The sequence below is a fragment of the Rudanella paleaurantiibacter genome (genome assembly GCF_009184635.1).
GTDB classification, from domain to species: Bacteria; Bacteroidota; Bacteroidia; order Cytophagales; family Spirosomataceae; genus Rudanella; species Rudanella paleaurantiibacter.
In genome coordinates this window covers 1-115,343 of sequence record NZ_WELI01000006.1, presented here as the reverse complement: position 1 = coordinate 115,343, position 115,343 = coordinate 1, and the positions used below count along the sequence as shown (strand labels likewise).

At 54.2% G+C, this 115,343-nt stretch carries 89 protein-coding genes (1 of these 89 running past the window's edge); 50 read left to right on the top strand and 39 right to left on the bottom strand.

Translation table 11 applies throughout. The features are described from left to right. From F5984_RS15650 to F5984_RS15635, 4 genes are all read right to left on the bottom strand, one after another. On the bottom strand, positions 1-1,893 hold the 5' portion of the coding sequence (locus F5984_RS15650) for a glycosyltransferase family 4 protein (RefSeq protein WP_152125192.1). 447 nt of this gene lie to the left of the window's left edge; the window shows 1,893 of its 2,340 coding nt (coding positions 1-1,893); its start codon is at positions 1,891-1,893; its stop codon lies beyond the left edge, outside the window. A gap of 359 nt (positions 1,894-2,252) precedes the next feature. Then, a complete protein-coding gene (locus F5984_RS15645; protein WP_152125191.1) occupies positions 2,253-3,944 on the bottom strand; it encodes an IPT/TIG domain-containing protein in 1,692 nt (563 codons plus the stop codon). Between the two features lie 46 nt (positions 3,945-3,990). After that, positions 3,991-6,891 carry a TonB-dependent receptor gene (locus F5984_RS15640; protein WP_152125190.1) on the bottom strand — a complete coding sequence of 967 codons (2,901 nt, stop codon included), beginning with the start codon at positions 6,889-6,891 and terminating at the stop codon, positions 3,991-3,993. A gap of 290 nt (positions 6,892-7,181) precedes the next feature. Next, positions 7,182-8,624: a M14 family zinc carboxypeptidase gene (locus tag F5984_RS15635; RefSeq protein WP_152125189.1), complete on the bottom strand. Its 1,443-nt coding sequence runs from the start codon at positions 8,622-8,624 to the stop codon at positions 7,182-7,184. Between the two features lie 170 nt (positions 8,625-8,794). On the opposite strand from F5984_RS15635, the gene F5984_RS15630 reads away from it, so the two are divergent. Both F5984_RS15630 and F5984_RS15625 read left to right on the top strand, forming a co-directional pair. Then, the gene (locus F5984_RS15630; protein ID WP_152125188.1) at positions 8,795-9,133 is read left to right on the top strand and encodes a hypothetical protein; all 339 of its coding nucleotides are present in this window, start codon (positions 8,795-8,797) and stop codon (positions 9,131-9,133) included. Positions 9,134-9,147: 14 nt separating this feature from the next. Beyond that, complete coding sequence (locus tag F5984_RS15625) at positions 9,148-10,470, top strand: cryptochrome/photolyase family protein (RefSeq protein WP_152125187.1); 1,323 nt, start codon at positions 9,148-9,150, stop codon at positions 10,468-10,470. A 93-nt stretch (positions 10,471-10,563) separates the two neighbouring features. On the opposite strand, the gene F5984_RS15620 is transcribed toward F5984_RS15625, so the two are convergent. From F5984_RS15620 to recQ, 4 genes are all read right to left on the bottom strand, one after another. Then, positions 10,564-11,658, bottom strand: coding sequence for a lytic transglycosylase domain-containing protein (locus F5984_RS15620; protein ID WP_185155528.1), 1,095 nt, complete (start codon positions 11,656-11,658; stop codon positions 10,564-10,566). Positions 11,659-11,887: 229 nt separating this feature from the next. Continuing rightward, a complete protein-coding gene (locus F5984_RS15615; RefSeq protein ID WP_152125186.1) occupies positions 11,888-13,102 on the bottom strand; it encodes a lytic transglycosylase domain-containing protein in 1,215 nt (404 codons plus the stop codon). A gap of 216 nt (positions 13,103-13,318) precedes the next feature. Continuing rightward, positions 13,319-14,434 (bottom strand): lytic transglycosylase domain-containing protein, encoded by a 1,116-nt coding sequence (locus F5984_RS15610; protein ID WP_152125185.1) that lies wholly within the window; start codon positions 14,432-14,434, stop codon positions 13,319-13,321. A 155-nt stretch (positions 14,435-14,589) separates the two neighbouring features. Next, on the bottom strand, positions 14,590-16,752 hold the full coding sequence (recQ, locus tag F5984_RS15605) for a DNA helicase RecQ (RefSeq protein WP_152125184.1): 2,163 nt from the start codon (positions 16,750-16,752) through the stop codon (positions 14,590-14,592). 130 nt (positions 16,753-16,882) lie between these two features. On the opposite strand from recQ, the gene F5984_RS15600 reads away from it, so the two are divergent. Continuing rightward, on the top strand, positions 16,883-17,422 hold the full coding sequence (locus F5984_RS15600; protein ID WP_152125183.1) for a hypothetical protein: 540 nt from the start codon (positions 16,883-16,885) through the stop codon (positions 17,420-17,422). A 73-nt stretch (positions 17,423-17,495) separates the two neighbouring features. On the opposite strand, the gene F5984_RS15595 is transcribed toward F5984_RS15600, so the two are convergent. Then, positions 17,496-18,131: a peptidoglycan DD-metalloendopeptidase family protein gene (locus tag F5984_RS15595; RefSeq protein WP_246169033.1), complete on the bottom strand. Its 636-nt coding sequence runs from the start codon at positions 18,129-18,131 to the stop codon at positions 17,496-17,498. A 280-nt stretch (positions 18,132-18,411) separates the two neighbouring features. Here F5984_RS15595 and F5984_RS15590 point away from each other — a divergent pair, with 280 nt between their 5' ends. Then, positions 18,412-19,929: a peptide MFS transporter gene (locus F5984_RS15590; RefSeq protein ID WP_152125181.1), complete on the top strand. Its 1,518-nt coding sequence runs from the start codon at positions 18,412-18,414 to the stop codon at positions 19,927-19,929. 77 nt (positions 19,930-20,006) lie between these two features. Here F5984_RS15590 and F5984_RS15585 read toward each other — a convergent pair whose 3' ends face one another. The 6 genes from F5984_RS15585 to F5984_RS15560 form a co-directional block, all read right to left on the bottom strand. Further along, a complete protein-coding gene (locus tag F5984_RS15585; protein ID WP_152125180.1) occupies positions 20,007-20,354 on the bottom strand; it encodes a translation initiation factor in 348 nt (115 codons plus the stop codon). A gap of 30 nt (positions 20,355-20,384) precedes the next feature. After that, positions 20,385-21,263: a diacylglycerol/lipid kinase family protein gene (locus tag F5984_RS15580; protein ID WP_152125179.1), complete on the bottom strand. Its 879-nt coding sequence runs from the start codon at positions 21,261-21,263 to the stop codon at positions 20,385-20,387. A 153-nt stretch (positions 21,264-21,416) separates the two neighbouring features. Beyond that, a complete protein-coding gene (locus F5984_RS15575) occupies positions 21,417-22,598 on the bottom strand; it encodes a DUF748 domain-containing protein (protein WP_152125178.1) in 1,182 nt (393 codons plus the stop codon). A gap of 75 nt (positions 22,599-22,673) precedes the next feature. Next, the gene (locus tag F5984_RS15570; RefSeq protein ID WP_246169032.1) at positions 22,674-23,057 is read right to left on the bottom strand and encodes a hypothetical protein; all 384 of its coding nucleotides are present in this window, start codon (positions 23,055-23,057) and stop codon (positions 22,674-22,676) included. A gap of 49 nt (positions 23,058-23,106) precedes the next feature. After that, positions 23,107-23,889 carry a PD-(D/E)XK nuclease-like domain-containing protein gene (locus tag F5984_RS15565; RefSeq protein WP_152125177.1) on the bottom strand — a complete coding sequence of 261 codons (783 nt, stop codon included), beginning with the start codon at positions 23,887-23,889 and terminating at the stop codon, positions 23,107-23,109. A 4-nt stretch (positions 23,890-23,893) separates the two neighbouring features. Next, positions 23,894-24,577 (bottom strand): hypothetical protein, encoded by a 684-nt coding sequence (locus F5984_RS15560; RefSeq protein WP_152125176.1) that lies wholly within the window; start codon positions 24,575-24,577, stop codon positions 23,894-23,896. A 295-nt stretch (positions 24,578-24,872) separates the two neighbouring features. Here F5984_RS15560 and F5984_RS15555 point away from each other — a divergent pair, with 295 nt between their 5' ends. The 10 genes from F5984_RS15555 to F5984_RS15510 all read left to right on the top strand — a co-directional run bounded on the left by F5984_RS15555 (position 24,873) and on the right by F5984_RS15510 (position 38,066). Next, positions 24,873-25,265, top strand: a complete 393-nt coding sequence (locus F5984_RS15555; RefSeq protein ID WP_152125175.1) for a helix-turn-helix domain-containing protein — start codon at positions 24,873-24,875, stop codon at positions 25,263-25,265. A gap of 40 nt (positions 25,266-25,305) precedes the next feature. Next, complete coding sequence (locus F5984_RS15550) at positions 25,306-25,788, top strand: hypothetical protein (RefSeq protein WP_152125174.1); 483 nt, start codon at positions 25,306-25,308, stop codon at positions 25,786-25,788. A 170-nt stretch (positions 25,789-25,958) separates the two neighbouring features. Continuing rightward, complete coding sequence (locus tag F5984_RS15545; protein WP_152125173.1) at positions 25,959-26,954, top strand: mevalonate kinase family protein; 996 nt, start codon at positions 25,959-25,961, stop codon at positions 26,952-26,954. A gap of 133 nt (positions 26,955-27,087) precedes the next feature. Beyond that, a complete protein-coding gene (gene galU / locus F5984_RS15540) occupies positions 27,088-27,954 on the top strand; it encodes a UTP--glucose-1-phosphate uridylyltransferase GalU (protein WP_152125172.1) in 867 nt (288 codons plus the stop codon). Between the two features lie 110 nt (positions 27,955-28,064). Next, the gene (locus tag F5984_RS15535; RefSeq protein ID WP_152125171.1) at positions 28,065-28,772 is read left to right on the top strand and encodes a 3-keto-disaccharide hydrolase; all 708 of its coding nucleotides are present in this window, start codon (positions 28,065-28,067) and stop codon (positions 28,770-28,772) included. A gap of 102 nt (positions 28,773-28,874) precedes the next feature. Beyond that, a complete protein-coding gene (locus F5984_RS15530) occupies positions 28,875-29,765 on the top strand; it encodes a hydroxypyruvate isomerase family protein (protein ID WP_152125170.1) in 891 nt (296 codons plus the stop codon). A gap of 231 nt (positions 29,766-29,996) precedes the next feature. Beyond that, positions 29,997-32,810 carry a DUF1553 domain-containing protein gene (locus F5984_RS15525; RefSeq protein WP_152125169.1) on the top strand — a complete coding sequence of 938 codons (2,814 nt, stop codon included), beginning with the start codon at positions 29,997-29,999 and terminating at the stop codon, positions 32,808-32,810. Between the two features lie 136 nt (positions 32,811-32,946). Next, on the top strand, positions 32,947-34,440 hold the full coding sequence (locus F5984_RS15520) for a DUF1501 domain-containing protein (RefSeq protein WP_152125168.1): 1,494 nt from the start codon (positions 32,947-32,949) through the stop codon (positions 34,438-34,440). A gap of 109 nt (positions 34,441-34,549) precedes the next feature. Further along, positions 34,550-35,437 carry an OmpA family protein gene (locus F5984_RS15515; protein WP_027302995.1) on the top strand — a complete coding sequence of 296 codons (888 nt, stop codon included), beginning with the start codon at positions 34,550-34,552 and terminating at the stop codon, positions 35,435-35,437. Positions 35,438-35,552: 115 nt separating this feature from the next. Continuing rightward, entirely contained in the window at positions 35,553-38,066 is a 2,514-nt protein-coding gene (locus F5984_RS15510; protein ID WP_394367416.1) for a zinc-dependent metalloprotease, read from the top strand. A gap of 78 nt (positions 38,067-38,144) precedes the next feature. Here F5984_RS15510 and F5984_RS26565 read toward each other — a convergent pair whose 3' ends face one another. Further along, the gene (locus F5984_RS26565; RefSeq protein ID WP_185155527.1) at positions 38,145-38,291 is read right to left on the bottom strand and encodes a hypothetical protein; all 147 of its coding nucleotides are present in this window, start codon (positions 38,289-38,291) and stop codon (positions 38,145-38,147) included. Between the two features lie 304 nt (positions 38,292-38,595). On the opposite strand from F5984_RS26565, the gene F5984_RS15505 reads away from it, so the two are divergent. The 4 genes from F5984_RS15505 (at position 38,596) to F5984_RS15490 (ending at position 43,312) form a co-directional block, all read left to right on the top strand. Beyond that, positions 38,596-39,135 carry a YceI family protein gene (locus tag F5984_RS15505; RefSeq protein ID WP_152125167.1) on the top strand — a complete coding sequence of 180 codons (540 nt, stop codon included), beginning with the start codon at positions 38,596-38,598 and terminating at the stop codon, positions 39,133-39,135. 268 nt (positions 39,136-39,403) lie between these two features. Further along, positions 39,404-40,660 (top strand): sterol desaturase family protein, encoded by a 1,257-nt coding sequence (locus tag F5984_RS15500; RefSeq protein WP_152125166.1) that lies wholly within the window; start codon positions 39,404-39,406, stop codon positions 40,658-40,660. Positions 40,661-40,718: 58 nt separating this feature from the next. Beyond that, on the top strand, positions 40,719-41,702 hold the full coding sequence (locus tag F5984_RS15495; protein ID WP_152125475.1) for a phytanoyl-CoA dioxygenase family protein: 984 nt from the start codon (positions 40,719-40,721) through the stop codon (positions 41,700-41,702). A 167-nt stretch (positions 41,703-41,869) separates the two neighbouring features. Continuing rightward, the gene (locus F5984_RS15490) at positions 41,870-43,312 is read left to right on the top strand and encodes a hypothetical protein (protein WP_152125165.1); all 1,443 of its coding nucleotides are present in this window, start codon (positions 41,870-41,872) and stop codon (positions 43,310-43,312) included. A 547-nt stretch (positions 43,313-43,859) separates the two neighbouring features. On the opposite strand, the gene F5984_RS15485 is transcribed toward F5984_RS15490, so the two are convergent. Next, positions 43,860-45,488 carry a SulP family inorganic anion transporter gene (locus tag F5984_RS15485; protein ID WP_152125164.1) on the bottom strand — a complete coding sequence of 543 codons (1,629 nt, stop codon included), beginning with the start codon at positions 45,486-45,488 and terminating at the stop codon, positions 43,860-43,862. Positions 45,489-45,729: 241 nt separating this feature from the next. On the opposite strand from F5984_RS15485, the gene F5984_RS15480 reads away from it, so the two are divergent. From F5984_RS15480 to F5984_RS15420, 13 genes are all read left to right on the top strand, one after another. Continuing rightward, positions 45,730-48,225: a YbcC family protein gene (locus F5984_RS15480; protein ID WP_152125163.1), complete on the top strand. Its 2,496-nt coding sequence runs from the start codon at positions 45,730-45,732 to the stop codon at positions 48,223-48,225. Positions 48,226-48,234: 9 nt separating this feature from the next. Beyond that, positions 48,235-50,103: a proton-conducting transporter transmembrane domain-containing protein gene (locus F5984_RS15475; protein ID WP_152125162.1), complete on the top strand. Its 1,869-nt coding sequence runs from the start codon at positions 48,235-48,237 to the stop codon at positions 50,101-50,103. Between the two features lie 389 nt (positions 50,104-50,492). After that, positions 50,493-52,070 (top strand): SulP family inorganic anion transporter, encoded by a 1,578-nt coding sequence (locus F5984_RS15470; protein WP_152125161.1) that lies wholly within the window; start codon positions 50,493-50,495, stop codon positions 52,068-52,070. After that, the gene (locus F5984_RS15465; protein ID WP_152125160.1) at positions 52,057-52,659 is read left to right on the top strand and encodes a carbonic anhydrase; all 603 of its coding nucleotides are present in this window, start codon (positions 52,057-52,059) and stop codon (positions 52,657-52,659) included. The genes F5984_RS15470 and F5984_RS15465 overlap by 14 nt, the downstream gene beginning before the upstream one ends. Before the next feature lie 99 nt (positions 52,660-52,758). Beyond that, positions 52,759-53,451: a glycosyltransferase family 2 protein gene (locus tag F5984_RS15460; RefSeq protein WP_152125159.1), complete on the top strand. Its 693-nt coding sequence runs from the start codon at positions 52,759-52,761 to the stop codon at positions 53,449-53,451. 174 nt (positions 53,452-53,625) lie between these two features. Continuing rightward, entirely contained in the window at positions 53,626-55,161 is a 1,536-nt protein-coding gene (locus tag F5984_RS15455; protein ID WP_152125158.1) for a cellulose synthase family protein, read from the top strand. A 49-nt stretch (positions 55,162-55,210) separates the two neighbouring features. Further along, a complete protein-coding gene (locus F5984_RS15450; RefSeq protein ID WP_152125157.1) occupies positions 55,211-56,752 on the top strand; it encodes a hypothetical protein in 1,542 nt (513 codons plus the stop codon). Between the two features lie 61 nt (positions 56,753-56,813). Beyond that, on the top strand, positions 56,814-58,031 hold the full coding sequence (locus F5984_RS15445) for an acyl-CoA dehydrogenase family protein (RefSeq protein ID WP_152125156.1): 1,218 nt from the start codon (positions 56,814-56,816) through the stop codon (positions 58,029-58,031). A gap of 2 nt (positions 58,032-58,033) precedes the next feature. Further along, entirely contained in the window at positions 58,034-59,110 is a 1,077-nt protein-coding gene (locus tag F5984_RS15440; RefSeq protein WP_152125155.1) for a phosphotransferase family protein, read from the top strand. A gap of 71 nt (positions 59,111-59,181) precedes the next feature. Further along, positions 59,182-59,547 carry a bleomycin resistance protein gene (locus tag F5984_RS15435; protein ID WP_152125154.1) on the top strand — a complete coding sequence of 122 codons (366 nt, stop codon included), beginning with the start codon at positions 59,182-59,184 and terminating at the stop codon, positions 59,545-59,547. A 623-nt stretch (positions 59,548-60,170) separates the two neighbouring features. Then, positions 60,171-61,358, top strand: a complete 1,188-nt coding sequence (locus tag F5984_RS15430) for a cytochrome-c peroxidase (protein ID WP_152125153.1) — start codon at positions 60,171-60,173, stop codon at positions 61,356-61,358. Positions 61,359-61,366: 8 nt separating this feature from the next. Next, a complete protein-coding gene (locus tag F5984_RS15425; protein WP_152125152.1) occupies positions 61,367-61,822 on the top strand; it encodes a hypothetical protein in 456 nt (151 codons plus the stop codon). Between the two features lie 8 nt (positions 61,823-61,830). Then, on the top strand, positions 61,831-62,397 hold the full coding sequence (locus tag F5984_RS15420) for a GrpB family protein (protein ID WP_152125151.1): 567 nt from the start codon (positions 61,831-61,833) through the stop codon (positions 62,395-62,397). A gap of 67 nt (positions 62,398-62,464) precedes the next feature. Here the strand turns inward: F5984_RS15420 and F5984_RS15415 are convergent, their stop codons facing one another. Continuing rightward, positions 62,465-63,193, bottom strand: coding sequence for an NUDIX hydrolase (locus F5984_RS15415; RefSeq protein WP_152125150.1), 729 nt, complete (start codon positions 63,191-63,193; stop codon positions 62,465-62,467). 194 nt (positions 63,194-63,387) lie between these two features. Here F5984_RS15415 and F5984_RS15410 point away from each other — a divergent pair, with 194 nt between their 5' ends. Next, positions 63,388-64,242: a ThuA domain-containing protein gene (locus tag F5984_RS15410; RefSeq protein ID WP_152125149.1), complete on the top strand. Its 855-nt coding sequence runs from the start codon at positions 63,388-63,390 to the stop codon at positions 64,240-64,242. A 19-nt stretch (positions 64,243-64,261) separates the two neighbouring features. Then, positions 64,262-68,059: a ThuA domain-containing protein gene (locus F5984_RS15405; RefSeq protein ID WP_152125148.1), complete on the top strand. Its 3,798-nt coding sequence runs from the start codon at positions 64,262-64,264 to the stop codon at positions 68,057-68,059. A gap of 93 nt (positions 68,060-68,152) precedes the next feature. Here F5984_RS15405 and F5984_RS15400 read toward each other — a convergent pair whose 3' ends face one another. The 6 genes from F5984_RS15400 to F5984_RS15375 form a co-directional block, all read right to left on the bottom strand. After that, positions 68,153-69,673: a M28 family peptidase gene (locus tag F5984_RS15400; RefSeq protein ID WP_152125147.1), complete on the bottom strand. Its 1,521-nt coding sequence runs from the start codon at positions 69,671-69,673 to the stop codon at positions 68,153-68,155. Positions 69,674-69,715: 42 nt separating this feature from the next. Further along, positions 69,716-70,516 carry a geranylgeranylglyceryl/heptaprenylglyceryl phosphate synthase gene (locus F5984_RS15395; protein WP_246169031.1) on the bottom strand — a complete coding sequence of 267 codons (801 nt, stop codon included), beginning with the start codon at positions 70,514-70,516 and terminating at the stop codon, positions 69,716-69,718. Next, positions 70,425-70,976 carry a hypothetical protein gene (locus F5984_RS15390; RefSeq protein ID WP_152125146.1) on the bottom strand — a complete coding sequence of 184 codons (552 nt, stop codon included), beginning with the start codon at positions 70,974-70,976 and terminating at the stop codon, positions 70,425-70,427. The genes F5984_RS15395 and F5984_RS15390 overlap by 92 nt, the downstream gene beginning before the upstream one ends. A 96-nt stretch (positions 70,977-71,072) precedes the next feature. Beyond that, positions 71,073-71,504: a phage holin family protein gene (locus F5984_RS15385; protein WP_152125145.1), complete on the bottom strand. Its 432-nt coding sequence runs from the start codon at positions 71,502-71,504 to the stop codon at positions 71,073-71,075. 302 nt (positions 71,505-71,806) lie between these two features. Then, positions 71,807-72,709 carry a lipoprotein signal peptidase gene (locus F5984_RS15380; RefSeq protein WP_152125144.1) on the bottom strand — a complete coding sequence of 301 codons (903 nt, stop codon included), beginning with the start codon at positions 72,707-72,709 and terminating at the stop codon, positions 71,807-71,809. A gap of 93 nt (positions 72,710-72,802) precedes the next feature. Further along, a complete protein-coding gene (locus tag F5984_RS15375) occupies positions 72,803-74,023 on the bottom strand; it encodes a proline dehydrogenase family protein (RefSeq protein ID WP_152125143.1) in 1,221 nt (406 codons plus the stop codon). 290 nt (positions 74,024-74,313) lie between these two features. On the opposite strand from F5984_RS15375, the gene F5984_RS15370 reads away from it, so the two are divergent. Further along, positions 74,314-75,411, top strand: a complete 1,098-nt coding sequence (locus tag F5984_RS15370; RefSeq protein WP_019988718.1) for a chorismate mutase — start codon at positions 74,314-74,316, stop codon at positions 75,409-75,411. 77 nt (positions 75,412-75,488) lie between these two features. On the opposite strand, the gene F5984_RS15365 is transcribed toward F5984_RS15370, so the two are convergent. Both F5984_RS15365 and F5984_RS15360 read right to left on the bottom strand, forming a co-directional pair. Then, positions 75,489-76,565 carry a DUF4249 domain-containing protein gene (locus F5984_RS15365; protein ID WP_152125142.1) on the bottom strand — a complete coding sequence of 359 codons (1,077 nt, stop codon included), beginning with the start codon at positions 76,563-76,565 and terminating at the stop codon, positions 75,489-75,491. A gap of 148 nt (positions 76,566-76,713) precedes the next feature. Next, positions 76,714-79,167 carry a TonB-dependent receptor gene (locus F5984_RS15360; RefSeq protein ID WP_152125141.1) on the bottom strand — a complete coding sequence of 818 codons (2,454 nt, stop codon included), beginning with the start codon at positions 79,165-79,167 and terminating at the stop codon, positions 76,714-76,716. A 444-nt stretch (positions 79,168-79,611) separates the two neighbouring features. Here F5984_RS15360 and F5984_RS15355 point away from each other — a divergent pair, with 444 nt between their 5' ends. The 3 genes from F5984_RS15355 to F5984_RS15345 all read left to right on the top strand — a co-directional run bounded on the left by F5984_RS15355 (position 79,612) and on the right by F5984_RS15345 (position 83,909). Further along, positions 79,612-80,958, top strand: a complete 1,347-nt coding sequence (locus F5984_RS15355; protein WP_152125140.1) for an NAD(P)/FAD-dependent oxidoreductase — start codon at positions 79,612-79,614, stop codon at positions 80,956-80,958. A 152-nt stretch (positions 80,959-81,110) separates the two neighbouring features. After that, complete coding sequence (locus F5984_RS15350; RefSeq protein WP_246169030.1) at positions 81,111-83,195, top strand: S46 family peptidase; 2,085 nt, start codon at positions 81,111-81,113, stop codon at positions 83,193-83,195. A 195-nt stretch (positions 83,196-83,390) separates the two neighbouring features. Then, positions 83,391-83,909 carry a D-glycero-alpha-D-manno-heptose-1,7-bisphosphate 7-phosphatase gene (locus tag F5984_RS15345; RefSeq protein ID WP_152125139.1) on the top strand — a complete coding sequence of 173 codons (519 nt, stop codon included), beginning with the start codon at positions 83,391-83,393 and terminating at the stop codon, positions 83,907-83,909. Positions 83,910-83,976: 67 nt separating this feature from the next. Here F5984_RS15345 and F5984_RS26925 read toward each other — a convergent pair whose 3' ends face one another. Both F5984_RS26925 and F5984_RS15340 read right to left on the bottom strand, forming a co-directional pair. Beyond that, complete coding sequence (locus F5984_RS26925) at positions 83,977-84,105, bottom strand: hypothetical protein (RefSeq protein ID WP_262884512.1); 129 nt, start codon at positions 84,103-84,105, stop codon at positions 83,977-83,979. Positions 84,106-84,115: 10 nt separating this feature from the next. After that, positions 84,116-85,597: a type III PLP-dependent enzyme domain-containing protein gene (locus F5984_RS15340; RefSeq protein ID WP_152125138.1), complete on the bottom strand. Its 1,482-nt coding sequence runs from the start codon at positions 85,595-85,597 to the stop codon at positions 84,116-84,118. A gap of 418 nt (positions 85,598-86,015) precedes the next feature. On the opposite strand from F5984_RS15340, the gene F5984_RS15335 reads away from it, so the two are divergent. The 6 genes from F5984_RS15335 (at position 86,016) to folK (ending at position 93,014) form a co-directional block, all read left to right on the top strand. Next, positions 86,016-87,362 (top strand): UDP-N-acetylmuramate--L-alanine ligase, encoded by a 1,347-nt coding sequence (locus F5984_RS15335; RefSeq protein ID WP_152125137.1) that lies wholly within the window; start codon positions 86,016-86,018, stop codon positions 87,360-87,362. A gap of 93 nt (positions 87,363-87,455) precedes the next feature. Next, positions 87,456-88,001, top strand: a complete 546-nt coding sequence (locus F5984_RS15330; RefSeq protein ID WP_152125136.1) for an LOG family protein — start codon at positions 87,456-87,458, stop codon at positions 87,999-88,001. 86 nt (positions 88,002-88,087) lie between these two features. Continuing rightward, on the top strand, positions 88,088-89,497 hold the full coding sequence (locus F5984_RS15325) for an FG-GAP repeat protein (protein WP_246169029.1): 1,410 nt from the start codon (positions 88,088-88,090) through the stop codon (positions 89,495-89,497). A gap of 137 nt (positions 89,498-89,634) precedes the next feature. Continuing rightward, positions 89,635-91,623 (top strand): OmpA family protein, encoded by a 1,989-nt coding sequence (locus tag F5984_RS15320; protein ID WP_185155526.1) that lies wholly within the window; start codon positions 89,635-89,637, stop codon positions 91,621-91,623. 157 nt (positions 91,624-91,780) lie between these two features. After that, a complete protein-coding gene (locus tag F5984_RS15315) occupies positions 91,781-92,560 on the top strand; it encodes a TspO/MBR family protein (protein WP_152125134.1) in 780 nt (259 codons plus the stop codon). Beyond that, on the top strand, positions 92,532-93,014 hold the full coding sequence (folK, locus tag F5984_RS15310; protein ID WP_152125133.1) for a 2-amino-4-hydroxy-6-hydroxymethyldihydropteridine diphosphokinase: 483 nt from the start codon (positions 92,532-92,534) through the stop codon (positions 93,012-93,014). Before F5984_RS15315 ends, folK begins: the two co-directional genes overlap by 29 nt. A gap of 9 nt (positions 93,015-93,023) precedes the next feature. Here the strand turns inward: folK and F5984_RS15305 are convergent, their stop codons facing one another. Both F5984_RS15305 and F5984_RS15300 read right to left on the bottom strand, forming a co-directional pair. Continuing rightward, positions 93,024-95,882 carry a PVC-type heme-binding CxxCH protein gene (locus F5984_RS15305; protein WP_185155525.1) on the bottom strand — a complete coding sequence of 953 codons (2,859 nt, stop codon included), beginning with the start codon at positions 95,880-95,882 and terminating at the stop codon, positions 93,024-93,026. 30 nt (positions 95,883-95,912) lie between these two features. Continuing rightward, positions 95,913-96,785 carry a sugar phosphate isomerase/epimerase family protein gene (locus F5984_RS15300; RefSeq protein WP_152125132.1) on the bottom strand — a complete coding sequence of 291 codons (873 nt, stop codon included), beginning with the start codon at positions 96,783-96,785 and terminating at the stop codon, positions 95,913-95,915. Between the two features lie 110 nt (positions 96,786-96,895). On the opposite strand from F5984_RS15300, the gene F5984_RS15295 reads away from it, so the two are divergent. The 7 genes from F5984_RS15295 to F5984_RS15265 all read left to right on the top strand — a co-directional run bounded on the left by F5984_RS15295 (position 96,896) and on the right by F5984_RS15265 (position 102,525). Then, positions 96,896-97,462 carry an RNA polymerase sigma factor gene (locus F5984_RS15295; protein WP_152125131.1) on the top strand — a complete coding sequence of 189 codons (567 nt, stop codon included), beginning with the start codon at positions 96,896-96,898 and terminating at the stop codon, positions 97,460-97,462. A 2-nt stretch (positions 97,463-97,464) separates the two neighbouring features. Next, positions 97,465-99,153, top strand: a complete 1,689-nt coding sequence (locus F5984_RS15290; RefSeq protein ID WP_152125130.1) for a BamA/TamA family outer membrane protein — start codon at positions 97,465-97,467, stop codon at positions 99,151-99,153. Between the two features lie 14 nt (positions 99,154-99,167). Next, positions 99,168-99,638 carry a hypothetical protein gene (locus F5984_RS15285; protein WP_152125129.1) on the top strand — a complete coding sequence of 157 codons (471 nt, stop codon included), beginning with the start codon at positions 99,168-99,170 and terminating at the stop codon, positions 99,636-99,638. Between the two features lie 13 nt (positions 99,639-99,651). Continuing rightward, on the top strand, positions 99,652-100,086 hold the full coding sequence (locus F5984_RS15280) for an META domain-containing protein (RefSeq protein WP_152125128.1): 435 nt from the start codon (positions 99,652-99,654) through the stop codon (positions 100,084-100,086). 186 nt (positions 100,087-100,272) lie between these two features. Beyond that, the gene (locus tag F5984_RS15275) at positions 100,273-101,586 is read left to right on the top strand and encodes an LVIVD repeat-containing protein (protein WP_152125127.1); all 1,314 of its coding nucleotides are present in this window, start codon (positions 100,273-100,275) and stop codon (positions 101,584-101,586) included. Between the two features lie 8 nt (positions 101,587-101,594). Further along, entirely contained in the window at positions 101,595-102,182 is a 588-nt protein-coding gene (locus F5984_RS15270; protein ID WP_246169028.1) for a hypothetical protein, read from the top strand. A gap of 157 nt (positions 102,183-102,339) precedes the next feature. Further along, positions 102,340-102,525 (top strand): hypothetical protein, encoded by a 186-nt coding sequence (locus tag F5984_RS15265; RefSeq protein WP_152125126.1) that lies wholly within the window; start codon positions 102,340-102,342, stop codon positions 102,523-102,525. A gap of 96 nt (positions 102,526-102,621) precedes the next feature. Here the strand turns inward: F5984_RS15265 and typA are convergent, their stop codons facing one another. From typA to F5984_RS15220, 9 genes are all read right to left on the bottom strand, one after another. Then, the gene (typA, locus tag F5984_RS15260) at positions 102,622-104,436 is read right to left on the bottom strand and encodes a translational GTPase TypA (RefSeq protein WP_152125125.1); all 1,815 of its coding nucleotides are present in this window, start codon (positions 104,434-104,436) and stop codon (positions 102,622-102,624) included. Positions 104,437-104,629: 193 nt separating this feature from the next. Beyond that, on the bottom strand, positions 104,630-104,839 hold the full coding sequence (locus F5984_RS15255) for a hypothetical protein (protein ID WP_152125124.1): 210 nt from the start codon (positions 104,837-104,839) through the stop codon (positions 104,630-104,632). A 145-nt stretch (positions 104,840-104,984) separates the two neighbouring features. After that, complete coding sequence (locus F5984_RS15250; protein ID WP_152125123.1) at positions 104,985-105,305, bottom strand: hypothetical protein; 321 nt, start codon at positions 105,303-105,305, stop codon at positions 104,985-104,987. Between the two features lie 99 nt (positions 105,306-105,404). Continuing rightward, the gene (locus tag F5984_RS15245) at positions 105,405-106,265 is read right to left on the bottom strand and encodes a dienelactone hydrolase family protein (protein ID WP_152125122.1); all 861 of its coding nucleotides are present in this window, start codon (positions 106,263-106,265) and stop codon (positions 105,405-105,407) included. 92 nt (positions 106,266-106,357) lie between these two features. Beyond that, positions 106,358-107,638 carry a metallophosphoesterase gene (locus F5984_RS15240; RefSeq protein WP_152125121.1) on the bottom strand — a complete coding sequence of 427 codons (1,281 nt, stop codon included), beginning with the start codon at positions 107,636-107,638 and terminating at the stop codon, positions 106,358-106,360. Positions 107,639-107,824: 186 nt separating this feature from the next. Continuing rightward, positions 107,825-111,262, bottom strand: coding sequence for an efflux RND transporter permease subunit (locus tag F5984_RS15235; RefSeq protein WP_152125120.1), 3,438 nt, complete (start codon positions 111,260-111,262; stop codon positions 107,825-107,827). A 118-nt stretch (positions 111,263-111,380) separates the two neighbouring features. Further along, a complete protein-coding gene (locus tag F5984_RS15230) occupies positions 111,381-112,508 on the bottom strand; it encodes an efflux RND transporter periplasmic adaptor subunit (RefSeq protein ID WP_152125119.1) in 1,128 nt (375 codons plus the stop codon). Positions 112,509-112,567: 59 nt separating this feature from the next. After that, positions 112,568-114,244 (bottom strand): TolC family protein, encoded by a 1,677-nt coding sequence (locus tag F5984_RS15225; RefSeq protein ID WP_152125118.1) that lies wholly within the window; start codon positions 114,242-114,244, stop codon positions 112,568-112,570. Then, complete coding sequence (locus F5984_RS15220) at positions 114,231-114,860, bottom strand: TetR/AcrR family transcriptional regulator (protein ID WP_152125117.1); 630 nt, start codon at positions 114,858-114,860, stop codon at positions 114,231-114,233. Before F5984_RS15220 ends, F5984_RS15225 begins: the two co-directional genes overlap by 14 nt. Between the last annotated feature and the right edge of the window lie 483 nt (positions 114,861-115,343).

Below are 115,343 nucleotides of genomic sequence, written 5' to 3'. Positions count from 1 at the left end.
TGCCGGTTCGTCGGCCAGGATCAGGGCATGAGCCAGCTTCGCGTTGTCGTAGCTGAGGGAGTTTTCAAACCAGGGCCACTCGTCTGTAGCCGTAGCGGCAAAACACCGGTTCAGCTTATCGAGCAATTGCTGCTGAATCGTTTTGGCCAGCCGGTCGTTGCGGAAACGTTTCTGATACTCATGGATACCCAGCAAGGTAAATGCCCAGGCCCGGGGCGAGGTCATGGCCGGAATCGTTGGCAAGGCCGACTCCATAATCCGCATGGCCCAAATGGTCAGATTAGGGTTGGTTGAGCGCCCCAAACAGGTGCCAACCGCCCAGATAGCCCGGCCGCTGCTATCGTCGGAGCCTACTTCTTCGAGCCACGTGCGGTCGTAACTCATAAAGTTGCGAAACTGCTGCTTATCGGCATTGTACGCGTGATTCAGAAAAGCCGAGTACGTATCCGTCAGCTGATGCAGGCGGGTGTCGTTGGCGTAGGCATCCGTCTGGGTTAGCATCAGGGTCAGAACTAGGGCCCGGGCCACATCGTCGGTGCAGTAGCCTTCTTCGTAAAAAGGCAGGTGATAGCGGGCGTGCTGAATGATGCCCGTCGAATCGCTCAGGCGAAACAGGTGGTCGAGCTTGAGCGTTGGCAACTGAAACGAGCCACTCACGCTTGTTTCGTACGGCAACTGGTTCGTGAAGGCGCGCATCCGTTCGTAGCGGGCTCGCGCAAAACTGTCGCCGTAAAGGCCAATAACCCGTTCCCAGGTCATCTCGCGCCCCAGCAGATACGCGCGCTTGCGCATGGAGTGCCGCATGGGCGAGTCAGTCAGCAGGTTGATAATCGCATCGGCCAGCGCCCCGGCGTCGTTGAACGGCACCAGCACACCCCGCCCGTCGGCCAGAAGTTCGCTTGCATGCCAGTAGGGCGTGGAAACCACAGCGCGGCCACCGCCAAACGCATACGAAAGCGTGCCTGAGGTAATCTGGGCTTCGTTGAGGTAAGGCGTCACGTAAATATCGGCAGCCCCGAGGTATTCGAGCAGGTCATGCTGCTCCACAAACTGGTTGTAGAACCGCACATGATCGCCCACACCCAGGTCTTCAGCCATTTGTTTGAGCTTATCGCGGTAAGCTTCACCCTCGTGCCGGATCAGGTGCGGGTGCGTGGCGCCGAGTACCATGTACACCGCATCGGGGAAGCGTTCCACAATCCGGGGCATCGCCTGAATCATGTTTTCAATTCCCTTGTTGGGCGACAACAGCCCGAAGGTCAGCAACGTACACTTCGACTCCATGCCGAACCGATCTTTGTAAAAATGCGGATCAACAAACGGATGGTCGGGAATACCGTGTGGAATCAGGTCGATTTTTTCGGCGGGGATGTCGTAGATGTTAATGAGAAAGTCGCGCCCCCGCTCCGACATACACACCACCCGTGCCGACAGGTCAGCAATACTTTTGAGCACCAGCATCTGCTCTTCGCTCGGGCTTTGCAGAATGGTGTGGAAGGTAGTCACAACCGGCATATTCAGGTTGCGCAATAGGGTCAGAATATAACTCCCGGCAGGGCCGCCGAAAATGCCGTACTCGTGCTGGAGACAGACAACCTCGGTGGTTTTGGAGTTAAGAAACTCAGCCGCCTTCCGATACGAATCCTGATCGTGCTGGTAAAACTCATAACGCACTTCTGAGGGATAGTCGTACCCTTCGAGCGTGTCGTTGACCGACACCACAATGGGTCTGGATTCGGGTATGAACGAAGCATACGATTGATACAGGTCGGCCGTAAACGTGGCGATTCCACACTGTCGGGGGAGATAATCGCCGATAAACGCTACGTTTTTGGGCGCGGCCGGCGCACCGGTGGGGTTCCACGGTTGGTTTGTATAATCGCTTGATTGCATTCCGTTGAGTCGTAAATAAGGCTTGAATACTAGAGATACTCTACTAACAATTAAGTATCTATAAGACCCAATTGTTTGCTATTGGGCGGCAAAGAATGGCAAATCTGAGCCAGAGGTACGCGGATGATTTCAATGGTCACGCGGATGACACAGATTGAACAGGTTGACGCGGATTTATGATTATTCGCGCACATCCACCCAATCCCCGTAATCCGCGTGTACCCATTCATCTGTGTGAATCCGCCAAATCCCTGTCATCCGCGTGCCAATTCATCCGAGCCAAATCCTGATAAAAGAAAAAAGCCAGGGCAAAGCCCCGGCCTTTTCGTGCGACACCAATATGAAATTAAAAAAAGGGTTTAGCGATCGTAGTTGGTATTCTGCGGATCGAAGTTGGTCCAGCCCGTGAGCCAGTTATCGGTACCGCTGAAAGCACCCCGGTAAGCAGCCGCCGTAAAGAACGAATCGGCCAGTTTACCACCCGTTGCGGCATTGCCCGCTACCAGCAATGCTGAGCTCGCAGGCGGCAGGAAGTTGGGCGCCGTCAGGTTAAACGACTGGGCGTTGAGCAGAGCCGCAATGTCCGACGAAGGGACAATGGCATTTCGCTTGGCTGGCGTGTTAAAGAACGTGGTGGCCACATCGTTGGTAATGGCGCCCACGCCCCGCACCGCCGTGAGCGAGTTAGCTACCGTAACAGCCTGTACATCGAGAGCCCCGCTGTTGGCGTTGGCCAGCGTGCCGGTCGCTGTCCCGTCGAGCCGCAACCCTTCGGGATAGCCAACAAATACTGAGTTGAACACACTAATGGCCGTGTTCCGGCGGAGGTGCATGGCCGACTGGTAAGCCCCGCTGCCACCTGTTCCAGAGGTCGATGCGTTGCTTGGCGTACCGTTGGTCACAAAGGCGCTGATATTGGCGAAAATAGGCTGCGTGAGCGGCAAACCGTTGTTAGGTGTCAGGGCAACCCCACCGGCGTTTTCGCCAGAGTTGAAATTATCCGATTCAAAGCAGTTTGACCCCGACTGGTCGGCTACCTGCGGGTCGCGCAGCGATACCCCGAACTGTACTTTACCCACGAAGCCCCAGTCCGTATCGAAATCATCGTCGAAACCCCGGTAGGCCACCAGATATTTTGCGTTAACCGTTCCGCCAAACCACTCGAATGAGTCGTCGCCACTGTACGACACCTGCACGTGGTCGATGGTTGTACCCGAACCTACACCGTAGAGTGTCAGGCCGTTGATTTCGCTATTCGGTTCGTTGGTCAGGGCAATGCCGCCAAACTCAATCCGTACATACCGGAGCGTGCCCGAGTTGTCGGCAGGCTCGTTGAGGGCGTTCAGCGCCCGACCAATACCCCCTTCGGCCTGTTGGCTCGCCGGGCGGTTATGTGGCGCTTTACCGATCAGGATAATACCGCCCCAATCGCCGTATTTCCGTGAACCAGCGGGCTTGTTCGAGGTGAACACAATGGGTTGCTGGGCCGTACCGGCTGCTTCCAGCTTGGCACCCTGCTCAACAATGAGGGTACCGCCCCGCTTTGCACCGGTGGGGTCATCATCAACACCACCGCCCTTGATCACCGTTCCCGGCTGAATGGTCAGCGTAGCGCCGGGGCTCACGTACACAAAGCCACGGAGCAGGTACACATTGTTGTTGGTCCAGGTGGTATTGGCCGAAATAGAGCCCGCCACCGAAACCACAGGTTTCGCACTGACTGTGAACACCGGGCCCTGAGCCGTAGCACCGTTGGCGGCTACTGTCACGGGCGATCCTGCATTGGCGGGGACCGTTACCACAAGTTGGGTCGATGTGGCCGTAAGCACTGTGGCCGGAACCGTACCAAACGTCACGGTATTGCTGGCAGGCGTGGTGCCGAAGTTGGTACCCGAGATGGTTACGGTTGTACCAGCCGGAGCCGACGTTGGGCTGATTCCGGTAACGCTGAGTATTGGCTCCGGGGTATCGTTATTGTCGCAGGCAGTCATCAGACCGAACAGAGCAAGCACGAGCAGACAAAGGCTACCCCACCGAAGAGAATGGTTCATAATCAGGCAATTTGGTTATTTATACACGCATCAGTTAGTAAGCTTGTTAGGGCACCACCGTGCGCCGACCGAAGGTGTACACCCCCGTCAGCGTGAAATACTGTCCCCGCCGGAACTGCCGGAACACCTGATCGGCACCGACCGTCTGCGAGGTCAGATCGCGACCGATCCGGCCATCGCCGTTGAAGTCCTGGGCAAAGCGAGTGGCTTGATTCAGGATATCCTGAATACCCAGCCGTACCTCCAGCTTTTGATTGAACGTCTTACTGATGTTCAGGTCAATAGCGTGCCGGGGTAGTTCATAAATGGTGGGGTTGTTGCGGGTTCCCACGGCAAAAATCCGGGGGCCATACACGTTGTACAGCACGTTCCACTGCAACCCACCGGCCGGTGCCTGGTAATACACGCCCGCATTGAACAGATACGGCGACTGATTGGCCAGCGGACGCTGACGGTCGGCCAGATCTTTGAGGGGCACATCGACCACGGTAGCCGTAGCATCCGGGGCCCGGACAAAGTCGCCCAGACTCACACGGCTGTTGATGAGCGAGCCGTTGGCCACCAGCTGAATATTTTGTAAAAACGCGCTCGACGAGTTGGCAAAGCCTTTCCGAACCTCTACCTCAACCCCGTAGTTGCGGGCCGATGGCGCGTTGATAAATGTGTAGTTGAAGCCATTACCGGTAGGCAGCAGAAAACTCTCAATGGGGTTGGTAAAGTGCTTGTAAAAGCCCGTTACCGACACCAGCTCGTTGGCCGAGGGGTAGAACTCCCACTTGGCGTCGATATTCTGAATAGTGGCCGTGGTCAGTTCGGTATTGCCCGTCACAACGGCCAGCAGATTAAAGTCGAAGTACTGGAAAGGGGCTAATTCGCGGAGTTCGGGCCGGTTTACGGTAGCGGAGTAAGCCAGCCGGAGGTTGTGCTTATCAGTCAGTTTGTGCGTCAGGTTAACGGATGGCAGCGGGCTGAAAATACCCCGGTTCACCAGTTTCTGTTCAACACCCCGCCGGTCAATTTGCAGGCCCTGCACGTTGTACTCAGCCCGCATACCGAGCGTCACGTTGGTTCGTGCCCCCAGGTTGAGGTCGCCACTCACGTAGGCGGCTCCGTAGGTGTTTTGCCCCCGGTACGAGTCCAGGTCCGAGGTGCCGTCTTGCAGCGAGAAGCCGCCCGGCTGCCCGTTTACGTTGGCTGGCGAGAAAATGGTTTCGATGGGCTGCTGCTGCACGATAACCCCGTCGGCCCCCGCCGATGCGCCCGGAATGCTGTTGTAGCCGTAGAACCGGGCCGAATACGTCCGCGATCGCTGTTCGGCATAGATACCTGCCCGCAAGTGACCCGGCTCCCGGTTAGTGGGGTTGCCGAGTGTCCGGTCGAAATTACCCACCAGCGAGAGCGTCTGCTCGTTGAGCTTAGAGTAAAAGCGGCCAACGTCGATTGGGTTCGGGGCCAGGGGCGTCACAAGGGTATAGGTGCCGTTTTCGCCACTGCCGAGCGGAGCCTGAAACCGGGCGCGCTTCCAATCGGGCTCCCAACGGCCCGAGTAGCCGTATCCGGCAATCCAGTTCAGCTTGGTCAGTTCATTCAGCTGGTGATCACCGGCCAGTTGCGTGGTGGCAATGGTGCGGTTTTCGAATCGCTGCGAGTAGCTGCGGATGTCGGTATTTGAGTCGAAGTTTTGCCCCTGACGCACCACCGTTTCCTGATTGCCTAACTGGTTGAAAAGCGTTTTCCATTCCAGCGTGAACACGGGCGAGAACCGCGCCGACCAGTTGTGCAACAAACCAAGCCGGGCTTGCCGGGCATAACTTACATCGTTGTACTGCTGATTAACGGCGTTAGCAACGGCCCCGTTTTCGTAAACCCGGAAATCAATGTCGGTGAGCTGATTGGTCAGACTGTAGTTCAGGCTCGTGAGGTTGCTTAGTTGCACATTACCCACGTCGAACCGGCGGCCGGTGTTCAGCGCAAACCGGAAGTCGGGCATTGCCGTTACGTTCTGAAGCCCCCATGAGTTGGGCAACAACCGCGCATAGGCCGCCCGTTGGGCCGAGCCCAGGGCGTTGAAATCGGCCGAGCGCGTAGGAAAACTCGTTGGAATCGTTTGGTTAGGCGACCACAGGCCGAGGGCGCTCAGGCCACCCCGCGAGTGGGTTTGTACGGCCTGTCCGGTTGTACCGGCGCGATAACCAAGGGTGAAACCTGCGTCGATGAAGTTGTTCGTAGGCCGACGTTTGGTGTAAATATTGACCACGCCACCGGCAAAATCGCCGGGTAGCGAAGCCGCACCCGACTTGTAGACAATCATCCGGTCGAGGATGTTGCTTGGAATAATATCGAACGAAAACGACCGGGTTTCGACCTCGGTCGAGGGGGCTATCACGTCGTTGATGAGCACGGCATTGTAGCGCGAGCCCAGCCCCCGGATCAGCACAAAGCGGTTATCGAGGATACTCACCCCCGGCACCCGCCGAATAGCAGCCGCGGCATCCCGATCCTGCGATTTCTGAATTTGCTGGGCCGAAATACCCACCGCGATGGGTTTCAGTTGCTTGATTTCGGTAATTACGGCAACCTCGGTATTGGTGGTCCGGCCTGCTTTTACCACAACCTCCTGCAGGTTTTTACCTTCTTCCTGCAATTCGGTGTCGATCTGCGTCGTGTTACCCGACTCAACCCGCACGTTCGGAATTTCGGAGGTCACGTAGGATACGTACGAGACAATCAGTTTGTGCGTAGTAGCCGACACGTTGGCAATGGTAAAATTGCCTTCAATGTCAGTAGCAGCGCCCATCGTAGTTCCGTCGATCCGAACGGTACAGCCGATCAGGGCCTCTTTCGTTTTGGCATCCTTCACCGATCCGCGAATGACGCCCGTTTGCGCCAGCGCGGCCGGAAGGCCGATTAGTGAGAAGAAGAAAACAAGTAGCGTTGCGCTTTTCATATTGGTATGTCGTAATTGACAGCGCAAAACTATCCCGTCAATATTACGCCAATATGAAGCCAGCGTTACCGATGGGTTATGTTTATCCCAAAGGCATTAGGCCAATGTTAACAAACTACCCACGAGGCCGCAGAGGAGCAGCAACCGAGACCCCAAAAGGGCTTATATGCATTCAGAAAGAGCTTTTTGGATGACCTTCCCGTAATATTCCGGTAACCTGACAGCTCTCCCCGACCGGGTCAAACGGACTCGTCAGATTGGGCTTTCGGTGTGTTTTCTCCGGTTTTCGGTCAGTCGATCCGGCCAAAACGATGGGCTTCCGTACCGGCTCCCGCTTCAACGCTGTATCCGTTTACGAACACATACCGGATTTGATCGCCTTGTTTGAGTAGAAACGTAGGCACCTGTCCCAACGCCAGTGGAGCCGCGGGCAACTCCCCCTCCGCCAGAATATGCACCGGCTCATTGGGCAACGCCCGGTACGGATCGGCAGGGTCTGTGCGGTTCACCCGAAACACCACTGTACCGGCTTGCCGCAGGGCAGTCAGGTTGAGGTTGGCCAGATCGGCCACCGACCCGAGTGTGTCGGGGTACACCCCGGCGGGCACCAGATCCAGACCAGTCGCGTCGATTTCGGTTAAGCCGTAAAACGTCGACAGGTCGCCGAGGTCTTCAATCGTGCTTTCGTACCGAAAATCGCGGGCACCGTCGGTGTTTTCTTCGTACTGATTCAACGCCACATCCATGATCGTCCGAACGCCATCGCGCACCACCCCCACGTTGCGAATCAGCACATCGAACAACAGCCGACCGTTTTCAGGAATAGCCACGTAATCAGCCGTTTGTTCGGCTGCGTAACTACCGGCTGCAATGGCGTTGAGTGCCGACAAAATGGCCACAAAATTCAGCTGCCGGATGGCCATTTTCTCAGTATCGCCTTTGTACCCACCCGACTCGATCAAGATGAGCGTAGTGCCCCACTTCTGAATATTATCACCAAAGGCCCGGGGCTCAAACTCGTCGTCGAACCGGGCAATCTGCCCCGGAATCAGCGGTTGCAACACCCGGTTTAGGCCCGCAATGAGCTGCATGGAGCGCAGCCGCACCTCGTTTATGGTACGGTCTTCGTCGTAGGCCGTTGCCAGAAACGACATCACGGCCTGCCGCCCCGAATGGCCCACACTGTAGCGCGGGTTCTGATCGTGCAGGTTGAATCCCACCAACGGCCGGAGCGTCTGTTGCAACGACTTCAGCAGCACCGACTCCGGCGATTGCAGCCGCAGGGCATCGCGGTTCATGTCGATATCGAGCGCCGTTCGGCGTTGCCAGCGTTCGGCCCCGTCGGGGTTGAGCATCGGCACGGCATGGAGGGTCAGCCGGGTCAGAAGATGTTGCCGGAGGGCATCAAACGCATCGCCCGAAGCAGTCAGGAAGTTGAACAGATCAAACAGGGCCATGGTAGCCGTAGCCTCGTCGCCATGCATCTGCGACCAAAGCAGTACCGGAATAGCCCCGGTTCCGGCCTGCACTTTCCGAATACAGCGTTTCTCCGTCGACTCGCCCACCGTTGTTATCGACAGCGGCCCCACTCCCGACAACCGATCCAGCAGGGGTTGAATATCGGCATGTTTGAAACGCCGGTGCGTAAACAACGGCTCCCGGAAAGCCGGGTACGCGTCGAACAATTGGCGGGCTAAAGCCACATCGGCAGTCAGGGCAGACGAAACAGACATAATCGAAGCAACAGCTAAAAGGCCAAAATTAGCCGTTTGGGACTATACATACAGAATTCCGCGCGATTGCTTCCCGAAACATTCGGGCAGGCATTGCGCTTTTGTTAACAATTTGGTAACATTGACATAACATTTGCGTAATCTGGCCCCGGCCCCAAACCGAACGTACCATGAACCGACTGCTGCTCTTCTCGCTGATTCTCACGACAGGCTCACTCATGGCAAAGCCTCGTGAAATCAAACGCCCGGCCGCCCAACCGGCTGAACTGACGCAACAGGTGGCCTCGTACGTGACGTACCCGGCCGTACTGGGCGAGCGCAACCGCGAGGGAATTGTGGTGGTTACGTTTAGCGTCAGCGAAGAGCAGCGGGTGGCCAAATTACAGGTACATTCGGCCAATCAGCAGCTCAACGATGATATTACGCGGCAACTGGTGGGCAAAAAAATCCGGTTGGCCGACCCCAATCCGTTCGAAACATACACCGTCCGATTGAGGTTTGTGAGGTAACTCACCTCTCATTCATGACACAACCCCTTTCGGTCGTCTGGCTTCGGCGCGACCTGCGGCTGCACAACAACGCGGCTTTATACCACGCCCTCACATCGGGGCGGCCCGTGCTTCCCGTATTTATTTTTGATCGTACCATTCTGGATGCCCTCGACGACCGGCAAGACCGGCGGGTGGAGTTCATTCATCAGCAAATTGAGGAACTTCAAACCCAATTGGCCCGTATGGGATCGGGCATGGTGGTTCGGTACGGCACTCCACTGGACGTTTGGCAGGAGCTATTACAGGAATACCCCATTGAGGAGGTATTTACCAATCATGATTACGAAGTCTACGCCAAAGAGCGCGATGCTCAGGTAGCGGGCCTGCTCGCCGAAGCAGGTATTCCGTTCACCGCATCGAAAGATACCGCCATTTTCGATCACGACGAGGTACTGACCGGAGGCCAAACGCCCTATACTGTGTTTACTCCCTACAGCCGCCGGTGGCACGATAAACTGAACGATTTCTACCTGAAATCGTACCCTACCGAAACGTATTTCCACCATTTCCTGAAGGTACCCAACCGGATGCCGGTGCCCACACTGGCCCAAATGAATTTTGCCCCGCTGGGCGAATCGTTTCCGGCCATGACCGTGTCGGACTCCCTGCTCCAGCATTACAAAGATACCCGCGACTTACCCGCCAAACCCGGCACCAGCGAACTAAGCATTCACCTGCGGTTTGGCACCATCAGCATTCGCGATTTGGCGCGGCAAGCCCGTGAGAGCGGCTCCGCCACTTTTCTGAACGAGCTGTGCTGGCGCGACTTTTATTTTCAGGTGCTGCACCATTTCCCACATGTAGAGAAACACTCGTTCCGGCGCGAATACGACCATATTGCCTGGCGAAACAACGAAGAAGAGTTTGATAAATGGTGCCGGGGCGAAACCGGCTACCCACTCGTAGATGCGGGTATGCGCCAACTCAACACCATTGGCTGGATGCACAACCGGGTACGGATGGTTACGGCCAGCTTTTTGTGTAAGCATCTGCTCATCGACTGGCGGTGGGGCGAGGCTTATTTTGCCCGCAAACTCCGCGACTACGACCTCTCGGCCAACAATGGGGGCTGGCAGTGGGCCGCCGGTTCAGGCACCGACGCTGCCCCTTACTTCCGGGTCTTCAACCCCACGGCGCAAGCCGAAAAATTCGACCCCAAAGGCGAGTACATCCGAAAATGGGTCCCCGAATTCAACAGCCTGCGCTACGCCCGGCCTATGGTCGATCATGCCATGGCCCGGCAACGAGCCATTGACACCTATAAACGGGGATTGAAAAAAGAGGAAAAGGAATAGAGGGAAAAAGGATGAAAGGAGAAAGGAGGAAAGGGTCAAAGTGAGAACGCTTGCGTTCCTTTCCTCCTTCCTCCCTTCTCCTTTCACCCTCTTTTATTGCACCTTCCAGCTCACTTCCCAGTCGGGCTGAGGGGCTTTGGGAACGGCTATACCTGCTAAGCCCGTGCGGGGGTTCATGGCCAGCAACGTTACGGGAACCACCGCGTTCGATACCGACGATACAAGTTTGGTGGCCCGTAGGTAAACCATACCGCGCGCATCCACATCGTCGACGAGGGCGTAGAGCACATCGCCCGCCCGGAATTCGTCTTCACCAATCGTTATATCCTGCGTTAATTTAAACGACCACCGCTCGCCCAGTTTAGACTTGCCAGCTTTGAGCAACCGGGCCGACACATCGCCGGAGAAACTGCCCCCCTCGGCGGGTGTGTTGGAGGCAAGCAATCGCACCAAAACACTATCCATCACCACCGATTCAGGGCGGTTGCCAACTGCCATAAACGGATCGTTACCCACGGGGGTACCGGTCAGCTCGGGCTCGGTGTCGCGGAGCCAGCCCATCTCGCGGGCCTGCGCCCGTTCGCGCTCGTAAGGGTTACCAATCGACGCCATCAGGCCGCTATCGGCCATACCTGCGTAGTAATTGGCCCGGTTGAACAACTCTTTCATAGCCAGAATCCGGTACAGATAATACCCGGTTTCTTCGTTCAAGGTCAGAGCATAGTAATCGCGGTGGCCCGCCCGACGCATTTTGTTCTGAAGCATTCCGATGCCGCCATTGTAGGCAGCCGCCACGAGTGTCCAGGAACCCAGTTTATTGTACAGGAACTTGATGTAACGAGCCGCAGCCTCGGTCGATTTCCGCAGGTCTTTGCGCTCATCTACGGGTCCGTTGATTTTCAGACCCATGTCTTTGGCGGTTTCGTCCATAAACTGCCAGTACCCCACCGCGCCCGCCGTCGATACGGCATCGGCTTTCCAGTTGCTCTCGATCAGGGGCAGGTACTTAAAATCGTTGGGGACTTTATGACGGGCCAGAATCGGCTCAATAATGGCAAAGTAAGGAGCCGAGCGTTGTTTCAGGCCATTTACGTGCCGCAGGTATCCCCCGCTACTCGCCAGCGTGACGGCCAGCTTCATCGAAACATCAGCCTGCTCGGTTGGTACCATCTCACCGCTGAAATGCATACGTCCGGCCGGGGTTGGAGTAGAGCGTACTCGCTGGGCCTGAACTGTCGAAAATGCAAAAACAAGTCCCAGAAGAATACTCGTTGACAGCCAGTTATAAATTTCTTTACTGCGTTTTATCACAAGCGATCCGTTTGGTTGACTATAGACCCAACGAAAACAACCCGCTTTCCGGTATAGTTCGGTCCGTTGGCGCCGTAGCCTAAATGAACCGCCCATACGGCCCAACCTATAGGATTTTCCAGGTCGAAATCCAGCCCGCTTTTACCTGTTCCATATCGGGCAGGCTAATCCCAATTCGGCCCGTCGACGCATCCACGGCCGATAAACCGAGGGTGTACGTCTGCCGATTCTCGAGCGAAAACAGTTTGTCGGCCCGCAGGAAAACTTTATTTGTTTTCGGGTCAATATCTTCCACGATAGCATACAAAATATCACCCTGATCCACGGGTCGGCCGTCGGCCATACCGTCGCGGGTTAGGTGAAACACCCAGATTTGGCCACGCTGCAAGGTACCAGCCTCCGCCAGCCGGGCTTTTATGCCCCCCCGAAACACATCGGCCGCATTAGGCAAAGGTAAATCCTGCTGCCGGTTGGCAGGGGCAGCCTGCTTGGCTCCCATCGACTCGGCCACGGCAGTCCGCGTCACATCAGTTATGAACGATTCTGTAATCAGCTCCTGCTCGGGTACGCTTTCCGGCCCTACGTTGGGCAACGGTTCGCTCAGGGTGCGCCATACCTGCGGGGGCAGCACCAGCCGGTAGCACTGATAATTCCCAAAAAGCTCTTTAAACGCCAGAATTCGGTAGAGGTATTTGCCCGTTTCGGCATTGAGCCGGAGGTAGTAATAATCCCGTTCGCCCTGCCGCCGGATGCTTGCCAGCAGATTTCCAATACCGTTGTTGTAGGCAGCGGCTGCCAGTGTCCACGACCCTAGCCGGTTGTAGAGATACCGTAAATAGCGGCAGGCCGCGTCGGTCGACTTCAGGAGGTGCTGCCGTTCGTCGTTTGAGCCACGCACGGTAAGCCCCAGCTCGCGGGCCGTAGCAGGCATGAGTTGCCAATAGCCCATAGCTCCCGCTGGCGACACGGCCCGGCTCCGCAGGGCACTCTCTACTAAAGGCAGGTATTTGAAGTCGGCCGGGATTTTGTAGCGCTCAAGAATGGGCTCAATAAGCGGGAAAAACGTAGACGCCCGTTGCCGGATGGTGTAGAGCGTCCGGTTGTAATTGGTGTTTTGCACCAGGGCCGATACCAACCGGCGGGCCACAGCCTCTTCATGCACCGGTACAGCTTCACCACAAAAATAGACGGGCGGCAAGTTCGCCCAGCCCGATTTATCGTCCAGCGACACCGTGGAGCGCCCTGCCACATCGGTACCTGCATACACAAGCCGCATACCGGTCACACAGACCAGTATCAACACCACTATCCATCGTCTCATCGTTACGGCAGATCCTTTTTCTTTTTATGGATTAAGGTTACTCTACCGATTTAGACGACAAAATAGACTACCCGTAACCGCATCGGGCACGGCCCACTTCCCTGCAAACACAAAAAACACGCAGTAGACGCGGGAATGGCCCTTTTCAGACGGATTTAAATTCCGTTAAGAGTGCCAGATGCGTTAACTGCGTGCTTTGGTAACGTGCCGAATGGCTTAAATCCACTCCATTTCATGCACCGGCCGCAAGCCTTCTCCCTCCTGATATTGCAGGTATCGGGGCCGCCGGAACCGGATAGCCATAATGGCCAGAAGCCGGGTAATGGGGAATCGAGCCTGTTGCCCCTGTAGGTCGGTATCGGCCTCAGGGTACAGGGCCTGCGCCAGAATCCGCTCAAACTCCGAAGGCGATGCAAGCGACTTGTCGGGGCGCGGTCCCCAGGTCGGATTTACCGGTGCTCCACTGTCCATATCTGATTCGAGCGGCTCCGGCTCCGTCGGGATCAGCTCATTACCATTCCGCGCCATATTGAGCGGAACAGGCTTGATAAACCGGGGGAGCGGCTTAGTAAGCCGGGCTACTGCCGATTTCGACAAGAGCAGTTCGTACTGTTTGGGGTTCGAGATCAGCTCTTTGTACGCCAGAATCCGAAACAGGTAATGGCTGGTTTCGCGGTGCAAGCTCAGCTTGAAATAGTTTTTCTGGCGCTGTTGCTGCATCCGCGACTGTACGTGTCCCAATCCTCCGTTGTAAGCTGCTGCTACCAGCGACCACGACCCCAGCTGACGGTACAATTGGTGCAGGTAATGGCAAACCGCTACGGTTGCTTTTCGGAGGTCATAACGTTCATCCACGTTGCCATCAACGCGCAGACCCAGTTCGCGGGCGGTTTCGGGCATGAGCTGCCAATAACCCGATGCCCCACGGGGCGACACACAGTCGTTGACCAGTTCGCTTTCGGCCAGCGGAAGGTACCGAAAATCACGGGGGATTCGGTACTTGCGGAGGATGGGGTCGATAATGGGGAAAAAGGAGGTAGCGCGCTGCCGTACATCGTACAAACAGTCATCTTTGCTACTAAACCCGCGCAGGGTTTGAATCCACCGACGCCAGACACCTGGCTGACCTACGGGCACTTCTTCTCCACAGAAATAAACCGGAAAAACCCGGTTTGCCGAGTCCACACTGAGCAGGGTTGGATTGTCCAGATTCCGGCCCGAAAATGAGGTACGCGATGTGTCGAATAAGGTGGCAGCAAGCTTGGTAGGTACCGCCCCAGCAACTGATTTCCCGGTTGCCAAAAGCAGTGTAATACTAATTTCCTTGATCAAAGCAGTCGTATTTGTTGAGGTTCATTCAGACGACAAAACCCGTCACTAAGTAACGGGTTAGTCAATAACTATAGTACGAATATAGCTGATAATCTGCAAGAACCCTAATCCGTAACCCCGGAATTATCCAACGGTCTCGGCCAAAACTGGATTTTTCATATCTCCATCAGAGCTGCTGTGAGCCTGATTTTATCGTAGCTGAAACGCCCACCCAGGTGCTCGTACACGGGCTTGGCGCTGTTGTTATCAAAGCCAATCTGGTTGATGGCCTCTTCGATTTCCGCCCGTTCGGCGGAGGTAATCATGCCCTCCAGATCAATGCTGTAACCAGACCGGCGCAGGTACAATAAATGGCTCAAAACGGTCTGGGTAGTCACCTGCCGCTCGGCGGCAATTTCCTCCATCGAATAGCCTTTTTCGTAGAGTTCGAGCGTTACCAGATGGGTAGAGCCACGCAGGTTGTTGCCCTCGCGGGCCTGCCCCCGCACGTAGCCCGTAATCACGTCGAGGAACCGACGGCCAAACAGTTGCAGCTTGCGCTCGCCCACCCCGCTTACATTGCGCAGGCCGTCGGGCGTGGTTGGGCGTTGGCGGGCCATATCTTCGAGCGTAGTATCGGTGAAGATAACGTACGGTGGTACATTCTGCTCGTCGGCCACTTGCTTGCGGAGGGTACGGAGCTGCTCAAACAGATCATCTTTAGCCTGCTGATTTTTAGCCTTGGGTTTCTCAACCACCGGTTTCAGCACATCTTCGGGCCGGACGAGTTCAATTTTGCGCCCTTCAAACAGAACAGCATCGCCCAGAATCCCCTTTTTGAGCGCGTAATGCTGATCGTACGCAATCTCAATCACCCCAATATTGATCAGTTGGTGCAGGTAACTCCGCCACTCATCGAATTTAAGGTCTTTACCGGCACCGTAGGTTTTTACCTTATCATACCCGTACTGCAACACGGTTTGGCTCCGCGAACCGCGTAAAATGTCGATCAGCAGATTCATGGGCACCCGCTCCTGCACCCGTACAATGGCCGACAGGGCTTTCTGAGCCAGAATTGTCCCGTCGAAGGTGACCCGTGGGTTACGGCACACATCGCAGTTACCGCAGGGCTCGGTGAGTTCTTCGGAAAAATAGCTAAGCAAAATCCGCCGACGGCAGGTGTGGGCATCGGCGTATTGCTGCATCCGTTCGAGCTTGGCTAACTGAACCCCCAAATTGGCGGGCTTGGCCTCGCTCAGCATGTCTTTGTACGTCGCTACGTCGGCAAAACTATAGAAGAGCACCGTATCGGCCGGGCTACCATCGCGGCCCGCCCGCCCGATTTCCTGGTAAAACCCCTCCATATTTTTGGGCATGTTGTAGTGGATCACCCACCGCACATTCGATTTGTCGATTCCCATCCCGAAGGCAATGGTGGCGCACATAATGCGGATGTCGTCTTTCAAAAACATCTCCTGCACCATGCTCCGCTCCGAATTGCTCATCCCGGCATGATAAAAACCCGCCATCAGGCCCTTTTCCTGCAATTTGGCCGCCAGGTTCTCGGTGGCTTTGCGGCTGAGGCAGTAAATAATCCCCGAGGTGTCGGGTTTCATCTGCAACAGCCGGACAATTTGCTGCAACCGATTCGTACCCGGCAATACCTGAAGGCTCAGGTTGGGGCGGTTAAACGAAGCCACAAACACCTGCGGGTCTACCATGCCGAGCCGGGTGGCAATATCCTGCCGGGTGAGTTTGTCGGCCGTAGCTGTCAGGGCAATCATCGGAATAGCCGGAAACTGCGCCCGCAGGGCGTGCAGTTGGGTGTATTCTGGCCGGAAATCATGCCCCCATGACGAGATACAGTGTGCTTCGTCGATGGCGAAGAGCGACAGGTTGAGCTGTTGTAAAAAAATGAAAAACGACTCACTCAGCAGTTTTTCGGGCGAGGTGTACAGCAGCTTGATTTTCCCGGCAAGGCAATCGTCTTCAATTTGCCGTTGTTCACGGGCCGATTGGGTACTGTTGAGGTACACAGCGGCCACCCCGTTGAGCTGAAGGGCCTCCACCTGATCTTTCATGAGCGCAATCAGGGGTGAGACTACCACCGTGATGCCCGGCAGCATAAGCGCCGGAATCTGAAAGCACACCGACTTACCGCCCCCGGTAGGCATGAGTACCACGGTATCTTTTCCGGCCAGTACCGACTGAATGATAGCCTCCTGCATGGGCCGGAAATGGTCGTAACCATAATACCGCTTCAGATAGGCTACGGGGCTACGGTCAGAGGGGGTACTACTATCGGTATTGAGCGGCTCAAACGGGGCGTCGGCAAGCATGGGCACGTAACGGGTATAAATTCAAATTTACGTAAATTCTGCCTGTTTTTCTGTTGCGTTAGTGATTTTCTACCCATCTTACCGTCTCAAGTGCTAAACCTTTATTCTAACTCAAAACCATTGCATTACAATGAAAAACTATGTGGCATTACTCGCATTTGTATTGAGCGTACTGGTAGCGTTTAACAGCCCAGCCCAGGACGAAAAGCCGAAGAAAGAGAAGGCGAAAAAAGAGGCTAAAGCAGAGAAAAAAGAGAAGAAGGAAGCCAAAGAAGACAAGAAAGAAGCGAAAGCGGACAAGAAGAAGGCTAAAGACGAAGGCGATAACGTAGCCAAGAAAGAGGCTAAAGAAGATAAGAAAGCGGCCAAGGCCGATAAAGCCGACGCCAAAGCCGATAAGAAGGAAGCCAAAGAAGACAAAAAAGCGGCTAAAGTTGACGATAAAACGGATAAGAAAACCGCTAAAGCCGACGACAAGGCCATGGCCAAGGCCGACAAGAAAGTAGCGAAAGCCAAAGAAGAAAAAGCCAGCCCCGCCGATTACAAAGCGCCGGTTGACCGTAGCCAGAAAGGCCCCAACGGCGAACCCGTGTACACCGGCCCCCGGGGAGGCAAGTACTACATCAATAAAAACGGCAACAAAACATACCTGAGCAGCCTGCGCGACTAAGCGCCAGGTTGGTACGTACCCAAACGGGTTGGTGTAGTCTGGTTCGCCCGGCTTACACCAACCCGTTTTACGTTCAGAGCCAGCCCGCCGGGTCGGGGCATAGTTGCAGAAACCGCGCCCGGTCGGTAAGGGAGCACACGCCGGGGAAATCGCCCCGATGGCCGAGCATATCGGTCATGAGCTGAAAATGAAGATGAGGTGGCCAATCGCCGTTTTCGGGGAAGGGACCAATCTCGGCTAGTTTATCACCTGCGTTGAAAACCTTGCCTTCGTACAGGCCTTCCAGCGACGCCCTTGAGAGGTGACCGTACAGACTGAATACAGGCGCGCCCTCCACATCGTGTTGCAGAATAATGGTCGGGCCATAATCACCAAAGTTGGCGTTATCGGCAAAGCTGTGCACAACTCCTGCTTTGGGCGCATATACGGGCGTACCGGCTTCGGCCCACAGGTCAATACCAAGATGAATTTCGCGGGGTTCGGCCTGCACGTCACCGAAGTGCGCACTCCGGCGGTAGATGACCCGGTGCTCGTTATACCCGCCAATACCCACCTGCGCCCCGGCTGCTTGTAGTTTACCAAATACATACGCGCTGAATAGGGCGGTATTGGTCAGGTCGAGGCCCGAATCGGGCAGAAGGTCGGGGTTTGTTGCCGAAAAATCGAGCGGTAAGGCTCGGGAGAGATCAAACGGAAGAATTGCAGCCATGCCAGATTTCATACCCAAAATTCGGAAAAGAGCGGTTGAGTTGTATAGCTGCGGGCGAGTTGTTTTGAAGACGATAATGGGTAACCTTACCTCGCCGGGTTTACGGGCACCCCCCATCTGGAATGATTGTGAGCCGGTTGCCCCTGGATGCTATGGCGGCTCCAGATTGGGTATTTTCTACTTCGGGAGTATATTTACCAACATTTTTTCCCGTTTTTGTGCATAAGCAACTTCGGTTTGACTTACACGCAAAACTTCATCTGCTTTTTACATTTTCTGAATGGAATCTACGGCAACGAAAACAATACCTTCGACCACTTTATTTGGCCACCCAGTCGGTCTCTTCGTTCTTTTCTTTACCGAAATGTGGGAACGGTTCAGCTACTACGGTATGCGGGCCATTCTGCTCCTCTTTTTGCTCGATAAAGTAGGCGGTGGCATGGGGCTTAACGAATCGGAAGGGGCCGCTATCTACGGCATTTATACAGCCTCGGTTTACCTGCTCTCATTACCCGGTGGCTGGATTGCCGACAACCTGCTGGGCCAGCAAAAATCGATCTGGTACGGCGGTATCATCATTATGCTGGGCCACATTATTCTGGCTATTCCGGGCAGTGAAGCCTTATTTTTTGCCGGACTCTGCACGGTTGCCATCGGTACGGGTCTGCTCAAGCCCAATATCAGCAGCATTGTGGGCGAACTGTACCCTGAAGGGGGCGCTCGCAAAGACTCAGCCTTTTCGATTTTCTACATGGGCATCAACATCGGTTCGCTGCTGGGCATTTCCATTGTTGGCTACCTGGGTCAGAAAGTGGGCTGGCACTACGGATTCGGGGCGGCAGCTGTAGCCATGTTTCTGGGTCTGACTACGTTCAAGATTTTCAGTAAGCGGTACCTGGGCGATCATGGCAATGTACTTGCCCAAACCCCCACCGACGCAGCTGCGACAACCGGTGGCAATCGCTCCATGCTTATTTTCCTGGCCGCGCTAGTATTGCTGCTGGCTGGTTTGCAGCTCACCGGGGTTATCGACATGACCACGGCGCAGGGACTGGCCCAGGCTATGGGCACCATTATCTCGCTCGTAGCTATCGGGTACTTTGCGTACATCCTGCTGGGTGGCGGCCTTACTACCGTTGAGAAAAAGCGCGTTGTGGTGTTGTTTGCGTTCTTTCTGGCGGCCGCCATGTTCTGGGCTGGCTTCGAGCAGCAGGGTTCTTCGCTGCAACTGTTCTCCGACCGCTATACCGACCTGAATATTTTGGGCTGGCAGATGCCGTCGAGCTGGTTTCAGAACTTCAATCCGGCGTTTATCCTGATCTTCTCGCCGGTTCTGGCTTCGCTCTGGGTATTTATTGATAAGCGTAAGCTTAGCTACCCGGCACCGGCCAAGCTGGCTACGGGGCTTTTATTGCTGGGGTCGGGCTACCTGTTTATGGTGGTAGCCTCCAATCAGGCATTGGCCGGACAGGCCACCGGCACGCTGGTTTCGCCCTTGTTTCTGACGTTTACGTACCTGTTTCACACCCTGGGCGAGTTGTTCCTCAGCCCCGTAGGTCTTAGCGCCTTCTCAAAACTGGCCCCCAAACGCTACACGAGCCAGCTCATGGGTATCTGGTTTGTTGGAGCTTCGCTGGGCAACCTCATTGCTGGCCTGTTTGCGGGTGGTTTCGATGAGGAAAACGTGCAGCAAATGCCAGCCATGTTCCAGAGTGTTGCCCTGTTCAGCCTCGGGTTTGGCCTGCTGTTGTTGCTGCTGTCGAAACCCATGAAGAAATGGATGGGAGGTATTGAGTAGGCTGTTCTTAGGTCGGCAGTGGCAGTAGGCAGTGCTGGCGCAAGTTTTTCTGCCTACTGCCACTGCCCACTGCTACTTTAGCCTCCCGCTTTCTTGGCTTTGTAGCCCTTGTTAGTGAGCCAGGTCAGCACTTTATCGCGGTGGTCGCCCTGAATCAGCACTTCACCTTCTTTGGCCGAGCCGCCTGTTCCGCAGGCGGCTTTTAGTTGTTTGGCCAAATCGCTCAGGTCGCCGTCGGTACCCACAAATCCGCGCACGGCCGTTACCACTTTACCGCCCCCCATTCGGTCGAGCCAGATTTTGAGTTGTTGCGCGGCCGGTGGTGGGGTTTCTATAGGAGTCTCGTCAGACGGAAACGTAAAATCGGGGTCTGTAGAATACACAAACGGGCCCGTATGGCGGTCGGAGCGGGATTTCTTGCTCATCGGTGTAAAGAAATTGAGTTCGTTGATTGTTTACAGTAACACCAGCAGGCTCGACGGCAACACCTGTACCATGCACTGCGATTCAGGTAGCAGTAGCGGTTCACCATCGGCATGGATTGACAGTGGTCCGTCGGCTTCAACGGTGGCTTTAACAACCGGTTCCCCGTGCCAGTACGGCGACGCTTCGAGCGTTTTGTTGAATAACCGCCAAACCAGTCCCCCACTCATCGACTTCGGAAACGGGCGTACCTCGCACTGGTCGAGCCGCCCGTCGGCGATGTTAGCCTTGGGGGCAATCCAAGCATTATTGCCAAACTGCCCGGCGTTGGCAAATGCAAGCGAAAACAGGTTTTTTTCGATCCCGTTGATCACGTACCGGCCGGGCTTGTAACTCCAGAAAGCCCCGTAGGCCGTTCGGATGTACGTAGACAGACCCCGCACGGGCTGTTGGGCAAACAAATGCGCCACATGAGCCTCGAAGCCCAAACCAGCCGTGCAGAAAAAAGGGTGCCCGCCTATTTCTCCGCTGTCGATAAGCACCGGCCGCCCGTCGACGGCTTTATCAATAGCCCGGCGGGCATCCAACGGCACGCCGAGGTGCCGCGCCAGCCCGTTGCCCGAACCCATCGGTACAATGCCAAGGGCCGTACCCGACTGCCGGAGGGCTCGTGCTGTTTCGTTAATAGTGCCGTCGCCCCCGATAGCTATTACACGGCCTACACCGCGCTGCACGGCCGCCGTAGCCAGCTGGGTAGCATGGCCTGCGTGGGTAGTCACAACGACTTCGGGGGTGTAGCCAGCCCGATTGGCCCGATCTGCGAGGTATTGCTGAAGCGTTGCTTTCTGAGCCGCTGTGGCGGTCCCCGACAAAGGGTTCACAATGGCCAGTAACGTGGATGTATTGGCCATTCAGGAAAAGAAAACAAACATCAGAATAATGAAAACCACGATGAAGATATAGTACCACCCGTCGGAAAACACATACGGTTTGTACTCGCGGTAAAAGTCACGGAGCCATTTCATGCCGCAAAGATACCCAAATTGTACGGCTTCGCGGGGCTTTTAGGGGCGCCCTTCCCGGCGTTGTTCCCGGCGTTGCTGCCGCTCTTCCTTCCGTTTTTCGCGCTTCTCCTTCCGTTCAGCTTTGCGCTCGGCTCGCTTCTCTTTCAGGTCTTCCCGGAAATTGCTCAAGGCATCTTTAAACGTGATGTCATTGTCGAACTCACCTTTGAACGCCTGAATGTAAGCATTGCGTAAAACACCAAAAATGGTCGGCCACAAGCCTGTTTTAACGTCATCAACGGTGCCCGATAACGGAATACGGGTGGCTACCTGATCGAGTTTCTGGTTTTTGAGCAGGGCCGTTCCACCCTGCGCCAGCAACTCGGTAAAAAACCGACCGACCGACCGGTTATCGTTTTCGTCGAGCTTAAAGATTTTCATCTCCTTCGTCAACGGCTTTACGTAGCCGTTCAGCTTACCATCATTCATGGCCATCTCACTGAACACGTTTAATCGGCCCCGTTCGAAGTCGATGTTGGCATAGGCCCGGGCCATCTCGTTGAGCTTGGTCATCTCGATGTTCGTGAACCGCAGGTCGTAGTTAAAATCGGGCATGGGTTTGAGCAGGTACATATTGGCATCAAAGCGCATGGTACCGCCATAGCCCGGAATGTCGCCTGTGGCCCACACGGGCGAGGGCAGCTTTCCCGTCACCTCTTCTACGTTTCGGATATTGCGAATTTCGCCATTGAACCGCTGCATGGACAGGTCGGCACGGGGTTTGGTAATCAGGCTGGCGAGGTCGATGCGGCCATTGATTACGGCAAACCGGTTGATCTGTATGGGCAACAGGTCTTTTACCAGCACCGTCCAGTCGACTTCTTCTCCGGTTTGCCGCTCCGACTCGTTGTTGCTGAACGCAAAGTTTAGCTCCGGTTCGTAAGCCTCGACCTCGCCCACCAGCTCGCCTTTGAACAGCGATTTCCATTCAATAGACAAGTCGGCTTTGGGGATGTACAGAAACGGCTCTTTGACCTTACCATTGATTTTACGAATCCGCAGGTCTTCGATCTGGTAAGCGCCCCGCAGCAGGGCAATGTTTACATCTTCGATACGGCCCGTATAGCTACCCATATCGGCCAGCACCTTGTTCACGTACCGCAGCACGACATAAGGCAGCAGCAACCGCCCCACAATGAGCAGCACCAGCAGTGCCAGTAGTATTTTGGTTGTTCGTTTCAAGACGTTGAGTAGTTGGTAATGAATAAAAAAACGCGGGAGGCCCGCGTTCTGTTTTTATCTCAACGGGTACGGCCCCTACAGGTCCACCCACATCACCATATCATAGGCGATTTCGTAGTCCAGCTCTTCGAGCGGCACCGTGTGCACAAACCGCCCTGCTTCGTCGACCCGAATGGCGTGCCAGAGGCCGGTGCCATCGCGCAGCAGAATCCGGTAGCCGTACAGCGGGTGCAGGGTTCCCGAATCGTACCGGTGGTCCCAGCCGGTCTGCAGTTCAATGGCAAACCCGATGCGTTGGAGCAAGTCGGGCATGCGCGCCAGCAGGCTATTATCGCTGCTGAGGTCTTCGATCCAAAGCACTAGCCCATCGATACCCCAATTGTACTGCAAGGCCGACGGCGTTACGGTCAGTAACGTCAGGCTGCTGGTCATTGGCGGCTCTATTGTGAACGTTTCCATGATTGTCTCGTTTGCGGCTACCGATTTCGGCAGGCTGCGTCAGGCAGCCCTAATCCGAAAGCGATACACCATTTTCCTGTTGCCACTTGCGGAGCCAGAACCGGTATTTTTTACGGCCGTACTCCACAAACCCCGGTAGCGAGGTGGCATCAACGGCAAACAGCCGATGGGGCTGCTGCTTCATCACCCCGATAAACACAAACCGAAACTGACGGGTAGCGGCCCACTCGTCGCCCGCGTACCGGAGGCTATCGAGGTAAAAAGCCGCCTGCCGGTCGTAATCGTAATCGTAGCAACTCTGTAAAAATTGGGCCTGTGTACGGGCCGAGGTCGTTTTAAAATCGAGCACGAGCGCATTTTGCCGTTTGGGGCTCGTGTACACCAGATCAAGCCGGGCCTTGCAGGCAATGCCGGTCTCAGGCTCGGTGAAAAGCACTACCCGCTCTTTTTCGGCTTTCTGCAAGTACCGGCGGCAAAAGGCATCTTGCCGAACCACATCCATCAGCTCGGCTACCTGCTCTGTCTGCGCCCGCTCCAGTTGCCCCGGTGCGAGCAAATCGGGCATGAGCTGCCGCAAGATGGTACCAACCGACTCCGGTTCAAGCAAGTGCTGATGAAACGCCTTACCCACCGTTTGGGTCTGCTCGGAAGGTTGCCGGGCCGACTGCCCCCCACCCGGCAGGCTGTTACCCAACCCCAGGTGTTCTTCTTTGAGCCGGGTCAGGTCGGAGTTTGATACCCGCGCAATGGCCCGGTAGTCGGGCATGGGCAGCCAATTGTCGGAGCCCGGTGCCCAACGGTCCGCTAACCGCGGTTGTGAATAAACATGCATAGGCTTAAACAGGGTCGGCGTTTAGGGCCAACGGTTCGTTGGTGGCCGGCAGTTGTTCGTTGTAAAACGGGTTGTAGTAATTGTACGCCGTTTTGATGTTGGCAATGTCCGTGAGGGTCTCCTGCCGAAACAGCTTCACCGACCGGGCGTACTGTTTCAGTTGGGCCGTGCGGGTTGGCTCACCCATCTGGTACGAAAACGAAGCAATGAAATACACCCCTTTCGGCTGAATCTTGGTGTTTTCCTTTTTCTCAGCCACGGCCGTAATCACCACATCGGCCAGGGTCTGGTCGTCGTAGTACAAAGGTTCGATGAGCCGGAAGATGTTATCGACCGAGTAGCCGTGAAACAGCACCGCCGACACGCAGTTTTTCTCATCAATGAAAAAAATCTCCGCCCAGTTTTTGGTGCCCATGTTCAGGATATTGTCCGTAAAAATGCGCCAGGCAATCGGCTGAAAGGTGAGCGAACGACCGAGCTTCTCCACCCCGTTGATATTGAACACCCCTTCTTTGGCGTCGAACCGATACTGCCGGGGATGTCCTTCGAGGTACTTGTATGCCGGTAAACCGCCCACCGAAGGGTCGATTTCGCCGTGCGGGTACCCACCCGATCCGATTTTTTGATCAGGTTTTAACCCGGTACCGTTTTGATTTGTCTCAGCGATGTTTTTGTTTTGCGTGTTCATTAGTATTTGTTGTTTACTGTTCAAGCAGGGGGCCCACATTGCGGTCCCTTTTGCCTTTTACAGGGGTGCCAGCAAGCAAGTAAAAATACACAGTTTTGCGTAAATTTCCAAGACCCGCCCCACCCAAAACACAGCCCCGCTACTCAAGGCCACGTAACCCGCACAAAGACGGCTTTACACGTAATCAAAACGCTATTCCGCCCGTAAACATTCCGAAAAATAACGCATCCTCCCGGGCCGTTTAATCAGTTTAGTTTTTACATAGTTTTGTGTAGCCTTCAACTCACCACAGCCTATGACGATTCACCACCGACTGCAACAACTGATTGACGCCCTCGACCTGAGCGTTCTCGAATTTTCTCGCCATTTGGGCGAACATCGGGGCGAAAAAATATACCACGTCTTACACGGCCGGCTAAAACCCCGTTATGACACACTGGAGAAAATTCTGGTGGCTTTTCCGAACGTCAACGGCGATTGGCTGCTGCGGGGCGAGGGCCTCATGTTTCGGTCAATGCCGCCATCACCCTCAGCCGCCATCACCACCGACGAGCGGCTCCGCAACATGGAATACCTCCTGTTTCAGCTCAATGAGCGGGTAAATTTACTCCAGCAAACCACCGACGATCTCCGGGCCGAACTGCGCGATGCCGTTCAGAAAAAGGGCGGCCCATTTTTAGAACATTGACCCATGACGTTGAGTTATATCGACAAATCACTCCAACGTTATGGCTACCAAATCACAATTCGACCCCGAAAACGTCGATGGCGAGTTTTACTCGCAAAACCCAAACCAACACGGTGATTCTGACTACGGTCGGGTATCAGAAGGGGTTGGTACGAATGAATTCAGAGATGCTACGTCGGGCATGGACATGGACACCGCCCACATGCGCGACAATCAGGCAACAAAAGAGAGCCACGCCCGCGAGGGCGAGGTAGCCCTGCCAACCGGCGAAAGCTTCGACAGTACGCAGGGATGGGATGTAGACCCCCGCGCCATGATCGAGGGCGAGCAAACCGGACGCCTGATGTCGGACGAAGCCGCGGCCAAACTGAGCGCCATCTCCGAAAATCCGTCCGACGAAGCTTTATTTGATCGGAATGATGCGACATACCTGGAAGCGGGCGACAACCCAAACCAGGGCTATGATCCTCATAATAAGGGATATGACCATAATCCAAAGGAGCAAGGCTCCGACCGTCAATAACAGAAGTAGAGCGCTGTTAGTAACGAAGCGGCCGAGGACAGTATAGTCTTCGGTCGCTTTTGTATTTTTGGGCGTTGAAAGACGCCGGCCACCGGCGCACTGGTTTTCTGAGCCTTTGCTACCCGGCCATTTCCAGCGTCCCGAACCCTTAATCCAACGTCTTTTTAGCTTTGATTATCGAAACCCGCGCCTACGCCCGGGCGGGCCTCATGGGGAATCCGTCGGACGGCTTTTTTGGTAAAACCATCTCGATCAGTGTCCGCAACTTCGGGGCATCGATTACGCTCTACGAATCGCCCGAGCTGAACATTGAACCGCAACCCCAGGACACCAACCAGTTCCGGTCTTTGTACGACCTGCGCGACGCCGTCAGCACCCTGGGGTATCATGGTGGTGTACCCTTGCTCAAAGCGGCCATCAAAACCTTTGTGGACCACTGCGACCGCGAGGGTATCCGGCTGGCCAACCGTAACTTTTCCATTCGCTACAACACCTCCATTCCGAGGCAGGTGGGCCTGTCGGGGTCGAGTGCCATTATTGTGGCGGCTTTCCGGGCACTCATGACATTCTACAACGTCGAGATTCCGCTGCCCATTTTGCCCAACCTGGTGCTGGGCTCCGAAATGGACGAACTGGGAATCACAGCCGGCCTGCAAGATCGGGTGATTCAGTGCTACGAGGGCTGCGTGTACATGGACTTCGACCGGAGCATTATGGACCGGCAGGGGCATGGCGAATACGAACCCCTCGACCCGCGTCTGCTGCCCAAGTTGTACATTGCGTACGATACCGACCTGGGCAAACAGTCGGGGCGGGTACACAACGATGTGCGCGCCCGCTGGCTCAAAGGCGAGGAAAAAGTGGTACAGACCCTGGCCGACATTGCCGACGTAGCCCAGCAGGGCCGCGACGCCATTGTGAACAACCAAACGCACCTGTTGCACGATCTTATTAACCGCAACTTCGATTTGCGTACCCAGATCTACAACATCAGTGAGCGCAATCTGGCCCTGATTCGGGCGGCCCGCGCCTGCGGGGCTTCCGCTTCGTTTACGGGCTCTGGTGGGTCTATCATCGGTGTTTATCAGGACGACACCATGCTCAACCAGCTTTTTGTGGAGCTGCGGAAGTTAAATGCACGCGTTATCAAGCCTTTTATTAATTAGTAGAGCCGCAACATCTTGCGGCTCACCGCTGGATAGTACCATCTTGCGTCTTCTGACCGGGTATCTTGATTCTAATTCTCACAAAACGTGCTGACGCACAGGAGCCGCAACCTATTGCGGCTCTACAAAAATTATGATTCGTAAAGCCGTTATCCCAGCCGCTGGTCTGGGCACCCGATTCCTGCCTGCTACCAAGGCTCAGCCCAAAGAAATGCTGCCCATCATCGACCGGCCCACCATTCAGTATGTGGTGCAGGAAGCCGTTGATTCGGGTATCGAAGACATTCTGATTATCACCGGAAAGGGCAAGCGAGCTATCGAAGACCATTTCGACCGCAACTACGAGCTGGAAGAGCGGCTCGAAGAGAAAGAAGATCAGATGCTGCTGAATGAGATGCGCCGACTCTCAGACATGGCCAACATCCACTACGTACGGCAACGGCAGCTCAACGGCCTCGGCGACGCCATCCGGTACGCCCGGCATCACGTGGGTAACGAGGCTTTTGCGGTACTACTCGGCGACACCATCATGGACGCCGTGATTCCGGTAACCCAGCAACTCCTCGACACCTACGAGCAGTACGGCGGGTCGGTAATTGCGGTGGAAGAAGTACCGCACGAGAAAGTAAACCGGTACGGTATTGTGGGCGGCAGCGCCCTCAGCGACCGGATTATGGCCCTCGACCAGCTGGTTGAAAAACCAGCCGTGAATGAAGCCCCCTCGAACCTAGCCATTGCCGGCCGGTACGTGCTTACGCCGGGTATTTTTGCGGCTCTCGACCAAACCGAAATGGGCAAAAACGGTGAACTCCAACTCACCGATGCCATGCAGTTGCTCCTCCGGCGCGAAAACCTGTACGCCCACCGGATTGAAGGCAAACGGCACGACATTGGCAACAAGCTTGATTTCCTGAAAACAACCGTTGAGTTTGCCCTTAAGCGCCCCGAATTTGCCGAGCCGTTCCGCCGATTTTTGAAAGAAATTACGGCCGACCAGTAGCCGACCAGCTTACGCACGGGTAGAGCCGATTTTAACAACTCTTTTTAACACGTGAAGCCCGATTGGAGACTTTACGTACTACAGGAATAAACGATTATTAATTTACCTTCATGAAATACCTCAAACACACAACCCTGGCATTGGCTGCTTTTGCGATGCTCTTCACCGCCGACGCTGATGCCCGTCCGAAAAAAGGAAAATGGGAAAAGTTGTTCGACGGCAAGTCGCTGGCGGGCTGGCATACGTACAAAAAAGCCGGTCAGCCTGTTTCGGATAAATGGACCATTGACGATGGCGCTATTCATTTCACCGGCGGCCGGGGCGCGGGCGATTTGGTGACGGATAAAGAATACGGCGATTTCGAGCTGGAGATCGAATGGAAAATTTCGGAGAAGGGCAATAGCGGGATTATCTACCACGTCAACGAAGACCCCAAATACGGTGCCACCTACAGCACTGGCCCCGAAATGCAGGTACTCGACGACGCCAAGCACCCCGACTCATTTGCCGGATCGGCGGGTAACCACAAAGCAGGTTCGCTGTACGACATGCTGCCCCCCAACGACCTAACGGCCGTGAAGCCTGCCGGTGAGTGGAACAAGGCCAAACTCGTGATTAAAGACGGCCGCGCCGAGCACTACCTCAACGGTAAGAAAATTGTTGAATACGCAACCAATGGCCCTGAGTGGGACAAAATGGTAGCCAACAGCAAGTTTAAGAGCTGGGAAGGGTTCGGTAAGTTCGCTAAAGGCCACCTGGCCCTGCAAGACCACGGCGACAAAGTTTGGTATCGTAACATCCGCATTCGCGAATTATAATTGCGATTGAGTGAATGAGCGATTGAGTGAATAGGCAAGCCTTTTCGTCAATGGCTGCCTTCAACTCATTCGCCCATTCACTCATTCACTCATTCACTCATTATGAAACGCCGAAATGCCCTCAAAACCCTCACCGGCAGCGCCCTCACGCTGTCGCTGACCGACGCCCTCGCCAACCCGATGGAAACAACTACCGCCATGCCTGCCCTGAAAGGAAACATCCGCCACTCGGTAAGCCGGTGGTGCTATGGTAGTATCCCGCTCGAAGAACTCGCTGAGGGCTGCAAGGCCATCGGCATTGAGTCGATCGAACTGACCGGCCCCAAAGAGTGGGAGGTGTTGAAGAAATACGGCCTTACCTCGGCTATGGGGCAACCCGATGCCTGGCCCAAAGGACTGGGTCTGCCCAGTTGTTTCAACAACCCCAAAAACCACGATGCCCTGGTGGCTTTGTACACCGAGCTGATTCCGCAGGCGGCAAGCATGGGCGTGAAAAACCTCATCACGTTTTCAGGCAACCGCAATGGCCTGGGCGACTACGAGGGCCTGCTCAACTGCCAGGCGGGTCTGAAAAAGATCATGCCTATTGCCGAGAAGCACGACGTGACCATCACGATGGAGCTACTCAGCTCGCGCGACAGCCACCCCGATTACCAGTGCGATAACCCGCAGTGGGGAGCTGTGTTGTGCGAAATGGTGGGCTCGTCGAAATTCAAACTGCTGTACGACATTTTCCACATGCAGAGTATGCAGGGCGACCACATCCGCAACATCCGTCGGTACGGGCAGTATTTCAGCCACTACCACACGGGCGGGATGCCCGGCCGCAAGGAAATCGACGATACGCAGGAGATTTATTACCCCGCTATTGTGAAAGCGATTGTGGCCACCGGCTACAAAGGTTTCATTGGGCAGGAGTACGTACCGACTCCCAAAGACAAGGCCGGTATGCTCGAATCGCTCAAGAAAGGGGTTCAAATCTGCGACGTGTAGCCGCAGCAACCCATACCAACATGCAACAGCCCGGCAAAAGTCGGGCTGTTTTGCTTTTTTCCCGGATGTACTTGTAAATTTTACGGATCTACAGGCGTAAAAACGGCCCTCCTTACGCCTTTGATAGCAAAGCACCAGACAACCTCGGTAGTTCGTAAATCGGTTTGGGTTCGATGGCCTGATCGGTCCCAAAAGCCAGAAACGAAACACCAGAAACCACAGTAGAGCACCATGAAGCCGAAACGTTTGCTGATCGGGGGTTTGGGTACGGTAGTCCTGCTGTCCTCCTTTTCAATGTTGGGGGTTTTCGAGCAAAAAGTCGACTACAATACCCAAATCAAGCCTATTCTGAACAAGCAGTGCATTGCCTGTCATGGTGGGGTGAAAAAAACGGCTGGTTTTAGCCTGCTGTTCCGGCACGAAGCCCTCGCCCCGACCAAATCAGGCAAACCCGCCATTGTTCCCGGCGACGCCGACGCCAGCGAAATGATTCGCCGACTCACGCTCGATGATCCCGAGGAGCGGATGCCCCTCGATGGCCCGCCCCTGAGCGAAGACGAAATCCAGTTACTCCGGGACTGGGTTGATCAGGGTGCCGAGTGGGGCGACCACTGGGCCTACACGCCCGTTGAAAAACCCGAAGTACCCCGGCCCGGCTCGTTCTGGGACCAACTGGGGAGCGTTATTCCGGGCCTTGCCGAAAGCGACGAAACGGCCTGGGCTAAAAACGAAATCGACTATTTTGTGCTCGACGGTCTCCGCACCGTTCGGGACACCACCGCCGACGCCCAGCTGGCTAAAACCCTGCGCCCATCGGCCGAGGCAAGCCGGGCTACCCTGCTCCGCCGGGTTTCGCTCGACCTGACGGGCCTGCCGCCAACCCCCGAACAGGTAAGCGCCTTTGTAAACGATACATCGCCCGATGCCTACGAGAAACAAGTTGATCGACTGCTGGCTTCGTCGGCGTATGGCGAAAAATGGGCCGGTATGTGGCTCGACCTCGCCCGGTATGCCGATACCAAAGGGTACGAGCGTGACCCCGGTCGGCAAATCTGGCGTTACCGCGACTGGCTCATCAAGGCATTTAACGACGACAAACCGTACAACCTTTTCCTGACCGAACAGCTCGCGGGCGACCTGATGCCCAACCGCGATCCGCTTACGGGCCTCCCACCCGACGATCAGCTCGTGGCAACCGGGTTTCATCGCAACACCATGAACAACGATGAGGGTGGCACTCAGGACGAAGAGTTTCGGGTGGCGGCCGTTATCGACCGGGTCAACACCACCTGGGATGTGTTTGGGGGCACTACCTTTGCCTGCGTGCAGTGCCACAGCCACCCCTACGACCCCTTCACACACGAAGAGTACTACAAGTACATGGCGTTTTTCAACAACACCCGCGACGAAGACGTCACAACCGACACGCCAACCCTCCGTTTCTACAAAGACAAAGACTCCGTGCGGGTGCAGGAACTCTATAGCTGGATGGGCCGCCTAGCCCCACCCGGACAAACGGCCCAACAACGCCAGTTTTTACGGACGCTGGAGCCTAAATTTAACTCGCACGCGCTCGACCAATACCAGAAAGCCTCGCTGCTCGACGCCAAATTTTTCGGTATTCTGCACGAGGGCTCTGGGCGGCTGCCCAACGTAACCCTGACGGGGCAAAACCGGCTTCTCATAGCCTGGTCGAACGAAACACCCGGCGCCACGCTCACCATCCGGCGCGACAGCCTCAATGGCCCCGTGCTGGTGAGCCTACCCGTACCAGCACCCGCCCGTGATACCGTTCAGATCTTTCCGATTCCTGAAGTTGCCGGTCGGCACAACCTGTTTTTTCGGCTCGACAACCCCAAAGGCGGCAACAAATGGGTGAGCATCAAATGGATTGCCTTTCAGCGGGCCATGCCCGGCCAATCCGCCCACCGGCTGGGAGCAGTTGAAATGGAGTACGCGCTGCTGCTCAACAAGCGGCCACAGTCTACGCCTATTCTGCTTGATGGCACCGGTGACCTCGCCCGGCCAACGCAGGTATTTGACCGGGGCAACTGGCTCGTCAAAACCAAACGCGTACAGCCCGATGTACCCAAGTCCATTCTGCCTCTCTCGCCCGACCTGCCCCGCAACCGGCTGGGGCTCGCCCGCTGGATGACGGACCGGAAACACCCGCTCACGGCCCGCGTAGCCGTCAATCGGTTTTGGGAGCAGTTATTCGGCACGGGCCTGGTCGAAACCGTTGAAGACCTCGGAACGCAGGGCAGCACGCCCACACACCGCGCCTTACTCGACTATTTAGCCGCCGAGTTTATGGAGACCGACGGCTGGCGGATAAAGAAAATGCTTCGGCGCATGGTGCTGTCGGCCACGTACCGGCAGCAGTCGGCAGCTCCGGCAGCTTTGGTTACGGCCGACCCTACAAACAAATACCTCGCGCGCGGGCCACGGGTGCGACTGGCCGCTGAGCAGGTACGCGATCAGGCCCTGGCCGTGAGCGGCTTGCTCAACCCTAAAATGTACGGTCCCAGCGTGATGCCTCCCCAACCCGACGGTATCTGGCAGTCGCCTTACAACGGCGAAAGCTGGAAGCTGAGCGACGCTACCGACCGCAATCGCCGGGCTCTGTACACCTACTGGAAACGCACGGCTCCCTATCCATCCATGATTACGTTCGACAGCCCGAGCCGCGAGTTTTGTCAGGTTCGGCGGCTCCGGACTAACACGCCCCTTCAGGCACTGGTGACCCTCAACGACCCAGTGTATGTAGAGGCCGCCCGGACCCTGGCCGACTGTGTTCGTGAACAGGCCCGAACGCCTGAGGAGCAAATCAAGGCCGCGTTTCGGCGGGTAGCCCTGCGTGAAATTGAGCCGCGCAAACTGGCGGTGCTTCTCCGGTTGTACCGAAACACGGAGCAACACTACCGGCAACACCCCGACGAGGCCCAACAACTAATGGGCTTCGAGCAGGCAAGTCCGGCTCTGGCGGCCCTGACCGTGACGACCAACACGGTATTGAATCTGGACGAAGTGATTACGAAAGAATAACAATGTGTAATGTGTAATGTGTAATGTGTAATGTGTAATGTGTAATGTGTAATGTGTAATGTGTAATGTTTTTAACCAATAATGTCCGTATCGGTCGCCGTACTCTGTTTTCAGACGGCCGGGGGTAGGGTAAGACATGGAAAAGCTTCTCAAAGAACTTCAGCAGGCCGCTTTACAGCGCGAAACCCGGCGTCATTTTTTCCAGACCTGCTCCACGGGTTTGGGCGCAATGGCCCTCGGCTCCTTTTTGAGTAGTTGTGGCTGGGGAGGGAATAAAGCCACGCCCGCATCGGGCTTAGCCGGCCCCACCGAACCCATGATGCCCCGGCCGGCCCAGTTCAACCCAAAGGCCAAACGCGTGATTTACATTCACATGGCCGGCTCACCGAGTCAGCTCGAACTGTTTGACTATAAACCCGAACTGGTCAAATACCACGGCCGCGACTGCCCGCAGGAGTTGCTCGAAGGTAAAAAGTTTGCGTTTATCCGGGGGGTACCCAAAATGCTCGGGCCGCAGGGCAAATTTGCCCAGTACGGGCAGTCGGGGGCTTGGCTCTCCGATTATCTCCCTCATTTGCAGGGCGTAGTCGACGAGATCAGCTTCCTCAAAGCTATGCACACCGACCAGTTTAACCACGCCCCCGCACAGTTGCTCATGCATACGGGCAGCGCCCGGCTGGGTCGGCCCAGCATCGGCTCGTGGGTGACCTACGGGCTGGGTTCTGAAAACGACGACCTGCCCGGCTTTGTGGTGCTGGCCTCGGGCGGTAAACAGCCCGACGCGGGCAAGTCGGTATGGGGAAGCGGGTTTCTGCCCACAGTATATCAGGGTGTGCAGTGCCGTACCGACGGCGACCCCGTGCTGTACGTATCGGACCCGGCCGGCATGAACCGCGATATTCGGAAACAAACCATCGACGCCATCACCGAAATCAACCAGCAGGCTTACAACGAGGTCAACGACCCCGAGATCCTGACCCGAATCAGCCAGTATGAGCTGGCTTTTCGGATGCAGATGTCCGTACCCGATGCCATGGACATCAAAAGTGAACCACAGTACATCATGGACCTGTACGGAGCCGACCCCAACGTAGGGTCGTTTGCCCGCAACTGCCTGTTGGCCCGGCGGCTGGTTGAGCGTGGTGTCCGGTTTGTGCAGTTGTTCGACTGGGGTTGGGATACGCACGGCACCAGCGCCGACGGAGCCCTCGAAATTGGTCTGAAAAACAAGTGTCGGGAGTCCGATCAGGCAGTAGCCGGTTTGCTCAAAGACCTGAAACAACGTGGCCTGCTCGACGATACACTTGTGGTGTGGGGCGGGGAGTTTGGGCGCACGCCCATGCAGGAAAATCGCGACGGCCTAACCCTACCGTTTATGGGTCGGGACCACCACCTCGACGCGTTTACGGTCTGGATGGCAGGCGGGGGTGTTCGGAAAGGATTCAGTTATGGCGAAACTGACGATATAGGTTACTACGGCGTAAAGGATAAGGTGCATGTGCACGACTTACACGCCACCATTCTGCACCTGTTAGGCTTTGATCACGAACAACTTACTTATCCTTTTCAGGGGCGCTCGTTTCGTCTGACCGATGTAGCCGGAAAAGTGGTAAAACCTGTACTTGCTTAGCGAAAAAGTACAAATTCTTGACCGAATGCTAAGTAAATAGTGAAACAAACGTAATTTTGTTATCGTTTAACAAAAATCAACCTCCTGTTTTTGTTTGTTTTAAAACCGTATGAAACAAGCCATCTATGTGTTGGTAGCAATGTCACTGCTATCATCCTGCGTTAGCAAGAAGAAACTGACTCAATTACAGTCAAGCTACAATGAATTAGAGAACGCCCGTAACAAGGCTGTTGCTGATTTGAGCGACTGTGACCGCAAGTTGACGGGCCTTCAGTCAGACCTGCGTACCCGTGACACGGACCTGGCCACCAATAAAACCCGGATCGCCGAACTGGAGTCTCAGCTGGCTGACCTGCGCAAGAATAACAACAGCCTCATCGACCGGATGGCCGACCTGTCGGTAGTGAGCAAGCAAGGTGCCGAGAGCATTAAGAAGTCGCTCGAAGTACTGAACGAGCAAACCAAGCAGGTAAACAACCTGAACCAGTCGATTCAGCGGAAAGACTCGTTGAACCTGGCGCTGGTAATGAGCCTGAAGCGCTCACTGGCCGACGTAAACGATCAGGATATTCAGGTTGAGGTGAAAAAAGGCGTTGTATACGTTTCGATTGCCGACAAACTGCTGTTCGCATCGGGCCGTTACGAGGTTAACAAAGCTGCTGAGGCCGTTCTGGGCAAGGTAGCGTCGGTTGTAAATGACCACAAAGAACTGGACGTTCTGGTACAGGGTCACACAGACGTTGTCCCCATCGCGGGTGAGTTTGTGAAAGACAACTGGGACCTGAGCGTAATGCGTGCTACCTCGGTTGTTCGGTTGCTGCAAAGCAAGTTCAGCGTAGCTCCTGAGCGTCTGACGGCCGGTGGCCGGGGCGAGTACGAGCCTAAAGATGATAATGCTACGGCAACTGGTCGGAAAACGAATCGCCGGACGGAGATCATCCTGACGCCGAAACTCGATCAGTTCTTCAACCTGCTTACGGCTGGTCAGGGCAAATAAGCTCAGCCAACGTATGCAAAAAGCGGCCCCGCCATTATGGTGGGGCCGCTTTTTGGTTTAATGCAGTTGCATCGTTGCCGATTGTGTGGCAATTTCCCGGACAAACTCTCACTCTATGCTTAGCACTGCTACCCGTACCCTACTACTTCATCTGCTTTTATTATTTTCTCCCTTGCTACTCCGTGCCCAAACCATTACCTCATTTACCAACGGGATGGAGAAGCGGCCGGGATTTCTGACGTTTTACTGGGACGCCAAAAAAGGCAAAATCTGGCTCGAAATTAGCCGGTTTAATCAGGAGCTGCTTTACTACCCTACGCTGGCGCAGGGCGTCGGCTCCAACGATATTGGCCTCGACCGGGGGCGGCTTGGTCAAGAGCACGTCGTGCAGTTTCAGCGGAGCGGCAACCGCGTTCTGCTCATCGAAACCAACTACGGTTACCGCGCCCTCAGCCTCGACTCACTGGAGCGTCGGGCCGTAGCCGAATCATTTGCCCAGTCGGTACATGGGGGCTTTGAGATTGTGGCCGAAGAGAACGGCACTGTACTGGTCGATTTCACCCCGTTTCTGCTTCAGGATGCTGTAGGCGCTATTCAGGCCATTGCCCAAACCCGGCAGGGCACGTTCCGGATCGACCCGAACCGGTGCGCGCTGTACCTGCCGCACACCAAGGCGTTTCCGCAAAACACCGAATTTGAGGCAACCATTACCCTCACTGGCGATGCGCCGGGCCCGTACCTGCGCGAGGTGGTGCCTACCCCAACCATCGTAACCATGCGGCAGCACCATTCCTTTGTGCAACTCCCCGACCTGACAGCCCCCGACGCGTACAAACCCCGCATAATGGACTCCCGTTCGGGGTATTTTGGCATCGACTTCTTCGATTATGCCTCGCCGTTTAGCCAGCCTATCAGCAAACGGTACATTGCCCGTCACAAGCTTCAGAAAAAAGACCCCTCGGCCGCCATCAGCGACCCCGTTGAACCCATTGTGTACTACATGGACCCCGGTGCTCCCGAGCCAATCCGGTCGGCCCTGATGGATGGTGCCAAGTGGTGGAATCAGGCTTTTGAAGCGGCCGGCTACCGCAATGCGTTTCAGGTGAAACTGCTGCCACCCGATGCCGACCCGATGGATGTTCGCTATAATCTGGTACAGTGGGTACACCGTTCTACGCGGGGCTGGTCGTACGGAGCCAGCATTACCGACCCACGCACCGGGCAAATTCTGAAAGGCAAAGTAACGCTCGGCTCGCTGCGGGTTCGGCAGGATTACCTCATTGCGCAGGGGCTGGTGGGCAGTTTTGATACCAATGGCGCCGACACCACCGAAGCCGTACAAATGGCGTTGGCCCGGCTACGGCAACTGGCCGCCCACGAAATTGGCCACACGCTCGGCCTACCCCACAACTATGCCGCCAGTGTAAACAGCCGGGCCTCGGTCATGGATTATCCACACCCGCAGGTGGATATCGTGGATAACGCGGGAAACCCCAAACTCTCATTAGCCAATGCCTACACCACCGAAATTGGCGAATGGGATAAAGTGGCCATTGCCTACGGGTATCAGCATTTTCCGAAAGGGGCCAACGAAAAAGCCGAACTCGACAAGATCATTACCAACTACATCAGGCGCGGCCTCAAATACCTGAGCGATCAGGACGGGCGGCCCGAGGGCGGTGCTCACCCCCAAACGCACCTCTGGGACAATGGCACCGATGCCGTGGCCGAACTGAACCGGGTGATGCAGATTCGGCATATTGCCCTGAATCAGTTCAATGAAAAGAAAATCCCGGTTGGCACGCCTATGGCTAATCTGGAAGAAGTGCTGGTGCCACTGTATATGTTCCACCGGTATCAGGTCGAAGCGGCCGTGAAAGTGCTGGGTGGCCTCGATTACACCTACGCCACCCGGGGCGATGGCCAACTCGTTACGCAGGTGGTACCTGCCCAAACGCAACGGCAGGCTCTGAGTAGCTTGATGAACACCATATTACCAACAAACCTGGTTCTTCCTGAACCGATTTTGAAGCTTATTCCACCCCGCGCTTATGGGTTCAACGCCAACCCCCGCGAGGTATTTAAACGCCGAACGGGTATCACGTTCGATCCGCTAGGCCCGCCCGAAGCCGCTATCAACCTCACGCTCCGGCTTTTACTCAACCCTGAGCGGTGCGCCCGGCTCATCAATCAGCAGGCGCTGGACCCGCAACAACCCGGCATGAGCGAACTGGTCAGCGCACTGATGGGGCAAGCGTTCGGTATGCGCCTGACAGGGCAGTACAACCACAGCGATCAGATTCAGTTGTTGCTGCGGCATAAATTGGTGGAAGGCCTTATCGGGCTGGCAACCAACAAAGACACCGACGCGCGGGTACGCGAGGTGGCACACAACGGGCTCATGGCCATCAAGAAGAAATACCTGCGCGGTCGTTCAACCGAGGTAGAGTACAAAACTGAGTTGCAGTATCGGACATCGAACCGAAACCCCGGCTACCTGCACTGGATGATTCGGCAGTATGAGCAGAACCCGCAACAAGCCCCAGTGGCGACTACGGCGCTCGTAGCCCCCGATGGCGCGCCCATCGATCCCGGTCAGGAGTGGCTCGATGGCTGTAGCTGGCATTGAGCTGGTTTTAGGTAGCTTATTATCCAGTCCGCATCCCGAACAGCTCGTAATAACTGGGGCTATTCGGGATGCGGGCGTTTACAGCTCTTCGGTTACCTGATTTACAGTTTCGGTACAGCGTGTATCCGCGTTCTGACTACATAGGTTTTCGAACCCAAGCGAATTGGCCTGCGAATGACACAGATTGGGCAGATTGTCGCGGATTACCCATCGATAAGCAGTCATCTATCCGATGCGTGTTTATGGAAGAATAGTCGATTATGCACGTTAATTCTAACGTGAATTATGCATAATGGCTGACGCCAGGGCCTTCGACAGGCTCAGGCTGACCTCTAACTTGAGAGCTACCGGTCAGCCTGAGCCTGTCGATGGCCCTGGCGTCAGCAAAAACCAGTAGAACATGGATTTAGAAGTTCGTATTATCCATAATTCACGTTAATTCTAAAAATTTTTGACCCGTTGGAACAATTCATTTCATTTAGATGTATATACATTAAATGTAATTACACAGAACAATTCCTTACATCTCATGGCAACCGCAACTACCACCTGGGTTATCGACCCTTCACACTCAGAAGTACAGTTCAAAGTAAAGCACCTGATGGTTTCGACCGTGACCGGCTCATTTGGACAGTACGACGGCAAAATTGAAACAACCGGCGACGATTTCGAGAACGCAAGCGTTTCATTTTCAGCCGAAATTGATAGCATCAGCACAGGCAACGAGCAGCGCGACGGCCACCTGAAGTCAGGCGATTTCTTCGATGCAGCGGGCTTCCCACAGCTCACGTTCGTGTCAACGAGCATGAAGAAAACCGGCAACGATACGTATGAGCTGCACGGTGACCTGACCATGCGCGGTGTAACGAAGCCCGTAACCCTGAAAGCTGAGTACGGCGGCCAAATGGTTGACTTCTACGGTCAGACCAAGGCTGGTTTTGAACTGGCGGGTGTGGTAAAGCGTAAAGAATTTGGTCTGAACTGGGATGCCGTTACCGAAGCCGGTGGGGTGGTTGTCAGCGATGACGTTCGTCTGGTTCTGAACATTCAGGTAACCAAGCAGGCGTAAGCTTCGTTTGTTGTTTCTGGCTTAGCGTTTGTCGTCAAGCTACGCACCCGACTTGTTGGGGGAATTACCCAACTGATATCTGGAGAATAGATCCAATCCCTACAGGTGGCTTATCAAAAGCCTCTGTAGGGATTTTTGTTGGCGCACCAGCCAATGCAATACCCGACCAGAAATCGCCTATTTTGTCTAGTATTTTCTAAATTTGTTTCTATTTCATAATCAAGAAACCACGTTGCGGCATTCGCTCCGACTTTAGCACTTCACGCGTATGAACTTCAACCCCATCATGCTGGCAATCCCGTTCTTTTTCCTGGCAATGGGTATCGAAATCTGGCTCGATCGCTACCGGCAAACCAAGCTGTACCGGCTCAACGACAGCATTACCAACCTGAGTGCGGGCACCTCACAACAAGTAGTCGGTATTTTTCTGAAAGTGATTACGTTGGGGCTTTACGAAGCCGTGCATGCCAATTTTGCCCTGTTTCAGGTACCGCATACCTGGTGGAGCTGGATTCTGGCTTTTGTACTGTATGATTTATGTTACTACTGGGCGCACCGGCTCAGTCACGAGGTTAACCTGTTCTGGAGCGGGCACGTGGTACACCACCAAAGCGAAGAGTACAACCTCTCGGTGGCCCTGCGTCAGAGCTGGTTTCAGGGCGTCTGGACGGCACCGGTCTACCTGCCCATGGCCTTGCTGGGTTTCGACACCACGCAACTGCTGGTGGTTGGCGGCATCAACCTGATTTATCAGTTCTGGATTCATACCGAAATGATTGACCGCATGGGCGTGCTGGAATGGTTTATGAACACCCCCTCGCACCACCGCGTACATCATGGGCGCAACCCCAAGTACATCGACAAAAACCACGGTGGTACGTTTATCATCTGGGACCGACTGTTTGGTACATTTCAGGTTGAGGAAGAACGACCCGTGTACGGCATCACCACGCCCATTAACAGCTGGAACCCCGTCTGGGCCAACTTTTCGCACTACGAACACATCGGCCATCAGCTACGGAATGCCCCTACCCTGACCGACAAACTCAAAGTGCTGTTTTACAAACCCGGTTGGGACGCCAAAATGGCCGTTTACCACCCCATTCCCGACGTCAGCCGGGAGTCGTACCAGAAATTTGACACTGAAGTGCCGCAGGGAGTCAACTACTACGTCCTGTTTCAATACACGCTGCTGGTGCTGGCAACTTTCCCGTTTCTACAATTTCAGGGGCAGTTGGGCTGGGGCGAAAAAGGGGCTATTGCCCTGTTGATTGGGATGACAGTGGTCAACTTCGGTTTCTTTTTTGAAGGGCGTCCGTGGGCGTACCGCTTTGAAGCCTTCCGGCTGCTGGCCTGCACCGGGCTGGGAGTCTGGCTACTTCTGCCCATTCCGGCAGGGCTTTGGGTAGCGGGTGCCGTGGGCGGGCTGGGCGCCATTTCACTCGTTTGGCTGTGGCGGCTGTCTCGTACCGAACTCAATACAGCCGAGCTTAACCCGGTAAGCCATACCGATGCTGTTTCCTGAACGGAAGCGGATGGTAACAGTTTGTCCTGACCATAAACCACGTAAAGATTTTATTCAGATGGAAACCATGCAGCCGACGATGGCCCCCGCGGCCATTCTTCTGAACAACGCCCATACGGATATTCCGGGCAACCCATCGACCGCAACCAGCAGCGCCATTGCCCTCAACGACCGCAGCAATGGCAAACCCCTGCGGGTTCTCTCCGAAGCCGACTGGCAGTTCTGGCAGGAAAACGGCTATATTGTTATCAAACAGGCTGTACCCAGAGAGCAGGCCGAACGGCTGGCTAATCTGCTTTGGGAGTTTGAAGAAAAAGACCCTAACGACCCCGCTACCTGGTACGCTCCGCCCCGCGCCGAAATGAAAATGAAGGAGTTGACCAACAGCGGTATGGTTGAACTGTACAACCACCCGTACCAGTGGGACAACCGGCAGAGCGAGCGCGTGTACGACGCCTTTGTCGACATCTGGGGCGTTGAAGAACTGTGGGTTACCATCGACCGGGCCAATCTGAATTTCCCGGTTCGGCCGGGGCACGAGTTCAAAGGGTTTATCCACTGGGACTACGACCCTGAAACCCGGCCGCAAAATGTGCAGGGCGTATTGGCCCTCGCCGACCAAACCGATGAGAACATGGGCGGTTTTCAGTGCATACCCGAGCTGTACCGGACCTACGACACCTGGAAACTGACCCAACCCGCCGACCGTGACCGGTTCAAACCCGACACTACCGGCTTTGAGCTGGTAAAAGTGAAGATGGAAGCGGGCGACCTGCTCATTTTCAACAGTACACTCCCGCACGGGATTCGGCCCAACCTCACCACCGACAAAGTGCGTATAGCCCAGTATATTTCAATGATGCCCGCGCAGGAAGACAACGAACCCCTGCGACAGTGGCGCATCACCTCCTGGCGCGACCGCGTGGCCCCCGAAGGCTACGCGTTTCCGGGCGACCCGCGCGGTTGGGAGAAAACGCGTTACCAAACCGCACCCCTATCACCACTGGGCAAAAAATTGCTCGGGTTAGATAGCTGGCACTAATTTGCTTTAATGCCATTTTAACAACATCGTCAGATGCTTTTAACGGGTAGGCCGGTAGTTTGGGCCGAAGGCAGGAGGTTCAGAAATGAGCGCCGGTCTTCGGCCCAATTGTCGTTTATACCAATCCGTTTATTGGTTTCCGAACATTCGGAAGCCACGCATCAGTTATGAAAAAACTGCTTTTTGCCGGGGCCCTGCTGGCCTCCCGAGCCGTGCCAGGCCAATCTGTTTCGCCGACAACCGCCCCGGCTGCCCGAGATAGTCTCAGCCACGCTGTCGAGGTTGTGCAACCCAAACCGGCACCGGTGGCCGACAAAAACGAGCTGAAATACAACCTGAATACATCGGGCACCCACTTTTTCAAGGTCACATTTCTAAACCAGACCTGGCTGCGGCTCAATCAGAGCAACCCAGGTACAACCGTTATTCAGGAAGCCAAACCCCAAACCCTCGATATTGGCCTCCGCCGAACCCGGATGCAGATGTTCGGGCAACTCAACGACCGTGCGTTCATCTATCTCCAGTTTGGGATGAACAACTTCAATTACCTGAACGGATTTCCGGGCTTCAATACAGCCGGTACACCCAGCAACCGGAAAATTGCGGCCTTTTTTCACGATGCCGTGGGCGAATACTTGGTTTTCCGCGATAAAGATTACCTGAAAGTAGGTGGTGGGCTCACCATTGTGAACGGCCTCTCGCGGTTTAGCCAGCCGAGCGTCAGTTCGATTATGAGCATGGATGTGCCGGTATTTGCCCAGGCCACCGTCGACCAAACCGACGAATTTTCGCGCAAGCTGACCGTATATGCCCGTGGGCAGGTAGGCAAAATCGACTACCGATTTGCCCTGAGCGACCCGTTTCCGATTCAAACCACTGGAGCGACGCCCCCGGCCCTCTCGTCGAACGCAACGTTTGCGCTGAAGGGGCACCACAAACAGGTTCAGGGTTTTGTGGCGTATCAGTTTCTGGACAAAGAGACGAATCAGACACCCGGCTACATGACGGGCACCTATTTGGGAAAGAAGCGAATGCTCAACCTCGAAGGCGGTTTCGTTTACCAGAAAAACGCCGTTTGGCACCGCGAAAACGTAGCCGACACCGTGTATCAGAACCTGAATTTGTGGTCGGTAGCGGCTTTTCTGGACATGCCGGTCAGCCCGGCGAAAGGCAGCGCGATCAACGCCTATCTGGGCTACTTCCATACTGATTACGGCAAAGACTACCTGCGTTTCAACGGCATTATGAACCCTGCCAGCGGCTCTACAGTTACGCTGCCGGGCGTATCGGGTATTCAGGGAAATGCCTTCCCGATGTTCGGAACGGGCAATGTGCTGTACAGTCAGGTCGGGTATCTGCTACCTCAGGATTTGCTGGGTCGGGGCAACGGTGCCCTGATGCCGTACGCGCAGGCGCAGATTGCCCGTTACACCCGCCTGACCGAGCCTCTGGGCGTGTACAACATCGGCCTGAACTGGCTCATTCGGGGGCACAACTCAAAAATGACCCTCGACTACCAGAATCGGCCTTACTACGGGACATCGGGCACGCAACTCGCCCCGGCGGGTCGTCGTGGTCAGCTGACGTTGCAATATCAGGTGTTTATTTAACGTGAGTTATATATAATACGCACGACAAAATCCCTGTCCTACAAGTAGTTGCTGACGCCAGGGCCTTCGACAGGCTCAAGCTGACATTCGGCTTGAGAGTCCCCAGTCAGCCTGAGCCTGTCGAAGGCCCTGGCGTCAGCCAATATGCATAATTCGCGTTATTTAAGATGTTTTTTAAGGTGTATTAGGCGTCTTCACGGGGACACAAAGCCGCAAGGGAGTCGACATCAGACTCTACCTTGCGGCTTTAATCGTTTCAGAAGTTGAGTAACGTGAATTATGCATAATGGATACCAATAGCGCGCGAACGACACGGATCGGGCAGATGTACGCCGATTCCCTGTATCAGTCCGCGAAAATGGGCTTAACCGGTGTCATCCGCGTGCCAATTCATCAATACTGCACAGCGGCTTTACCGTCCACCGCCAGACATAAAAAAACAGCACCCGTAACGCGGATGCTGTTTCCCAAATACAAACAAACTTCTGAGAGAATTTAGGGCACTTGGCACTGAATAATAGACTATAACCCTACAACAAAACATCCTTTACAAGGCAGGTTGCTTCCGGCGGGCCGCCAACGGGTGAGTCGACAAAGGTTTGTGCTCATCCAGATTGATAACGTTGAATTGGCCGCCAGCCAGTTGGAAATCGCGCTCGTAGTTATGTAGGTTCTCCATAACCGTATGGTCAACGTACCGGGCGTGGTGCAAATCGACGGTCACGCACTGCCCTTCCTGTTGCGGAATGGTGTCTAACTGCTTTTTGATGCTCAGATAATTGGTAAAAACCGCAGCCCCGTTGATTACCAGCGTATGTTGGTTACCGTTCGACTTCATGTACTGATCAGGATTGAAGAGGTACTTAAGCGGCAGCCCCAGCACAACCTGAATGATAAACTCGGCCACAATCCCAACGGCAATACCAATGAGCAAATCGGTGGCGAGGGTCGCAATGATGGTAACGACGAAGACAATAAGCTGCTCCGGCCCGATTTCGTACATGTGCCGAAACTCTTTCGGGTTGGCCAACCGGAACCCGACCGAGATCAGAATAGCCGCCAGAGCTGCTACCGGAACCAGCTTGATCAGCGGCACCAGTGCCACCACAAATACCAGCAAAAACAAGCCGTGGAAGAAATTGGCCCAGCGGGTTTTGCCGCCGTTGTTGAGGTTGGCCGACGAACGGGCCACTTCCGAAATCATGGGCAGGCCACCCAACAAAGCCGACACCATATTGCCGATACCAACGGCGGTCAGGTCGGCACTCAGGTTCGATTTGCGCTTGTACGGATCGAGCAGGTCAATGGCTTTACCCGTCAGTAACGATTCGAGCGAGCCAATAAGGGCAAACATAGCCAGGTATTTCAGGGCAATCGGCAAAAGGTCGCCAGACCAGGCCCCAAAATCAACGTTGAGCGCCAGCTTAAACTCACCGGGGTTTACCAGCGGCTTGATATCGCCATACTGCCGGGTGTCGGAGAGGTGGAAGTACAGGCCCAGCGCAATAGCCACGACCAAGACAACCAGTGCGGGCGGAATACGCTTGATGGTTGCGCTTTTGAGCATTGGCCAGCCAAACATAATCACTAGGCTCACAAACCCGATAACGGCCACATGCCACTCCATAGTGGCAATGCTATGGGGTACCATGGCAATCAGTTCGAGGGGCTCCTTGCCTTTCAGATCGGCTGGGTGAGCCCCTACCGCCAGGTGAATTTGCTTCGACATGATGATGATGCCGATGGCGGCCAGCATTCCGTGCACCGCCGAGAGCGGGAAGAAATCGGCCAGTTTAGCCACTTTCAGCACCCCAAACAGCACCTGCACAACACCCGCCACCAGAATAACCCCCAGCGCCAGCTTCCAGCCAATCTCTACATTTCCCCGACCGAGTTCTTCGACCGCCCCCGCTACAATCACAATCAAACCAGCCGCCGGACCTTTGATAGTCGGCTCAGAACCGGCAAAAAAGGCCACCACCATACCGCCTACAATGGCCGTCAGTACGCCCATAATCGGCGGAAAATTACTAGCCGACGCAATGCCCAGACTGAGAGGCAGCGCGATGAGTGAAACGAGAAAACCAGACAGTAGGTCCGACTGCCAGTTTTGCGTTAAACCAGCAAATCCTTTGGCAGGCACATAATGTGTAGGGGCTTTGGAAGTGGTCTCCATTACGTCAATTTAGATGTATTCCGTTCGTAAATGCCCTGCAACGTTCGGCCGGGCGAGTTAAGCCACCCTTAAGCCCATATTAAAAGAAGATTAATGAAAAAGGCGCTCCCTGCTTTCAGAACGGCTTACTGGCCCGGTCTTTAATCACTTCTTAAACTCACCTTAAGTACTTTTTAACTGGTGCCAATCACCTTTGCCCCCGTTCCTGGTATCAGGAAGTGCTAACGCCATGCAACCGTTTATGGAAACAAACCACTCTGGGTTCGACGAACACCGGGTCATTCACAGCCTCAAGCACTACCTACCCGCCCAAGCCCCGCTGAAAGACTTTGTTCACCACAATACACTCCATTCGTTTCAGGATCGGCCGTTTTTCGACGCCATCCGGTCGGCGTCTCAGGTGTTCGGCTACAAGGTAGCGCTGGCCCTGGATGAATACCGGGCAATGTACAGCAGTGGGCAGATCAGCCCCGTTGTGCTGAAAAAAGTAATTGTTGGGCACAAAGGCGAAGCCCGGCTCGAAAGCTGGCTCGAAAAGCTGCTCCAGAAACCCTACCCTGCCACCGGTACCCCGCGCATAGGCTCCCTGCGCAGCACCTGGAAAAAGCAATACCATATTGACCTCGACTCGCTGGTGCATCCGCTTCTGTTTCGGATTCTTTGCTCGTACCTCGATCAGGGCATCGCGATCTGGGGGTTTCCGGTAACCAACAGAACGTTTCTGGACGCCCTACGCGAGATGGAACGCCATAGCTTTACCAGCTTTTTCCGGACGCGCCGGGCCCGGCGGCTTTTGCTCGACGGCACCCCCTCCATCAGCGAGTTGCTCGCTCTGCTCGTGGGCGACGAAGCCCTGTACGAAACCTACCTCTTCGATGGGCAATTTGCGCATCAGGGCTGGTCGGGCATGGTGTCGGCCATTGAGGATGGCCCCCAAACTCTGCTCGACCGCCGGCAGCTCTCCCTGCACGACCTGATTACGTTTGAACTGCTACTCGAAATTGACGCGCTCGACGCCCATTTCGGTACCCAATGGCAACCCCTGAGCCAGAAATTAGCCCATAAACCGACCGACCTGTTTGCCAACGCCCCCGTTACCGAGCGCGACGAGGTACTGATGATGTGGCAGGAAGCGTTTGAGTGGAGCTATTACGATCAGGTGCTGGCGGGGATTCAGCAGAACAAACTCGCCCGCAAACAAACGCTCGGCAAAAGTTTTCAGGCCCTATTTTGTATCGACGACCGGGAGGAGTCGATGCGTCGGTATCTGGAACAGCTCGACCCTCGTTGCGAAACCTTCGGGACACCCGGTTTCTTCGGGGTTGAATTTTTCTTCCAGCCCGAAACCGGCAAATTCTACGAAAAAGTTTGCCCCGCTCCGGTTACGCCCAAGTACCTCATCAAAGAGCAGGGACGCACAACCAAGAAGCAAAAAGACGTGCATTTCAACAAGCACGCGCACTCGTTTTACAGCGGCTGGCTTATTTCGCAAACCCTCGGTTTCTGGTCGGCACTGCGGTTGTTCCTGAATATTTTCCGGCCTACCATGAGCCCGTCAATGGCGTCGTCGTTTCGGCACATGGATGGAGCGGCACGGCTGACTATTGAGCATAAACATCAGCACGCCCCCGAAAATGACCTACAGGTAGGGTTTACTGTACCCGAAATGGCCGACCGGGTCGAGGGAGTCCTCAAAAGCATCGGGCTGGTCAAAAATTTTGCCTCGCTCGTGTACGTAGTTGGGCATGGCTCCAGCACGATAAACAACCCCCACTACGCAGCCTACGACTGTGGTGCCTGCTCGGGGCGGTCGGGCTCGGCCAATGCGCGGGTACTGTGCTACATGGCCAACCACCCGCAGGTACGGGTGTTGCTCCACGAACGGGGTATTGACATTCCTGACGATACGCAGTTTGTAGGAGCCCTGCACGACACCACCCGCGACGAGATTGCGTTTTTCGACGATCAGGCGCTACAGGTTGGCAATCGGGAGTTCCACCAACTCAACCGGCAAACCTTCGCCGAAGCCCTCGACCTGAACGCCAAGGAACGGTCGCGCCGGTTCGAGTCGATTGATTCGAGCCTCACACCCGAACAAATTCACGACAAGGTAAAAATCCGGTCGGTGTCGTTGTTTGAACCGCGCCCTGAGCTCAACCACGCCACCAACGCTCTGTGCATTGTGGGTCGGCGGGCCATGACGAAGGGGCTTTTTCTGGACCGGCGGGCGCTCATGAACTCGTACAATTATGCCATTGACCCCGACGGCCACTATTTGCTCAATATTCTGAAAGCGGCCACGCCCGTTTGCGGAGGCATTAATCTGGAGTACTTTTTCTCCCGGATGGACAACCAGAAGCTGGGGGCGGGTACCAAGCTGCCGCATAACGTAATGGGCCTGATTGGGGTAGCCAACGGTATCGACGGCGATCTGCGGCCGGGCCTACCCAGCCAGATGATCGAGGTACACGACCCATTGCGGTTGCTGATGATTGTGGAGCATTACCCGGACGTAGTACTCGCTACCATCCAGAAAATTCCGGCGGTGTACGAGTGGTACAGCAACAACTGGATCAATCTGGTGGCGGTACACCCCGAAACCCGCGCCCTGTACGTGTTCAAAGCAGGCGACTTTGTCGATTACTATCCCCTTACCGACCACCTCGACGCCGTTGCCGACGTGGAACCGCTGGTTGAATCGAACGGGGAAAATTTCCCGGTCTTTATCCTCTCATAACCTTCCGGAATGGCTTCGTTACTTCCTTTCTTTGTTCTTTTGCCCCTCGCAGGCTACGTGGTCAGCCTGCTGGTTCCGGCCCGGCGCGAAACGCTTATTTCGCAGATTGCCGTACTCACCGTTGGCCTGCATCTGCTGGGGGCCGTGCTGTTTATGGGTGTCTGGCTACTGGACGGCCACCCTACGCTCGATGTAAAAGAGATTGTGTTGCTCCAGACAAGCGGCTACGAGTTTTTTGTCGACTTTGATTTCGACACGGTCACGGCGGTGTATCTGTTTGTGGGGGCGTTTCTAACGTTTCTGATCACGCGGTATAGCCGGGCGTACATGCACCGCGAAGCGGGCTACAAACGCTTTTTCAATACCATTCTCTTTTTCTATGTCGGGTACACGCTCACTATTTTGTCGGGCAACCTCGAAACCCTGTTTGTTGGCTGGGAAATTCTGGGCATCTCGTCATTTTTGCTGATTGCCTTCTACCGCGACCGGTATCTGCCGGTTAAGAACGCCGTAAAAGTGTTTTCGCTGTATCGCATTGGCGACGTGGGTCTGATTCTGGCCATGTGGATGAGTCACCACCTTTGGCATCAGAACACCACGTTTCTGCAACTGCGCAACTACGAGCTGGTGCATGAGCACCTGCAAAGCCACACCCTGATCGGGGTATTTATTTCGGTGATGATTCTGCTGTCGGCGGCCGTCAAATCGGCGCAGCTGCCGTTTTCGTCGTGGTTGCCCCGAGCTATGGAAGGCCCCACCCCGTCGAGCGCGATTTTCTACGGATCGCTATCGGTACACCTGGGTGTTTTTCTGTTGTTGCGCACCTATCCGTTCTGGGAGCAACAAGTGTCGGTACGGGTACTCATTGGGACCGTAGGCCTGTGTTCGGCCCTGGTAGCTACGGGTATTGCGCGGGTACAGTCGTCCGTAAAAAGTCAGATTGCCTACGCATCCATTGCACAGATTGGCCTCATGTTTATTGAGATTGCGGCCGGTTGGGGGCATCTGGCCCTATTTCACTTTGCGGGTAACGCGTTTTTGCGGACGTACCAATTACTAGTGTCGCCTTCGGTAGTAAGCTATCAGATTCGGGAGCAGTTTTATCATTTTTCACCGCATCCGCAGTCGATTGAGCGGTTTTACCCGAAAAAAATCGCGTACACGTTCTACATGCTTTGCCTTAAAGAGTGGAACCTCGACTCGTTCATGTACCGGTTTCTGTGGAATCCGCTCAAAGCAGTTGGCCGTCGGCTCGATTTTCTGACGCTCAATCGGGTGCTGCTTTTCTTTGTACCGATCTACGGGCTCGGTTTGCTCCTGTTGGTCAACGAAGATGCCCTCGCTCCCGACCTGGTGCACGCCCTACCGATGGTATTCTCGCTCATGGGGCTGCTGATGGTCCTGAAAGCCTTCACCGAACGCAAAAAAGCCCGGAAGAGCTGGGTTCTGATTCTGATGAATCACTTTTTTGTGGCGCTGGCCATCTCATTCAACGAGCATTTCCGGTTCGAACAGACCCTGCTGTACCTGAGCGGGATTGTGGTAGCTGGCATTCTTGGGTATGTGGTACTCACCCGCCTGAAAACGCTCGAAACCAGTATCGACCTCGGGCGGTTCCACGGCCATGCCTATAAACACCGGCTGCTGGCGTTCCTGTTTCTGCTCTGTTGCCTGGGGGTTTCGGGCTTCCCGATCACACCGACGTTTGTGGGCGAAGACCTCATTTTCACCCACATTCACGAGAATCAGCTGGCGCTGGCCTTCTTCACCGCGCTCAGTTTCATTGTCGATGGTCTGGCGCTTATCCGCATTTACGCCCGCGTTTTTCTGGGCCCACACGTACGGTCGGTATTCGATATGGCCTACCGATCGTCGTAATAAACGCATCCGGCCCGCCCGCCTTGCCGGGTACCGGCTACTTTCCTCGTTTTAACCAATTTGCCAGCCAGCCTGCCCTTGAGGTAGGCTGGCTTTTTCGGTTTTAACCCACAAAAAAGAAAGCATAAGCTGCCTTCCCTCTGGAAACAAAACACCGGTTTTAATCTATATTTAAGGCAAATTACTTTTACTACTTCTTTTTTAGTTGATTCAATTCATCCCCTAAATAGTAGTAAGTAGTCCGTTTAAATCAGTTTAATAGGTACAAATGGCTGATAACCGACGGCAACCGGCAGGATTATTGCCGGTCAATTTGTCGTACACGAAACCAATTTGGTACACGTAAAACTGTAGATTGTTTAATGACCCAGTAACCTTATTTCCTTTGTATGGCTCCTGATCTTCCTGTTCGTCACCCGACCGACCATATCCGCAAGGATCTGACGGCCTCGGTCTCGCTCTTTCTGGCCTCGCTCCCTCTTTGTCTGGGTATTGCGCTGGCCTCGGGCGGCCCCTCACTGTCTGGCCTCATTGCGGGCATCATCGGCGGCTTAGTAGTTGGCGCCCTTTCCGACTCCGAAGTGAGCGTAAGTGGCCCTGCAGCCGGTTTGGCTGTTATCGTCGCCGATGCCATCCGGTCGCTCGGCTCGTACGAGAGTTTTCTGGTCGCGCTGGTATTGGCCGGCCTTATTCAGTTAGTGCTTGGTTTTCTGAAAGCCGGGCGGCTCAGCAGTTTCTTCCCCAACTCAGTCGTGCGGGGGATGCTGGTGGGTATTGGCATTGTGATTATACTAAAGCAGATTCCGCACGCACTCGGTCGCGACACCGATTTCGAAGGTGATTTTGAGTTTCAGCAACTGGCCGACCGCGAAAACACCCTCACCGAACTGGTGCGGGCCTTTGCCGACCCGGCACCGGGGGCCGTTATCATCAGCGTGGTTTCGCTCGCCATTTTGCTCGGCTGGAGCGCCATGACCAACCGGGGCAATCGCTTTTTCGACTGGCTACCGGCTGCGCTGGTGGTGGTAGTTGCGGGCGTGGGCCTGAACCAGCTATTCCGGGTCTCGATGCCCGAGTGGTACCTTGGCGATTCGAGTGGCCACATGGTTCGGATTCCTGATCTGTCGGGGGCGAGTTTGTCTTCACTGATGAACTTCCCCGACCTGAGCGCCCTCGGCAGCGGACGTGTGTACGTAGTTGCCCTTACGTTAGCGCTGGTAGCCAGCCTGGAAGCCCTGCTCAACCTCGAAGCATCGGAGCGCCTTGACCCCCTCCGGCGCGTGCCCTCGTCGAGCCGCGAACTAGTGGCGCAGGGAATTGGCAACATCACGTCAGGGTTGGTCGGTGGCCTACCGGTAACATCGGTGGTCGTTCGGACCACAACCAACATCGTGAGTGGAGCCCAGACCCGGCTTTCTACGCTGGTGAATGGTGGTCTGTTGCTGTTATCTCTGTTTTTTGCCGGTTCTATCCTGAACCACATTCCGCTCGCGTGTTTGGCGGCCCTGCTCATTGTGGTGGGTGTTAACCTGATTAAACCCCGCGTGTTGGCGGCCATTTATGGCGAAGGCATGAGTCAGTTTATCCCGTTTCTGGTGACCGTAGTAGGCATCATTTTCACCGACCTTCTTATTGGTATCGCCATGGGCGCGGTGGTTGGTTTGTTGTTTGTGCTGTACACCAACTCGCAGGCTTCGTTCCGGGTGATTCGGGAGGGCAACAACGTACTCATCAAGTTTCAGCGCGATATGTACTTTCTGAGCAAGCCGCAGTTGAAAGAAGCCCTGCAATCGCTACGTCCCGGCGATTCGGTGCTCGTCGACGGCCGGTACGCTACGTTTGTGGATAGTGACGTGTACACCCTGCTGGTTGATTTTGCCGAGACGGCCAAAAATCAGGGAATAAAGTATGAATTGCGGCAGGTAACCCAACGGAAACGAAACGAACCCACCTATGCGCCCATTTGATCGCTTATTGCTCATGAATAAAGCCTGGGTTCAGGATCGTCTTGAACTCAACGACGGCTACTTTGATACCCTTTCGTCGGGGCAGAAGCCCGACTTTCTGTGGATTGGCTGTTCCGACAGCCGCGTAACGGCCGAGCAGATTACCGGTGCTGACCCCGGCGAGATGTTTGTTCACCGCAACATTGCCAACCTGGTGGTACCCGGCGACCTGAACACCTTGAGCGTAGTGCAGTATGCCGTTGAGGTGCTACAAGTGACCGACGTGATTGTGTGCGGCCATTACGAGTGCGGGGGCGTGAAAACAGCCATGGCCGGTACCAAACTGGGCCTGATTGACGGGTGGCTGGATAATATTGCCCGGGTAAAAACCATGTACCAGGCCGAACTCGACCAGATTGCCGATGACCACGAACGGTTCGACCGGCTGGTGGAACTGAACACGCAGGAGCAGGTACGAAATCTGGCCGCTACCGATAGCGTCAAGAAAATGTGGGCGAGTCATACCATTCCAAACCTGCACGGCTGGGTATTTAACCTGCGCACGGGTCTGATCAAAGACGTCATTAACCTGTCACCGCCGGGGGTGTAGTCGCCCAATCAGAGCCCCAACCTGCCCGGTGGCCGTTGCCTAATCAGAAGTTGCCCGTCAGAATGTGTATTTTTGACGGGCATTTTTACATTCAGACACTTGAATTTACCCCGTATAGTCGTCATCATCCCGGCCTTCAACGAAGAGAACTCCGTGGGCAACGTAATCCGTGAAATCCCGGCCGATTACGTGCAGGAGGTGATCGTGGTCAATAATAACTCCAACGACCAAACCGCCGTTGAGGCCCGCCGGGCCGGGGCTACCGTGCTCGACGAACCCGTGCAGGGCTACGGACGGGCCTGCCTGACCGGCATTGCTTATGCTCAGAATTTAGAACCAAAACCCGACGTGGTCGTTTTTCTGGATGCCGACTATTCCGATTATCCCGCCGAATTGCCGCAGGTAGTGGCTCCCATTCTGAACGAGGGCTACGACATGGTAATTGGTTCGCGGGCGCTGGGCAATCGGCAACGGGGTTCGATGACTCCGCAACAGGTGTTTGGCAACTGGCTGGCAACCACCCTGCTCCGATGGTTGTACAACGTTCGGTACACGGATCTGGGGCCATTTCGGGCCATTCGGATGGACCGGCTGCTGGCCCTCGACATGCGCGACCAAACCTACGGATGGACGGTTGAGATGCAGTTGAAGGCCGCCAAACAAAAAATGCGGATCACGGAAGTTCCGGTGAATTATCGCAAACGGATTGGGTTCTCGAAGATTTCGGGAACCGTCAAGGGAACGGTACTGGCTGGCTATAAAATTCTGACGACCATTTTCCGGTATCTGTAGTGGATTGATGGCCGTGTTGCCGGTACTCTCAGTACTGGACATTACATGTTAGACACTAGACGTTAGACCTCCAGGCAAAAAGGTAGTAAGTCTAGTGTCTGAAGTCCGAATGTCCTGTACTGAAGCCGGTACTAACGCTCCAACTGAATCCAACTGAATACGCATTGACAACCTATGGAAGTACTTGTTTTGATTTTGTACGGTCTGGCGCTGCTGCTGCTGTTTCTCTATAACCTGGGGCAGTTGAGCCTGATTATTACGTACCTCCGTACAAAACAAACACGGCAGGATAACATCCGCCCGGCCAACGCCATTCCGTGGGATCAGCTGCCGCCCGTAACGGTGCAACTGCCGGTGTACAACGAGCTGTACGTTGCCGAGCGCCTGATCGACTCGATGGTGAAACTCCGCTACCCGGCCGACAAACTCGATATTCAGGTCCTCGACGACTCAACCGACGAAACCGTCGAAATCATTGCCCGGCGGGTGGCTTTATACCGGGAACAGGGGGTTCCGATCCGGCACATTCGCCGACCTGAGCGCAAAGGCTTCAAGGCGGGCGCGCTGGCCTACGGGCTTACCCTCACCGACGCACCCTTTGTGGCTATTTTCGACGCCGATTTTGTTCCCGACCCCGATTTTCTGCTCAAAACCCTGCCTAACTTCGCCGACCCGAAAGTGGGCATTGTGCAAACCCGCTGGGAGCACCTCAACGAAGATTTTTCGCTCATTACGCAGTTGCAGGCCTTTGGGCTCAACGCGCACTTTACCATTGAGCAAAGTGGGCGGTATGCGGCCAATCTGTTTGCCAATTTCAACGGCACGGGGGGCGTGTGGCGCCGGGCGGCCATCGACGATGCGGGCGGCTGGCACGCCGACACCCTCACCGAAGACCTTGACCTGAGCTACCGGGCGCAACTCCGGGGCTGGAAATTCAGCTACCGCGAAGACGTAACCTCACCCGCCGAGCTGCCCGTAGCTATGGATGCCCTCAAGTCGCAGCAGTACCGCTGGATGAAAGGAGCCGCCGAGGTGGCCCGCAAAATGTACGGTACGGTGTTGCGCACACCGGGCATTCCGCTTAAAACCAAGCTTCATGCCGGTATGCACCTGTTTAGCAGTGCCACGTTTATCCTGGTACTGGTGCTGGGCGTGCTGAGCGTGCCGCTGCTTTACATCCGGGCGCGGCACCCTGAGTGGGAAGTCGTTTTTTACATCATCAATTTCTTCCAGCTCAACCTGTTTATTCTCATCTCGTTTTATGGAATTCCGTACGTTTTGTACTCCCAAAAACGCAAGGCGATGGTGGCATTTTACTTTCCGATGTACTCATCGCTCATGATGGGGCTATCGTTGCACAACACCATTGCGGTACTGGAGGGGTATCTGGGCAAGAAAACACCGTTTGTCCGAACCCCGAAGTTCAATGCCAACAAAGCCGGCGATTTATGGCAAACCAACAAGTACATAGGCCGACAAATTACGTGGCTCACCGTAGCCGAGGGGCTGCTGGCGCTTTACTTTGTAGGCGGGCTGGTACTGGCCTTTTATGTGCAGGACTTCCGAATGTTTTTTCTGCACATCATGCTGATGGTTGGGTTCGCTATGGTTTGTTATTACTCGCTGAACCACTCGTTTACGATTCGCCGAACCACTACCCTGCCGTCGGCCAGCCCCATGCCCCAGCCCAGCCAGTCGGTACCGATCTGAGTGGTTGCTGTGCCCGGCCGCTCCGCCTTCCGAAGCGGCACCTTTTACCATGACCGTAACCCCAATCCGTGTAGGCTGGCTCATTCTGTCGTCGGCCCTGTTTGTTTTACTGGCCTACACCCTTCAGCGAACCCAGTTTGCGGGCCTGCTAGGCTTGTATTTTCTGGCTGTTTGGGGATACTCGCTGCGGGTTAATTCGCTACCGGATACCAGCACCCACCCCGACCGGTTTCTGATGGCTGCGGCCGTGCTGTTTCGGGTATTGCTGCTACTGGCTCCGCCCAACCTCTCCGACGATTACGCCCGATTTATCTGGGATGGCCGGTTGCTCATTCACGGCTTTAACCCGTACTTGTATTTGCCCCGATCGCTGGTAAGCTCCAACCTGGCAGAAGCCGCCAACCTCACACCCGATCTGTTTGCCCGACTCAACTCACCCGATTATTTTACGGTGTATCCTCCACTCAATCAGGCGTTTTTCGGATTGGCGGCCTGGCTTGGGGGCGATAATCTCACGGCTTCAGTTATCTGGCTCCGGGTGCCCATCCTGCTCGCTGAACTGGGCACCATTTTTCTCTTGCCCAAACTGCTGCAACGGCTAGGCCGCAACCCCGACCTGGCTTGTTTGTACACCCTCAACCCGCTCGTCATTCTCGAACTGACGGGTAATGTTCATTTCGAGGGCGTGGTGATTTTCTTTTGCATCGGAGCGGTTTGGATGCTCAAAGAGATTAAAGCCAATTCAGTAAATGGAGCCCCAGAGATGTCATCTCTCGATGTAGACTCTAATTTGGGAAATCAAGCTCCAGAGATGACATCTCTTCAAACAGACTCTGGCACGGGGGCTCGATTCCCAGAGATGTTATCTCTCGATGCACCCCCAGCTAATCAGCGCCCGAAGTCGCCCGGTGGGCGTATCCGGGCGCTGATTAGCTCGGCCATTCTGCTGGGTCTGGCTGTCTCGACCAAGCTACTGCCTTTGCTGGGATTACCCTTGCTGATTCGATACCTCGGCTGGAAACGGGGGCTTTTGTACAGCACCCTTGTCGGCATCATCACCGGGTTACTCTTTCTGCCGTTTACAAGCGTGGAACTGGTGCAGAATGTAGCGTCGAGCATCAACCTCTATTTCCAGAAATTTGAGTTCAACGCCAGTGTGTATTACCTGATTCGGGAGGTTGGGTACTGGCTAATGGGGTATAACGTGATTCAGACCGTTGGGCATTGGCTCCCGGTAGTCACACTTGGGGGCATTGGCTGGCTCGCGTTCCGGGCGCGTACCCTCACTTACGGGATTCGGCTGTTGCTCTCGCTCACGCTATACTTCGCCCTGGCCACCACCGTTCACCCCTGGTACTGTACCCTGCTGGTGGCCGTTTCTCCCTTTACACCGTTTCGATACCCACTCGTGTGGTCGGCCCTGATTTGGATATCGTATGCCACCTACCAAACCGAAGACTACCGCGAAAACCTCTGGCTGACAGCCGCCGAGTACATAGCGGTGCTGGCCGTCGGGCTGGCAGAGTGGTGGCGCTACCGACAAAGCAAGCCCTCGGCGATGAATCAGATCGGCAAAAAATACATCGGATAGTACTATTTTTGGTTTTACCTCGCGACAGGACCAGCCGTGAGGTAGTCAATCATCAAACAACATGGAACCAATCTTTGCCACCGAGCGTACCCGCGCCCTGATGCCGCGCATCCGGGAGTTTGTGCTCAACGAACTCGTCCCGCTCGAAACCACCGATCACCTGACCGGTAATTTCTCCAAAGTTGCCCGAATTCTCGATCAGAAACGCGAGCTGGTGCGGAAGGCCGGGCTTTGGGGCCTGCAACATAGCGAGACCGAAGGCGGCCTGGGATTGTCGCTCTGCGAGTTTGGGCAGGTGAGCGAGGTGCTGGCCTGGACACCCTTCGGCCACTACACCTTCAATTGCCAGGCCCCCGACATTGGCAACATGGAGCTGATGCATAAGTATGCCTCTGAAGACATCAAAAACCGGTTTCTGGAGCCACTGAAAGAAGGCCATATCCGGTCGTGCTTTTCTATGACCGAGCCTGAGTTTGCGGGCTCCAACCCGACTCAGATGGGCACCGTGGCCGTTTGTGATGGGGATGAGTACATCATAAACGGTCACAAATGGTTTACCTCCTCGGCCGATGGGGCCGCGTTTGCCGTGGTCATGGCCGTAACCAACCCCGATGCGGCTCCGCACAAACGCGCCAGCATGATTGTGGTGCCTACCGATACGCCCGGTTTTGAACTGGTCCGCAACATCTCGATCATGGGCGACCCCTCCGACCACTGGGGTAGCCACGCCGAAGTGCGCTACACGGATGTCCGCGTACCCGTCGATAACCTGATTGGGGGTGAGGGTATGGGCTTCCTGCTGGCTCAGGAACGGCTGGGACCGGGCCGGATTCACCACTGTATGCGCTGGATTGGCATTGCCGAGCGTTGCTTCGATCTGATGTGCCGCCGGGCAGCCACCCGCGAAATGGAGCCGGGCGTGATGCTGGGCGAAAAGCAGTTTATTCAGGGCTTCATTGCCGAAAGTCGGGCCGAAATTGATGCTTCCCGGCTGATGGTGCTCCGCACCGCCCGCAACATTGATGAACAGGGGGCTGCGGCCGTGCGCAACGAGATTTCGACCATCAAGTTTTTTGTGGCCAACATGGTGCTGCGGGTAATTGACCGGGCCATACAGGTACACGGCGCACTGGGCGTCACCGACGATGTGCTGTTGGGCTGGTACTACCGGCACGAGCGCGGAGCCCGTATTTACGACGGAGCCGACGAAGTGCATAAAACGGCCCTTGCCCGGAGCATTTTAAAGAACTACGGATTGGATACCCGGAAGAAAGTTTGATTATGACTCCCCAGGACACTGCCAAACCCGTGCGGACGGGCGAAGAACTAAATCAGGCCACGTTGCAAACCTATTTCGATGAGCAGCAAACCGGCATCGGCCCCATCGTGGAAATTGCTCAATTTCCGGGCGGGTACTCCAACCTGACGTACCTGCTCCGTACCGAAACGGGTGAGTACGTGCTGCGTCGGCCTCCGTTCGGGGCTAAAGACATCAAAGGAGGGCACGACATGGGCCGGGAGTTCCGGGTGTTGTCGCTGTTGCAATCGGCGGGGTACGGTCGAGCCCCGAAGCCGGTGGTTTTCTGCGAAGACGAAGCCGTGATGGGCTGTCCGTTCTACGTGATGGAGCGGGTACCGGGTATCATTCTACGAGCGCAAACGGCTCCCAAAATGGGGCTCTCGTCCGACACCCTGCGCCATTTGTCGGAGCGGCTCGTAGACGAACTGGCCACCCTGCACGCGCTGGATATTGGGCCAACAGACCCAGCGCGGCCCGCCCTGATTCAACTGGGTAAACCGGAGGGCTACATTCGGCGGCAGGTAGATGGCTGGCACAAACGCTATCTGGCCTCCCAAACCGACGAGCTACCCGCCATGACCGAGCTGGCCCGCTGGCTCGATCAGACGATGCCGACCGAGAACCCGCCCACCTTACTCCACAACGATTTCAAATACGATAACGTGGTTTTGGCCCCCGACCTGTCCGATATTCGGGTGGTGCTGGACTGGGAGATGTGTACCGTTGGCGACCCACTCATGGACGTGGGTACGGCCCTCTCGTACTGGGCCGAAGCCGACGACGACCCGTTCCGCAAATCGTTTAACCTGACCTGGCTCCCCGGCAACCTCACCCGGCAGCAATTTGCCAACCGGTATGCCGAACGCTCCGGCCGAGACGTGTCTAACCTGCTCTATTATTACGTATTTGGCCTGTTCAAAAATGCGGTCGTAATCCAGCAGATTTACGCCCGTTTCAAAAAGGGCCTGACCACCGACGAACGCTTTGCGGGCCTGCTTGCCGGGGTACAAGCCCTCTCGCGGCATGGGGTGGAGGCAGTGGAGAAGGGGCGGTTGTAGCTTCGCTACACACAGGTTGAGAAGACGTCACTTTAGTTCGATACTATGCTCACCTAGATGAATAAGCAGGTATGAAAATAATTCCGATACTTCGCTGCAACGACTTGAAAGAGGCTGTTGCTTTTTATACGAATGTTCTTGATTTCACTTTAAAGTATCCCAATGACTCGGATAATAAATGGGCAATTGATTTAATCAAGAACGACGCAGAAATACTACTTACCAGTATGGACGGGACACCTCGAATTGCCATAATCGTTCGAGTTGATGACGTCGATGCGCTATTTAAAAAATATATTGACCGAGGCCTAACCGTCCCAAACAACCCCGATTCACCCGTTCATAACGCCCCGATAAATCAGACTTGGGGAATGAGAGAGTTTTACGTAAATGACCCGAGCGGAAACACGTTAAGGTTTACCGCACCAATTGATTAACACTTCACTTGTATTAAACTTCTGGAAAAAACGAACGTACAACAGCGGCTGGGTTCAATGGCGGTTTCAGTAGCCGATTGGCTCCGGCTCTAGACTGGACGTTCGTAATCGGGCTTGATGTTCATTGGACACCATACCTACAATAAGCCCTAAACCGTTAGCAAACGCCTACCCAGCCAACTATCTGTTGCTGAAGTTCTGCTCCTTGACGCTGAGGTAGCCTTACCGTTTTTGCACAAGGGCTCCCACGAACGCTTTGCAGGCCTGCTTGCCGGGGTACAAGCCATCTCGCGGCATGGGGGAGCTAAGCAATTTATCATGTTTTTGTAACCTTACTATAGACAAAAACCTGTAGCGCTTGTGTATATTGGATGCGATTCATTTTTCGCATCCGACTGTTTACGAGCATTTATCCAATTTTTTATGCCCTAAAATGCAACAGTCGACGTCCCTTGCGTCGTATAGGTATATGGAGGGAAAGGGAGGCAGCGGTATCCACACAGCCAGTAGCGATTCACCTTGGCAAACCAGCTTCAACGGTGACGCTTTCAGATTAGCAAATGCCTGAGCATAAGCCAAGTAGGCTTATGCCATTTTTATAATCAGTAACACCGTTCAGAGCCGTGAAAAATACAATTGTCCTTGCCTCCATCATAGGCTTGCTTATTGCCTGCTATGCTTGTACCGAGCAAACTGCATCTGTCAATGTAGACCCCTATACAGCTGTTAAAGCCAAATTTGGCACCCGGATAGACCTTAACAACTTGTTGAACTACGCCAATCAGCCGGTTCCCTCCTACATCACGAAGAATAACAGCCGGAACACCTCCATAACCGATGCCAAGGCAACGCTGGGGCGGGTGCTGTTTTATGATAAAAGTTTAAGTATCGATAATTCCATTGCCTGTGGTAGTTGCCATAAGCAGGAATTTGCCTTCAGCGATACAGCCCTGGCGAGCCGTGGTGTACAGGGTGGTCTCACAAGTCGGCACTCGATGCGTATCATCAATGCGCGCTTTGCGGATGAAGCTAAATTCTTCTGGGACGAGCGAGCCGCCAATTTGGAAGCCCAAACCACCAAACCCATTCAGGACCATGCCGAAATGGGATTTAGTGGACAAAACGGCCGCCCCGATCTCAACAGCCTCATCAATAAATTAAACGGTATCGATTACTACAAAGAGTTGTTTCAGTTTGCATACGGTACCCCAACCGTAACCGAACAACGATTACAGGAAAGTCTCGCCAGCTTTATTCGAAGTATTCAGTCGTTTGATAGCAAGTTCGACATTGGCAGGGCTACCGCACCCAATGATGGAGCGCCCTTTCAAAACTTCACCCCGCAGGAAAACATGGGCAAACAGCTATTCTTGCAGGCCCCTGTGTTCGATGCCACAGGTAGCCGGGTCGGGGGCGGTTTTGGCTGTCAGGGTTGCCATCGGGCACCCGAATTTGATATTGACCCCAACAGCCGAAACAATGGCGTGACGCGACCGCTCAACAATGTCGGCGGTCCAGATTTACTGATTACCCGCTCGCCAACACTACGAGATGCCGTTAATACCACGGGGGGGTCAAACGGCCCATTTATGCATTCGGGCGCCTTCGTTACATTGCCAACGGCCATTGGTCATTATAATATTGTTGATGTTTTGGCGGGGAATACTAACTTGGACCCACGACTGAGACCCGGTGGTAACGGCCAACGTCTGAACATGACGCCAACCGAATTGAGCGCCCTTGTCGCTTTTATCAGAACACTATCAGGAAGAAACGTTTATACAGACGTGAAATGGTCTAACCCCTTCTAAAGCCCCGAATGAAATTCCTCACCGACCGACCCGACATTACCGCCCCCAAAACAGTTGAGCAGTACAATCAGCTCAAGAACCTGCTGAGCGCGCTAAACCAAAAGCAATTGACGCCCGACATCATTGCGCTGATTGACCGAGAAATTGACCACATCAATTACGCAAACGATACAGGTAAAAAGCTGGAAAAATCGGTAAAGGCTGCGGAGAACCAAATCATTAAGGCTGTTGAGAAGGAGCTAAAAATTGTTCCCAGAAACTATTACAAAAAGCTCTGGACCGCCTTCGGGTTTACGGCTTTTGGGCTACCAATAGGCGTCTCTATTGGTCTGTTACTCAAAAATATAGGCCTATTAGCGTTGGGGCTGCCTATCGGGATGGTGATTGGCTTCTTGGTAGGTTCGAAGCTGGACAAAAAGGCAGCCGAAGAGGGGCGTCAGTTAGATTTCGAGGTCAAACTCTAAGCCACCACATGCAGGCCCTCGTTCAACCCTACCAGTCGGCGTGGAAGTTGGAATTTGACCGTCTGAAAAACGTGTTGGAGCGCGCACTGGAGGGGTTCGCTGTTGATATTCAGCACGTAGGGAGTACGGCCGTACCCGGCCTCGTGGCCAAGCCTATTCTCGACGTCGACATTATTATTCACGACAAACCGTTGCTGGAGCCCATCGACCAAACTCTGCAACAGCTTGGCTACCGTAGCCGGGGCGAACAGGGTATTCCGGGGCGTTTTGCGTTTCGGCAAAGCGGAGTGACCACCCCTCACACGGCCGACGGTCGGGCCTGGATGGAGCATCACCTGTACGTTTGCTTTGCCGATAGCCTGGCCTTAAAAAATCATATCCTCTTCCGCGACGCCTTGCTTCAAGACCCAAAGCTGACCGAGGCTTACGCCCAATTGAAGTTAAACTTAGTGAGCCAACCCGGCATGACTCGCGAGCGGTACACAACCCTGAAAACTGAGTTTATCCTCTCGGTTCTGAACACCGCCGGGCTGGGCCAACACGAGTTGGCAGCCATTCAGGAGGCAAACAGGTAAGTGCGTATGCCTGATACAGCTTTCAGGCCTGGCAACTGTAGCGCAAAAACAACCGAACAACCAACTCTTACTCCCGCCGGAACCGATACAGGTACGGAGCTTTGTTCTGAGCGCCGGTAAACTTCTTTTCCAGACGTTCCAGTACGTTCAGGTCGAGTATCTTTTTCTGGAAGTTGTTGCGGGCAAAGGGCCGGTCATACACGGCCTCGTACAGCTCCTGCACCTCGCGCATGGTGAAGGTTTCGGGAAGTAGGTTAAACCCGATGAGTTTCTGATCGAGGTTTTGTCGGAGGGCTTCTAGGGCATAACCCACCATCTCGTTATGATCCATAATTAGGGTGGGCAATTCCTTCACGTTGTACCAGTCGACCGAATCGTCGAGCTCGGTTTTTTGGGGCGACACTTTATTAATATCGACCAGTGCATAGTAGCCAATCGACACAAAGCGTTTACCGAGCCACCCAATATTGGCATCGTCCAGAATACCTTTAGCTACCCACTCATCGCGCACCTCCGCAAGCTCCTCAAACACCTCCCGATTCACGCGGTCTGGTTCCCCAAACACGCGGTACTGCTCCAGATAGATGTCTTTCAGGCCGGTGCGCTCTTCCAGGATCCGTTTGGCGGCCCCATCAATCCCCTCTTCATGCTTGATAAACCCACCCGGCAACGTCCAGAACGAGCGACTCATGTTGATTTGGGACGCCAGTACCTTCAATTCTAAATCTTTATAGCCAAAGATGACGCAATCGATGGATAGCTGATGGATAAAGGCCTGTTCGTCGAATAGTTTCATGGGGGATGCCTGGTCTGGTGGCAAAATTATCGGTTATCCTGACTTAAGCCGCTTGCCGAAATAGTATTCTTCAAAGACAAATTACAGACAATTTTTATTGTCTATTTATCAGACAATAAAAATTTACCTTCTACCTTTGCTCTACCCTTAGCCTGCAAGGAGCAGGTCGTCACTCACTTAGCCTATCTCCATGCATGAAGCGAGTCATCAAAATTGTTCTGTGGTCAGTACTTAGCCTTTTGGTGCTATTAGGTGCTGCCGCAAGCCTGTTCATCTACAAAGTCAAAAACGGTTTCCCGGTATCATACGAGACTGAAGCGCCCCAAATCGACTTCCCGGCCGGTAAACGGGCCATTTTGCTCTTTTCAAAAACAACCGGCTTCCGGCACGGTGCATCGATTGATGCTTCCAAGCCCGTGATCAAAGCCCTGGCCGAGAAAAACGGCTGGTTTGTGTATGAAACCGAAGAGGGGGGCGCGTTTAACCCGGCCCAACTGGCCAAGTTCAGCACGGTTATTTTCAACAACTCAACCGGGGAGGTCATCAACGACGAGCAAAAACGAGCCCTGGAGCAGTACGTCGAAAACGGCGGCAGCTTACTGGGTATTCACGGTGCCGGCGACGACTCGCACCACTGGGACTGGTATGAGCAAAATCTGCTGGGAGCCAAGTTTTCGCACCACCCCATCGACCCGCAATTTCAGGTGGCTGATGTGCAGCTCGATCCGCAGCGCAACAGCCTATTCAGCAAGTTACCCTCCCGGTGGTCGCACTCTGACGAGTGGTACGTCTTCTTCGAAAACCCGCGCCAGAAAGGCTTCAACATCATCTATACCATCAACGGCGACGCCATCAATCCAAGCGGTAATATCCTGTTTGTGACTTCCAAGAACTTCGGCATGGGGAAAGACCATCCGGTGGCCTGGTACAAACAGACCGGCAAAGGCAAAACCTTTTACACCTCGATGGGCCACAACGAGACGGCCTGGCAAAACCAAAACTTTGTGAAGCTCCTCGAAACGGCTTTGCAATGGACGAACAACCAGTAATCAATAATTTCTACTTCCTATGAAACAGCTATTTAGCTTCGGCCGGTGGGCATTTGTGCAGGCGCTTATGCTGCTGTGCACAAGCTACGCGTGGGCGCAGGCTCCCAAAATCAACGTACTGGTTTTCAGTAAAACAGCCGCGTTTCGCCATCAGTCTATTGAAGCCGGGAAGCCTGCTTTAACCAAGATGGCCAAAGAAAAAGGATTCGGGGTGAGCTTCACTGAAGATGCGACTCAGTTCAGTGAGCAGAATCTGAAAAAGTACAACGCCGTTGTTTTTCTGAACACTACGGGCGACATCCTCAACGACGAACAGCAGGCCGTTTTTGAGCGCTACATTCAGGCGGGTGGCGGCTACGTGGGTATTCATGCGGCTACCGACACCGAGTACGACTGGCCCTGGTACGGCAAACTGGCCGGTGCCTATTTTCTGGACCACCCCATGACGCCCAGCAATGTGCAGAAAGGTAAATTCATCGTTAAGCTCAAAAACCACTGGGCCACCAAAGGGATGCCCGACGAGTTTGAGCGTACCGATGAATTTTACAGCTTCAAGGACATCTCGCCCAAAATCAACGTCGTACTCACCATTGACGAGAAGAGCTACGTTGGCGGCAAAAACCCCGATTACCACCCCATGAGCTGGTATCAGGAGTACGACGGCGGCCGGTCGTTCTATACGGCCATGGGGCATACCGATGAGTCATTTTCGGAGCCGCTTTTCCTGAACCACCTGTGGGCGGGCATTCAGTACGCGGCCGGTGGCGATGCCCCCAAACCGCTGGATTACAGCAAGGCACGTCCCGAAGAAAACCGCTTTACCAAAGTGGTGCTGGAAGAAAAACTGGATGAACCGGTGGAACTGACCTTGCTCGACAAAGACCGGGTGCTGTTCATCCAACGCAAAGGCGAGGTGCGGCTTTACAACAACAAAACAAAGCAACTCAAAACCATTGCTAAGCTGCCGGTTAGCCTGAAGTATGTCAACAAAGAGGGCAAAGAGTCGGTAGCAGAAGATGGTCTTCTGGGCCTGAACAAAGACCCTAAGTTCGCGCAGAATGGCTGGGTGTATCTGTTTTACTCATCCACAAAGGGCTCGTACAACGTGCTGTCGCGGTTTACGATGAAGGGTGACGAACTCGTGCTGGATTCGGAAAAGGAAATGCTGAAGGTGGATACGCAGCGCGAAGAATGTTGCCACACGGGCGGTTCTATTGACTGGGACCGCGAGGGCAACCTCTACCTGAGCACAGGCGACAACACTAACCCCCATGCCTCAAATGGCTACAGCCCCAGCGACGAGCGGCCGGGCCGCAGCCCGTGGGACGCCCAGAAATCAAGCGCCAATACCAACGATTTGCGAGGTAAGATCATTCGGATTAAGCCCCAACCCGACGGTACGTATACCATTCCCGACGGCAACCTCTTCTCGAAAGGAGCCGACCCGTCGGACCGTGCCAAGACCCGCCCGGAAATCTACACGATGGGGCACCGGAACCCGTACCGCATCGCGGTTGATCAGAAAACGGGTAAGCTTTACTGGGGCGATGTAGGCCCCGACGCATCCAAGCCCGACCCAAACCGTGGCCCGGCAGGTACGTGTGAATTTGGGCAGGCATCGACCGCCGGAAACTACGGTTGGCCGCACTTTGTGGGCGACAACAAGGCGTACAATATCTACAATTTCGCCACCAACCAGTCGGGGCCGAAATGGGATGTGCTCAAGCCCCTCAACAACTCGCCTAACAACACGGGCCTGATTGAACTGCCCCCTGCCAAGGGCGCCATGATTTGGTACACCTACGGCAAAAGCGAGGAATTCCCGCTGCTGGGTAGCGGTGGTTGCAACCCAATGGCCGGTCCCGTTTATAATCGGGATCAGTTCGCGGCTGCACCACGGGCATTCCCGGCTTACTACGATGGTAAATTCTTTGCCTACGAGTGGATGCGCGGCTGGGTAATGGCTGTCAGCTTCGACAAAAACGGCAATTATGCCTCTATGGAGCGGTTTATGCCGAGCTACAAGTTCAGCAACCCAATGGACATGGAGTTTGCCGAAAACGGCGACCTCTACATGCTCGAATACGGCTCCGGCTGGTTTACCGCCAACGACGACGCCCGCCTGATTCGGATTGAGTACAATGGTGGCAATCGCAAACCACAAATCCAGATGGCCGCCAACCAAATGGGCGGGGCGGTGCCTTTCAACCTGAAGCTCAACGCCAAAGGCACCACCGATGCCGACGGTGATGTGTTGAAGTACACCTGGAAAATCACCTCCAAAAACGGATTTGCCAAAGCCTTTACCACACCCGATGCCAACCTGACACTGGCCAAAGCGGGTACGTACAAAGCCGTGCTGACGGTTGACGATGGTAAAGGGGGCATCAATACACAGTCGATGGAGATTACGGCCGGCAACGAGCCGCCGATGCTGAGCCTCGACATGCCCAAAAGCAACAAGTCGTTTTACGTAGCCAACAAGCCGTTCAGTTATGACATCAAGGTCTCGGATAAGGAAGATGGTACGCTGGGCAAGGGCATCGACCCCGAAAATGTATCGGTCAGCATTGATTACCTGTCCGAAGGCTTCGATAAGAACATGATTGCGATGGGGCACCGGTCGGCCGATGCGAGTGCGGCCTTTGCCACCGGCAAAAAACTCATTCAGGGCAGCGACTGTATGGCTTGCCACAGCGTCGATAAAAAATCAATTGGGCCTACCTACCGCGATGTAGCTATGAAGTACAAGGGCGATAACGGAGCCCTGGAGCGACTGACCAAGAAGGTAATCTCCGGCGGCAGCGGTGTTTGGGGCGAAACGGCCATGGCGGGTCACCCACAGCTTGCCACGGGCGATGCTTCGGAAATGGTGAAGTATATTCTGAGCCTTGCCAACGAGAAGCCCAAAGCCAAATCGCTGCCAACCAGCGGCTCATACGTGGCCAAAGCACCGGCATCGGACAAGGGCAAAGGTGTTTATATTGTGCGGGCGGCTTACGAAGATCAGGGTGCTAACGGCCTCCCCTCGCTTCGTTCGGAGCAGACCTTTACACTCCGCAACGCCCAAATGGATGTGCACGGATTCGACGTGTACAACGACGTTAACAAAATGGCTTTCGGCGGCAACAATCTGGCTATTCCGGCAAAGTCGGGGTCATATATTGGCCTCAAAGACGTTGACCTGAACGGTATCAAGGAGTTGACGCTTGCGGCTACGGCCCCCAAACCCCAGCTCAATGCGGCTGGCGGACTGGTAGAACTTCGGTTAGACAGCCCCACCGGCAAGGTCATTGGTAAGTCGGAGTTTCTGGAGCCTTCCGACAAAATGGACTTCACGCCCAAAATGCTGGCGGTGCCCATCACAGCACCCGTTACCGACGGGAAACTGCACGATATTTATGCCGTTTTCCTAAACCCCAAAGCAGAGGGATCGCTTATGGTGGTGATGGGCACTGAGTTCAAACTCGCCGGTAGTGATGCACCTGCCCCAACCGCTACCCCAGCCGAAGCAACGGCATCGACCGATTTCTTCACCGGTACCTGGAACACACTGATCGCCGGAACACCGGGCGGTGATGTTCAGGTTAAGATGATTCTGGAACGCAAAGACGGGAAGCTGACCGGAAAAATGGCATCGGAGAAAATGGGCGATCAGGCTCTGGATAAGGTTGAGGAAATCGACGGTACGAAAGTTAAAGTCTACTTCCAGGCCAACGGCATGAGCATCAACATGGAGCTGGACAAAGAAGACGCCGACACCCTAAAAGGTAAGCTGATGAACATGTTCGATGTGAAAGCTTCCCGATTGAAGTAAACGAAATAGATGTTAGACAAAAAGGACGTTAGACATTAGACCGTTGCTGCTGCAATATCTAATGTCTAACGTCCTTTTTGTAAACGTCTTTATCTACTTGTACAATGCCTTACCAGCGGCCTCGTACTTGTCGCCCGCAATCCACATGGGCCGCGTCGGGCGATCTGCAATCAACCGACCAGCGTGGGTGAAAGCCTGACAAAACTTGTGCAAATAGGCAAAATCCAGACTCTCAGGGTTATCAACAGCCTGGTGGTAGTATTTGGCAATCGCTTCGTCGAACGATTTGAAACCGGGCGAGAAAGTAGGTGCCGGTACCCCTTTAGCCGCAAAGTTTACGTTATCTGACCGGTCGAACAGACCCTGCTCAGGAGCAGGCTCGGCAAATACACCCAGCCCGAACGCTTTGGCACCGGCTTCAATCTCTGCCTTTGCCCCCGTGCGCTCCAGACCAATTACCGACACAATAGAGGTATCATTATAACCAGCACCGTCGCTGTTGAGGTCAAACACAGTTTGGTTCAGCGGTACGAGTGGGTTCTCGGCATAGTACCGGCTTCCCAACAAACCTACTTCTTCGCCCGTCAGGGCCAGAACCAGCACCGATCGCTTGGGCCGCAGCTCCGACAGGGCCTTGGCCGCCGTCAGCAGGGCCACCGTCCCGAAGGCATTGTCGCGGGCCCCGTTGAAAATACTATCGGTTGGCGCATACGCATTGCCGCCCTGACGCCCTACCCCAACATGATCGAAGTGGGCCGACAGAACCACGTACTCATTTTTGAGTTTGGGGTCAGTACCCTCAATTATCCCGGCTACATTCATCGAAGGCGCGGCCATATTGACCCGGCCCGACGTTTGCAACAATACTGTTTGGCCAGCTTCTTTCAGGCGACCCAGCCGGTTGTTGGTGTTGTTAACCCAGGCGTGAACCAGCTTGCTGTCGTCGGCCGTGGCCGGTAGCGAGATCTGTTCACGGTTGAAATATTGGCTCGCCATACCCCACGGAATCGACTCGCTGTAGAGTTCGATGAGCGCAGCAGCTCCTTTGTCGGCGGCCAGTTTACGCTTCTGATTCGATGCCCGAAAAATTTCGCGGGCTCCTTTGGCCTCAGGCGAGCCGCCCTGTACCACCACAATCCGGCCTTTCACGTCGCGGCCCTTGTAGCCATCTTCGCCATCGGTCAGGCCGTAGCCTGCATACACGACCTCCGCCGTTTGACCGAAAGCGCCACCCGCCAGAATTACTAAGTCTTTACCCAGCCGCAGCGAATCTTTACCAGCCACGAGCAGGCCTGAGTTGGCCATCGAAACCCGCTCAAACGGAATACGTTGAAAAAAATCGGCCTGACCGGGCGCGGGCTTCAGGCCCAGCAACCGAAACTGTTCGGCTATATAACGGGCCGCAATCCGGTTGCCGGCATCGCCGGTCCGGCGACCCAGTAGCTCGTCGGCAGCCAGAAACCGCATGTGTGCTTCCGATTCTGACTGCGGAATACGTTGTTCGGGGAAGGTGGTTGTGGCTGTTTTAGCCTTACTTTTCTGGGGTTGGGCTACGGCTACACCGGTTGCCATGGCGCCCCCCAGCAACATACATAACAGCGAGTTTGTCCGCATGAGGTTAGTTGGGTGATGTCTGTACCACGAAAGTAGTCAGAATCACCGATACGCATCTACCACCGCCACCAATTGAGGCAGCAAACCGGGGTTTTTCTCCAGGCTGTTTCCGACCACAATCAGGTCGGCACCCGCTTCAAGGGCGGCAGTGGCCCGGTCAGGGGTGTTGATCCCCCCACCGACCACAATCGGCAGATCAACGGCCTGACGCACGGCTTCGATCATCTCGGCCGATACGGGTCGGCGCGCCCCGCTACCCGCGTCCATATACATAAGCTGCAGGCCGAGCATCTCGCCCGCCATAGCTGTGCAGGCCGCTACGCTCGGCTTATCGTGCGGTAAGGGCATGGTGCCACTGATGTACGAAACGGTAGTAGGAGCACCACTGTCGACCACCATATAACCGGTTGGCAGAATTTCGAGGCCGCTTTTTTTAAGGAGTGGAGCCGCAATAACGTGTTGGCCAATCAGAAATTCGGGATTCCGGCCCGAGATCAGCGAGAGCAGCAGCACCCCATCGGCCGTGGGTTCAATATGAAGGCTATTGCCGGGAAAGAGAATAACAGGCACATCAGTACGAGCCCGGATAGCGGCAATCAGTTCGCGGTGTGTGTACTCGGTGACCAGGCTTCCGCCCACAAAGAAGAAATCAACCGGGTGTTGATGGGTCAAATCCAGTAGGGCCGAAAACGCGTCTTGCTCAACCTTATCGGGGTCGAGCAAGACAGCGATGCCTTTGCGGCCAGTTTGTTTATACTTGCGAAGGGTAGCCAGCAGGTTGTGTGGGGACGTGCGGGCGATAGGACTCCGTGGGGTATGTGTTTGTTCCTGAATCAATTGCATTGTTGCTCCGAAAGCGTGTTAGCGCGTTCGACAGTTGTTCGCGGGCTATGCTGGTTAGTACCGACGTAAGCAAACCACCGATCAAACCGCCAATTGCTGACTTCTTAGCTGTCCTTTCTTTCTCCTGAACCAATTGATGCTTTGATTTGAAGCGCGGGTCAGCGTCTTCGCTCACAAAGTTGTATTGGTTATCATACTCTTCCTCGTCGTCGTCATCATCGCGCTCACCATACTTTTCAGCGTAGCGATACTCGTCTGATTTCGGCAAAATAGCGTTGGCGATCAAAAACACGCCTAAAGCTACACCAGCTACTAAAGCAACAGTTTTACCCGTCTCGGCGGCATCGCCTTTGATCGAGTCAACCGAATCCTGGATCGAGGTCTTGAATCGTTCCGTTGCTTTCATCAGTTCGGCCCGGCGGGCGGTGGTGTCAGCGAACAGTACTTTGGGATCTTCCATTGAGTTTGTCAGGTCTAAATTAGTAAAAAAATAGTTTGGAGCAGGGATAAACCGCTTAGGTGGCACCCACGGGGCGGTACGGTTTAGGCTTGCAGCTTACTCGCGGGCCAGATATGGGCCCGACCCAGTCATGGAGTCACGGGTTTGATTCATCAGCTCCTGCACCGCTTCCGACTTCTCCTCGGCCTTCTTCTCTTTCGAGGCTTTCAGGCTGTTGTAGGCCATCTTGCGAATCATATTCAGGAACGAATCTTTGGCTACCACCCAGATAATGGTGAGTACCAGAAAAAAGGCGGCCACAATCAGGAAGCCCATATACCGGCTCTCGAACACCTCATTGAGGAAAGCCGCGAGCAAACTGAGTAAAAAAATAAGCGTTATGGTGGCCAGAAATCCAAGAATGACTCCGTGAATGGCCCGGATAACTCCTTCTTCTACCTTTCCGCGTGTTTCTAAGGTAAAGAGTTCGATTCTGGCTTCCAGATACCGAAATATATTCTCCCGAACCTCGTCTAATTTCTCTAACATGATCGTAAATGATTAAGCATCATCACTGCACTATCTACAAAAAAACTACCATTCTGTTTAAAGAATTGATTTTTCGGATAAATGGCCTGAAGGCTTCGGGAAATCAGGATAATTAGCCGAAATGAAGTCGGCAACCCCGATCATGGCCGTGTTTAGGGCGTTGAAAAGATGGGGCAAGATTGTAGAAAAAGATACCAGCCTTTTATAAGCTGGTTGCCAAAAACCCCATAACAAAACCGGGCGGCTGCAAAGACCTATTCGATCTTTACAGCCGCCCGGCCATAAAATTGACTCTTCAACGGTTACAATTCACGTTGCTTATCGCGGTCTGTAGTCTCTTCGGGAACTTCGGTCATTACAGGGTTCGTATCGTCCGAACCAGGGGCTTTGCCCAAGTTACTATCGAGTTCTGGAGCAGGTTGCCCTTCAATGCCAGCTACTAGTTCCGTTTGGTTTTCGTCGGGGGTACGTTCCAGTTCTTCAGCCGCGTCAACAGCCGGCAGCACCTCGGCACTACCTGTCAGCAGGGCATCATTGGGCAGTTGCCCATCCGTATCAAAACGATCTGACAGCCCATGCTCTTCTCCGTCGCGGTCCGATGGGTCACGGTCCGACGTATCGGGGTAATCCCGGAAGAACCGACGCTGGAAAAACAAGATGATACAGACGCCAACAAAAATGCAGGCATCAGCGATATTGAAAATAGGCGTCGAGTAATACTGACCACCCCAAAGCGGCACCCAGTCAGGAATAAAGCCCTCCCAGATGTCCACAAAGACCATGTCAATTACCTGTCCGTGAAACCAGGGGGTGATAGAGCCGTACGGCGCATTGCCCAGCAGCACGCCGTAAAACGTCGAATCGATTACGTTACCCACGGCCCCGGCCATGATCATGGCCATCGCCCAGAGCAGGCCGTCGGGCGCGCCTTGTCGGGCCAGATGCACCAGATACCAGCCAATACCCACCATAGCTACGAGCCGAAACAGACTCAGAATCAGCTTTCCGTAGTCGTGGCTCAACTGCATCCCAAACGCCATTCCGGGGTTGAGTACATAGTGTAGCTTCAACCAGTCGCCAATCAGGCTGATCTGACCGGCGAACCCCGGCTGCATAAAATGGTGAACGGCCATTTTAGAGGCCTGATCGATACCAATTAGCAGAAAAGCGAAAAGGAAGTATTTAAGCGGGTTTTTCTGGATCATCGTAAATGAGTGATAAGTGATAAGCGATGAGTGATGAGCAGCTGGCGCACAAATAAAGCCTGCGTCAGCTGCTCATCACTCATCGCTTATCACTTATCGTTGATTTTTGCGCCGATCGATCTCTTTCTCAATCAGCTTGAACTCCCGACTGCTTTGACCGGCAATCGATTTGTTTTCTTCGGCCCGCCGGAACAGATAAGGCATTACGGCCTCAACGGGGCCATACGGTACGTATTTCGCCACATTATAGCCAGCATTGGCCAAATTGTACGAAATATTGTCGCTCATACCAAGCAACTGGGCAAACCAGATATGCTCATCGTTGGGGGCAATACCCAGCTGTTTCATCCGCTGAAAGCAGTATTGGCAGCTGTATTCATTATGTGTACCGAGGCAGATCGAAACCACGTCCCGATTATTGAGCGAGAAGTCGATGGCCTTATTAAAATCCCGGTCGGTATCTTCTTTGGTTGCTTGAATCGGGTCCTGGTACTCCTCTTCATGCGACCGAATGCGTTCTTTTTCCAGATACGCTCCCCGCACCAGTTTAGCACCCAACAGGTAGCCACGCTCGCGGGCCGTCTCGGTCGCCTTCACAAAGTTATTGTAGGTTTCCCAGCGGTATAACTGATAGGTGTTGAACACCACCGGCCGCTCGCGGTTATAGCGTTCCATCATCTCATACGCCAACGCGTCGATTGTCCCCTGAATCCAGCTTTCTTCGGCGTCGACAAAGATTTTCACTTTGCGCTCATAGGCCTTGGCGCACAGCCGGTCGACCCGCTCACGTACGCGCTCAAAAGCGGCTTTGTCCTCGTTCGACAGCACGTCGCCTTTCTGCACGGCCTCCAGCAGGTCAGTGCTGGCAATACCGGTCACTTTGAATACAGAGAACGGAATATCAGCCGATTCGCTGGCGCGTTCGATCGTGCGCAGTACTTCAAGGGTAGTCTCCTCAAAGCTTTTCTCGTTTTCTTCCCCTTCTACCGAGTAGTCGAGTATCGTTCCGATGTGGCCATCGTGTAATTTGCTGATTGTCTTCTCACAATCGCGGATGCTTTCTCCCCCACAGAATTGCTCAAAAATGGTGCTTTTTATGAGGTTTTTAACAGGGAGCTGAAGTTTAAGGGCAATTTTTATGAAAAAAGTCCCTAAATTTACCAGCCATCCCTTATTCATCAACGCAAAAAGCCAGTACGTTTTTCGAAGTTTGAAATCGGACTGACAAGAGAAGGCAATCGAAGTGTCCTCAAACGAAACGGCCGGAGCCGCATTTTGCTTAACTTCCGGGATCCGTTGGACAGTCGTCGGCATAAGATTACTTCTATTCGACATAGTGTAAGTCCCTATCAGCTGGGTACGAATGTGTTAGTGTTTCGCCCCAGTACCAAGCCGGAACAGTGTGTTACGTGAAAAACAACAAACTTAACTCTGGTTGGTTAGGAATTACGCCAAAATCTGCTTCAACAAACTAAAAATCAGCTTTTGACGAAGGTCTATTTGTCTACTCTTTTTGGGAGAGATTCGACTGCAAATATACCACATTTTTAAATCAAAAGTTCCAGATAGAGTAGTTGTAGAAACCAGTTGAATACCGAGTACATATGAAGCCTGAATTAGTGGTTGAGCCCCTCTCATCGTGGGTAGAAACCAATGGAAAGCCGTTGATCATTGCCGGTCCGTGCAGTGCTGAGACCGAAGAACAACTTGTAGAGACTGCCCGTCAGCTGAAAGAACTGAATGCAGTCCACGTCATTCGCGCTGGCGTATGGAAGCCCCGTACGCGGCCTGGTAGCTTTGAAGGTATGGGCGAGAAAGCTTTGCCCTGGCTTCAGCGCGCCAAAGCCGAAACCGGCCTGCCTTTTGCCGTAGAGGTTGCTACCCCCGAGCATATCGAACTCGCCCTTAAGTATGGCGTTGATATTCTGTGGGTAGGTGCCCGGACTACGGTAAACCCATTCAACGTTCAGGAGATTGCCGACGCCCTCCGGGGTGTGGATGTACCGGTATTGGTTAAAAACCCGGTAAACCCTGATCTGGCCCTGTGGATCGGTGCTTTTGAGCGTATTGCCGGCGCCGGCGTGAAAAAACTGGGTGCTATTCACCGGGGGTTTGCCACAGGCGAAGCCAGCAAGTACCGCAACGTACCGATGTGGCAAATGGCCATCGAGCTGAAGTCGATCTTCCCAGAACTACCGATCATTGGCGATCCAAGCCACATGGCTGGTAAGCGGGCGTACCTCAACGAATTGGCCCAAATGGCCATGGACCTCAACTACGACGGTCTGATTGTTGAGTCGCACATCGACCCTGACAATGCATGGAGTGATGCCGCTCAGCAGCTCACCCCGGCCGCTTTTGGCGAGATGCTCGATCACCTGCAAATTCGTCAGGTTGAATCGTCGAACATCGAGTTCCAGAGCTTTGTAGAGCAGTCGCGCCGAAGCATCGATAACGTCGATCGGCAGATTGTTGAAATGCTGGCCGCCCGGATGGCTCTTGTTGAGCGACTGGCCGAGTACAAGCGCGACAACAACGTGACCTTGTTCCAGCCTGAGCGGTGGAAAGAGATTCTGAAAACGCGTACCGAACTGGGTAAGAAACTGAACCTCTACCCCGAACTGGTGGAGGAAATCTACAAGATTATCCACATGGAGTCGATTCGGAAGCAAACCGAGATCATGAATAGCCAAACGGCATAAATTCAGAAGATAGGAGCGAGGAGATAGAAGTGAGGAGAGGTTACAAATACTCTTCACTCCTATCTCCTCGCTCCTTTTTATTTTAACTTCAATACCACCGACCTTCGGTTAAAACCAGCAAAACAGCCGAGCCCTCCGTTTATATTAGACGGAATCTGCACTGGTTCGGCAAAGGGATTGCCATCTGACTCCTGCTGACGCGGAATGGCTTCGTGATACCGGTAGTACATTTCGTCGGTATGCAGCAACGATACCGTCAGCTCAGCCGACCGGAAATTGTCGCCAAAGCGGTAATTGTCAACTGTACTGGTCCCCGATGCGCCACTCGGAGGGTTAATCACGGTGGTTCCGGTAGGGTTGGTTATGGTGGTAGCACAGGTGGGGCAGGTTATCACGGTAGTGCCGCCGGGCCCAGTAATTAAGGTGGGGACACCACTCGAGTACCGGTAATACACACCCTTGCGCGACCTCAGCTGACCACCATCGTCGCCGGGCGAATCAGCCACGACATCTGAATTATTAAAAAACGTATTCAGCACGGTTACCTGCACCAATGATTGACTCGACGGAGGGGTTTGTTGTGTGCTTAGCATAGCTGCTACCCGGTAGTAGTTTCGGCCACCTGCCAAGTCGGCCCAGTTTACCCGCAGGCTGTATTCCTTTGCATATATCGGTGTCCGTACACCGTTGCTGAAGCTATAGCCATTCTCAACACGGGCCGAGTCACGCTCCACCGCAAACACCGGAGCCCCAGAGGGCACCGTACATTGGCCCGTCACTTTCTCGCCCTGAGGTGTGCTCACCGACAGGGTGTATGTTTTACCGGGCAAAATGGGCAGGTTGCGCGCATTGGCCCAGTACAGATTAAGACTCTGCCGCCGATAGTTAACTGCATATTGTAGCGCCACCACCCGAACCCCATCGCTCATGGTTACACTGGCATTGGCTACATCCAAAATAGCGTTGGATTGCCCCAGCACCGGCACTGAGCGGTTCACCTGCACCGTCAGAACACTATCCTGGGGGGATATAAAACTGGCAACGACCAGCTTACCGGCTTCACGATTGATTCGGTTGGGATCGACCTCGTTGCGGAGGCTATCGCAGGAGAAAAAAAGCGGGAACAGGCAAAGGCATATAATGAGACGATACATACAGTACTGAGTCAGAATGAAATGTATAATGTACAGTTCAAAATGAATAATGAACAAGCTGATAATCAGCAGAAAAACTATTGTTCATTATGCAATTTTCCTTGTCTATTGACTTAAATGGTCGGTGCTATTTCAACCAAAAACCTTACTAAAACTTAAAGTTGTAGCTAAACGCTGGTACAATCGGGAACACCGAATACCGGAACAAGCCCGTTCGGGTGGTTTGGTTGGGGGCCTGCCCTTCGGTCACCGACTCAATCTGGTAAAAGAAGGGGTTGCGCCGGTTGTATAGGTTGTAGAAGCTGAACTCCCAGGTGCGTTCGTGGTGGCGCTTTTTCTTGTGAAACTGAATCCCGAAGTCCATACGGTGGTAAGCCTCGGCCCGAAACGTGTTTTTCTGGGTTCCGTAGTCACTCACGCGAGCACCATAGTCGAACAGGCCCGATACGATGGCGGCAGCACCGGTTGTGCTACTGCCCCGAATACCCGGCTCGTGTCGGTAGGCCCGGTACTCGGCCTGTGGCACCGTGAGGGCGTTGCCCGTGCCGTACACCCAGGCCGCCGAGAGGGTAATGCGCTTACTTAACTCGTAAATCCCGACGAGCGAAATATCGTGCCGACGATCATAGCGGGGGTAAAACTTCTGCCCACCATTGAGCAACGGAAACTGCCACTGTGTCCAGGAGAGGGTGTAGCCCGCCCAACCCGAAAAACGGCCTGTTTTTTTCTGAAGCAGAAACTCAGCCCCGTACGACCAGCCCCGCCCGGAGGTCACGTTGTCTTCCCAACGCACCTGCTGAGCCGAGGTGGGGTCGCCGAGCAATAGAAAACTGGCCCCCTCCCGGTAGTTGATGATATTTTTCATCGTCTTGTAATACCCCTCAACCGTGAGCGACAGGCCCGACTGGTTGAAGTCCTTTGCCAGCCCGGCAGCTACCTGTTCTGACTGCTGCGGAGCCACCCGGTCGGTAGTGGGTACCCAGAGGTCGGTGGGCAGACCGATACCCGTGTTAGAGAGCAGGTGAATGTACTGGTTCATGAGCGCGTACGACCCTTTGAGCGACAAATCGGGCTTGAGCATGTACGCGGCCGACAACCGGGGCTCCGGCCGGATATAGTTTACCTCTTTCTGGATAAAATGGCTCAGTCGGAGGCCGCCATTCAGGCGCCAGCGTTCGTTGGGTCGCCAGGTATCTTCGGCGTAGATACCCGACTCCAGCACGTCGATGTTATTAATCCGCCGGTCGAAACCCACCGAACCGGCATTTTTGAGCACAATAGCACTGGGCGTAAACCGGTGTTGAATGGTTTGCACCCCAAACCGAAGCGAGTGTTGCGGATTGGGGTAAAAATCGAGGTCGTATTTAAGCGAGAAATCACGGATGCCGGAGTTGTAGCGCAGCGAAAACAGGTCGGTAGCATTGTTGTTTCGGCCGCGCTCGTCGGAGGCAATCTGAAATTTATAGTCGCTGTAAATAAGCGAGAGGTTCGAAAACAGGCGTTGCGAAAACAGGTGATTCCAACGGAGGGTACCCGTAGCATTACCCCAGCCCAAACCCACATCGGTGCCCGAATCATTGTCTTTCGCGTAGAATCGGTCACGGCCAAAATAGCCACTTAGGTACACTTTGTCTTTATCGGTCAGGTCATAATTGACCTTGGCGTTGAGGTCGTAGAAATAATAGCCAGCCTGGGTTTGTCCATCGGTTTGCGCCCGAATAAGCGGGGCAGCTACCACATCAAGATACGTTCGGCGGCCCGACACCAGAAACGATCCCGACCGCTCGCCCGGTTTTTTGTTTTTGGCCAGTGGACCTTCCAGCGTCAGCCTTGACGAAATAAGCCCAATGCCGCCCTCGCCGTGCAGCTTCTCGCGGTTACCGTCTTTCATGTTCAGGTCGATAACCGACGACAGCCGCCCACCAAACCGGGCCGGAAAGCCGCCTTTGGTTAGCTCGACACTTTTGAGAGCATCGCCGTTGAAAACCGAGAAAAACCCGAACAGGTGATTAGCGTTGTACACCACGGCATCGTCGAGAATAATAAGGTTCTGGTCGGGGCCGCCCCCCCGCACGTAAATACCTGTGCTCCCCTCCGATCCTTTTTGCACGCCAGGCATTAGCTGAAGCACTTTCAACACGTCTTTTTCGCCCAGAAACGCCGGTATTTTCTTGATTTGCTGCACCGGAATATCAATCTGACTCATCTGGGGGGTATCGCTCACTTTTTCCTGCGTCCGGCTGGAGGTCACCGTCACCTCCGACAGGGTCTTGCCGGGGTCGAGAATCACGTTGCGCTGAATGTCGCGCCGTAACGGAAGCGTGTATTCAACGGCTTCGTAACCTACAAACGAGTACGCCAGCCGCACACTGTCCTGCGCGGGCAGGGTAAGCGAGTAAAAGCCATAGGTATTGGTGGTGGTACCCGTGGACGTTCCGGGCAGATACACATTGACGCCAATCAGGGCCTCCTGACTGCCGGCCTCGCGTACATACCCGCTCACCGTAGCTACGGGCGCATTGGTTCGGGGCCGAACGGACTGGGCAAACGCGGCAGAAACGGGCAACACCAGGGCCCACAGAAATAGGTAACGAAACGTCATACGTACTGAGTCAAAATCAAATGTATAATGTACGGTGCGGAATGAATAACGAACAAGTTGACAATCAACAGGATAAGTCATTGTACATTATTCATTCTTTCAGTACTGGACATTCAGACTTCAGACACTGGACATTAGACTTACTACCTTTATATAGGAAGGTCTAACGTCTAATGTCCAGCATCTAATGTCCAGTACTGAGGTTCATTCTGCATTCACTTACAACCGTGAATTTGTAACGTGGAGTACAAACGTGGTGATTTGGTTGGAACGTCAGGCCAAACTACCCGGCAATTTAACATGCTTTAACAGACCACCTTTACCTAACCGGATGAACGGTCGGTGCACACTTCAGCCCAAATTTTTGTTATGATACTAAACAATCCTTCGGGATTACGGTAAAGAATACGTAGGGCTCAACCGTTTGAAAAACAGCACACGACCATGTTAGAATTTGATAAACTCTCCCTGAATATTCCGGCCACTACCAAAAAACGGGTGGTGATTATCGGAGGTGGGTTTGGGGGGCTCAATGTCGCCTTAAATCTTGACAGCCGCGATTTTCAGGTTGTCATGTTCGATAAACAGAATTACCACGCATTCTGGCCCTTGTTGTATCAGGTGGCTACGGCCGGGCTGGAGCCCGATTCGATTGCCGAGCCTCTGCGTAAGGTGTTCACCGATCAGGACGATTTTCACTTCCGGCTCGTGCGGGTTACAGGCGTCGACTCGGCCGCTAAAACCGTCAAGACACTCATCGGTGATCTGTCGTACGACTATCTGGTAGTGGCCACAGGCTCCAAAAGCAACTTCTTTGGCAACGCGCAGGTCCAAAAGTATGCGTTTCCGCTCAAGCAGATGACCGACGCCCTCAACCTCAGGAGTCAGTTGCTGCAATGCTTTGAGCAGGCCAGCATTACCAAAGACCCCGAAATCCGGCAGTCGCTCCTCAACTTTGTGATTGTGGGCGGGGGGCCAACAGGCGTTGAAATGGCGGGTTCAATCGCAGAAATGCGGAAACACGTCTTGCCCAACGACTATCCGGGACTCGATTTCTCCAAAATGAATATTTACCTCGTGGAGGGGCTCGACCGAGTATTACCGCCTATGGACCCCGAATCGAGCAAGGCCGCACATACGTATCTGGATGAACTGGGGGTTGAGGTAAAGCTCAAAACCTTGGTGGATACCTACGACGGCCAAACGGTGATTCTGAAATCGGGCGAGCAAATCCGAAGCCAAACCCTGATTTGGGCGGCCGGTGTTACGGGAGCCCTCATCGACGGGATCCCCGCCGAAAGTGTGGAACGCGGCCGGGTGCTGGTCGATCAGTTCAATCAGATTCAGGGCCTGACCGATGTGTTTGCCATTGGTGACCTCGCGTACATGAAAGGGGGCGACCCCGACTTCCCGAATGGGCACCCCGGCGTGGCCCAGCCCGCCATCCAGCAGGGCGAGCGACTGGCCAAAAACCTCGGCCAACTGGTTCGTAACCGCGAAATGGAGCCGTTCCGGTACTTCAACAAAGGCAACCTGGCCATTGTAGGCCGTAACCGGGCCGTAGCCGATTTGCCCCGCAACCTTCACCTCAAGGGGTTTCTGGCCTGGGCTACGTGGCTGTTTGTGCACATCTTCTACCTGATCGGCTTCCGCAACAAGCTGGTAGTACTCAGCAACTGGATTTACCGATTCTTTACCTATCAGCGCGGCACCCGGCTTATCATCCGGCCGTTTGTCCGAAAAGAAGACGTGCAGGCGCAGGAATTTCTGGTGAAAAACGAAATGGTTTGAGTTTATGTACAATAGAGCGGTGCTCCGTTGGGGCGTCGGGCCAATAGGCTAACCTATTAGGCTTTACAGCCCCACGGGGCACCGCTCTATTGTACGGCTTGCGGTAACAATCCGTACCCTGTTGCGTTTTATTATTTTCTGGAACGCATCTCATGAGAAACCCTTCCGTTTGGATCGCCAGTGTAGTGCTCACTGGCTTGTTTACGTCAGCTCTGGCCCAACCGGTGGCCACCATCCAGTCTGATACCGTAAAAGCCGGCCCGTATGACATGGGCAAGATGTGGACGTTCGATACGCCACCGAAAGAGTATTTCCAGAAAACGTATCAGTTTAACCCCGACGATAAATGGTTTGACGAAACTCGGCTGGCCGCCCTCCGGTTTGCTGACTATTGTTCGGCCTCATTCGTATCGGCCAATGGGTTGGTAATGACCAATCACCACTGCGCCCGCGAGTCGGGAACGGGAGTGGTTCGGAAAGGGGAAGACTTCAACGCCAACGGTTTTTTTGCCAAAACACTTGCTGAAGAACGGAAAGTACCGGGGCTGTTTGTGGATCAGCTGGTGCAGATTGTCGACATTACCAAACGCGTACAGGATGCCATCGACCGGGCAGGGTCGGGTGCTGAAACCGCTCAGTTACAGGAGCGCGAGTTCGAGACCATCAAAACCGAATACGCCAACAAGCCCGGCTTCAAAGGGCTGGAGTTGCAGGTTATCACGTTTTACAACGGCGGCCGGTACGCGCTCTATGGCTTCAAACGGTACAACGATGTGCGGCTAGTATTTATACCCGAATTGCAACTGGGCTTTTTCGGTGGCGACCCCGATAACTTTACCTACCCACGTTACGCCCTCGACTGTTCGTTTTTCCGGGTTTACGATCAGGGTAAGCCCTTACGCACTACCCATTTTTTCAAGTTTAACCTCAACGGCGTACGCGACGGCGAACCCATCTTTGTGGTTGGTAACCCCGGCAGCACGGAGCGACTTAAAACCGTGGCCGAACTCGAATTTGACCGGGACCACCGACTGCCTTACATCACTACGCTGCTTCAGAATCGCTCCAAAGCCCTACAGGCGTATAACGTGACGGCCAAAAACGACAGCGTCCTGAATGAGATATTTAGCTTCGAGAACAGCCTCAAGGCCATTGGTGGCCAGTTGGCGGGCCTCCGCGACCCGTACCTGATGGCCCGCAAAGCCGCTTTTGAGAAGCAGTTTAAGACCGCAGCCCAGAAGAAGAATATTCCGACCCAAACCTGGGACGAGCTGGCATCGACCACGGCCGAATTACGCACCTTATTTAACGACAACACCTATCTGGCCCCCAACCCGCTTGTGCAGGGCGAGTTACTGGCGTTTGCCCAGAATCTTATCCAATACGGCGAACTGGCCCAATCGCAACCACAGGCTGCTCAACAGGCCCGTTCGCTGATGGTGCCACCTGCGCTTAAAAGTCGGCAGCTGGAAGAGGCCTTTCTGGCCGCTCACCTGGCCGAGGCCCAAACTGTTTTAGGCGCGAGCGACCCTTATGTGCAGGCAGCGCTGAACGGGCGCTCGCCCAAAGAGGCAGCAGCCTACCTGATTGCAAACACCAGGCTTACCAACCCACAGTTTGTCAATGAGCTGGTCGACCGGGCGGGGGGTATCTCGTCCAGCACCGATCCGTTGCTGGCATTGGCCAAAATCGTTACGGGCCGGTTTGTAACGGCCAATGGGCGGGTGCGGCCCCTTCAGCAGCGGCAAGCGGTACTCCGGTCACAATTGGGCCGTTATCTGTACGATGTGTACGGTACGGCCGTTCCGCCCGACGCAACGTTTTCGCTCCGAATCAACGATGGTGTGGTGAAAGGCTATGCCTACAATGGCACACAGGCCCCCATTATCACAACGTTTGCGGGGCTTTACGACCGGAATTATTCATTTGGCGATAAAGGCCCGTGGCAACTACCCGCCCGCTGGAAAAATCCACCGGCAGCCCTGCTCCGACAGCCCATGAATTTTATCACCACCAACGACATTATCGGCGGCAACTCAGGGAGCCCCATGATCAACAAAAACCGGGAGGCCGTTGGCCTGGTGTTTGATGGCAACATGGAAAGCCTGCCCGGATCGTTTATTTTCGTGCCCGATGCCAACCGGAGTGTTTCGGTACACGCAGGTGGTATGGTGGCCGCCATGCGTTACATTTACAAAGCCGACCGGCTGGTAAACGAGCTGACGACTGGGCGATAAGTACGCGCCCGGCGAAAGCGCGTATTTCTTACTCCAGTACCCATTTTTGATTCTGTATTCCAAGCGGGCCAATAGGGCAAAGAGAAGATTCAAAACAGGACTTTTAGTTGTTTTTAAATAAAATTTTGTATTATAACAACAACAATTGGTCTTAAAATTGCTTCCTTTGTTGTATCTCACCCGCTATCCCTGCGTATGAATAAGTGTGTTTTTCTTGATCGTGATGGTGTTTTAAATGAAGATCGTACCGATTACGTGTACCGCGTAGAGGATATGATTATTCCAGACGGTGTTGCCGAAGGGCTACAGATGCTCAAGCAAGCCGGCTATATGCTGATTGTGATTACCAACCAGGCGGGCATTGCCAAAGGTCTTTACACCCGTGAAGACGTGATGCGCTGTCATAACCACCTGCAACAGCAGTGTGGCAACGTGATCGACGATATTTACTATTGTCCACATCACCCGGACTATACAACCCGCTCACTTTTGCGGAAGCCCGACTCGCTCATGCTGGAGAAGGCTATTGCCAAATACAACATCGACACCAAAAACTCCTGGATGTTTGGCGATGCCCTCCGCGATATGCAGGCCGGCAGGCGCGTTGGGGTTCGTACCGTCCGGATTACCCCCCACGTGGCCGGGCCCCACGAAGCCGACGGCCACGCTACTGACCTGCTCGGGGCCAGTCGGCTGGTGCTAAATCAGGCCTGAGAAGTTTTACAGGCAGCTAATATTCTACAAACAAAAAATCCCCGGTAGCACTACCGGGGATTTTTTGTTACGCTTTGGCTTGAGTAGCCGGTGTGTGCTTGGTCACACTTCCGTAGGCGGGGCAAGCGCCCTTGCGCGCGCACGAACTCATCGTCAGAACGGCCAGCAGACCGGCAATAGTGAATACTTTTTTCATGGTATTTCGCTTATTCTTTTTCAACTAACTCGGCTTCCTGTTCTTCGTGCTGCTCGGCTTCTTCGGCGGCTTCCAATTCGGTTGGGCCGGGTTCGGCAGAGGTATAGCCCAAAATCTTAAGCATTACTTCACTATTCTGCTCGGGAGCAAACAACCGGGTACGCAGGTTGCCCTCTTCATCTTTATCCACAATCACGTGTTGCGGGGCCGGAATGAGACAGTGCTGAATACCGCCATATCCACCCAACGACTCCTGGTACGCACCCGTATGGAAAAACCCAACATACTGCCGCTCCGACTCCTGCTCGAAGATAGGCAGGTACAAATCGGCACTGTGGGCCTCCGTATTGTAAAAATCGTGTGAGTCGCAGGTGAGCCCACCGAGGTTTACCTTCTGGTACGGGTTGTCCCAGTTATTGATGGCCAGCATGATATACTTCTGACCGAGGCCCCACGAATCGGGAAGCTGCGTAATAAACGACCCATCGATCATGTACCACAACTCCTTATCGTTCTGAAGCTTCTGGTCAATTACTTCATAAATAACGGCTCCGCTCTCCCCTACCGTATAACTCCCAAATTCGGTAAAAATATGGGGTACAGGCACATTGTTTTTGTTGCAGATCCACTGAATACTTTCCACAATCTGATCGATCATGGCCTGGTAATCGTACGTGAACTGGAACGAGGTCTGAATAGGCAGACCACCACCAATATCAATCGAGTCGAGATCCGGGCAAACCTTGCGCAACTCGCAATACTTATACATAAACCGGCTCAGCTCACTCCAGTAATACGCGCTGTCTTTGATACCCGTATTAATAAAGAAGTGCAGCATCTTCAGCTTGAACTTGTTGCTGTGCTGAATTTTGCTCCGGTAGAGTTCATTGATATCGCTGTAGCGAATACCAAGCCGCGAGGTATAGAACGCAAAGTTTGGTTCTTCATCCGTAGCAATTCGGATGCCAAGGTTAACGGTCTCGGCCGTGATGTTGTCTTCGTAGGCCTCAATCTCTTTCAGGTTGTCGAGCACCGGAATCACATTGAAACCGTCGTTGATCATCTCACTCAGGTACTGGGTGTACAGGGGCCGCTTATAGCCATTGGCAATGATGTACGTGCTCTTGTTGATCTTGTCGAGCCGGTACAGTTCCCGAATGATTGGAATATCGTAGGCCGATGAGGATTCGAGATGGACACCATTTTTAAGAGCCTCTTCGAGCACAAACCGAAAGTGGGATGACTTCGTACAGTAGCAATACGTGTAGTTGCCTTTGTAATTGTACCGCTTCATGGCATTCTTGAACAGCGACTTAGCCTGGTCAATATGCTCGGTAATTTTGGGCAAATACGTTAGCTTCAGGGGGGTTCCGTACTGCTTCACAATGTCCATCAGGGGAACATTGTTGAATAACAAATTGTCATTCTCCGTTTTGAACTCCAGCGTAGGGAATTCAAACGTCTGGTCGATTAGGTCATAGTAGGTCTTCATCCCTTCGTTCGGCGCATACTTGTTTTTGTGTTTGAAATTGTTTGTCTATTCGTTTGTTCATCAAGCCCGTTTCTATCCGCCAGGAATCGCTGGCAAACAGCCAAAGAATCAAACAAACAAACCAGTTTAAGGGCCGCGAAAATGGGGTAAATTTTACGGCTTTGCAAGTATAACCCATTCGCAATGTAGAGAACGAAATAGACGGGGGTTTGATTCGGTCTTAACCGAAATTTTATGTGATCTCCGGGGCCGGTCTTTTGGTACCGAACTGCTGGTATAACGCGCTCATTACGCGCTTTCGGCCAACAGCCAAACCACTAACCGAGCTGACGGTCTTCTTTGGCCGCTACCGGTTTAGCAACAAACAGAAAACATCCCCTAATTTTGCCCTACTTTGTTAGTACGTAACCCTCAGCGAATGACGCCCCAGGCTATTCACTTTATTTCGATTGGTGGCAGTGCCATGCACAATCTGGCCATCGCTCTCCAGCAACAAGGCCATACCATTACCGGCTCCGACGACGAAATTTACGAACCTTCGCGCACCCGTCTGGATGAGCGTGGACTCCTGCCCGCCGAAATGGGCTGGTTCCCGGAGCGTATTCACGCTGATCTGAGCTGCGTCATTCTGGGTATGCACGCCCGCGCCGACAACCCCGAACTGGCCCGCGCCCAGGAACTCGGTATTCCGGTGTACTCCTACCCCGAGTACATTTATCGCCAAAGTGAGCACAAGCAGCGGGTGGTAATTGCCGGTAGCCACGGCAAAACAACCATCACCTCCATGATTATGCACGTGCTGAACTACCACAACCGGGTGTTCGATTATCTGGTGGGCGCGCAGGTAGAGGGTTTCGAAACCATGGTGAAGCTAACTCCCAATGCTCCGCTGATCGTGATTGAGGGCGATGAGTATGGCTCCTCGCCTATCGACCCGCAACCGAAGTTTATGCACTACCAACCCCACATTGCCCTCATTAGCGGCATTGCTTGGGACCACGTTAATATTTATCCAACCTGGGAGGTTTACGTCGATCAGTTTGAATTACTGGCCGATGCCATGCCCAAAGGTGGTATTCTGGTGTTCGATGAAACCGACGACATGCTCGACGTGGTAGGCCAGAAAGACCGCGACGATGTAGCGAAGCTGCCCTACACGGCGCATCCGCACCAGATTCGGAACGGACAAACAGTGCTCATCACCAAAGACGGTGCCGAAGTTCCCGTGCTGGTGTTTGGTGAGCACAACATGAAAAACATGGCCGGGGCTATGGTCGTCTGCGACCGGATTGGCATTACGGAAGGCCAATTCTACGAAGCCATCAGCTCGTTCAAAGGTGCGGCCAAGCGGCTCGAAAAACGCTCCGAAACGCCCGAGTTAGTCGTATTCCGCGACTTTGCCCACGCCCCCTCCAAGGTAGAAGCTACCACCGAGGCCGTAAAAGCGCAGTACCCCGACCGTAAGCTACTGGCCGCTGTGGAGCTGCACACGTACAGCAGCCTGAACAAAAACTTTTTGGGTCAGTATCGGCACAAACTGGCCTCGGCTGATGTACCCGTTGTGTATTTCAACACGCATACACTGGCCATGAAACGACTCGAACCCATTACGCCTGACGACGTGAAAGCCGCTTTCGAACAACCCAACATACATGTGTTTACCGACACCGCCGAGTTGGAGGCTTTTCTCGATGCGCAGCGCACACAGGTCGGTGTGATGCTCCTGATGAGTTCGGGTACGTTTGGCGGGATAACTAATGCATAACGTATGATGCGTAATGATTAATGGAGTAGACCGGGCAGGTTGGCACGCCTAATTGCGCAATCATCATTATGCATTACACATTTCTTTAAAACTATGCAAAGCATTGTTGTTTATTGTGGTTCGAATCACGGGACCCAACCTATCTACAGCGAAGTAGCCCGCGAATTGGGCCGTACTATGGCCGAGCGCAACATTCGCCTGATTTACGGCGGGGGCGGCTTTGGCCTAATGGGCGTAGTAGCCGATACCGTGCTCGAACACGGGGGCGAGGTGATTGGGGTAATCCCGAACTTCCTGGCTGAGCTTGAGGTGGCCCACCAAACCCTGACCGAAATTCACTTCGTGGAAACCATGCACGAGCGGAAGTTCAAGATGGTGACGCTATCAAAGGGAGTTATTGCACTTCCCGGTGGGTATGGCACGCTCGACGAGCTGTTTGAGATTCTGGCCTGGCGTCAACTGAAACTGTACGACGGCCCCGTGGCCATTATCAATACCAACGGCTATTACGACCTGATGCTCCAGCAACTGGATGTGATGGTGCGCGAAGGCTTTTTGAAGCCCCAAAACCGCGAGCTACTCATTGTGGCCAACACAGTGGAAGAAGCCCTGGCAAAAATGGGCACACAAACCATCTAATTACCGATCAGTCAATCCCTTACTTAACAAGTCATTTTTGTGTAACCAGGATTTACCTTTACGTTTTCACGTAAAGCATGCCTGGTATGAAAATACTTTTCCTATTCCTTTGGCTTGGTCTGTCTGCCGGGGCGCTCGCCCAAATTGGCATGGGTGGGCAGCCCCATCCCTCGGCCGTTCTCGACCTGAAAAGCCCAACCAATAATCAAGGTTTACTAATACCACGCCTGAGTACAGCCCAGCGCAATGCCATTGCCAGCCCCGCCGTGGGCTTATTGGTTTTTGACCTGGATAAAGGTACCCTGTTTCTGCACGATGGACAGAACTGGCTCCCTCTGGCTACAACGAACACCAATAACCTCTTACCTATTGAGCGAACAGCCAGCGACGGAGCAGCCAGCGATTTTTTTGGTAATTCTGTAGCGATTTCGGGCAATTATGCGATTGTAGGAGCACATGGAAAAAATAGTAATAGCATCATCGATCAAGGTACCGCATACATATTTGTTCGTAATGGTAATACCTGGACGCAACAAGCTCAATTGTTTGCCTCTGACGGAGAGTCCGGGAGTGATTTTGGTTACTCGGTAGCAATCTCGGGAGATTATGCAATTGTGGGTGCTTATGGAAAAACTATCGGTAGCAATGCCAATCAGGGGGCTGCTTATGTATTTGTCCGCAATGGCAGTACCTGGACGCAGCAGGCACGACTGGTTGCCTCCGACGGAGTTCCCAGTGACTATTTTGGGTACTCTGTATCTATTTCAGGGGATTATGCTTTGGTAGGTTGTACAGGAAAAGCTATCGGTAGCAATACCAACCAGGGAGCTGCTTATGTATTTGTTCGCAATGGGACTACCTGGACGCAACAAGTCCGGCTGCTTGCCTCAGATGGAGCCGATACTGATTATTTTGGTATTTCTGTATCTGTTTCAGGAGATTATGCGATTGTGGGTGCCTATAGAAAAACCATCGGCAGCAACGCGAATCAGGGTGCTGCTTATGTATTTGTAAGAGGAGGTACCTGGACCCAGCAAACCCGACTAACCGCCATTGGGGGAGCAGCCAATGATAATTTCGGACTCAACGTTTCTATTGCAGGCGATTACGCCGTAGTCTCGAGTCCCAATAAATTCTCCTTCCAGGGAACCGCCTATGTATTCGCTCGAAACGGAAGTACCTGGCCTCAACAGGCCCAGATAAGTGCTAGCGACGGGGTTATAAATGACTATTTTGGACGTAGCGTAGCTATTTCAGGCGATTATATACTAGTTGGAGCTTCCAATAGAGATAACGTAGGTAATGTTGATCAGGGAGCCGCTTATCTCTTTCAACGAAAAAACACCTCTTGGTCACAAGTCCGTAGAATAGTGGATAACAGCCCGGCCAATACCTATTATGGAACAAGCGTGAGTCTCTCCAATGGTAGCTTCATTATTGGAGGATACGGGTTTGAAAGCCTCAAGGGCAAAGTCGGTTTTGGGACGGTAGATTAAGCCGTGAGCGGACCAAAATCCGGTCGGTAACATCCAATATCCGGCATTCTTTTATCGTTTAAAGTAAGGCATTGTAAACCGTGCCCGCCCGATTTTGTTTATCTTGGGCGCAGTGGTGCATTTTCCTTCCAAAAGATATGAGAATCAGTACTTCCCGTTTGTTACTGGTGGCGCTGAGTGTTACGGTCGGCCTTGCGGGCTGTAACTCAGCGATGATGGCATACAAAAAAGGCGTACGACATTTCGATGCCGGCGAATACAATCTGGCCCTGACTCAGTTTGAGAAGGCGGCCAAAGGCGATATTGACCCCAAGCGAGTAAACTACTACGCGGCTGAGTCATACCGTCTGTCGAACCGGTTTGCCGAAGCGGCTCCCTACTACCAGAAAGCCCTCGAAGCCGGTAGCATTGAGCCCGATGCGCACCTCAACCTGGCCTATGCGCTCAAGGCGCAGGGCCAATATGCCGAAGCCCTCAAGCACCTGCAACAGTACGTCGATAGTAAGCCGACCAACAAGGTAAGCCTTGATAAAGCTCAACGCGAACTGGGCACGCTACGGGCCGTAGAGGCCATTGCGGGTAAGAAAACCGACCTTGTGCTCAAAAACATGGGCAACCTCAACTCGCCAGGTTCGGAGTTTGCCCCCGTTATTCGGGGCGAAGAGCTGGTTTTTACGGCTTCTCGTAAAGACGTGGTGTACAAAAACAACGGTCTGCCCATGCTCGGCCTGTACAAAGTAAAGCTGAATCAGGCCCCCGACGAAACCGGCAATACGGCGCAGCCATTCAGCAACAACGTGTTTCAGGGCGACGTGAACGAAGGAACCCCGGCATTTACCAAAGATGGTAAAGCCATGATTTTTGCCCGGGGTAATAATGGTAAACGCAAAGGGGGGCTCGATGTCGACTTGTTTATCAGCCGGTTGGGTAGCGATGGTACCTGGGGCGCTCCTCAGCGGCTCCCGATCAGCGACTCAACGGCCTGGGACGGCTCACCCGCTTTCTCGGCCGACGGGCGGACGCTCTACTTCGCTTCCAACCGGGCCAATGGAGCCGGTGGCATCGATTTGTACCGCACTAACATGGATGCGTCGGGCCGGTTTAGCCGCCCGGTCAACATGGGCCGCGATATTAATACGCCCGGTGACGAGATGTTTCCATTTGTGGCCTTCGACGGCAAACTGTATTTTTCGTCTGACGGGCACCCCGGCCTGGGCAAACTCGATGTGTTTGTGGCAACCCGGTCGCAGGGTGTTATTCGGGTCGAAAATATGGGGCAGCCGGTCAATTCGCCTGCCGACGACTTTGGCTACGTACTTATGGAGCCGGGCAAAGGCTTTTTAGCATCGAACCGGGCGGGGGGTAAAGGCGATGACGATTTGTACTTTTTCGATTCTACCACGCCCGAAAGTTCAACAACCACGATTGCTCAGAACGACCCGAAGCCCGATGCGCCCAAAATTGTCCGGTATTTTCTGGCCGGTACTGTAGCTACCAATGAGCCAACCCCCGCCCCACTCGATTCGGCCCGGGTGCGCATCATTGACGAAGCCACGGGCGAAGCCGTTGCCGAAGTGGTTACGGGTCAGCCGGGTACGTTTGGTAAGTATCCGTTGCAGGAAGGCAAAGAGTATTCGGTGCTGGCCGAACGCCGGGGGTACCTCACCCGCCGGGAGCCTTTCACGATGCAAGGCCGGAGCATTCCGCAGATCTTCCTGACCAAACCCGAAACCGATACGACCTTCAATGTGGCCCTGCGGCTCGACAAGGTAGAACTGAACAAGACCTTTGTGCTGGAGAATATCTATTACGACCTTGACAAGTTCAATATCCGCCCCGATGCGGCCCTTGAACTCGACAAGCTTGTTACGATTCTGAAAGACAACCCAACGCTCCGTATCGAGCTGGGCTCACACACCGACGTTCGGGCACCGGATGCCTATAACATCCGCCTGTCGCAGAATCGGGCCCGCTCCGCTGTCGACTATATCGTGTCGAAAGGCATTGAAGCGAGCCGAATGACAGCCAAGGGCTACGGCGAGACGCAACTGATTGTGAAAAACGCTAAAACCGAAGAAGAGCATCAGCGTAATCGCCGGACTGAGTTCAAGATTCTGGAGTATTAACGTAATGCGTAATGCGTAATGTGTAATGCGTAATGTGTAATGCGTAATGCGTAATGCGTAATTGCTAATGAAAATAAACCGGAGGGCCGTTTGCCCGGTTTTATTCTACATTAGCGATTACGCATTTTTTCGTTACTCACTATTCCCTTTTACCACCATGAATGACCGGCTCCGTCAGTTCCTTACCGTGTTCGTCATCATCTCCCTGCTGGTGATGAATTACCTCTCCAACGCCCGTGTCTTTGCCGATACCACCAATGGCGACATTTCGCGGAAATACCAGACGCTGATTACCCCGGCAGGATACGCTTTTGCCATTTGGGGCGTGATTTTTCTGGGTCTGCTGGCGTTTGCGGTATTTCAGGCCTTACCGTCGGAGCGTGATAACGAGCGTTTCCGGGCGGCCGGGCCGTGGATTATTCTCAATGGCATTGGTAATGCGATTTGGAGCCCGATTTTCAACAATGAGCAGATTGGCCTCGCTCTGCTTGTGATTCTGGTCATGTTTGTGAGCCTGTTACTAACCATGGACCGGCTACAGGTAGGCAAAACCCGCGTGCGTCGGCGTGAACTATGGCTGGCCCGGGTGCCGTTTTCCATTTATTTCGGCTGGCTTACAGTGGCCACCATTCTCAACGTGGCTGTCTTTCTTAAATCGACCAGCTTTGACCTGAGCCTGCTTCCCGAAGCCGGTTGGGCTGCGGCTGTGCTGGTTATTGCCTTTCTGGTGGGCGTATTTCTGTTCAACCGGTACCGGAGTGCCTTTTATATGCTGGTATTTGCCTGGGCCTATGCCGCTATTGCCGCCGAGCAGAAGGGCGTTCCGTACGTACCCCTGTTTGCCTGGGCGGGCGTGGTGGGCGCCGTGGTGCTGGCTGGCTTTGCTCTCATTACCTACAACACAAATTATGCGGCTCTTCCTCCTGCTCGGCGCTAATCTGGGCGACCGGGTGCAGATGCTCACACAGGCCCAAACCCGGCTGGTCCAGTCCGTCGGGCCACTTTTGGGGGCATCAGGCCTGTACGAAACAGCCCCGTGGGGCGTGACCGATCAGCCCGCTTACCTGAATCAGGTTCTCGAGCTCGACACGCAACTCGCCCCTGCCGATGTGCTGACACAGACACAGGCCATTGAGCAAGCCTTGGGCCGCGTGCGGCTGCAACGGTGGGGGGCCCGTATCATCGACATTGATTTGTTGTACTATGCCGATACAGTGCTCCAAACCGACCGTCTGACCCTGCCCCACCCGCTCCTGCACGAGCGCCGGTTTACGCTCGTGCCCCTATGCGAACTTGCTCCCGATTTTGTTCATCCGGTATTGGGCCAAACTAACGCCCACCTCCTGCAACAGTGCCCCGATACGGGCGAGGTAAACCGATTTGTGGGGTAAACGAGCGGCTTATTTCAGCAGATAAGCAACCAGATCGGCCAATTGCTGCTCCGACAACCCCAAAGCCACCGGGTCGGGCATGAGACTGGTGGTGTACTGCTTCCGCGATGCAATTTTGGCCGTGGGAATTGTGTGCTTCTGACCAGCCGCATCTTTAATAACCACCGCCTGGGCTCCGTCGGAAATCAGAAACCCGTAATACGTTTGCCCATTTTTGGTGGTTAGCAGCCAGGGTTCGTAGCCAAAAGCCAACGCAGCACTCGGATTGATGATGGCGTCGAGCAGGCCGTTTTTATCGAACTTATTGTGGATTTGGGTCAGCTCAGGGCCAATTTCGGCCCCACGGCCACCATGTTTGTGACAGGTAGCGCAACTGGCCTCAAACACCACCGCTCCCGCCCCCCGGTCGCCCCGAAGCGATGCAACAGTAGCCACCGAAAGGGTCTTTACGGCTCCACCCGAAGCCGTGAGGGTAGGCCGCTCAAAATAAGCCTCGGCCATGGTTCGGATGCTTGCTTCCGGGTTCTGAAAAATCAGATTACCAACCACCTTTTTGAGGTGTTCGGGCAGCTTTTTATCGGCCACCAACCCTATCAGCAACTTACCCCCTTCGGCGTCCTGCGCCATCTGCCGTACAATTTTGTCTTTATCAGCCTCCGACGTGTACTCGTCCATAAGACGCTGACGGAGACTGAGCATTTGCTTCGCTTTTTCCTCAGCGAGCGTCAGCTTGGTGGGCATCGCTTCCTCCCAGTTCAGTAGGGAAGCCCAATCGTTTCCGCGCCGAAAATTGAGCCAGTAAGCGGCCTGCCGGGCCACGGTGGTATCGGCCAATTTACTCAAGTCGAGCATGGCCCAGGCCGCTTCAACTGTTTTAATGAAGCCAAGGGCCGTGATAGCCTGCCGACGAGCCGCCGAAGACAGCGATGTAGCCTGTGCCCGACGGGCCAGTAGCCCCACGCTACCGGCTGGGTGCAACTCCCAAACAAGGTTGGCCGTTCTCTCATCCCAAGCCACCGGGTCAGCGAGCAAAGCCGGGCGGAGGGCTTCGAATACAGCCTCCTGCTTACCATCAGCCGCAATGCCGAGGGCTGTCAGGTAATACCGATCCTGACCATCGTACTGTTTAATCAAGGTCGTCAGAATGTCGTTGCACTGGGCGTAGGGAACATCGCGCAGGGCAACGGCCACCTCCCGGCGCACCGCTGCTGAGGGGTCGGTAGCCAATTGACGGCACAGAGCCGGCACATCGGTCTGCTGCGAGCGCAACGCCCGGAATGCCGTGAGCCGCAGTTGAGCGTCGGGGTTTGTAAGCAACCCATTCACAGTGGCCTGCCCCTTGGGTCCCAGTTGAGCCAGCAGCCAAACGGCCCGCGCCCGAACGTAGGGGTTATCCGCTTTCAGCAATTGAGCCACGGGCTTCACGGCCTTTTCGCCCTGTTGGCGGAGGGCTTCAAAACCCAGCGCCCGCACATTCACAGCGGGGTTGGTGAGGGCTTCGAGTTGGCCCGCCATGCGGCTCAGGTCGAGCCGGGGCGCACGCAATGCCCGACCCTTAGGCGCAATGCGGTAAATACGGCCGTAGCCTTTTTTGTCGTGCATGGCATGCCCGCCCACAATAGGGTCGTACCAGTCGGCAATGTACAGGGCTCCATCCGTTCCCACGGCCACGTCGCTCGGCCGAAACCATTTGCGGGTATCATTGGCCACCTCATTCCATTTGTACTCAGCATCCACTCTCGGAAAGGTGCTGATAAAATCGGTGCGGTCGAGCCGGAAACCAGCTCCCTGCGGTTGCGGCTTGTAGCTGAACAGCACATTCCGACCGGCTTCGCAACTCAGCAGCATTCCCCGGTAAGCGGGGCCGAGGGCGTCGCCTTCGTAGAACACCATGCCCGTGGGCGAGCCCGCGCCCGTAATGTCGCCCGCTGGCAGTACGCCGGGGTCTTCCTGATGCCAGTGAGCCACCGGAATCGGCTGACCGGGCCGTTGGTCGCCCTGCCAGTACCGGGTACCATCTTTACTGAAATAGCCAGCATCAGCGCCCTCCATCAGCCAACTGGTGCGGCAGGCCACTACCTGATCGTCGTTATCGTTCTGCCACATATTACCGTACGAATCGAGGCAGGTTTCGTAATTATTACGGAAGTTGTGCGCCATGACCTTCAGGCCGGTACCGTCGGGGTTAATCCGCAACGCCATACCACCTACCCAGACCCGGCCATCGTCGCTGACCTGATTGCCGCGATTCACTTTGTTGTACGGAGTACCACCCACGTACAGGCTACCCGAGCGTAGGGTCCAGCCAGCTTTGTCGGTTACTACGTGCGGCCCGGCGTTTCCGGTATTGAAATAGTAGTTACCATCGGGCCCAGCCACCAGAGCGTGCAAGGCATGGTCATGGTCGAGACCACCAAAGCCCGTCAGAAACACCTCCCGTTTATCGGCTTTATCATCGCCGTTTGTGTCGGTGTACACAAACAGGTTGGGCGCGGCCGACACAAACACCTTATTACCCAATACCGCAATACCGAGGGGCGACACCAGCTCTTTGTCCTGCACAAACACGGTTTGTTTGTCGGCCTTACCGTCGGCGTTGGTGTCCTCCAGAATCACCACCCGCTCGCCTTCAGCATGGTTCAGGCGGGTTTCGGGCTTGTTGTTGAAGTCCCGATAATCGACGGCCTCCGTCACCCAGATTCGCCCCCGCGCATCCACGTCGATATTGGTCGGGTTATACAACATCGGCGACTCGGCCCAGAGCGTAGCCTCCAGGTCGTCGGGGAGGTAAAGCGTTTCGGGGCCTTCGACCGGGCGGGCAGCCGGGCACAACAACAGCAGTGGAAGCAGACTCAGGAGGGTTTTCATGGGGGAAGTGGGGAGAAGAATAAACGAAATTTAACCAAACAGTTGCCGGGCCGCCCGGTTGTTTTCGAGGTAACTTTCGAGCATAGGCTTGCCCTTAGGCACAGCCCCTTCGAGTTGCAGCCAGCCCCGATACCCGATAGCGTCGAGGGTAGCCCGCACCCGTTTCATATCGATAACACCCTGACCAATCAGGTAATCGTTTTCTTTGATATGCACCTCGCAGATGTATTTTGTGCCGAGGTCGCGCATTTCACGAAAAATATCGTAGCCCATCACGGTCGAGTTGCAAACATCGTAGTATACTTTAACGGCTGGCGAGCCCACGGCTTCGATAATAGCCAGATGTTCGGGCGCCGATAACCACGACTCGATACCCAGCACTACGCCCGCCTTTTCGGCTTTGGGGGCCACCGCTTTGAGCCGGTCGATAACCGCCTGTGTGCATTTAGCGTCGTTTTTAAGGTCGTTTTTCCCAAAAAAAGCGAGCAGAATCGTTTTTATGCCCAGCGCTTTGGCCACATCGACACTATCCTGCACCCAAACCTCGGTCCGGGCTTCCGACTTGTACGGCACTTCGTTTAAAATACCCAGGGCCAACCCGCCAATCTGCACACCCGTTTGCCGGGCGGCCTCGCGGTATTGCCCTTGCATGGCCGGGTCGCGCAGGTGCACCTCGTCTTTGGTCGAGTTGAGGCTCACCTGAATGCCGTCCAGACCAATTTGCCGGGCCGTATCGAACGCCTTGAGTGAGGCCTGCCCGCCAATCGACCAATCGCAGGCACCAATGAGAAAGTTTTGTTTTCTTTGTAACTTGTTAGTAGAAATTGATTCCGCTAAGATGGGCGAAACCACCGACGCCCCGGTTACGGTCATGGCTTGTTGTAAGAAGGTTCTGCGGTTCATAAAGGAACAGGCTGATCGTAGCGTTTATATCTCAAATAAAACTTTACAATTTTTTTACCCCATTCCAACCCTTTGGCGGTGAGCGGAATCTTTATGGTGTCAACATTGATATGCTGAGCGAATATGATCTGGTAGAAGGGTGCCGAAAACAGGACCGAGCCATGCAGCGACAGCTCTACGAGCGGTTTGCCGGCAAGCTCTTTGTCGTCAGTAAACGATACACCAAGGATGCCACCGACGCCGAGGACGTATTGCAGGAAGCGTTTATCAAGATTTATCGGTTTATTGACCAGTTTCGGTTCGATTGCCCGCTTGAAGCCTGGCTCAAGCGGATTGTGATCAACACCGCCCTGAAGTACATCCGCACCCAACAGCCCTGGAACCAGTCGACCGACATTGAGGAGTTAGCTCCTCTGCTGGCTCAGGCCGACCAGAGTTTACCAACCCTTAACTACCAATATTTGCTGGCTCTGATTCAGGAGTTACCGCCGGGTTGCCGGGCGGTGTTTAACCTGTACGCTATTGAGGGGTATAACCACCCCGAAATAAGCGAGCTGCTGAACATTTCGGAAGGAACATCCAAATCGCAATACGCCAGAGCCCGCGCTCTGCTACAACATAAAATTCAATCGGACGGCCGGTTTACCGAACCCCGCCCGGCAGAACAGAAAAATTGACAATGGCCCAATTCGACGAGTTTAACTTTTTACCCCCGCAAGGTACTGGCGACCCGGACCTTCGGCGGCTTTTCGATGAAGCCGCTGAGGCTCCACCGCCCCGTGTCTGGGATGCCATTGAACGAGAGCTGGACGAAAGCGACCGGGTGGTGGTAATTCCGTTCTGGGGACGCCCGGCTACCTGGGTGTGGAGTGCCGCAGCCGTGGTGGCTCTGCTGCTGGTTGGCTGGTGGAGTCTGCGCCAAACCGGTGAGCAACCTATGCAGGCAGCTCCGTCGGTAGCAGCTCAATCGAGCACCGATAGACCAGGCGTGACCCAACCAAGCGTAGAGCCAGCCTTAACGACCCAACTGGCGCAGACTGGCAAACCGGCAAACCGGCCGACGCGCCTATCGGCTCCGCAAGGTTCAACGCCGGCAGAGGGCCCGGCAGGCTTGTCGGCGCAGAGCCCACGCGTTTCGGGCGCTGGATCTCCAGCGATTATCGCTCAGGCCCGTAAACCCCAAAGCCCCGACCTCGTAAGCAAACCAGCCGGGTTGAACGGAAACCCGGCCGATGCACTGGCCCAAAACACGAGCGTAGCCTCACCAACCAATACCGGGCCTACGACAGGACAGCCGCCAATGCCCACCCGCTCCCTTGACGGCCCCGCCCGAATGGCAGCCGAGGAGCAGGCTATTGCCCGCGTGAACGAAAAAACAACAGAAACGGCACCGGCCCTGCCGCCTGTGCTCTCAAACCCGCCCGTGGAGCAAGGGGCCAATGCAACCGCCCAACCCGTGGCCATTGCCAGTTTGGACACCAAACCGTTCCGACCCAATACCATGTACGGCACGCAGCGGATTGTTTGGTTCCGGCCAGATGAAGAACTATCGGCTCCGGCCGAACTGACGCAGAGCCGACAAAAAGCCGAACAGTGGGCCTCGGTTAGCGTTACCCCTTCGTCGTTCAACCCAACCGTTGGGCTCAAACCAGCCCTGACGACGTACGGCAATGCCTTTGCGCAACTGGGCAATGCAGCCCCCGCCGACTTGTCGCTTAAGAGTGAGCCAAACCGGTCTATTGCGTACCAGATTTCGGCGGGCCGCCAGCTGGGTGAGCGTTGGACTATTGAAACAGGAGTTGGGTATCTGGAGGCCCGGTCGACGGTGGTAAGCCCTACGCAAACACTTGTCGCGAGCATGATTGGCAGTGCCAATCGTTCGTCGAGCCTTTACGCTGATGTGTTGCAGAATAGCCGGCCAACCGCATCCAACGACCGGCTCTCGAATACCCCATCCAAAGGAGGCACCTCGAACCCATTGCAAAACAGCAATGTGTATGATGCACAGCTGGCACAGAGTCTGACCAACAATTACACGTTTGTGCAGATTCCGGTACAGATGGGCTTTCAGCTCCGTCCCCGTAAGCGGTTTGGGATGTCGTTGCTCGGCGGTTTCCTGACCAACCTGTTTGTGCGCAACACCGTGAACGACCAGATTAGCGTAACCAACAGCGACGGTGTGTACCGGCCGGTGACGCTTTCGGCTTCAACAGGTCTTCGTTTTCGGTACCGGCCCACCGGGCGTTGGTCGGCTTCGATGGCGGGTATCTTTCAGCAGGCGCTACAACGGGGCACCCGCGAAAGCTCCGATCTGACCATACGACCGCAGACTATGGGCGTCAGCGTTGGCTTAGATTACCATTTTTAACCATACGATTTGTCATGAAACCACTCTTGCTTTTTTTGCTGCTGCTTACCGGAGCCAGCCAGTGTGGTGACTCCACCACGGCCCTCGACCCCGTATCCGACGAACTGGTGGTTCGGTCGGGTACTTCATTCGGTATGTGTGCTGGCTACTGTGTGAAACGACTTGAGCTGGCCGGTACCAAGGCTATCTTCACCCAGGAAAGCCATATCGACAAGCAACGTTACCCGACCAAAACCTGCCAGCGTGCCATCAGCCAGGAAAAGGCCATGAACCTGAAAAGTATGGCCCGGTTCGACGCCTTCCGGAAGCTGCCGGAGCGTTTCGGTTGCCCCGACTGTGCCGATGGCGGTGCTGAATTTATTGAAATGCAATTCGGCAATCAGACCCACCGAGTAGAGTTTGAATACGGCAAAACGATCCCCGGCTTTGAGGCACTTGTGCGGGATTTGCGTACCCAACGGGCCGAATTTGATACGTGTAACTAATCCAGACTCAACCATGAAAACCATACTTCTCTGCGCACTCTGGTTACTGCTGGCTTCCTTCAGCGGCTGCGACCGACCAAACACTACCCCTCCGCCCGCCGACGCGACGAGCCCTGTGGGCGATTGGGTACTTAGTACCCCCGCTACGCCATACAAGATCACATTGCAGGTGGCCCTCAGAAACACCGAGGGAGGCCTCACGCAGTATCAGCTCACCGGCATATCGGCGGTAAATTCCTACGGGGCTGTAGCTACCGTCGGGGCCGATGGCTCGGCTCAGGTAGGTAGTGTGGGCGCAACCAAGCGGGGCGGCCCCGAAGAGGCCATGCAGACCGAAAACACCTATTTTGCGAGTTTACAGCAAGTGAATCGGGTAGAGCTGGTAGCCGGGAAGCTCCGCTTACACTCAACTCACCCCAACTGGCCCCTGCTCCAGTTTAATCCATAGACCCTCCTTTTTTCGATTGGATGCTTTGTAGCGAAATCACCCAATCTACTTTACCAACTCTTTTGTGCAAGATCGATCGTCCGGTGGCAAGAAGGCCGCCGGACGATTTTTTGTTTTTTTCGCTTGCGTTCCAACCGTTTACGTCGATTCGGACTCCTGTGGTTATATCCTTAATCAATGCTCTGTATGAAGCGAATTCTCTACTCAATACCGGTGCTCTTTTTGGCCCTTTTTGGGGTAGCCTGTACAGACAAGTGTACCGAGACCCGCACTTTCCGACGATTCACACCCGTTACATTGACCCTGGCACAGGTACGGCAGGGTATCGGCTCCGAAGCTCCGCGCACGCTCCAGAAACCGGGCAAAATCTATACAAAAGACGGATTCCTGTTTATCAACGAGCTGAAAGAAGGCATCCATGTCATTGACAACCGGAATCCCAATGCCCCGCAAATGGTGAGCTTTATCCGAATTCCGGGTAATGGGGATATGGCCGTCCGCAACAATATTCTGTATGCCGACAGCTACATGGACCTGGTGGCCTTCGACATCAGCGACGCGACAAACATCCGGCCCGTTAACCGGGTCAACAACATCTTCCCCAACGGGCAGTTTGAGGGCGGCTACTGGTATATCAATCAGGCCACCGGCGATGTGCAGGATCAGCGGGTCGATTATGTCACCGAGCGCATTCAAACCAACTGTCAGGACAACGTAGGCCCAACCGGCGGCTGGTGGGGTGGCGTGGTCTTCTTCGATACACGCGGCCTGATGAATGCGGCCCCGTCGACATCGGGGGGCGGGGGGCAGCAACAGTCTACCAACGGCACGGCGGGATCGATGGCCCGGTTTGCCTTGTACAACAATTATCTGTACACGGTGAACTCGACCGAAATGCAGCTGTTTGATATTCGGAACCCGGCCGACCCGAAGGTGGGCAACAAAATTCAGATGGGCTGGGGTATCGAAACCATTTTCCCCTACAAAGACAAGCTATTTATTGGGTCGCAAACGGGTATGTTTATTTACGACAATAAGAACCCCGAAAAACCCGAGCGTCTGTCGGTATTTCAGCACGCCCGCGTCTGCGACCCCGTGGTGGTACACGAAGACAAAGCCTACGTTACCCTTCGTTCGGGCAACACCTGCCAGGGTTTTACGAATCAGCTCGATGTAGTTGATATTTCAAACCTCCTCAGCCCCAAACTCATCAAAAGCTACCCCATGCGCAACCCGCACGGCCTGGGCATCGACTTCCCGAACCTGTTTATCTGCGAGGGCGCTTACGGGCTCAAATCATTCGATGCCCGCGACGCACTTAACATCGACAAAAACCTGCGGGAGCATATTAAAGACATCGACGCGTACGATGTGATACCGTTGGATAAGTCATTGCTCATGATTGGTCGCGATGGGTTCTATCAGTACGACTATAGTAATCCAAAGCAGTTGCGGTTGATGAGCAAAATACCAGTAAAGAGGCCCAACGCCATTAGCTAAAAACTCGTATGAAGGGCGTGAAACTTTTGCTTTACTTGTGTGTCTTATGGCCGCTTTCGGCGTCACAAGCTCAGTCAGTAGCCTCAAAATGGCCGTTTTTCCATCATAGCGAGGTGGGCGGGCTGTTTGGCCGGGTGGTTTCGGGCAACAACCTCAACGAAGTGGTTGAGAACCGCACCAACCTGTCGGTTCAGACGCTCAACGGCGTTCGGCTGAGTAAACGGGTAGCCGTTGGCGGATTGGTTGGACTGGATTGGTACACTGGTGCTTTGCTGACACCGGTGGGCGTGGGCGCCCGGTATCAGTTTACCCGGCCCTCAGACCAAAACCTGAGTGCGTTTGTCAGCGCCGATGCGGGGTACGGATTTAGCTGGTTTGACAAAAGTTCGACCGGATACATTGTTCGGGGAGGTTTGATGCTCAACCCCGGCGTGGGAATCCGGCTTGGCAAACCTGGTAGGGGCGGCTTTACGGTAACGTTTAGCTACAAGCGGCAAGAGGCTCAGGTTGAAAAGCCGCTACGGTGGGGCGAGATAAAGCGCGACGAAACCCGGATTTACAACCGGCTCTCGATTCGGGTCGGTGTCAGTCTCTGATTGAACGATGTTACCAAATAGTTGCACTTTATCACCGCTATTGGCCACTGGCTCAATAACCTCAAACAGGACCCGAACCTTGTCGTTCGTAAAAGTGAATATGAATACTCCAGAGACATACAAGTTTGTTTTTCTTACTCGCGTTGACCAAACTGTTATGAAAAACATCATTCTGCTTCTAATCGGCAGCTTACTATTTATGCTTTGCTACCAGCTGACCCGCCGTCAGACGGCTTATGTGAATGCAAACTCGGCGAGTGTTCAGCCGTTACAAAAGCCAAACACCGGACCGGCATTTGCTCAGTCAGACAAATCATTAGTAATGCAGATGGCCCGTTTCTAACTGGCAAACCTAACCACGCACCGCCCATCAACAGAAAGCCCCAACTCATGTGAGTTGGGGCTTTCTGTTGCACTAAATATGATTCGTTTGGGTTGCTTAAGCAACTTCGAACTTGCTCTGGTTCCGCTTCCGCTCGTTCTCGTCGAGGTAAATCTTACGCATCCGCATCGACTTGGGCGTTACCTCCAGATACTCATCTTTCTGGATGTACTCCAGACACTCTTCGAGTGAGAAGCTGATTTTGGGGGCAATCTTCACGTTATCGTCCGAACCCGAAGCCCGCATGTTCGTCAGCTTCTTGGCGGTTTGTACGTTTACCACAATGTCGTTCTGACGGTTGTGCTCACCAATTACCTGACCGGTGTACACCTCTTCGCCCGGATCGACAAAGAACACACCCCGATCCTGAAGCTTATCAATTGAGTATGCCGTAGCCGGACCGCTGTTCATGGCAATGAGTGAACCGTTGATCCGCTCAGGAATGGCGCCTTTGTACGGCTCGAAACTCTTGAACCGGTGCGTCATCACGGCCTCACCAAACGTTGCGGTAAGTACGTTTGAGCGCAGACCAATCAGACCCCGCGACGGAATCTCGAACTCGAGGTGTTGCAGATCCCCTTTAGGCTCCATGATGAGCAGTTCGCCTTTCCGCTGCGTAGCCAGTTCGATTACCTTACCAGCTGTAGTCTCAGGGACATCAACAACCAGTGTCTCAACGGGCTCAAGGCGCTGCCCATTCTCGTCTTCTTTGTAAAGTACCTGTGGCTGACCTACCTGAAGTTCGTAGCCCTCCCGGCGCATCGTTTCGATCAGTACCGACAAGTGCAGAATACCCCGGCCAAACACCAGGAACTGGTCTTCACGGTCGGTTTCCTGTACGCGCAGGGCGAGGTTTTTCTCGGTTTCTTTAAACAACCGATCCCGCAGGTGCCGCGACGTCACAAACTTGCCCTCTTTACCGAAGAAAGGCGAGTTGTTAATCGTGAACAACATGTTCATAGTCGGCTCATCTACCGAAATACGGGCGAGGGCTTCAGGATTCTCGAGGTCGGTGAGTGTATCGCCAATTTCGAAATCTTCGAGGCCCGTTACGGCGCAAATGTCGCCACAGTTTACTTCGGCTACTTTCTGCTTGCCCAGACCTTCGAACAATTGCAGTTCTTTGATCTTAACCCGCTTGATTGACCCGTCGGCTTTAGCCAGGGCCATGTTGGCACCTTCTTTGAGCGTACCACGCACAACCCGCCCAATGGCGATACGGCCTACGAACGCCGAATAATCAAGCGACGTTATCTGCATTTGCGGGGTTCCTTCTACAACGGGTGCAGCCGGAATAGTCTCCACAATTGTATCGAGCAGATACGTAATATCTTCGGTTGGTTTTTTCGGGTCAGGACCCATCCAGCCCTGCTTTGAGGAACCGTATACCGTCGGGAAATCGAGCTGATCTTCGGTAGCACCGAGGTTGAACATCAGGTCGAACACCTCCTCGTGTACTTCGTCGGGGCGGCAGTTTTCTTTGTCGACCTTGTTGATCACCACAATGGGCTTAAGACCCAGCGAGAGGGCTTTACCCAATACAAAACGGGTTTGGGGCATGGCGCCCTCAAACGCATCGACCAGCAGGCAAACGCCATCGGCCATCTTCAATACGCGCTCCACCTCACCCCCGAAGTCGCTGTGACCCGGCGTGTCGATGATATTAATTTTCACGTCCTTGTAGCGGACGGACACGTTCTTGGAAACAATGGTAATGCCGCGTTCGCGCTCCAGATCGTTGTTGTCCAGAATCAGTTCTCCAAACTCCTGGTTCTCGCGGAAGAGCTTCGATGCGTGGATAATCTTGTCGACCAGTGTTGTTTTGCCGTGGTCGACGTGGGCAATAATGGCAATATTTCGGATAGACTGCATATCGCTGTTTTTCTGGCCGCAAAGGTACGCAATTCTGCGCTGAAAAACAGATTTTTACAATTTATTAATGACAATTAAGCCCCTGATGCTTGATTGGCCTTATTATTATTCAATTTGGCTTTTAAGCCACCCGCTCAGCGTCACATTTTAACAGCTAAAGGCCCATATTTCAGGTAGGTTATAGCGGTTTTCGTTAATGCTTCGGGCAACCGCAGTCGTTCTTTTTGAACAGCCCCCACATAAAGCCTTTCTTCTTCCGAAAGCCTTTCCGTTTCCGCTTGAAAACCGTTTCCTCCTTGGCGGATACCGTCGTCTCAGCCGACTGGCTTACGGCCGCGCTGGCCGGTGCCTCGGCGAGCACCATCATAGCTACGGCAACCAGAAATAATACCTTCTTTTTCATCCCCTACGTCTCTTTGTACACTAAACGATTTTGGGATGAAATTAGCGCATTCTGAACCATAACCCAAGCAACCGGCCCGACTCAGGCGTTGCTGCACAAAAAAGCCTTACCCCGTGGGATAAGGCTTCAAAACCAGGTTCATGTATTACCTCGGCCCACGCGAACCGCCCCGAGGGCCACGGCTTCGATTCCCGTACGCATTCCCGTTGCCGGGGTTACCGTAACGGGCGCCGGGGCTCGACTTGTATTTGTAGCGCGGAGCAGGTACTACATACGTCCGCTGCTGCACAATAACCGGCGGACGGCGGTAGTGACCGTAAGGGCGATACCCGTAGTACGGGCGCTCATAATAGCCGGGCCGATGGCCATAGCCCGCTCGCGTGTTGACGTATGTTGGCCCACAACTGGTAAGCAACGTCGCCAGCAATGCAACCATCAGCAAAGAGCCTCTTTTCAGTAGTTTCATGACTTGTACGTGCGTTAGTTTTTCATCATGCACCTATTAGACAAACGAAAAAGCCCAACGTTTAGTTGGGCTCTTACTGAATGGGCAAAAAAGCTCGAATTAGGCCTTCAGTCGGCTCTTCAGGTAGGTCAAAGCCCGCTTGTACGCATCTGCGGTAGCCTCCTTGTCGAATTTCGGGTTGCTTGGATTCGCAAAGGCGTGGTCGGCCTCGTACATTTTCACCTCGATTTTCTCACCGGCTTTTTTCATGTTCTCCTCAAACTGCCCCACTACTTTGGGGGAAATAAAGCCGTCTTTGCTCGCAAACAGACCCAATACGTCGGTTTGGAGGGTTTTGAGTTTCTCCACATCCATTTCGGGGAAGCCGTAGTACATCACACAACCTTTAGCCTGCTTTCCTTCCAGAATGGCCGACTGCAACGACAGCCCTCCGCCAAAACACCAGCCTACGCTGGCAATCTCGGCCTCAGGGCCGGCGTAGGCAATAGCCCCTTTGATAATCGAGTTCAGCCGGTTTTTGTCGGCACCCTGCATCAGTTTAGCGGCATCTTCCTGCTTGGTAGCTACGGCCCCATCGTACATATCGACCGCCAGTACGTTTACGTCTGACAGGTCACCATGGAATTTCTCAGCCTCTTTCTTAATGTAGTCGTTCAGACCCCACCACTCCTGATACACAAACAGCCACTTGTTCGACGGCTTTTTGGCTTTGAGCAGGAACCCGTTAGCGGCCTTGCCATCGGGTGCATTGAAGGTAATCATTTCGCCGGCTGCACTCACGTAGTTGAACGGCAGCGGCTCGGCGTGTTGCGCCCGGAAAGCGGGGTCACCGGCAAAATCAGCCATGTCGGTTGCCCCCCCGTGGCAGAGCGGAATGTTTGCTGTGTTTGTTTGCTCTATTTCGGTAGGTGTCAACAGCGAGAACACCAGTGAAACGAGTGAGATAAAAACAATTTTCATAGAGAACGATAGTTTCCAACATAAACTCGAAATACGCACCAACGGTTAGGTTAGCCCCCAAAATCCCAAACCAAACCGGCTACAAAGGGGTTTTAGGCTTTCACAAGCTCGATGATCGTGATCTCGGGCAGAATACCCACCCGCCCCGGATAACCCAGATACCCAAAGCCCCGATTTACGTACAGCTGCTGCTCACCCTGCCGGTAAAGGCCCGCCCACTGCTTGTACACGTACTGCGAGGGACTCCACTTAAAATCGCCGATCTCAACGCCAAACTGCATCCCGTGCGTATGCCCGGCAAACATGGCATCGATGTCCGAAAACTGAGTCCGTACCTGCGCATCCCAGTGGCTGGGGTCGTGCGACAGGAGCAGTTTTACGGGATACTCTTCGGTACCGGCATAGGCTTTGGCCAGATTCCCGTATTTGGGCCAACGGTCGCCAGCACCCCAGTTTTCAATACCAATCAGGGCAATCTTATCGCCGTTCTGCGTGAATATACGGTTTTCGTCGAGCAGCAGATTCCAGCCCATCAGCCGGTGGGCTTCTTTCAGATTGTTCAGGTTCTGCTGTTTTGCCTGTTGGCTAGGCCAGGCTACGTAGTCGCCATAGTCGTGGTTACCCAGGGTTGAGTACACACCCAACGGGGCTTTTACCTGCCTGAAAATGGGCAGGTAGTCTTCTACTTCATTGGCGGTATTGTTGACCAGATCACCGGTAAAGAACACCATATCGGGCTTTTCGCTCAGGAGCATCTCGACGCCCCCTTTCACGGCCGTTTTATTGAAGAACGAGCCTGAATGAATGTCGGATAGCTGCGCGATACGCATCCCCTCAAACCCCGAAGGCAGGTTTTTCAGGGCCAGTTTCACCCGCCGGATGCGGTAGTCGTGCGCGCCCGACAGGATACCCCACGTGAGGCTCACCAGGGGCACGGCCCCGGCTACCAGAGCCGTTTTCATGAGAAAGTCAGACCGGCTGATTACGTCCGTTTGGGGCATGGTTGGGCGGGTAACATCGTCGGCGGCCTCACGCACGTCGGGCCGGTAAAAGAGCGAAACCACCCACCGGAAAAACCGCGCGATGTCGTCGATAAAGATAAAGAGCACCGCAATGACTTTGGAGAAATACGGAATCATGACACCCGCGTACAGAAACGTGCGGGTATGCCGGTCGAAGTAATCGGGCGGAGAAAGCTGCATAAACAGAAACACCCCCACCGACAGGGCCGAAAAGCCCCAGTATGCGAGGGCGATGATGCGCTGAGCCTCATCAGACAGGCTCCGGCTAACGGTGCGGATGGCCTGATACACGTACCAGTCTATAAACAGAAAGACCAGACTGATGACCAGAAAAAAAAGGATACGATTCATATTCGGGAGCTATTGCGAGTCGGCCAGGTAGCGCAGGACATACACATGTACAGGACGCTAACCGGTTCAACCGGTTTAAAGTTTTTGTCAGACCCGGTTTCAGGTAGCCGGTTCCCTCACCCGTAAAACCAAACAATGGAGGCTGAATAAACCAACCTCCATTGTTTACTTGCCGCTATAGGGCATTTAGGCCATTTCGACCGATGCCTCTTTCTGCATCTCCAGCGCGGGGTCCTTCTTCCCGAACCACTTCATCCGGATTCGCTCGTTTACCCAGTACATACAGGGCACAATTACGAGCGTCAGAACAGTCGAGAATGTCAGACCGTAGATGATGGTCCAGGCCAGAATATTCCAGAACACCGCACTGTCGCCACCAATCAGGATATTGGGGTTGAAGTCGCGGAAGAGAGTCACAAAGTCAACCGTAAGGCCGAGCGCCAGCGGAATCAGACCCAGTACCGCGGCCGAGGCCGTCAGCAATACGGGCGTGAGTCGGGTAGCCCCACCTTCGATGATTGCTTCGCGCAGTGGCATACCCCGGCCCCGAAGTTCATCGATAAACTCAATAAGCAGGATACCGTTTTTCACCACAATACCCGCCAGGGCAATGATACCAACGCCTGACATAATCACCGAGAACGTTTTGCCCGTAGCCATAAAACCAAGCAATACCCCAATCAGCGACAGCAGAATGGTGAAGAAGATAATAAGCGGCTTCACCACCGAGTTGAACTGCGTGGCCAGAATCAGGTAAATAAGCAGAATAGCCACCCCAAACGCCATAACGAGGAAGTTGGCGGATTCCTGCTGATCTTCCTGCTCACCGCCCAGCTTCACGGAGTAACCGTTCGGAATTTCCATCTGGTTAATCACCTGCTGAATCTGCTGGTTGATCTGATTGGCGTTGGCCCCCGGCACTACATCGGAGCTAAGCGTTACCAGACGCTCCTGATTCTTACGGTTGATCTGGTTAAACGTAGTCGAGTAATTGATATTGGCCACCGCCGACAAAGGCACCTGCCGCAGCTGCCCGCCCAGGTTCATGTCGCGGTACACCACGTTGAGGCTCAACAGCCGCTCAATCTGACTCCGGTCGTCTTCTTTCAGACGAACCATGATCGGGTACTCGTCTTTGGCGTCGCGGAACTTCGAGATTTCGGTACCAAACAGGGCCGTTCGGATGGCAAACGCTACCTGCTGCGCCGAAATGCCCTCGCGCTGCGCCTTCTCTTTATCAATATTGATAATGATCTCGGGCTTGTTGGTAATCAGGTCCGACTTCAATTGATCGATGCCTTCGATGCCCGCCCGGCTAATTTCGGTGCGTACCTGCTTTTCGAGAGCCGACAGTTGACCAAAGTCATCGCCCGCAATTTCAATTGAAATCGCCTTACCCGTTGGTGGTCCGTTGGCTTCCCGTTCAACCGAAATTTCGGTACCCGGAATCCCCTGTACAGCCACCCGAATCTTGTTCAGAATAGCCTCTGACGAGCGGCCACCCCGGTCTTCGTTTTTCACGAATGCGACCGTCACTTTCGACTTTTGGGGCGTGGCATTTCGGTCGGGGTTGAAGGGGTCACCTGCGTTTTTACCCACGTTGGCAATCACGGAGTTGACCATATCTTCGGCCTTCTCGTCTTTCAGCACCTTAAACACCCGCTGCTCAATAACCCGAGTCACCGAGTCGGTGATGCGGGCATCGGTACCTACGGGCATTACGTTATACACGTACACATAGTCGGGCTCACCGCTCGGGAAGAAAATCACCTTCGGCTGTACAATCCCCAGCAGAACGAACGTACCTATCAGGAGCACAAACATGCTCAGGATAGCACCCACCGGCCGCCAGCCCACCAGTACCCACGAAATCAGTTTCCGGTAGCCACGCATCAAACGGGGCAGCCATTTGTCCTGAAACGGTACAATGATTCGGGGCGTCAGGACATAGTGATTGAATACGTACAGGATGATAAAGGCCACAAACATATTACCGATACCCCGGTCAATAACGTAGCCAATACCGGCCAGAACCGTCATGATGATGAGCGGCCGCTTGATGGTATCGAAGCTGGTGTCGGCATCTTCGCCATGCTGCTCGTCGTGCCGTTTCATGAACGATACCGCAAACACGGGGTTCATCACATAAGCCACAAACAATGAGGCAAACAGGGTCAGAATGAGCGTGAGGGGCAAAAATTTCATAAACTCACCCACAATACCCGGCCAGAACAACAGCGGGAAAAAGGGCGCAATCGTCGTGAGCGTACCCGAAAGTACCGGCACAAACACCTCGCCCGCAGCGGCTTTTACCGACTGCTTAATATCCCAGTCGCGGTGCTGGTTGAACAGACGGTGGGTGTTCTCAATAACCACAATGGCATCGTCGACCACCAGACCCAAACCCAGCAGAAACGCAAAGAGTACAATGGTGTTCAGCGTAAACGCGGTGCCAATGGCTGGCCCGATGATCGGCATCAATACGAAAGCCACCAGCGCCGACAGCGGTACCGATAAACCTACGAAGATGGCGTCGCGGATGCCCATGAAGAACATCAATACCATTACGACGAAGATAAACCCAAGCACAACCGTATTAACCAGGTCATGTAGCTCGGCCCGGGTCCGCTCCGACTGATCGGCCGTAACGGTAATATCCAGCCCCTGTGGGAACCGCTCCGTTTTGTACTCCTCAATAGTTTGCTCGATTCGGTCAGAGGCCGCAATGAGGTTGGCGCCTGCCCGCTTGATTACGTTCAGCGTCACCACCGATTTACCGCTCAACCGGGCAAAATCCTGTTGCTCTTCGAACGAATCACGCACGTCGGCCACATCGCCCAGCCGAACCGTTGCGCCCGTCGCCGTGCGAATTTGCAGGTTTTGCAGGGCTTGCACATCGGTAAATTCACCTTTTACGCGCAACGTCCGCCGAACGCCCTCTACGTTGAGTTCACCACCCGATACATTCACGTTTTCGCCCTGTACGGCCTGTTGAATATCAAAAAAGGCCAGGCCCGCCGACTGCATTCGGGGCAGATCGACATTGATCTGAATTTCGCGTTTCAAAGCCCCGACAATATCAACCCGGCTGATTTCGGGCATTGCCTCGATCACATCCTGCATGTCCTCGGCGTACGTTTTCAGCTGATTGAGCGAAAAGTTACCGGCCAGGTTAATGTTCATGATCGGAAACTCCGAGAAGTTCACGTCCTGTGCCGTAGGGCCGTCGTCGAGCTTCTGCGGCAAATCGCGCCGGGCTTTGTCGATGGCATCGCGCACCCGTTGCAAAGCTTCCGCCGTTTGCACATCGGGGTTAAATTCAACCGTAATGAGCGAAAAATCCTGCAAGGCATTCGATTTCAGGCGTTTCACACCCGAAATCGACTTGATCTGTTTCTCAATGGGCTTATTGATGGTGTTCTCAATGTCAGCCGGAGCCGTCCCGAAGTAAGCCGTCGTCACAATGATCGTCGGCACTTTAATGTCGGGAAATTGCTCCTTCGGCAAGTTGTTATACACCAGCAGACCACCCAGTGTAACAATGAAGGTGAAGATGTAGATAGCCGTTCGGTTCTCTACGCACCAGTTCGTAAAACCAAGGGTTTTTATGTGTTCTGCTTTCATATCTGGAGGTGTTTACAGTTTCCAGCATACGGTTTCCTGTTTCTGACACACGATAAAATCGTATCAACAGCTCGGTATTCACCCAACTGATAACCGTAAACAGAAAACTGTAAACTTTCTAAAAATTAATCGGTGTTCCGTCCGTCAATTCCTGATAGCCCTTGGTCACCAACTGATCCCCCGGCTGCAGGCCCGCTACAATCTCAATCTGTCCACCGTAACTCTGTCCCGTTGTAATCTTGCGCGACTTAGCCACTTTTTTCCCGCCTTCATTCACCGCCACATACACCAATTGACCGGTTTCTGTATTCTGAATCAGGTTTTGGTTGATCACAACGGCGTTGCTCTTGTTCACATCGTTGATTTTAACCTGTGCCAGCATGTTCGGCTTGAGGGCGTTATCCGACGGCAGCGGAGCCTCAATGGTGAAGGTCCGGCTCAACGGGTCAACCGTTGTCGACACGAAGTTGATGCGCGTCCGCAGCTCTTTATTCACATCCGGGAACCGAACAATCACCTCATCGCCCTTGCGCACGCTACCCGCATACGTATCGGCTACCTTCGCCACTACTTTCAGCTGTGACAGATTCACGATCTGAAACATCGGCATACCGGGCGCTCCCATAGTGCCTACTTTGGCAAACACTTTGTCGACCACCCCTGAGATGGGTGCCGTCACGTTCGACTGGCTCAGCTGCGATTGTAACGTGGCCAACCGGCGCTCCAGAGCCTCTTTGTTATTCTTTGCTTGCAGGTACTGGATTTCGGTCCCAATCTGCTGCTTCCAGAGGTTTGCCTGCTTCTCAAAAACTGTATTAGCCAGCGAAAGCTGCGTCCGCACTTCCTCTACCGACGTCCGCAGTACCTGATCGTCGAGCCGGGCCAGCGTTTGACCCGCCCGCACGGCCGAGCCCTCCACAACGTTGACAGCCAATACGGTTCCACCCGATTTTGGCGACACCTGCACGTTGTTTTTCGCATCAATCGTGCCTTGTAATTCAACATAGCGCCGGAAAGTTGTAGCAGCAATTGGCTCCACCACCACTTCTTTTACCCGGACAGCCTCCTTCTTTTTCGGGTCCAGCTTAGTCAATTCCGACTCCAACCCGCGAATCCGGGTGTTCAGGTCTGCCTGTTCCGATTTGAGCTTGGCCAGCTCCTCACGTTTGGTTTGCAGGTCGTCTTTTTTCTCCCCACAGGCCGCCAGTGTAAACACCAGCGCACTCATAATGTAGTATGGTTTCATGCTTTTCAGTGTATGGTTTGGGGCAGCCATTGGCTTGCCAACTTCTGTTTTCACCTCGTTTATTGCCCCGTGTACAACCGTCCCAACGCTTTGTCCTGGTCAATCTTCGCAATGAAGAAATCGTACAACGCACCGAAATAGTTGGTTTGTGCTTCGCGGAGGGCTGCTTCGGCATTCAACACCTCAATACTCGACCCAACGCCCTCTTTGTACTTGATCCGCGTTACCCGAACAATTTCCTGCGCCAGTTCCCGGTTACGCTGTTGCGTCTGTAGACTCTGCAAACCATTATTGAGCGTAATACTCGATTGCCGGATCTGTAGGTCAATCGAATTGCGTAGTAACTCGCTGCTATTCTGAATCTTTTGCAACGTGACGCGCTTCTGGGCTATTTGATACCGTTTCTGGAATCCGTCGAAAACAGGCACCTGAAGACTTAAGCCCAGTGTAGAGAAGTTAAGCCAGGGTGAGTTCACCACTTGCGCGATCATATTGCGGCCACTGTTGTAGCCGTAGTTGATAAATGCAGCCACAGTAGGGTAATAGCCCTTTTGTGTAACCTCAATATCCTGTTGGGCCAACTTCACCTGCGTCTCCAGTGTTGAATACTCAATCCGGCTCCGGTACTGAAATGTGGGGTCTGGGGCTATTAACTGCCGCAACTCCGCCACATCCCGGTCCTGCAACTGCTCCGAGAGCGTGATCTCGTCATTCACCGTCAGGCCCATCTGAAACTTCAGTAAGGTGTAACTCAGCTCAATCAGGTTTTCCACGTTCTGACGCTCTGCCTTCAGGTTATTAGACTGCACCTCCAACCGGCTCACATCGAGCTTCTCCACAAACCCTTGCTGGTTCAGCGCACGGGTCTCACTCAGCAGCGTATCGAGCCGACCAATGTTATAATCGAGAAGCTTGGCTCGCTCTTGCGCCACCAGCACACTGTAGTATGCTTTTGCCACTTGCTCAGCTACCACCACCTTCGATGCCTGCAGATTTCGCTGCGCCAGCTCCCGGTACGTAGCAGCGGCCCGCAAACCCACGTTCAGCGTTGCGCTGTAGAGCACCTGATTCAAACTCAGGGCGGCATTGCCCGAATATTTCACCCCAAACTGCACCGGAACAGCCGGTGCATCAGCCGGAGCGTTTGGGTCAAAGAAATTTGCCGGTAAAAACGCCCGTTGAATAATCAGGTTATCTGTCAACGAAGCACTCGCAGCCACCTGTGGCAAGGCCGATGACTTAATTTCTTTGATCCGAGCCTCAGCGCTTACCGCATCCAGTTGACTGTTACGTACGTTGATGTTCTGGCGTACTGCAAAGTCGATCGCTTCTTGAAGTGTAAACGGCCGACCTGTTCCAGGCTTCCCTGAAGCTGTTAACCCAGTTGGAGCAGCGCCCAAGCCCGAATTAAACGTAGAAATCACCGTAGGCTGCAGATTAACCGCCCCATTTGCCTCATTGAGCGAAGGGGCACCTCCTGCATTCGATACGCCGGGTTGCGAAGGCACCGCTACGCCCGTACCCGGTGTGACACCAGGCTGAGCAATCACTGCCCCTGTCCCAGCCGGTTGTTGTGCCCCCGGCTGCTGACCGCTTGCCGCGGCTCCGGTTGGTTGCTGCCCTACACTGGGCTGTGTAGGTGCCGAGCCCGTTGGCGTTTGTGCAGTTGCCACCGCTCCCCACCATCCTGCCAGCAACCACAGAACAGCCGAAAAAATAGTACTACTTGCTTTCATAAATTATAGGTTGTACTCGTTCACTTGTCTGTTTCAGGTTATTGTATATTTCAAAGCCTTTCAATGTCAGGATCCCCCGCACAAAGTGATGATGCAATTGGTCCTGCACCACATACATGTCTTTGTGATGCGGAAAGATTTGCTCATCGAAACCAATCTGGAGAAGTTCGACACGTAAACGAGCCATAGTCTCCAGATCAAGATCGGTCCGATACAACCCTTCGTTAACCCCCCGCTGTAAGTTCGAAATGATGTCTTTAATGATCTGATTCTCCTTGTATTCCAGAAAAACCCCCCATGCTTTTGGGTAATAGCGCTGAATGTCCAACATCACGCTCGGATTAATCTCATCGGCATGCCGACGCATCATATCCGACACCAACATCAATTCTTCAATAGGGTTTCCAGCAACTGCATTAAGCTGACAGACTTCATCCACCTCATTTTCAATATGGTACTTAACCACATGAAAAACGATATCCTCTTTGTCGATGAAATGTTGATAGATCGTCTTTTTTGAAATTGCTAAACGACGAGCTATATCATCCATCGTTATAGTGCGTACGCCGTACTTCCAAAAAAGGCGTTCAGCCTCCTCAATAATCTTCTCTTTCATCTTAGCTGACTTTCAACCAAAAAACCCCGGAAACTCACAATAAGTTCAGAGTTTCCGGGGTACTTTTTAACCAGATTTTATAACTTTATCTAGATAACTGGCGAATTACCTAATGGGATAAAACGGTTTATTGGCTGTAAAGCAGAAAGGATTCGTAACGATAGTGGCTTAAATGTAGTCCGAAGGACTGGTCACGCGCAGTGGACCAGGAGAAGTTAAGAAGAAGGGAAATTCGCAGTAACTACGCTTTAGCTGACCCAATATTGTTCTGCTATGGGCACCAGGCGATGACCTGCCTGGCCAGGGCCGACCACCCCGCCTGCCCTCATACACACCTCCCCGCACCCACGCCCATAAACGCGGAAAGGGGGTGCTACCTCGTCTGAGATAACACCCCCTTCGCTTCTATAACTAGAGGTGGCAGCTTCCTACTCTCCCGGATCTGACTCCAGTACCATCGGCAGCACGGGGCTTAACGGCTCT

Excerpts from the sequence above, each read along its gene's own strand:
- F5984_RS15320 (WP_185155526.1), top strand. The coding sequence starts at position 89,635 with ATGAGAATCAGTACTTCCCGTTTGTTACTGGTGGCGCTGAGTGTTACG.
- F5984_RS15580 (WP_152125179.1), bottom strand. The coding sequence starts at position 21,263 with ATGGCCAATACATCCACGTTACTGGCCATTGTGAACCCTTTGTCGGGG.
- F5984_RS15445 (WP_152125156.1), top strand. The coding sequence starts at position 56,814 with ATGGAACCAATCTTTGCCACCGAGCGTACCCGCGCCCTGATGCCGCGC.
- F5984_RS15225 (WP_152125118.1), bottom strand. The coding sequence starts at position 114,244 with ATGAAAGCAAGTAGTACTATTTTTTCGGCTGTTCTGTGGTTGCTGGCA.
- F5984_RS26565 (WP_185155527.1), bottom strand. The coding sequence starts at position 38,291 with ATGACTGCTTATCGATGGGTAATCCGCGACAATCTGCCCAATCTGTGT.
- F5984_RS15490 (WP_152125165.1), top strand. The coding sequence starts at position 41,870 with ATGAAAAAACTGCTTTTTGCCGGGGCCCTGCTGGCCTCCCGAGCCGTG.
- F5984_RS15415 (WP_152125150.1), bottom strand. The coding sequence starts at position 63,193 with ATGAAACTATTCGACGAACAGGCCTTTATCCATCAGCTATCCATCGAT.
- F5984_RS15285 (WP_152125129.1), top strand. The coding sequence starts at position 99,168 with ATGAAACCACTCTTGCTTTTTTTGCTGCTGCTTACCGGAGCCAGCCAG.
- F5984_RS15230 (WP_152125119.1), bottom strand. The coding sequence starts at position 112,508 with ATGAAACCATACTACATTATGAGTGCGCTGGTGTTTACACTGGCGGCC.
- F5984_RS15590 (WP_152125181.1), top strand. The coding sequence starts at position 18,412 with ATGGAATCTACGGCAACGAAAACAATACCTTCGACCACTTTATTTGGC.
- F5984_RS15425 (WP_152125152.1), top strand. The coding sequence starts at position 61,367 with ATGAAATTCCTCACCGACCGACCCGACATTACCGCCCCCAAAACAGTT.
- F5984_RS15420 (WP_152125151.1), top strand. The coding sequence starts at position 61,831 with ATGCAGGCCCTCGTTCAACCCTACCAGTCGGCGTGGAAGTTGGAATTT.
- F5984_RS15390 (WP_152125146.1), bottom strand. The coding sequence starts at position 70,976 with ATGGAAGATCCCAAAGTACTGTTCGCTGACACCACCGCCCGCCGGGCC.
- F5984_RS15515 (WP_027302995.1), top strand. The coding sequence starts at position 34,550 with ATGAAACAAGCCATCTATGTGTTGGTAGCAATGTCACTGCTATCATCC.
- F5984_RS15485 (WP_152125164.1), bottom strand. The coding sequence starts at position 45,488 with ATGGAGACCACTTCCAAAGCCCCTACACATTATGTGCCTGCCAAAGGA.
- folK (WP_152125133.1), top strand. The coding sequence starts at position 92,532 with ATGCGGCTCTTCCTCCTGCTCGGCGCTAATCTGGGCGACCGGGTGCAG.
- F5984_RS15615 (WP_152125186.1), bottom strand. The coding sequence starts at position 13,102 with ATGAGACGATGGATAGTGGTGTTGATACTGGTCTGTGTGACCGGTATG.
- F5984_RS15270 (WP_246169028.1), top strand. The coding sequence starts at position 101,595 with ATGAAGGGCGTGAAACTTTTGCTTTACTTGTGTGTCTTATGGCCGCTT.
- F5984_RS15245 (WP_152125122.1), bottom strand. The coding sequence starts at position 106,265 with ATGAAAATTGTTTTTATCTCACTCGTTTCACTGGTGTTCTCGCTGTTG.
- F5984_RS15455 (WP_152125158.1), top strand. The coding sequence starts at position 53,626 with ATGGAAGTACTTGTTTTGATTTTGTACGGTCTGGCGCTGCTGCTGCTG.
- F5984_RS15280 (WP_152125128.1), top strand. The coding sequence starts at position 99,652 with ATGAAAACCATACTTCTCTGCGCACTCTGGTTACTGCTGGCTTCCTTC.
- F5984_RS15250 (WP_152125123.1), bottom strand. The coding sequence starts at position 105,305 with ATGAAACTACTGAAAAGAGGCTCTTTGCTGATGGTTGCATTGCTGGCG.
- F5984_RS15440 (WP_152125155.1), top strand. The coding sequence starts at position 58,034 with ATGACTCCCCAGGACACTGCCAAACCCGTGCGGACGGGCGAAGAACTA.
- F5984_RS15370 (WP_019988718.1), top strand. The coding sequence starts at position 74,314 with ATGAAGCCTGAATTAGTGGTTGAGCCCCTCTCATCGTGGGTAGAAACC.
- F5984_RS15435 (WP_152125154.1), top strand. The coding sequence starts at position 59,182 with ATGAAAATAATTCCGATACTTCGCTGCAACGACTTGAAAGAGGCTGTT.
- F5984_RS15470 (WP_152125161.1), top strand. The coding sequence starts at position 50,493 with ATGGCTCCTGATCTTCCTGTTCGTCACCCGACCGACCATATCCGCAAG.
- F5984_RS15400 (WP_152125147.1), bottom strand. The coding sequence starts at position 69,673 with ATGCGGACAAACTCGCTGTTATGTATGTTGCTGGGGGGCGCCATGGCA.
- F5984_RS15600 (WP_152125183.1), top strand. The coding sequence starts at position 16,883 with ATGAAAAACTATGTGGCATTACTCGCATTTGTATTGAGCGTACTGGTA.
- F5984_RS15565 (WP_152125177.1), bottom strand. The coding sequence starts at position 23,889 with ATGCATGTTTATTCACAACCGCGGTTAGCGGACCGTTGGGCACCGGGC.
- F5984_RS15290 (WP_152125130.1), top strand. The coding sequence starts at position 97,465 with ATGGCCCAATTCGACGAGTTTAACTTTTTACCCCCGCAAGGTACTGGC.
- F5984_RS15395 (WP_246169031.1), bottom strand. The coding sequence starts at position 70,516 with ATGCAATTGATTCAGGAACAAACACATACCCCACGGAGTCCTATCGCC.
- F5984_RS15375 (WP_152125143.1), bottom strand. The coding sequence starts at position 74,023 with ATGCCGACGACTGTCCAACGGATCCCGGAAGTTAAGCAAAATGCGGCT.
- F5984_RS15380 (WP_152125144.1), bottom strand. The coding sequence starts at position 72,709 with ATGATCCAGAAAAACCCGCTTAAATACTTCCTTTTCGCTTTTCTGCTA.
- F5984_RS15640 (WP_152125190.1), bottom strand. The coding sequence starts at position 6,891 with ATGAAAAGCGCAACGCTACTTGTTTTCTTCTTCTCACTAATCGGCCTT.
- F5984_RS15530 (WP_152125170.1), top strand. The coding sequence starts at position 28,875 with ATGAAACGCCGAAATGCCCTCAAAACCCTCACCGGCAGCGCCCTCACG.
- F5984_RS15305 (WP_185155525.1), bottom strand. The coding sequence starts at position 95,882 with ATGAAAACCCTCCTGAGTCTGCTTCCACTGCTGTTGTTGTGCCCGGCT.
- F5984_RS15495 (WP_152125475.1), top strand. The coding sequence starts at position 40,719 with ATGGAAACCATGCAGCCGACGATGGCCCCCGCGGCCATTCTTCTGAAC.
- F5984_RS15220 (WP_152125117.1), bottom strand. The coding sequence starts at position 114,860 with ATGAAAGAGAAGATTATTGAGGAGGCTGAACGCCTTTTTTGGAAGTAC.
- F5984_RS15500 (WP_152125166.1), top strand. The coding sequence starts at position 39,404 with ATGAACTTCAACCCCATCATGCTGGCAATCCCGTTCTTTTTCCTGGCA.
- F5984_RS15520 (WP_152125168.1), top strand. The coding sequence starts at position 32,947 with ATGGAAAAGCTTCTCAAAGAACTTCAGCAGGCCGCTTTACAGCGCGAA.
- F5984_RS15345 (WP_152125139.1), top strand. The coding sequence starts at position 83,391 with ATGAATAAGTGTGTTTTTCTTGATCGTGATGGTGTTTTAAATGAAGAT.
- F5984_RS15365 (WP_152125142.1), bottom strand. The coding sequence starts at position 76,565 with ATGTATCGTCTCATTATATGCCTTTGCCTGTTCCCGCTTTTTTTCTCC.
- F5984_RS15240 (WP_152125121.1), bottom strand. The coding sequence starts at position 107,638 with ATGAATCGTATCCTTTTTTTTCTGGTCATCAGTCTGGTCTTTCTGTTT.
- F5984_RS15410 (WP_152125149.1), top strand. The coding sequence starts at position 63,388 with ATGAAGCGAGTCATCAAAATTGTTCTGTGGTCAGTACTTAGCCTTTTG.
- F5984_RS15235 (WP_152125120.1), bottom strand. The coding sequence starts at position 111,262 with ATGAAAGCAGAACACATAAAAACCCTTGGTTTTACGAACTGGTGCGTA.
- F5984_RS15330 (WP_152125136.1), top strand. The coding sequence starts at position 87,456 with ATGCAAAGCATTGTTGTTTATTGTGGTTCGAATCACGGGACCCAACCT.
- F5984_RS15255 (WP_152125124.1), bottom strand. The coding sequence starts at position 104,839 with ATGAAAAAGAAGGTATTATTTCTGGTTGCCGTAGCTATGATGGTGCTC.
- recQ (WP_152125184.1), bottom strand. The coding sequence starts at position 16,752 with ATGCTTGCCGACGCCCCGTTTGAGCCGCTCAATACCGATAGTAGTACC.
- F5984_RS15450 (WP_152125157.1), top strand. The coding sequence starts at position 55,211 with ATGACCGTAACCCCAATCCGTGTAGGCTGGCTCATTCTGTCGTCGGCC.
- F5984_RS15635 (WP_152125189.1), bottom strand. The coding sequence starts at position 8,624 with ATGTCTGTTTCGTCTGCCCTGACTGCCGATGTGGCTTTAGCCCGCCAA.
- F5984_RS15350 (WP_246169030.1), top strand. The coding sequence starts at position 81,111 with ATGAGAAACCCTTCCGTTTGGATCGCCAGTGTAGTGCTCACTGGCTTG.
- F5984_RS15315 (WP_152125134.1), top strand. The coding sequence starts at position 91,781 with ATGAATGACCGGCTCCGTCAGTTCCTTACCGTGTTCGTCATCATCTCC.
- typA (WP_152125125.1), bottom strand. The coding sequence starts at position 104,436 with ATGCAGTCTATCCGAAATATTGCCATTATTGCCCACGTCGACCACGGC.
- F5984_RS15505 (WP_152125167.1), top strand. The coding sequence starts at position 38,596 with ATGGCAACCGCAACTACCACCTGGGTTATCGACCCTTCACACTCAGAA.
- F5984_RS15560 (WP_152125176.1), bottom strand. The coding sequence starts at position 24,577 with ATGAACACGCAAAACAAAAACATCGCTGAGACAAATCAAAACGGTACC.
- F5984_RS15630 (WP_152125188.1), top strand. The coding sequence starts at position 8,795 with ATGAACCGACTGCTGCTCTTCTCGCTGATTCTCACGACAGGCTCACTC.
- galU (WP_152125172.1), top strand. The coding sequence starts at position 27,088 with ATGATTCGTAAAGCCGTTATCCCAGCCGCTGGTCTGGGCACCCGATTC.
- F5984_RS15325 (WP_246169029.1), top strand. The coding sequence starts at position 88,088 with ATGAAAATACTTTTCCTATTCCTTTGGCTTGGTCTGTCTGCCGGGGCG.
- F5984_RS15585 (WP_152125180.1), bottom strand. The coding sequence starts at position 20,354 with ATGAGCAAGAAATCCCGCTCCGACCGCCATACGGGCCCGTTTGTGTAT.
- F5984_RS15405 (WP_152125148.1), top strand. The coding sequence starts at position 64,262 with ATGAAACAGCTATTTAGCTTCGGCCGGTGGGCATTTGTGCAGGCGCTT.
- F5984_RS15570 (WP_246169032.1), bottom strand. The coding sequence starts at position 23,057 with ATGGAAACGTTCACAATAGAGCCGCCAATGACCAGCAGCCTGACGTTA.
- F5984_RS15510 (WP_394367416.1), top strand. The coding sequence starts at position 35,553 with ATGCTTAGCACTGCTACCCGTACCCTACTACTTCATCTGCTTTTATTA.
- F5984_RS15465 (WP_152125160.1), top strand. The coding sequence starts at position 52,057 with ATGCGCCCATTTGATCGCTTATTGCTCATGAATAAAGCCTGGGTTCAG.
- F5984_RS15335 (WP_152125137.1), top strand. The coding sequence starts at position 86,016 with ATGACGCCCCAGGCTATTCACTTTATTTCGATTGGTGGCAGTGCCATG.
- F5984_RS15295 (WP_152125131.1), top strand. The coding sequence starts at position 96,896 with ATGCTGAGCGAATATGATCTGGTAGAAGGGTGCCGAAAACAGGACCGA.
- F5984_RS15595 (WP_246169033.1), bottom strand. The coding sequence starts at position 18,131 with ATGGCTGCAATTCTTCCGTTTGATCTCTCCCGAGCCTTACCGCTCGAT.
- F5984_RS15265 (WP_152125126.1), top strand. The coding sequence starts at position 102,340 with ATGAAAAACATCATTCTGCTTCTAATCGGCAGCTTACTATTTATGCTT.
- F5984_RS15355 (WP_152125140.1), top strand. The coding sequence starts at position 79,612 with ATGTTAGAATTTGATAAACTCTCCCTGAATATTCCGGCCACTACCAAA.
- F5984_RS15360 (WP_152125141.1), bottom strand. The coding sequence starts at position 79,167 with ATGACGTTTCGTTACCTATTTCTGTGGGCCCTGGTGTTGCCCGTTTCT.
- F5984_RS15340 (WP_152125138.1), bottom strand. The coding sequence starts at position 85,597 with ATGAAGACCTACTATGACCTAATCGACCAGACGTTTGAATTCCCTACG.
- F5984_RS26925 (WP_262884512.1), bottom strand. The coding sequence starts at position 84,105 with ATGAAAAAAGTATTCACTATTGCCGGTCTGCTGGCCGTTCTGACGATG.
- F5984_RS15535 (WP_152125171.1), top strand. The coding sequence starts at position 28,065 with ATGAAATACCTCAAACACACAACCCTGGCATTGGCTGCTTTTGCGATG.
- F5984_RS15620 (WP_185155528.1), bottom strand. The coding sequence starts at position 11,658 with ATGCATTTCAGCGGTGAGATGGTACCAACCGAGCAGGCTGATGTTTCG.
- F5984_RS15555 (WP_152125175.1), top strand. The coding sequence starts at position 24,873 with ATGACGATTCACCACCGACTGCAACAACTGATTGACGCCCTCGACCTG.
- F5984_RS15645 (WP_152125191.1), bottom strand. The coding sequence starts at position 3,944 with ATGAACCATTCTCTTCGGTGGGGTAGCCTTTGTCTGCTCGTGCTTGCT.
- F5984_RS15480 (WP_152125163.1), top strand. The coding sequence starts at position 45,730 with ATGGAAACAAACCACTCTGGGTTCGACGAACACCGGGTCATTCACAGC.
- F5984_RS15475 (WP_152125162.1), top strand. The coding sequence starts at position 48,235 with ATGGCTTCGTTACTTCCTTTCTTTGTTCTTTTGCCCCTCGCAGGCTAC.
- F5984_RS15275 (WP_152125127.1), top strand. The coding sequence starts at position 100,273 with ATGAAGCGAATTCTCTACTCAATACCGGTGCTCTTTTTGGCCCTTTTT.
- F5984_RS15300 (WP_152125132.1), bottom strand. The coding sequence starts at position 96,785 with ATGAACCGCAGAACCTTCTTACAACAAGCCATGACCGTAACCGGGGCG.
- F5984_RS15550 (WP_152125174.1), top strand. The coding sequence starts at position 25,306 with ATGGCTACCAAATCACAATTCGACCCCGAAAACGTCGATGGCGAGTTT.
- F5984_RS15525 (WP_152125169.1), top strand. The coding sequence starts at position 29,997 with ATGAAGCCGAAACGTTTGCTGATCGGGGGTTTGGGTACGGTAGTCCTG.
- F5984_RS15625 (WP_152125187.1), top strand. The coding sequence starts at position 9,148 with ATGACACAACCCCTTTCGGTCGTCTGGCTTCGGCGCGACCTGCGGCTG.
- F5984_RS15385 (WP_152125145.1), bottom strand. The coding sequence starts at position 71,504 with ATGTTAGAGAAATTAGACGAGGTTCGGGAGAATATATTTCGGTATCTG.